This is a genomic window from Geodermatophilus sp. Leaf369 (genome assembly GCF_001424455.1).
Classification (GTDB): domain Bacteria; phylum Actinomycetota; class Actinomycetes; order Mycobacteriales; family Geodermatophilaceae; genus Klenkia.
Window position 1 is genome coordinate 1475375 of record NZ_LMQA01000001.1, and the last position, 115343, is coordinate 1590717.

At 74.0% G+C, this 115343-nt stretch carries 106 protein-coding genes and 1 tRNA gene; 45 read left to right on the top strand and 62 right to left on the bottom strand.

Annotated elements, in window-relative coordinates:
* Nucleotides 1-45: 45 nt before the first annotated feature.
* Nucleotides 46-507 carry an NUDIX domain-containing protein gene (locus tag ASG36_RS07320; protein WP_055761335.1) on the bottom strand — a complete coding sequence of 154 codons (462 nt, stop codon included), beginning with the start codon at nt 505-507 and terminating at the stop codon, nt 46-48.
* Between the two features lie 209 nt (nt 508-716).
* On the opposite strand from ASG36_RS07320, the gene ASG36_RS07325 reads away from it, so the two are divergent.
* Complete coding sequence (locus tag ASG36_RS07325) at nt 717-1817, top strand: type IV toxin-antitoxin system AbiEi family antitoxin domain-containing protein (protein ID WP_055761338.1); 1101 nt, start codon at nt 717-719, stop codon at nt 1815-1817.
* A 59-nt stretch (nt 1818-1876) separates the two neighbouring features.
* On the opposite strand, the gene ASG36_RS07330 is transcribed toward ASG36_RS07325, so the two are convergent.
* Entirely contained in the window at nt 1877-2350 is a 474-nt protein-coding gene (locus tag ASG36_RS07330; RefSeq protein WP_082522839.1) for a CoA-binding protein, read from the bottom strand.
* Nucleotides 2347-3636: an O-acetylhomoserine aminocarboxypropyltransferase/cysteine synthase family protein gene (locus tag ASG36_RS07335; RefSeq protein WP_055761345.1), complete on the bottom strand. Its 1290-nt coding sequence runs from the start codon at nt 3634-3636 to the stop codon at nt 2347-2349. The genes ASG36_RS07330 and ASG36_RS07335 overlap by 4 nt, the downstream gene beginning before the upstream one ends.
* 82 nt (nt 3637-3718) lie before the next feature.
* Here ASG36_RS07335 and ASG36_RS07340 point away from each other — a divergent pair, with 82 nt between their 5' ends.
* On the top strand, nt 3719-4069 hold the full coding sequence (locus tag ASG36_RS07340; RefSeq protein ID WP_055761347.1) for a VOC family protein: 351 nt from the start codon (nt 3719-3721) through the stop codon (nt 4067-4069).
* A 43-nt stretch (nt 4070-4112) separates the two neighbouring features.
* On the top strand, nt 4113-4412 hold the full coding sequence (locus ASG36_RS07345; protein WP_157498622.1) for a hypothetical protein: 300 nt from the start codon (nt 4113-4115) through the stop codon (nt 4410-4412).
* On the opposite strand, the gene ASG36_RS07350 is transcribed toward ASG36_RS07345, so the two are convergent.
* Entirely contained in the window at nt 4384-5547 is a 1164-nt protein-coding gene (locus ASG36_RS07350) for a hypothetical protein (RefSeq protein ID WP_157498624.1), read from the bottom strand. The genes ASG36_RS07345 and ASG36_RS07350 overlap by 29 nt on opposite strands.
* A gap of 196 nt (nt 5548-5743) precedes the next feature.
* Here ASG36_RS07350 and ASG36_RS07355 point away from each other — a divergent pair, with 196 nt between their 5' ends.
* Nucleotides 5744-7348, top strand: a complete 1605-nt coding sequence (locus ASG36_RS07355; RefSeq protein ID WP_235494675.1) for a GGDEF domain-containing protein — start codon at nt 5744-5746, stop codon at nt 7346-7348.
* Here ASG36_RS07355 and ASG36_RS07360 read toward each other — a convergent pair.
* From ASG36_RS07360 to ASG36_RS07375, 4 genes are read right to left on the bottom strand one after another with little or no spacing between them, the layout of a single operon-like run.
* Entirely contained in the window at nt 7326-8057 is a 732-nt protein-coding gene (locus ASG36_RS07360; protein ID WP_055761357.1) for an IclR family transcriptional regulator, read from the bottom strand. The two genes, ASG36_RS07355 and ASG36_RS07360, sit on opposite strands and share 23 nt — an antisense overlap.
* A 10-nt stretch (nt 8058-8067) precedes the next feature.
* A complete protein-coding gene (locus ASG36_RS07365) occupies nt 8068-8985 on the bottom strand; it encodes a PDR/VanB family oxidoreductase (RefSeq protein WP_055761359.1) in 918 nt (305 codons plus the stop codon).
* Nucleotides 8982-9251 carry a hypothetical protein gene (locus ASG36_RS07370; RefSeq protein WP_055761361.1) on the bottom strand — a complete coding sequence of 90 codons (270 nt, stop codon included), beginning with the start codon at nt 9249-9251 and terminating at the stop codon, nt 8982-8984. The genes ASG36_RS07365 and ASG36_RS07370 overlap by 4 nt, the downstream gene beginning before the upstream one ends.
* Nucleotides 9248-10381: an aromatic ring-hydroxylating dioxygenase subunit alpha gene (locus ASG36_RS07375; RefSeq protein WP_200944355.1), complete on the bottom strand. Its 1134-nt coding sequence runs from the start codon at nt 10379-10381 to the stop codon at nt 9248-9250. The genes ASG36_RS07370 and ASG36_RS07375 overlap by 4 nt, the downstream gene beginning before the upstream one ends.
* Nucleotides 10382-10477: 96 nt before the next feature.
* On the opposite strand from ASG36_RS07375, the gene ASG36_RS07380 reads away from it, so the two are divergent.
* Genes ASG36_RS07380 through ASG36_RS07395 form a run of 4 tightly spaced genes read left to right on the top strand, consistent with a single transcriptional unit; the run spans nt 10478 to nt 13973 of the window.
* Nucleotides 10478-11341, top strand: coding sequence for an amidohydrolase family protein (locus ASG36_RS07380; protein WP_055762677.1), 864 nt, complete (start codon nt 10478-10480; stop codon nt 11339-11341).
* Nucleotides 11338-12879, top strand: a complete 1542-nt coding sequence (locus ASG36_RS07385; protein ID WP_055761364.1) for a long-chain fatty acid--CoA ligase — start codon at nt 11338-11340, stop codon at nt 12877-12879. The genes ASG36_RS07380 and ASG36_RS07385 overlap by 4 nt, the downstream gene beginning before the upstream one ends.
* Complete coding sequence (locus ASG36_RS07390; RefSeq protein WP_055761367.1) at nt 12876-13340, top strand: MaoC family dehydratase; 465 nt, start codon at nt 12876-12878, stop codon at nt 13338-13340. Before ASG36_RS07385 ends, ASG36_RS07390 begins: the two co-directional genes overlap by 4 nt.
* A gap of 60 nt (nt 13341-13400) precedes the next feature.
* Nucleotides 13401-13973: a TIGR00730 family Rossman fold protein gene (locus ASG36_RS07395; protein WP_055761370.1), complete on the top strand. Its 573-nt coding sequence runs from the start codon at nt 13401-13403 to the stop codon at nt 13971-13973.
* Here ASG36_RS07395 and ASG36_RS07400 read toward each other — a convergent pair.
* Nucleotides 13964-14464 (bottom strand): DinB family protein, encoded by a 501-nt coding sequence (locus ASG36_RS07400; protein WP_055761373.1) that lies wholly within the window; start codon nt 14462-14464, stop codon nt 13964-13966. The two genes, ASG36_RS07395 and ASG36_RS07400, sit on opposite strands and share 10 nt — an antisense overlap.
* Before the next feature lie 53 nt (nt 14465-14517).
* Between ASG36_RS07400 and ASG36_RS07405 the strand changes: the two genes are divergently transcribed.
* Complete coding sequence (locus ASG36_RS07405; protein WP_055761375.1) at nt 14518-15621, top strand: NAD(P)/FAD-dependent oxidoreductase; 1104 nt, start codon at nt 14518-14520, stop codon at nt 15619-15621.
* On the opposite strand, the gene ASG36_RS07410 is transcribed toward ASG36_RS07405, so the two are convergent.
* Nucleotides 15614-16696 (bottom strand): GGDEF domain-containing protein, encoded by a 1083-nt coding sequence (locus tag ASG36_RS07410; protein WP_055761378.1) that lies wholly within the window; start codon nt 16694-16696, stop codon nt 15614-15616. The genes ASG36_RS07405 and ASG36_RS07410 overlap by 8 nt on opposite strands.
* Nucleotides 16697-16885: 189 nt before the next feature.
* Here ASG36_RS07410 and ASG36_RS07415 point away from each other — a divergent pair, with 189 nt between their 5' ends.
* Both ASG36_RS07415 and ASG36_RS07420 read left to right on the top strand, forming a co-directional pair.
* The gene (locus ASG36_RS07415) at nt 16886-18871 is read left to right on the top strand and encodes a helicase-related protein (RefSeq protein ID WP_235494679.1); all 1986 of its coding nucleotides are present in this window, start codon (nt 16886-16888) and stop codon (nt 18869-18871) included.
* Nucleotides 18872-18900: 29 nt separating this feature from the next.
* The gene (locus tag ASG36_RS07420; RefSeq protein WP_055761381.1) at nt 18901-19206 is read left to right on the top strand and encodes a putative quinol monooxygenase; all 306 of its coding nucleotides are present in this window, start codon (nt 18901-18903) and stop codon (nt 19204-19206) included.
* Nucleotides 19207-20256: 1050 nt separating this feature from the next.
* Here ASG36_RS07420 and ASG36_RS07425 read toward each other — a convergent pair.
* Nucleotides 20257-20958, bottom strand: a complete 702-nt coding sequence (locus tag ASG36_RS07425; protein WP_235494681.1) for an IclR family transcriptional regulator — start codon at nt 20956-20958, stop codon at nt 20257-20259.
* 71 nt (nt 20959-21029) lie between these two features.
* Between ASG36_RS07425 and ASG36_RS07430 the strand changes: the two genes are divergently transcribed.
* On the top strand, nt 21030-22877 hold the full coding sequence (locus tag ASG36_RS07430; RefSeq protein WP_055761387.1) for an FAD-dependent monooxygenase: 1848 nt from the start codon (nt 21030-21032) through the stop codon (nt 22875-22877).
* Nucleotides 22878-22880: 3 nt separating this feature from the next.
* Here the strand turns inward: ASG36_RS07430 and ASG36_RS07435 are convergent, their stop codons facing one another.
* From ASG36_RS07435 to ASG36_RS07510, 17 genes are all read right to left on the bottom strand, one after another.
* Nucleotides 22881-23762, bottom strand: a complete 882-nt coding sequence (locus ASG36_RS07435; RefSeq protein WP_055761390.1) for an EamA family transporter — start codon at nt 23760-23762, stop codon at nt 22881-22883.
* A gap of 3 nt (nt 23763-23765) precedes the next feature.
* On the bottom strand, nt 23766-24473 hold the full coding sequence (locus ASG36_RS07440; protein ID WP_055761393.1) for a class II aldolase/adducin family protein: 708 nt from the start codon (nt 24471-24473) through the stop codon (nt 23766-23768).
* 43 nt (nt 24474-24516) lie between these two features.
* The gene (locus tag ASG36_RS07445; protein WP_055761396.1) at nt 24517-25308 is read right to left on the bottom strand and encodes an IclR family transcriptional regulator; all 792 of its coding nucleotides are present in this window, start codon (nt 25306-25308) and stop codon (nt 24517-24519) included.
* A 24-nt stretch (nt 25309-25332) separates the two neighbouring features.
* Nucleotides 25333-26049 (bottom strand): class II aldolase/adducin family protein, encoded by a 717-nt coding sequence (locus tag ASG36_RS07450; protein ID WP_055761398.1) that lies wholly within the window; start codon nt 26047-26049, stop codon nt 25333-25335.
* Complete coding sequence (locus ASG36_RS07455) at nt 26046-27272, bottom strand: NAD(P)/FAD-dependent oxidoreductase (protein ID WP_055761401.1); 1227 nt, start codon at nt 27270-27272, stop codon at nt 26046-26048. The genes ASG36_RS07450 and ASG36_RS07455 overlap by 4 nt, the downstream gene beginning before the upstream one ends.
* A gap of 1 nt (nt 27273) precedes the next feature.
* Entirely contained in the window at nt 27274-27468 is a 195-nt protein-coding gene (locus tag ASG36_RS07460) for a ferredoxin (protein ID WP_055761404.1), read from the bottom strand.
* 23 nt (nt 27469-27491) lie between these two features.
* Complete coding sequence (hcaB, locus tag ASG36_RS07465; protein WP_055761406.1) at nt 27492-28301, bottom strand: 3-(cis-5,6-dihydroxycyclohexa-1,3-dien-1-yl)propanoate dehydrogenase; 810 nt, start codon at nt 28299-28301, stop codon at nt 27492-27494.
* On the bottom strand, nt 28298-28687 hold the full coding sequence (locus ASG36_RS07470; RefSeq protein WP_200944356.1) for a hypothetical protein: 390 nt from the start codon (nt 28685-28687) through the stop codon (nt 28298-28300). Before ASG36_RS07470 ends, hcaB begins: the two co-directional genes overlap by 4 nt.
* The gene (locus tag ASG36_RS07475; protein WP_091247057.1) at nt 28684-29355 is read right to left on the bottom strand and encodes a 3-phenylpropionate/cinnamic acid dioxygenase subunit beta; all 672 of its coding nucleotides are present in this window, start codon (nt 29353-29355) and stop codon (nt 28684-28686) included. The genes ASG36_RS07470 and ASG36_RS07475 overlap by 4 nt, the downstream gene beginning before the upstream one ends.
* Nucleotides 29352-30800, bottom strand: coding sequence for a Rieske 2Fe-2S domain-containing protein (locus ASG36_RS07480; protein WP_082522842.1), 1449 nt, complete (start codon nt 30798-30800; stop codon nt 29352-29354). The genes ASG36_RS07475 and ASG36_RS07480 overlap by 4 nt, the downstream gene beginning before the upstream one ends.
* An 80-nt stretch (nt 30801-30880) precedes the next feature.
* Entirely contained in the window at nt 30881-31174 is a 294-nt protein-coding gene (locus ASG36_RS22870) for an aldehyde dehydrogenase family protein (RefSeq protein ID WP_369794068.1), read from the bottom strand.
* The gene (locus ASG36_RS07485; protein WP_200944358.1) at nt 31090-32346 is read right to left on the bottom strand and encodes an aldehyde dehydrogenase family protein; all 1257 of its coding nucleotides are present in this window, start codon (nt 32344-32346) and stop codon (nt 31090-31092) included. Before ASG36_RS07485 ends, ASG36_RS22870 begins: the two co-directional genes overlap by 85 nt.
* A 36-nt stretch (nt 32347-32382) precedes the next feature.
* Nucleotides 32383-33156 (bottom strand): SDR family NAD(P)-dependent oxidoreductase, encoded by a 774-nt coding sequence (locus ASG36_RS07490; RefSeq protein ID WP_055761409.1) that lies wholly within the window; start codon nt 33154-33156, stop codon nt 32383-32385.
* On the bottom strand, nt 33153-33443 hold the full coding sequence (locus ASG36_RS22295) for a hypothetical protein (RefSeq protein ID WP_055761412.1): 291 nt from the start codon (nt 33441-33443) through the stop codon (nt 33153-33155). Before ASG36_RS22295 ends, ASG36_RS07490 begins: the two co-directional genes overlap by 4 nt.
* A complete protein-coding gene (locus ASG36_RS07500) occupies nt 33440-35428 on the bottom strand; it encodes a hydantoinase B/oxoprolinase family protein (RefSeq protein WP_055761413.1) in 1989 nt (662 codons plus the stop codon). The genes ASG36_RS22295 and ASG36_RS07500 overlap by 4 nt, the downstream gene beginning before the upstream one ends.
* A gap of 13 nt (nt 35429-35441) precedes the next feature.
* Entirely contained in the window at nt 35442-37541 is a 2100-nt protein-coding gene (locus tag ASG36_RS07505) for a hydantoinase/oxoprolinase family protein (protein WP_055761416.1), read from the bottom strand.
* Nucleotides 37542-37669: 128 nt separating this feature from the next.
* The gene (locus ASG36_RS07510; protein WP_055761419.1) at nt 37670-39043 is read right to left on the bottom strand and encodes an SLC13 family permease; all 1374 of its coding nucleotides are present in this window, start codon (nt 39041-39043) and stop codon (nt 37670-37672) included.
* A 147-nt stretch (nt 39044-39190) separates the two neighbouring features.
* Between ASG36_RS07510 and ASG36_RS07515 the strand changes: the two genes are divergently transcribed.
* From ASG36_RS07515 to ASG36_RS07525, 3 genes are all read left to right on the top strand, one after another.
* Nucleotides 39191-40864, top strand: a complete 1674-nt coding sequence (locus tag ASG36_RS07515) for a thiamine pyrophosphate-binding protein (protein WP_055761422.1) — start codon at nt 39191-39193, stop codon at nt 40862-40864.
* 131 nt (nt 40865-40995) lie between these two features.
* Entirely contained in the window at nt 40996-41352 is a 357-nt protein-coding gene (locus ASG36_RS07520; protein ID WP_157498626.1) for a hypothetical protein, read from the top strand.
* Nucleotides 41349-42329: a hypothetical protein gene (locus tag ASG36_RS07525; protein WP_055761429.1), complete on the top strand. Its 981-nt coding sequence runs from the start codon at nt 41349-41351 to the stop codon at nt 42327-42329. The genes ASG36_RS07520 and ASG36_RS07525 overlap by 4 nt, the downstream gene beginning before the upstream one ends.
* Before the next feature lie 472 nt (nt 42330-42801).
* Here ASG36_RS07525 and ASG36_RS07530 read toward each other — a convergent pair.
* Nucleotides 42802-42888: transfer RNA gene (locus ASG36_RS07530), tRNA-Ser, on the bottom strand.
* Between the two features lie 113 nt (nt 42889-43001).
* On the opposite strand from ASG36_RS07530, the gene ASG36_RS07535 reads away from it, so the two are divergent.
* Nucleotides 43002-44132 (top strand): glycosyltransferase family 1 protein, encoded by a 1131-nt coding sequence (locus tag ASG36_RS07535; RefSeq protein WP_055761432.1) that lies wholly within the window; start codon nt 43002-43004, stop codon nt 44130-44132.
* A gap of 76 nt (nt 44133-44208) precedes the next feature.
* Here ASG36_RS07535 and ASG36_RS21845 read toward each other — a convergent pair whose 3' ends face one another.
* The 5 genes from ASG36_RS21845 to ASG36_RS07555 form a co-directional block, all read right to left on the bottom strand.
* Nucleotides 44209-45369 carry a hypothetical protein gene (locus tag ASG36_RS21845; RefSeq protein ID WP_157498628.1) on the bottom strand — a complete coding sequence of 387 codons (1161 nt, stop codon included), beginning with the start codon at nt 45367-45369 and terminating at the stop codon, nt 44209-44211.
* Nucleotides 45370-45430: 61 nt separating this feature from the next.
* On the bottom strand, nt 45431-47593 hold the full coding sequence (locus tag ASG36_RS07540) for a fibronectin type III domain-containing protein (RefSeq protein WP_055761437.1): 2163 nt from the start codon (nt 47591-47593) through the stop codon (nt 45431-45433).
* 105 nt (nt 47594-47698) lie between these two features.
* Nucleotides 47699-48550: a MaoC/PaaZ C-terminal domain-containing protein gene (locus ASG36_RS07545; protein WP_055761440.1), complete on the bottom strand. Its 852-nt coding sequence runs from the start codon at nt 48548-48550 to the stop codon at nt 47699-47701.
* Complete coding sequence (locus ASG36_RS07550; RefSeq protein ID WP_055761442.1) at nt 48550-49890, bottom strand: 3-oxoacyl-ACP reductase; 1341 nt, start codon at nt 49888-49890, stop codon at nt 48550-48552. The genes ASG36_RS07545 and ASG36_RS07550 overlap by 1 nt, the downstream gene beginning before the upstream one ends.
* Nucleotides 49891-49906: 16 nt before the next feature.
* Nucleotides 49907-51193: an acetyl-CoA C-acetyltransferase gene (locus tag ASG36_RS07555; protein WP_055761445.1), complete on the bottom strand. Its 1287-nt coding sequence runs from the start codon at nt 51191-51193 to the stop codon at nt 49907-49909.
* A gap of 62 nt (nt 51194-51255) precedes the next feature.
* On the opposite strand from ASG36_RS07555, the gene ASG36_RS07560 reads away from it, so the two are divergent.
* The 5 genes from ASG36_RS07560 to ASG36_RS07580 all read left to right on the top strand — a co-directional run bounded on the left by ASG36_RS07560 (nt 51256) and on the right by ASG36_RS07580 (nt 58431).
* Nucleotides 51256-51966, top strand: coding sequence for a TetR family transcriptional regulator (locus ASG36_RS07560; protein ID WP_235494686.1), 711 nt, complete (start codon nt 51256-51258; stop codon nt 51964-51966).
* Nucleotides 51963-54017, top strand: a complete 2055-nt coding sequence (locus ASG36_RS07565; protein WP_055761448.1) for an acyl-CoA dehydrogenase — start codon at nt 51963-51965, stop codon at nt 54015-54017. The genes ASG36_RS07560 and ASG36_RS07565 overlap by 4 nt, the downstream gene beginning before the upstream one ends.
* Nucleotides 54018-54100: 83 nt before the next feature.
* Complete coding sequence (locus ASG36_RS07570) at nt 54101-54865, top strand: trimeric intracellular cation channel family protein (protein ID WP_055761451.1); 765 nt, start codon at nt 54101-54103, stop codon at nt 54863-54865.
* A 117-nt stretch (nt 54866-54982) separates the two neighbouring features.
* A complete protein-coding gene (locus ASG36_RS07575) occupies nt 54983-57304 on the top strand; it encodes a bifunctional diguanylate cyclase/phosphodiesterase (protein WP_157498630.1) in 2322 nt (773 codons plus the stop codon).
* A 59-nt stretch (nt 57305-57363) separates the two neighbouring features.
* The gene (locus ASG36_RS07580) at nt 57364-58431 is read left to right on the top strand and encodes an EAL domain-containing protein (protein ID WP_055761458.1); all 1068 of its coding nucleotides are present in this window, start codon (nt 57364-57366) and stop codon (nt 58429-58431) included.
* A gap of 3 nt (nt 58432-58434) precedes the next feature.
* On the opposite strand, the gene ASG36_RS07585 is transcribed toward ASG36_RS07580, so the two are convergent.
* Nucleotides 58435-59358: an aldo/keto reductase gene (locus ASG36_RS07585; protein WP_055761462.1), complete on the bottom strand. Its 924-nt coding sequence runs from the start codon at nt 59356-59358 to the stop codon at nt 58435-58437.
* Between the two features lie 308 nt (nt 59359-59666).
* On the opposite strand from ASG36_RS07585, the gene ASG36_RS07590 reads away from it, so the two are divergent.
* The 5 genes from ASG36_RS07590 (at nt 59667) to ASG36_RS07610 (ending at nt 64302) form a co-directional block, all read left to right on the top strand.
* Nucleotides 59667-59954 carry an HU family DNA-binding protein gene (locus ASG36_RS07590; protein WP_055762689.1) on the top strand — a complete coding sequence of 96 codons (288 nt, stop codon included), beginning with the start codon at nt 59667-59669 and terminating at the stop codon, nt 59952-59954.
* A gap of 76 nt (nt 59955-60030) precedes the next feature.
* Nucleotides 60031-61251 carry a serine hydrolase gene (locus tag ASG36_RS07595; RefSeq protein ID WP_055761464.1) on the top strand — a complete coding sequence of 407 codons (1221 nt, stop codon included), beginning with the start codon at nt 60031-60033 and terminating at the stop codon, nt 61249-61251.
* Nucleotides 61248-62171 carry an acetamidase/formamidase family protein gene (locus tag ASG36_RS07600; RefSeq protein WP_055761466.1) on the top strand — a complete coding sequence of 308 codons (924 nt, stop codon included), beginning with the start codon at nt 61248-61250 and terminating at the stop codon, nt 62169-62171. Before ASG36_RS07595 ends, ASG36_RS07600 begins: the two co-directional genes overlap by 4 nt.
* Nucleotides 62172-62181: 10 nt before the next feature.
* Nucleotides 62182-62607, top strand: coding sequence for a PaaI family thioesterase (locus ASG36_RS07605; RefSeq protein ID WP_055762694.1), 426 nt, complete (start codon nt 62182-62184; stop codon nt 62605-62607).
* Between the two features lie 90 nt (nt 62608-62697).
* Nucleotides 62698-64302 carry a 4-coumarate--CoA ligase family protein gene (locus ASG36_RS07610; RefSeq protein ID WP_055761468.1) on the top strand — a complete coding sequence of 535 codons (1605 nt, stop codon included), beginning with the start codon at nt 62698-62700 and terminating at the stop codon, nt 64300-64302.
* A 27-nt stretch (nt 64303-64329) separates the two neighbouring features.
* Here the strand turns inward: ASG36_RS07610 and ASG36_RS07615 are convergent, their stop codons facing one another.
* Entirely contained in the window at nt 64330-65553 is a 1224-nt protein-coding gene (locus tag ASG36_RS07615) for an FAD-binding domain-containing protein (RefSeq protein ID WP_055761471.1), read from the bottom strand.
* Between the two features lie 61 nt (nt 65554-65614).
* Between ASG36_RS07615 and ASG36_RS07620 the strand changes: the two genes are divergently transcribed.
* Nucleotides 65615-66586 carry an NAD(P)H-quinone oxidoreductase gene (locus ASG36_RS07620; protein WP_055761474.1) on the top strand — a complete coding sequence of 324 codons (972 nt, stop codon included), beginning with the start codon at nt 65615-65617 and terminating at the stop codon, nt 66584-66586.
* Here the strand turns inward: ASG36_RS07620 and ASG36_RS07625 are convergent, their stop codons facing one another.
* Nucleotides 66587-67804 carry a cysteine desulfurase-like protein gene (locus ASG36_RS07625; RefSeq protein ID WP_055761477.1) on the bottom strand — a complete coding sequence of 406 codons (1218 nt, stop codon included), beginning with the start codon at nt 67802-67804 and terminating at the stop codon, nt 66587-66589.
* Between the two features lie 85 nt (nt 67805-67889).
* On the opposite strand from ASG36_RS07625, the gene ASG36_RS07630 reads away from it, so the two are divergent.
* Nucleotides 67890-68414: a bacterial proteasome activator family protein gene (locus tag ASG36_RS07630; RefSeq protein ID WP_055761478.1), complete on the top strand. Its 525-nt coding sequence runs from the start codon at nt 67890-67892 to the stop codon at nt 68412-68414.
* Here the strand turns inward: ASG36_RS07630 and ASG36_RS07635 are convergent.
* From ASG36_RS07635 to ASG36_RS21850, 3 genes are all read right to left on the bottom strand, one after another.
* A complete protein-coding gene (locus ASG36_RS07635) occupies nt 68402-69388 on the bottom strand; it encodes a Brp/Blh family beta-carotene 15,15'-dioxygenase (RefSeq protein WP_055761481.1) in 987 nt (328 codons plus the stop codon). The two genes, ASG36_RS07630 and ASG36_RS07635, sit on opposite strands and share 13 nt — an antisense overlap.
* 3 nt (nt 69389-69391) lie before the next feature.
* Complete coding sequence (locus ASG36_RS07640; RefSeq protein ID WP_082522845.1) at nt 69392-70291, bottom strand: bacteriorhodopsin-like; 900 nt, start codon at nt 70289-70291, stop codon at nt 69392-69394.
* 122 nt (nt 70292-70413) lie between these two features.
* Nucleotides 70414-71364 carry a MerR family transcriptional regulator gene (locus tag ASG36_RS21850; protein ID WP_055761486.1) on the bottom strand — a complete coding sequence of 317 codons (951 nt, stop codon included), beginning with the start codon at nt 71362-71364 and terminating at the stop codon, nt 70414-70416.
* A 106-nt stretch (nt 71365-71470) separates the two neighbouring features.
* Between ASG36_RS21850 and ASG36_RS07650 the strand changes: the two genes are divergently transcribed.
* On the top strand, nt 71471-72319 hold the full coding sequence (locus ASG36_RS07650; RefSeq protein WP_055761489.1) for a sigma-70 family RNA polymerase sigma factor: 849 nt from the start codon (nt 71471-71473) through the stop codon (nt 72317-72319).
* Here the strand turns inward: ASG36_RS07650 and ASG36_RS07655 are convergent.
* From ASG36_RS07655 to ASG36_RS07695, 9 genes are all read right to left on the bottom strand, one after another.
* Nucleotides 72316-73122 (bottom strand): Cof-type HAD-IIB family hydrolase, encoded by an 807-nt coding sequence (locus tag ASG36_RS07655; protein WP_055761492.1) that lies wholly within the window; start codon nt 73120-73122, stop codon nt 72316-72318. The two genes, ASG36_RS07650 and ASG36_RS07655, sit on opposite strands and share 4 nt — an antisense overlap.
* Nucleotides 73119-74033 (bottom strand): HAD family hydrolase, encoded by a 915-nt coding sequence (locus ASG36_RS07660; RefSeq protein WP_235494688.1) that lies wholly within the window; start codon nt 74031-74033, stop codon nt 73119-73121. Before ASG36_RS07660 ends, ASG36_RS07655 begins: the two co-directional genes overlap by 4 nt.
* Nucleotides 74030-75316, bottom strand: coding sequence for a serine--tRNA ligase (serS, locus tag ASG36_RS07665; RefSeq protein WP_055761495.1), 1287 nt, complete (start codon nt 75314-75316; stop codon nt 74030-74032). The genes ASG36_RS07660 and serS overlap by 4 nt, the downstream gene beginning before the upstream one ends.
* A gap of 23 nt (nt 75317-75339) precedes the next feature.
* Entirely contained in the window at nt 75340-76347 is a 1008-nt protein-coding gene (locus ASG36_RS07670) for a D-alanine--D-alanine ligase (RefSeq protein ID WP_055761498.1), read from the bottom strand.
* A gap of 1 nt (nt 76348) precedes the next feature.
* Nucleotides 76349-77590 carry a hypothetical protein gene (locus ASG36_RS07675; RefSeq protein WP_235494690.1) on the bottom strand — a complete coding sequence of 414 codons (1242 nt, stop codon included), beginning with the start codon at nt 77588-77590 and terminating at the stop codon, nt 76349-76351.
* A 68-nt stretch (nt 77591-77658) separates the two neighbouring features.
* Complete coding sequence (locus ASG36_RS07680) at nt 77659-78447, bottom strand: TauD/TfdA family dioxygenase (protein WP_055761500.1); 789 nt, start codon at nt 78445-78447, stop codon at nt 77659-77661.
* An 8-nt stretch (nt 78448-78455) separates the two neighbouring features.
* Nucleotides 78456-79244 (bottom strand): O-methyltransferase, encoded by a 789-nt coding sequence (locus tag ASG36_RS07685; RefSeq protein WP_200944361.1) that lies wholly within the window; start codon nt 79242-79244, stop codon nt 78456-78458.
* On the bottom strand, nt 79241-80473 hold the full coding sequence (locus ASG36_RS07690; RefSeq protein ID WP_055761503.1) for a sedoheptulose 7-phosphate cyclase: 1233 nt from the start codon (nt 80471-80473) through the stop codon (nt 79241-79243). Before ASG36_RS07690 ends, ASG36_RS07685 begins: the two co-directional genes overlap by 4 nt.
* Nucleotides 80474-80489: 16 nt before the next feature.
* Nucleotides 80490-81152, bottom strand: a complete 663-nt coding sequence (locus ASG36_RS07695) for an HAD family phosphatase (RefSeq protein WP_055761506.1) — start codon at nt 81150-81152, stop codon at nt 80490-80492.
* Nucleotides 81153-81507: 355 nt separating this feature from the next.
* Between ASG36_RS07695 and ASG36_RS07700 the strand changes: the two genes are divergently transcribed.
* The 4 genes from ASG36_RS07700 (at nt 81508) to ASG36_RS07715 (ending at nt 84840) form a co-directional block, all read left to right on the top strand.
* Nucleotides 81508-82941, top strand: coding sequence for a GuaB1 family IMP dehydrogenase-related protein (locus ASG36_RS07700; RefSeq protein ID WP_055761509.1), 1434 nt, complete (start codon nt 81508-81510; stop codon nt 82939-82941).
* Nucleotides 82938-83285: a metallopeptidase family protein gene (locus tag ASG36_RS07705; RefSeq protein ID WP_055761512.1), complete on the top strand. Its 348-nt coding sequence runs from the start codon at nt 82938-82940 to the stop codon at nt 83283-83285. The genes ASG36_RS07700 and ASG36_RS07705 overlap by 4 nt, the downstream gene beginning before the upstream one ends.
* Before the next feature lie 81 nt (nt 83286-83366).
* The gene (locus ASG36_RS07710; RefSeq protein WP_235494691.1) at nt 83367-83699 is read left to right on the top strand and encodes a co-chaperone GroES; all 333 of its coding nucleotides are present in this window, start codon (nt 83367-83369) and stop codon (nt 83697-83699) included.
* Nucleotides 83700-83706: 7 nt separating this feature from the next.
* Nucleotides 83707-84840 carry a VanZ family protein gene (locus tag ASG36_RS07715; RefSeq protein WP_055761515.1) on the top strand — a complete coding sequence of 378 codons (1134 nt, stop codon included), beginning with the start codon at nt 83707-83709 and terminating at the stop codon, nt 84838-84840.
* Between the two features lie 101 nt (nt 84841-84941).
* Here ASG36_RS07715 and pheA read toward each other — a convergent pair whose 3' ends face one another.
* Nucleotides 84942-85874 (bottom strand): prephenate dehydratase, encoded by a 933-nt coding sequence (gene pheA / locus ASG36_RS07720; protein ID WP_055761518.1) that lies wholly within the window; start codon nt 85872-85874, stop codon nt 84942-84944.
* 128 nt (nt 85875-86002) lie between these two features.
* Between pheA and ASG36_RS07725 the strand changes: the two genes are divergently transcribed.
* The 6 genes from ASG36_RS07725 to ASG36_RS07750 all read left to right on the top strand — a co-directional run bounded on the left by ASG36_RS07725 (nt 86003) and on the right by ASG36_RS07750 (nt 95838).
* On the top strand, nt 86003-87817 hold the full coding sequence (locus tag ASG36_RS07725) for a GGDEF domain-containing protein (RefSeq protein WP_235494694.1): 1815 nt from the start codon (nt 86003-86005) through the stop codon (nt 87815-87817).
* Nucleotides 87818-87939: 122 nt separating this feature from the next.
* On the top strand, nt 87940-90819 hold the full coding sequence (locus ASG36_RS07730; protein ID WP_235494696.1) for a diguanylate cyclase domain-containing protein: 2880 nt from the start codon (nt 87940-87942) through the stop codon (nt 90817-90819).
* 33 nt (nt 90820-90852) lie between these two features.
* A complete protein-coding gene (gene larC, locus ASG36_RS07735; protein WP_055761524.1) occupies nt 90853-92034 on the top strand; it encodes a nickel pincer cofactor biosynthesis protein LarC in 1182 nt (393 codons plus the stop codon).
* Nucleotides 92035-92204: 170 nt separating this feature from the next.
* On the top strand, nt 92205-92801 hold the full coding sequence (locus ASG36_RS07740; protein ID WP_055761528.1) for a TMEM165/GDT1 family protein: 597 nt from the start codon (nt 92205-92207) through the stop codon (nt 92799-92801).
* Between the two features lie 113 nt (nt 92802-92914).
* Nucleotides 92915-94375, top strand: coding sequence for a sensor domain-containing diguanylate cyclase (locus tag ASG36_RS07745; RefSeq protein WP_157498637.1), 1461 nt, complete (start codon nt 92915-92917; stop codon nt 94373-94375).
* Between the two features lie 35 nt (nt 94376-94410).
* Entirely contained in the window at nt 94411-95838 is a 1428-nt protein-coding gene (locus ASG36_RS07750; protein WP_162245173.1) for a YcaO-like family protein, read from the top strand.
* Here the strand turns inward: ASG36_RS07750 and ASG36_RS07755 are convergent.
* The 9 genes from ASG36_RS07755 to ASG36_RS07795 all read right to left on the bottom strand — a co-directional run bounded on the left by ASG36_RS07755 (nt 95829) and on the right by ASG36_RS07795 (nt 107328).
* On the bottom strand, nt 95829-96275 hold the full coding sequence (locus tag ASG36_RS07755) for an SRPBCC domain-containing protein (RefSeq protein ID WP_055761538.1): 447 nt from the start codon (nt 96273-96275) through the stop codon (nt 95829-95831). The two genes, ASG36_RS07750 and ASG36_RS07755, sit on opposite strands and share 10 nt — an antisense overlap.
* Before the next feature lie 16 nt (nt 96276-96291).
* The gene (locus ASG36_RS07760; protein ID WP_157498639.1) at nt 96292-96813 is read right to left on the bottom strand and encodes a hypothetical protein; all 522 of its coding nucleotides are present in this window, start codon (nt 96811-96813) and stop codon (nt 96292-96294) included.
* The gene (locus ASG36_RS07765; RefSeq protein ID WP_055761541.1) at nt 96810-98831 is read right to left on the bottom strand and encodes an NAD(+) synthase; all 2022 of its coding nucleotides are present in this window, start codon (nt 98829-98831) and stop codon (nt 96810-96812) included. Before ASG36_RS07765 ends, ASG36_RS07760 begins: the two co-directional genes overlap by 4 nt.
* A 54-nt stretch (nt 98832-98885) precedes the next feature.
* Nucleotides 98886-99752 (bottom strand): carbohydrate ABC transporter permease, encoded by an 867-nt coding sequence (locus ASG36_RS07770; protein WP_200944362.1) that lies wholly within the window; start codon nt 99750-99752, stop codon nt 98886-98888.
* Nucleotides 99749-100699 carry a carbohydrate ABC transporter permease gene (locus ASG36_RS07775; RefSeq protein WP_055761543.1) on the bottom strand — a complete coding sequence of 317 codons (951 nt, stop codon included), beginning with the start codon at nt 100697-100699 and terminating at the stop codon, nt 99749-99751. Before ASG36_RS07775 ends, ASG36_RS07770 begins: the two co-directional genes overlap by 4 nt.
* Nucleotides 100696-102003, bottom strand: coding sequence for an extracellular solute-binding protein (locus tag ASG36_RS07780; protein WP_055761547.1), 1308 nt, complete (start codon nt 102001-102003; stop codon nt 100696-100698). Before ASG36_RS07780 ends, ASG36_RS07775 begins: the two co-directional genes overlap by 4 nt.
* A gap of 75 nt (nt 102004-102078) precedes the next feature.
* Nucleotides 102079-103071: a hypothetical protein gene (locus ASG36_RS07785; protein WP_055761551.1), complete on the bottom strand. Its 993-nt coding sequence runs from the start codon at nt 103069-103071 to the stop codon at nt 102079-102081.
* 105 nt (nt 103072-103176) lie between these two features.
* The gene (locus tag ASG36_RS07790; RefSeq protein ID WP_055761555.1) at nt 103177-105492 is read right to left on the bottom strand and encodes an AAA family ATPase; all 2316 of its coding nucleotides are present in this window, start codon (nt 105490-105492) and stop codon (nt 103177-103179) included.
* 75 nt (nt 105493-105567) lie between these two features.
* The gene (locus ASG36_RS07795) at nt 105568-107328 is read right to left on the bottom strand and encodes an FAD-dependent monooxygenase (RefSeq protein ID WP_157498641.1); all 1761 of its coding nucleotides are present in this window, start codon (nt 107326-107328) and stop codon (nt 105568-105570) included.
* A 101-nt stretch (nt 107329-107429) separates the two neighbouring features.
* On the opposite strand from ASG36_RS07795, the gene ASG36_RS07800 reads away from it, so the two are divergent.
* Nucleotides 107430-108305, top strand: coding sequence for a hypothetical protein (locus ASG36_RS07800; RefSeq protein WP_055761563.1), 876 nt, complete (start codon nt 107430-107432; stop codon nt 108303-108305).
* Between the two features lie 7 nt (nt 108306-108312).
* Here the strand turns inward: ASG36_RS07800 and ASG36_RS07805 are convergent, their stop codons facing one another.
* Both ASG36_RS07805 and ASG36_RS07810 read right to left on the bottom strand, forming a co-directional pair.
* Nucleotides 108313-109245, bottom strand: a complete 933-nt coding sequence (locus ASG36_RS07805) for a phosphotransferase (RefSeq protein WP_055761567.1) — start codon at nt 109243-109245, stop codon at nt 108313-108315.
* A gap of 43 nt (nt 109246-109288) precedes the next feature.
* Nucleotides 109289-110167 carry a haloalkane dehalogenase gene (locus tag ASG36_RS07810; protein ID WP_235494698.1) on the bottom strand — a complete coding sequence of 293 codons (879 nt, stop codon included), beginning with the start codon at nt 110165-110167 and terminating at the stop codon, nt 109289-109291.
* A 99-nt stretch (nt 110168-110266) separates the two neighbouring features.
* Between ASG36_RS07810 and ASG36_RS07815 the strand changes: the two genes are divergently transcribed.
* The 5 genes from ASG36_RS07815 to ASG36_RS07835 all read left to right on the top strand — a co-directional run bounded on the left by ASG36_RS07815 (nt 110267) and on the right by ASG36_RS07835 (nt 114526).
* Nucleotides 110267-111028, top strand: coding sequence for a MerR family transcriptional regulator (locus tag ASG36_RS07815; RefSeq protein ID WP_055761570.1), 762 nt, complete (start codon nt 110267-110269; stop codon nt 111026-111028).
* Between the two features lie 343 nt (nt 111029-111371).
* Nucleotides 111372-112487 (top strand): phosphate ABC transporter substrate-binding protein PstS, encoded by a 1116-nt coding sequence (pstS, locus tag ASG36_RS07820; RefSeq protein WP_200944363.1) that lies wholly within the window; start codon nt 111372-111374, stop codon nt 112485-112487.
* Between the two features lie 101 nt (nt 112488-112588).
* Nucleotides 112589-113047 carry a winged helix-turn-helix domain-containing protein gene (locus ASG36_RS07825; RefSeq protein WP_055761575.1) on the top strand — a complete coding sequence of 153 codons (459 nt, stop codon included), beginning with the start codon at nt 112589-112591 and terminating at the stop codon, nt 113045-113047.
* 32 nt (nt 113048-113079) lie between these two features.
* Nucleotides 113080-113397, top strand: coding sequence for a TfoX/Sxy family protein (locus tag ASG36_RS07830; RefSeq protein WP_055761579.1), 318 nt, complete (start codon nt 113080-113082; stop codon nt 113395-113397).
* 43 nt (nt 113398-113440) lie between these two features.
* Nucleotides 113441-114526 (top strand): aromatic acid exporter family protein, encoded by a 1086-nt coding sequence (locus tag ASG36_RS07835; protein ID WP_055761582.1) that lies wholly within the window; start codon nt 113441-113443, stop codon nt 114524-114526.
* A gap of 4 nt (nt 114527-114530) precedes the next feature.
* On the opposite strand, the gene ASG36_RS07840 is transcribed toward ASG36_RS07835, so the two are convergent.
* Entirely contained in the window at nt 114531-115328 is a 798-nt protein-coding gene (locus ASG36_RS07840; protein WP_055761584.1) for a methyltransferase domain-containing protein, read from the bottom strand.
* Between the last annotated feature and the right edge of the window lie 15 nt (nt 115329-115343).

Sequence of the window (115343 nt, forward strand, 5' to 3'; positions counted from 1 at the left end):
CCGTTCCGGCACAGGACGAGCCGCGCCGACGTCCACCCGGACGTGTCAGCCCAGGAGCGGCAGCAGCGTGGGGAGCGAGGCGGCCAGACCCGGGTGCAGCGGCACCCCGAGGTCGGTGGGCGACAGCCAGGCCACCCCGACGCTCTCGTCGTTGAGCCGCAGGTCCGCCGGCTCCAGGTCACCGACCGGGGTGGCCAGCACGGTGGTGTAGCTCCAACCGCCGTGGTCGTCGACGCTCTGCGCGCCCAGGACCAGCGCCGACGCCGTCAGCCCCAGCTCCTCGCCCGCCTCGCGCAGCGCACCGTCCACCGCGGACTCGTCCGGGTGCAGCGCCCCGCCGGGGGTGCCCCAGGTGCCGCCGTGGTGGCTCCACTCGACCCGGTGCTGCAGCAGCAGCTCCACGCCGTCGGCCCCCCGCCGGTGCACCAGCAGCCCGGCCGCCCCGGCCAGCCCCCAGTGCCGGTGGCCCAGCGAGCAGCGCGTCCAGCCGTCGGTGGGTGACCTCACCGCCCCATCCTCCCCTGCCGCACGGACAGCCGGCGGGTGGTTCCCCCCGCTGGCGGGCCATTGCACCGGTCCGCCACCGTGCAGAACGGCCCCCGACCCCGGGAGCAGACCCAGGCCCGACGCGCTCGCCGGCGTCCACACCCGCCGGCGGTGTCCACAGATCCGTTCCCGGGACCCCGGGTGGCCGCGGCGCGGGTCACGGTCGGGGCATGACCCTCGTGCTGCCGCTGACCACCCGGGAGACCGCCCGCCACCGGTTGGGCCTCGTCACCCGCCCTGCCCTCCTGGCCCGCGGGGTGACCGACCGGGAGATCGCGGCGGCTGTCCGCGCGGGAGAGCTTCGCCAGGTCCGGCGGGGCGCCTACGTCTCGGCCGCCGACCTGGCCGAGGTCGAGCGCACCCGTCGACTGCCGGGACTGCGGGCCCTGGCGGTGAGCGCGGCCGTCGGCGGCGGAGCGGCGCCGCTGGCCGCAGGCACGGCCGCCTGGGTCTGGGGCCTGCCCCGCTCGGCCCGTCGCCACGGCACCGTCGACCGGGTCCACCTCGTCGACCCGGCCGGGGCGGGTGGCCGGGGCCGCGACTGGGTGCTCCACCGGGCAGCCCTGCCACCGGACGAGGTGACCCGCCGGGGCGCCTACCTGCTCACCACCCCCGCCCGGACGGTGGTGGACGTGGCCCGGACCTGGCGGGAGGTCGATGCCGTGGCTGCCGCCGACGCCGCGCTCCTCCGGGGGCTGACCACACACGAGGAGCTGGTCGAGACGCTCGAGCGACACGCCACCGTTGCCGGCACACCCGCGGTGCGGCGGGTCCTGGAGCTCGCGGACGGCCGGGCGGAGAGCTGGCTCGAGACCTGCGGTCGACTGGCCTTCGCGGCCGGTGGACTGCCGCCCTTCGTCCCCCAGGTCGAGATCTGGCTCGACGGCGAGCTGCTCAAGGTGGTCGACGGGTGGTACCCCGAGGCGGCGCTGGCCGTGGAGTTCGACGGACGCTCGAAGTACCTGGGCCCAGCCGACCAGCGGACCGACGTGTGGGAGGAGAAGCGCATCGAGGACCTGCTGCGGTCGTTCGGCATCCGCTTCGTCCGGGTCACCTACCGGATGCTGGCCGAGGAGTGGTCACGACTGCGGGCCCGGGTGCTGCGGGAGCTGGCGCTGCCCGGCCCGCGGCACCGCGAGTTCAGCGAACGGGCCCGCCCGGTCGGGAAGGTGCGGACCGGGACGGCTGACGACGGCTGGCTGTGGCGGGCCCAGGACACCCTGGGTGGCCCCCTCGGCCCCGGTGGGACCGGGGGCGCGGGTCACTTCTGACGGTGGCGGGGCGTTGCACCGGCTCGCCACCGTGCAGAACGGCCCGCCACCCCCCTGGGTCAGCGGCGGGCCGGACGGCGGCGGGAGCTGATCACACCGGTGTCGAAGCCGGCCAGGTGCAGGCCGCCGTGGAAGCGGGCGTGCTCGATCTTCAGGCAGCGGTCCATGACCACCTCGAGGCCGGCGTCGGTGGCCTTCGCGGCCAGGGCGTCGTCGGAGAGCCCCAGCTGCAGCCAGAACGTGCGCGCGCCGACCGCGATCGTCTCCTCGAGCACCCCGGGCAGGTCGGCGGGCTTGCGGAAGACGTCGACCAGGTCCGGGACGCCGGGCAGCTCGGCCAGCGACGGGTACACCGGCCGGCCGAGGATCTCGCTCACCCGCGGGTTGACGAACCAGACCTCGTACGGCGTGGTCGACAGCAGGTAGGTGGCCACGAAGTAGGAGGCCCGCGACGGGTTGTCCGAGGCGCCCACGACGGCGACCGTGCGGGTGCGGTCGAGGATCGTCTGCCGTTCGCCGGCGGTCGGGTTCACGCCCGCACCGCCTGGGTCAGCGCCTGGTCCAGGTCCCACAGCACGTCCTCCACGTCCTCGAGCCCCACCGAGATGCGGATCAGGTCCGGGGACACCCCACCGGTCTCCAGCTGCTCCACCGAGAGCTGGCCGTGCGTGGTCGAGCCCGGGTGGATGACCAGGGTGCGGGCGTCGCCGATGTTGGCCAGGTGGCTGCACAGCTCCACCGACTCCACGAACCGCCGTCCGGCCTCGCGGCCCCCGACGACGCCGAAGCTGAACACCGCCCCCGGGCCCTCGGGCAGGTACTTCTCGGCCAGCGCGTGGTGCGGGTGGTCGGGCAGCCCGGAGTACCGCACCCAGGCGACCCGCTCGTCGGCGTCGAGCCACTCGGCGACGCGCTGGGCGTTGGCGACGTGCTCACGCATCCGCTGCGGCAGCGTCTCCACGCCCTGGATGAGCAGGAACGCGCTGTGCGGGCTGAGCGAGGCGCCGATGTCGCGCAGCTGCTCGCTGCGCAGCTTGGTGAGGAAGCCGTACTCGGCGAAGTTGCCCCACCAGGAGATGCCGCCGTAGGACTCCGTCGGCTCGGTCATCTGCGGGAAGTTGCCGTTGTCCCACGGGAAGGTCCCGGCGTCGACGACGACGCCGCCGATCGTGGTGCCGTGCCCGCCGATGAACTTGGTCGCGGAGTGGATCACGAGGTCGGCGCCGTGCTCGATCGGCCGGCAGAGGTACGGCGTCGCCGTGGTCGCGTCGACCACCAGCGGGATGCCCGCGGCGTGCGCGACCTCGGCCAGGCCCGCGATGTCGCTGACCTCGCTGCCCGGGTTGGCCACCACCTCGGCGAACAGCAGCTTGGTGCGCGGGGTGATCGCCGCGGCGTAGTCGGCCGGGTCGTTGCCCCGCACGAACGTGGTGGTCACCCCGAACCGGCGCAGCGTGACGTCGAGCTGGGTGATCGTGCCGCCGTAGAGCGAGGCCGCGGCGACGATCTCGTCCCCGGCGCCGGCGAGCGCGGCGAAGGTCAGGAACTCCGCGGACTGCCCGGACGACGTCGCCACCGCCCCGAGCCCGCCCTCCAGCGACGCCATCCGCTCCTCGAACGCGGCGACCGTCGGGTTGCCGATCCGGGTGTAGACGTTGCCGTACTTCTGCAGCGCGAACAGGTTCGCGGCGTCGTCGGCGCTCTCGAAGACGTAGCTGGTGGTCTGGTAGATCGGCACCGCCCGCGCCCCGGTCGTGGGGTCGGGCTGACCCCCGGCGTGCAGGGCCCGGGTGCGGAAACCCCAGTTGCGATCGGCCATGCCGCCAGTCTCCCCCGACGGTTGCGATCCCGGCCCGGCGGGCACGAGGCGTGGAGACATCCGACGAGCGAAGGAGAACGACATGGCCAGCGGAGTGGCGAGCGTGTGGGTGCCCGTGGACGACATGGAGCGGGCCCGGGCCTTCTACCGGGACGTCCTGGGCCTGCCCGAGGGCAAGGTCACCGAGGACTGGAGCGAGTTCGACGCCAACGGCCTGATGATCGGGCTGAACGGGCGTGAGGACACCGGTCACTCGCACGGCGGCGCGGTGATCACCTTCCAGCCCGACGGCGGCATCGAGTCCGAGGTCGAGCGGCTGACGGGCGCCGGGGTCGAGTTCACCGGCGGGATCAGCGAGCACCCGTGGGGCAAGATCGCGCCCTTCAAGGACACCGAGGGCAACGACCTGCAGTTCTACGCACCCCCGGCGTGAGGTGCGTGCCGGGGCCGCCCCGCGGCCCCGGCACACTGCGCGCATGACCACGACCGTGCAGTTGCGCCGCTACGCCGTCGAGCCGGGCCGGATGGCCGACTTCCTCGCCTGGTTCCCCTCGATCGTCCCTGTCCGCCGGCAGTACGGCTTCCGGGTGCTCGAGGCGTGGGTGGACGAGACCAACGACGCCTTCGTCTGGGCCGTCGAGCTCGACGGCGACGAGGACCACTTCCGCGAGGTGGAGGCCACCTACAACGCCTCGGCCGAGCGGGCCACCGCCTTCGAGACGTTCCCGAAGGTCATCACCAGCCAGGTCAACTCGTTCGTCCGGCCGGCTCTCTGACCTCGGCGGGCTCGTCGTCGTCGGAGCCGTCGGGCTGCTCCTGCAGCGCGTCACGGCGGAACCGCCAGACCAGGCCGAGGACGACGAGCTCGACGGTCGCCGCACCCGCGGCGACCCACTGCTCGGTGTAGAAGAGCAGCACGTTGACCAGGGTGAGGGCCAGCAGCAGGCCGCCCTGGCCGATCTCCACCCCGCGCCGGTCGCGGCCCCGGAGCAGCAGCACGGCCGCGACCAGCAGCAGCACCCCGACGACCAGGTCCAGGCCGACCCGCAGGAGCAGCAGCGTGACGCCCAGCCCGTCCTGGATGCCCACCCGGGCGTAGTCGTTGGCCGCGTCGGCCAGCGACGTCGTCGTCCCGTCGAGCAGGTCGACGCCGATGAAGGCGACCACCGCCAGGTCGCCGACGGCGACCACCCCCAGCGCGACCAGCGCGCCGACGGTGAGGCGGCGCAGCCGGGGGCCGGCGAGGTGCCGGTCGGCCCAGGCCCCGGCCCGGTCGGCCAGCCTGCGCAGCCGCCCCGGCTCCTCGATGCCGCCGTCCAGGGCGCCGCTGCGGGTCAGCTCGAGCAGCTCGCCCGCCAGCCGGGACAGCCGTTCGACGTCCGAACGGCCGGCGGACTCCAGCCGCCGCTCCAGCTCGCGCCGGTCGTCCCGGGAGAGGTCGCGGTCGACCACGTCGCCGAGCAGCTCGAGGGCGGCGTGCAGCTCGGCGCGCGGTGAGTCGTCGCGCTGTCCGCGCACCCGGAAGTACAGCCACAGCGCCAACACGAACACCGCGTAGGCCACCGGCGCGGCGGCGGCGAAGAAGTAGTCGTTGTCGACGGTGATGAACTTGCCGATCTCGTCGACGAACAACCCGGCGCCGATGCCGGTGAGCAGCCCCGCCCAGGGCAGCGCGGAGCGGTTGGCCAGCACCAGCGGCAGCACCCCGCCGACGAAGAGCAGCAGTCCACCCCAGACCGCGTGGGCGATGTGCAGGGTGTCCCCGCCCACGGTGGGGTAGTCGGTCAGCTCGAGGTACAGCCGGGTGACCACGATGGAGCCGCCGAAGCCCAGCAGCACGAGCTGCAGGTAGCGGTCGGCGTCCAGCCGTCGCACGAGGTGGTCGAGTCGTCGGCGGAGGGAGGCGGGCACGACACCGACTGCCCCGCCCCCGACACGACCAACCACCCCGTGACCTGGGTGTGACCGATGCGGCACGATCGGGTCCAGGAACACCCGGGAGGGTGGGAAGCGGCACTCCCGGGTTCATGAGGGGGGCCGGACTGACGATGGGGAGGACGTGGGCGACGCGATGGTGGTGACGGGCGGGCAGGTACCGGGTGCCGCCGTGCCTGCCGCCGTGCCCTCGACCGCGCCCACCGCCGCCCGTCTCGAGGCCACCCTCGACGATCTCGAGGCCCTCTCCCGCTTCGACCGGGACATGGACCTGGCCGCCCGCGGCGCCGAGGTGGCCGCGGCCGACGCCCGTGCTCTCGGGCTCACCGAGTTCGAGCTGCGGGCCGACCTGGTGGCCGCCGACGTCCGCCGTCGACGCGGGCACGTGGCCGAGGCCGGCCGCACCGCGCACGACGTGCACCGCTGGGCCACCGACCACGACGCCACCCACCTGCTCTCCCGCAGCCACTTCCTGCTGGCCTCGGTGTTCCAGGAGCTGGGCGACCTCGCGGTGGCCCTGGAGCACGCCGTGCACGCCGTCGAGCTGCTGGCCGACGACGCCCCGGCACAGCTGCAGATCGACCACCGCGTGCGACTGGCCGACTGCCTGGGCCTGCAGGCCGACGCCACCGCCCAGCACCGCTACTCCGAGGTGCTCGAGCGGGCCGAGGCCCTGGGCGACCTGGACCGGCTGCTCCTGATCCTCAACAACAGCGCCTACACCGCCTCCCTGGCCGGCGTGCACGACACCGCGCTGGAGCGCTCCACCCGGCTGCAGGCGCTGTCGGCCCAGCACGGCATCGGGCTGGACGTCGGCCGGCTGGACACCGTGGCCCGGGTGCTCGTCGGGCTCGGCCGCCTCGACGACGCCGAGGCGGCGCTGCGGCCGGGGCTGGCCCCGGAGGTGCTGGCCGGCTCCCCCGACGGGGACGACGGGGCCGACTTCCTGCTCACCCACGCCGAGGTGCAGCGCGCCCGGGGCCACCTCGTCGAGGCCCAGGCCAGCCTGGACGAGTGCGTCCGGCGGTGCGAGACCCACGGGCTGACCGCCATCCGGGTGCGTGCCCGCCGCGCCCAGGCCGAGCTGCACGCCGCGCAGGGCGACTTCGAGGCCGCCTACACCGAGCACGTGACCTACACCCGCGACGCGCTGGACCAGCTCGACGCCCAGCGGGACTCCCGGGCCCGCACGCTGCAGGCGATGTACGAGACCACCGAGGCCCGCCGGCAGAGCCGCCGGTACCGCGAGCTGTCGCTGCGCGACCCGCTGACCGGGCTCTACAACCGCCGCCACGTCGACGACCAGCTGCCCGCCCTGCTCGTGCAGGCCGCGGTGCAGGGCCAGGCCACCGAGGTCGCCCTGCTGGACCTGGACCACTTCAAGGCCGTGAACGACACCTGCTCCCACGAGGTGGGCGACGAGGTGCTCCGCCGGGTCGCCTCGCTGCTGGAGGGTGCCGTGACCCCCGAGCCGCCGGGTTCCTTCGCGGCCCGGATGGGCGGGGAGGAGTTCCTGCTGGTGCTGGTCGGGCTGGACGCCGGGACCGCCGCGCGACGCCTGGAGGAGGTCCGCCGGTCCATCGCCGAGCACCCGTGGGAGTCGCTCACCGGCGCCGTCCCGGTGACGGTCAGCATCGGTGCCACCAGCACGCGGTGGTCGGCCACGGCCGCCCCCTCGGAGCTGCTCAGCCGCGCCGACGGGCACCTCTACGAGGCCAAGCGCACCGGCCGCGACCGGGTGGTCGACGACCGGGTCACCCCGGCAGCGACCGGCTGATCCCGCGCGCGGCGGCCATCACGCCGGGCACGAAGGGCCGGACGACGGCGGCGGACTCGCCGCGCACCACGATCGACAGCGCCGCGACCACCTGCCCGCGCTCCCACACCGGCGCCGCGACCGACACCGCGTCGTCGGTGACCTGCCGGTCGCTGACCGCGTGCCCGGCGCGGCGCACCTCGGCCAGCACCCGGCGCAGCCGGGCCGGGTCGACCACGGTGTGCCGGGTGTGCCGCTGCAACGGGGCACCCAGCACCTCCTCCTGCACCTCGACCGGGGCGTGTGCCAGCAGCACCAGCCCCACCCCGGTGGGCGGCAGCGCGAACCGTCCGCCCACCCGGGTCAGCACGGTCACCGCGCCCCGGGCTGCGAACCGCTCGACGAAGACCACCTCGACCCCGTCCCGCACCGCGAGCTGCACGTTCTCGTGGGTGACCTCGTACAGGTCCTCCATGAACGGCAGCGCCACCTCGCGCAGCCCCAGTCCCCGCGGGGCGAGCGCCCCGAGCTCCCACAGCCGCAGGCCCACGCGGTAGCCGCCGTCCGCGTCGCGCTCCAGGCCGCCCCACGCGGTGAGCTCGGCGACCAGCCGGTGCGCGGTGGACAGCGGCACCCCCACCGCCCGGGCCAGCTCGGAGAGGGTGAGCACCGGACGGTCCCGGCCGAAGGCGTCCAGGACGGCGAGCAGCTTGCCGTTCGCCGTCCTCACCGCGGCAGTGTCACAGCTCCAGGACGAGCCGCGGCCCGGCAGCGCGCGAGACGCAGACGAACATCGTGTCGTTGGCGGCCTGCTCGTCCGGGGTGAGCAGGGAGTCCCGGTGGTCGACGTCGCCGGCCAGCACCGCGGTCTCGCAGGTGCCGCAGGTGCCCTCCTGGCAGGAGGAGAGGACGTCGACCCCCGCGGCCTCGAGCGCGGCCAGCACGGACTGCTCCGGGGTGACCGTGATCGTCGTCCCGGTGAGGCTCAACTCGACCTCGAACCCCTCGGCGCGGACGACGTCGCCGGCGTCCTTGGGGGCGAACCGTTCCACGTGCAACGTCCCGGCCGGCCAGCCGGCGCAGTGCTCCTCGACGGCGGCCAGCAGCGGCTCGGGGCCGCAGCAGTAGACCAGCGTGTCCGGCCGCGGGGTGCCGAGCAGGGCGTCGAGGTCGAGCAGGCCGACCTCGTCCTGCGGGTGCAGGGTGCCCTCGAGCTCGGCCAGGAACGCCATCGAACGCCGGCTGCGGCCGCCGTAGTGCAGCTCGTGGTCGGCGCCCGCTGCCCGCGCGGCGGCGGCCATCGGCAGGATCGGGGTGATCCCGATGCCGCCGGCGATGAAGAGGTACCGCGGGGAGGGCGCCAGCTCGAAGTGGTTGCGCGGGCCCTGCACGTCGACGTCGTCCCCCTCGCGGAGCCGGTCGTGCACGTACGCCGAGCCGCCCCGCCCGGCCGGTTCGCGCAGCACCCCGATCCGGTAGACCGACCGGTCGGCCGGGTCGCCGCACAGCGAGTACTGCCGGGTCAGCTCGTCGGTCAGCAGCAGGTCGACGTGCGCGCCGGGGGTCCAGGCGGGCAGGTCGGCGCCGGTGGGGTCGGCGAGCTGGAGGACGACGACGCCCTCCGCGCCCTCGGTCCGCCCCGCGACTCGCAGCCTCACGTGACCGCCCGCCGATCGCCTGCGGCCTGCCACGGGTGCAGCACCCGGTGCGGGGGCGGCACGTGCTCGACCGTCTCCTGGTCGGGCTCGACCACGGTGGCCGGGTGGTCGGGGTGGGCGAGCAGCCAGTCCTGCAGGTGGATCGGGTCGCCGGCCTCGGCGGACGCACCGCAGGAGCACTCCCCCACGAGCCGGTCGTTGCCGGGCAGCCAGGCCACCCGGGTGACCCGGTCGCCGTCCAGCATCCGGGTGGGCGTGGGGGTCACCGGCTGAGAGCCGCGGGGCTGTCGGGCACGCGCTCGGCGCCGGCCGCGGCCTGGGCGGCGATGATCCGGCGCGCGGCGAGCCCACCGGTGTCGATGTTGATCGACAGCTCCTGGTAGCCGTCGGGCTCCCCGGCCAGGACCCGCTCGAGCGCGTCGAGGGCGTGCACGTCCTGCAGCACGACGGTGCGGTTGCTCTCCGCGAGGTAGTCGCTGACCCCCTGGTCGTCGAGGGCGAAGTCGCGGGCGACGGCCCAGAAGTCGTGCGTGGAGTGCTCGGTCTCCGGGGTGATCGCGTAGACGACCTCGACGTGGAAGCCGCCCGGGTCGGTGCCGTCCTCGGCCGGCAGCACGCCGACCGGGGCGACCCTGCTGTGCAGCAGGTAGAGGCACGGCGGGTGGAACTCGATGTCCTGCCAGCGCACGATGCGGCCCTGGATGCCGGTGGAGTTGGCGTAGAAGGGCGGGCAGTCGGCGTCGTCCATGTGCCGGGAGACGTAGACGACCTGGGCGTCCTCGTCGACCTCGGTGGTGATCGGGGTGTTCGCCACCTCGGGCGTGCCGATGTAGCCGCCGTGCAGGTAGGTCTCGTGGGAGAGGTCCATGAGGTTGTCGACCAGCAGGCTGGCCCGCGCGGCGAGCGGCTCCATGCCGCTGACCGTGGTGTACCCCTCCTGGTCCAGCCAGGGCGCGCGAGGGACCGGCACGCTCCCGGCCTTCTCGTCCTCGCCGATGAAGACCCAGACGAAGCCGTCCTGCTCGACCACCGGGTACGTCTTGAGCCGGGCGGTGCGCGGCACCCGGGTCTGACCGGGGACGGCGACGCACTTCCCGTCGGCTCCGTAGGTGAAGCCGTGGTAGCCGCAGACGACGGTGTCCCCGACGAGGTGGCTGGGCTTCTCGCTGAGCGGGAACCGGCGGTGCACGCACCGGTCGCTCATGGCGGTGACCACACCGTCCTCCCGCCGCCAGAACAGGATCGACTCCCCGCAGATCGTCCGGCCGAAGACCTCCCGGTCCGGGCCGCTGCCGATCTCGCGCCCGTAGGCGGCGACGTACCACTGGTTGCGGACGATCGAGGTCATGCCGACGATCGTGATGGCGGTCACGACCGGGCGGAACAGGTCTTCCACGATGCGGAAAGGTGCCCGCAGGACGGCCGGTCGTCGTACGGCACTACGGTCTCCGCACCATCCGTGCCTCGACGAGGAGCATCCGTGGCCCTGCAGCTGGACCTCGACAACCTGGTCGCCATCGACGTGCACACCCACGTGCACGCCGACACCCACGGCCACCTCGCGCTGGACGACGAGCTGAACGCCGCTGCCGCGAGGTACTTCAAGGGCGACCCCTACGACCCGACCGTCCCGGACATCGCCGCGGACTACCGCAGCAGGAACATGGCCGCGGTCGTCTTCACCGTCGACATCGAGCACGCCACCGGGCACCCGGCGCTGTCCAACGAGGAGATCGCCGACCTCGCCGCTCAGCACCCCGACGTGCTCATCCCGTTCGGTTCCGTCGACCCCGCACGCGGGGCCAAGGGCATCGCGCTGGCCCGGAAGCTGGTCGAGCAGCACGGGGTCCGCGGGTTCAAGTTCCACCCGTCGATCCAGGCCTTCGAGCCCAACGACCGCGCGGTGTACCCGCTGTACGAGGAACTGCAGAGCCTCGGTGTACCGGCGCTGTTCCACACCGGCCAGACGGGCATCGGCGCGGGTCTGCCCGGCGGGCGCGGGATCAAGCTGCGGTACTCCGACCCGATGCTCCTCGACGACGTCGCCGCCGACTTCCCGGGCCTGACGATCATCATGGCGCACCCCTCGGTGCCCTGGCAGGACGCCGCGATCTCGATCGCCACGCACAAGGCGAACGTCTACATCGACCTGTCCGGCTGGTCGCCGAAGTACTTCCCGCCGCAGCTGGTGAAGGCGGCGAACGGGCTGCTCAAGCGCAAGGTGCTGTTCGGCTCGGACTACCCCCTGCTCAAGCCCGACCGCTGGATCGCCGACTTCGAGAAGCTGGACATGAAGCCCGAGGTCGTGCCGCTGATCATGAAGGAGAACGCCATCGTCGCCCTGGGGCTGCGGTGAGGAACTCCGGGCTCGGGTCCTGGCCCGAGCGCCGGCTGAGGATGTCGCCGCAGAAGCCGGCCATCTGGTTCGAGGGGACGACGACGACGCACGGCGAGTTCGCCCTCGCCGTCCGCCGGGCGGCTTCGGTCCTGCACGACCTGGGCGTCCGGCGTGGCGACCGCGTCGCCTGGCTGGGCGCCAACCACCCCGTCGGCCTCGAGCTGCTCTACGCCTGCGGCCAGCTCGGCGCGGTGTGGGTGCCGGTCAACGCCCGGCTCACCCCGCCCGAGGCGCAGTACGTGCTCGCCCACTCCGGGGCGTCGCTGGTGGTGCACGGCCGCGAGCACGGGACGACGGCCGACGTGCTGCGGAACCAGCTGCCCGCCGTCCGGACCTGGGTCGCCGCCGAACCGCCGATCGAGGGCGGCGCCGACAGCCTGGACTGGACGACGCTCACCGGGGCCGCCGAGCCGGTGCTCCGCGACGAGCCGGTGACCCACGACGACGTCTGCCTGGTCATGTACACCTCGGGCACCACCGGCCGGCCCAAGGGCGCGGTGCTCACCCACGGCAACATGACGTGGGCGTGCCTGGACCAGGTGCTCAGCCTGGAGGGCGGCCCCGACGAGCGGACGCTGGGCCTGGCCCCGCTGTTCCACGTCGGCGGGCTCAACGGCACGGTCAACCCGACCCTGCTGCGCGGAGGCTGCGTCGTCCTGGTGCGCGGGTTCGACCCGGCCGGGACGCTGCAGGTGATCAGCGAGCAGCGGGTGACGTCGTTCTTCGCCGTCCCCACGATGATGGACGCCCTCGCCCGGCAGCCCGGCTTCGCGACCCTCGACCTCTCCGCCCTGCGGACGGTCGCCGCGGCCGGGGCTCCCCTGCCGCTGCCGCTGCTGCACACCTGGCTCGACCGCGGGATCACCGTGCAGCAGGCCTACGGCATGACCGAGACCGCACCGGCCGGCACGATGCTGGACAGCGCGGACGCGGTGGCCAAGGTGGGGTCGGCCGGGAGGTCGCAGTTCTTCGTCGACGTCCGGGTGGTGCGGCCCGACGGCACCGAGTGCGCGCCCGGCGAGATCGGCGAGGTGGTCGTCTCCGGCCCCAACGTGATGCAGGGCTACTGGGACGCCCCCGAGGCGACCGCCGCTGTGCTCGTGGACGGCTGGTACCACTCCGGGGACGCCGGGTCGGTCGACGAGGACGGCTACCTGACCATCCGGGACCGCTACAAGGACATGATCATCTCCGGCGGGGAGAACGTGTACCCGGCCGAGGTGGAGTCCACGATGCTGGAGCTGCCGCAGGTGCAGGAGGTCGCCGTCATCGGCGTGCCCGACCCGCACTGGGGCGAGGTCGGCCTGGCCGTCGTCGTCCCCACGCCCGGCACCGTGCCCGACGCCGATGCCCTCCGCGCCACGCTGCGGGAACGGCTCGCCGGGTTCAAGGTGCCCAGGGAGGTCCGGTTCGTCGACGAGCTCCCCAAGACCGCGACCGGCAAGATCCGCAAGCCCGACCTACGCCAGACGTACTCATCGAGGAGTGACGCATGACCACCACCACGACGATCGCCGACCTGCCGGGCCTGAAGGGCACCGAGCTGGGCACCAGTGACTGGTACGAGATCACCCAGGAGGCGGTCAACACCTTCGCCGACGCCACCGGTGACCACCAGTGGATCCACATCGACGTCGAGCGCGCCAAAGCGGAGAGCCCGTTCGGCGGGCCGATCGCGCACGGGTTCCTCACCCTGTCGCTGCTGGTGCCGCTGGCCACCCAGACCTACACGATCACCGACGCCGTCATGGGCGTGAACTACGGGCTGAACAAGGTCCGCTTCCCCGCGCCGGTGCCGGTGGGCTCGCGGGTGCGGGCCACGGCCACCCTGGCGAACGTCGAGGAGGTGGCCGGCGGGGTGCAGAACACCCTCTCGGTCGTCATCGAGCGCGAGGGCGGGGACAAGCCGGTCTGCATCGCCGAGTGGGTCACCCGCGCCTACGGCCAGCCCGCCTGACCCTGATGGAGTGCCACGGCGCAGGAATCCTCGCCCGTGGCACTCCATAAGGTCGACGCCATGCGCATCGCCGTCTTCACCGGGTCCCAGGCCGGGCCGCCGTCCCACCAGCACGCGGCCACCGCGTTCGCCGAGTCCCTGGCCCGCGCCGGGGTCGGCATCGTCTACGGCGGCGGCAGGGTCGGGATGATGGGCACGGTCGCGGACGCCGCGCTGGCCGCCGGCGGCGAGGTGGTCGGGGTCATCCCGCAGCACCTGGTGGACGACGAACTGGCCCACCCCGGGCTCACCGACCTGCGGGTGGTGTCCTCGATGCACGAGCGCAAGGCGGCGATGGCCGACCTCGCCGACGCCTTCGTCGCGCTGCCCGGTGCGGCCGGCACGCTCGAGGAGCTCTTCGAGGCCTGGACCTGGGGGATGCTCGGCCTGCACGCCAAGCCGACCCTGCTGCTGGACGTCGACGACTTCTGGCAGCCGCTGCTCACCCAGCTGCACCGCATGGTCGACGACGGTTACCTCGACGGCCGCCGGCTCGACGCCCTCGGCGTGGTGCACACCGCCGACGGGCTGCTGGAGTTCGTCGAGCGGTACGAGCACCCGCAGCGGAAGTGGACCCGCCCGGCTCAGGACTGAGCGAGGTCGGCGGCGCCCTTCCCGTCGATCGACTCCCGGACGACGTCGGCGTGCCCGGCGTGCCGGGCCAGCTCCTCGACCAGGTGCAGCAGGACCCAGCGCACGGTGGGCTCGGCGGTCGGGTCGACGTACTGCCGGGTCTCCGCGCTGAGCGGCACCGGCCGGTCCAGGTCGGACTCGGCGCGCACGACCTGCTCGGTGCGGACGGCGGCGGCCTCCCAGCGGGCCAGCAGGGCGGGCACCGTGTCCTCGGCGGTGAGCTCGAACCCGGCCACCCACCCGGCCGGGCCCTCGTCGGGCACGACCCCGCCGACGCGCGCCCCGACCCAGGTGTCCTCGGCCCAGACCGCGTGCTTCACCAGCGCGGCCAGCGACAGGCCGCTGGCGCTGGGCACCGAGCGGGCCTGCTCCTCGGTCAGCCCCGAGACCGCACCCCGGAACGCGGCCCGCTGCTCGGCGATCGACCGCAGCCACAGCTCGTGCTCGCTCATGCGCCCAGCCTGCACCGGCGCGGCCCCGGGCGGAACCACCTACCGTCGGCACCGTGGAGACCTGGGACGTCGTCGTGGTCGGCGGCGGCCCGGCCGGAGCGGCCACCGCGCTGGCCGCCCGCCGGCACGGCGCCTCGGTGCTGGTGCTCGACCGGTCGGACTTCCCCCGCGACAAGGTCTGCGGTGACGGCATCGCCCCCGAGGCCCTCGACGTCCTGGCCGTCCTCGGGGTGGACGTCGACGCGCTCACCGACGGGTACCCCGCCGTCCCGCGGCTGCGGCTGACCTCCCCCTCGGGCCGGACCGTCGAGCGGACGATGCACCGGCCGGCCGTCGTCGTCCCCCGGGCGGTGCTCGACGGCCGCGTCCTGGACGCCGCCCTGGCCGCCGGCGCCGCGTTCCGCCGGCACACCGTGAAGCGGGTGACGCCGGGTCCGGACGGCGTGGACGTCGACGGGGTGCTGCGGGCCGGTGTGCTCGTCGGTGCCGACGGCGCGGAGTCCGTCGTCCGCCGGGCGCTGGGGATCGGCCCGAACCGGCCGGACCGGCTGGCCATCGCGATCCGCGGCTACGCCCCCGCCGGCGAGGAGGGCGTGCAGGTCATCACCACCACCGACCAGCGCTGGCCGGCCTACGCCTGGTCGTTCCCGATCGGCGACGGCCGGGCCAACGTCGGCTACGGCGAGCTGGTCAGCGGCGGCGCGACCCGCGCCGGCCTGCTGGAGGGCCTGCACCGGCTGCTCCCCGGCGTCGAACCGACCGGGCTGCGGGCACACCGGCTGCCGCTCTCCACCGGCCGCCCGCGACTGCCCGACGGCCGGGTGCTGCTGGCCGGGGACGCGCAGTCGCTGATCAACCCGATGACCGGGGAGGGCATCTTCTACGCGGTGCTCTCCGGGGCGCTGGCCGGTGCGGCCGCCGCGCAGGGCGCCGGTGCCGGACGGGCCTTCCGTTCCGCGCTGCGGGCCCGCCTGGGCGTCCACCTGGCGCACTCCTCGACGGCCTCCTGGGTGAGCCGCTGGCCACGGGTGATGGACGCGGCGTTCCGGGCGGCCGGGGACGACCAGCGGGTCTTCGACGACGTCGTCGCCCTCGGCCTGGCCGACGGCCGGCTGACCGCCCGCACGCTGGCCGCGGCGGCCCGCCGGCTCAGCTGAGGACGGCCACCTCGGCGACCTCGGAACGGTCCCGGCCGCCGCGCTTGGCCGCGTACAGCGCGCCGTCCGCGGCGGCGTAGAGCGCCCGGACGTCGGGGGCGTGGGTGGGTGCGTGCGCGACACCCACGCTGACGGTGATCGGCAGCGGCGAGCCGTCCGGCAGCAGCAGCGGAGCCGCGCGGACGGCGAGCACCAGGTCCTGCGCGCGGGCGCGGGCGCGGTCGGTGGCGCAGCCGGGGAGCAGCACCGCCAGCTCGTCCCCGCCCAACCGGCTGACCACGGCGTCGGTGCTGCGCACCGCGGCGGTGAGGACGGCGCCCACGTGCTGCAGCGCGGCGTCCCCGACCGGGTGGCCGTAGCGGTCGTTGACGGTCTTGAAGGAGTCGACGTCGACCAGCACGAGCGCGGTGCCGGTCTGCGCGCCGGCCGAGGTGAGCGCGGTGGCCAGGGCGTCGTCCAGCACCCGGCGGGTGACCAGCCCGGTCAGTCCGTCGACGGCGGCCAGCCGCTCGAGGCGGTCCAGCAGCCGACGGGTGTCCTCGACGTAGTGCAGGGTGGCGCCGCACAGCAGCGTCAGGCTGCCGCAGACCATCACCGCGTCGACGGTCCGGAACGCCGTCCACGGGGCGACCAGCGCGAGCACGGTGACCGCCGAGAGGCAGGTGAGCCCGGTGAGCGCGATCGCGAGCGGACGGCGGAGCTGGCTGGCGGCGAAGACCGCGGGCAGCCCCATCAGCGAGACCCCGGCGTCGAGCTCCCCGTAGAGCAGGCCCCACATCGACGCGCAGGCCACGATCGCGGTGAGCGCCCCGGCGGCGACCGACAGCCGGCTGGTCGCGCTCCCGCGGGGGGCGGTCGCGCAGACCAGGCCGTTGATCACCAGCAGCACGAGCACGACCCACCCGAACCCCGGCGCCGAGCCACCCAGGGCGGGGAGCAGGAGCAGGAGCACGAGGTCCAGGACCGCGCCGCAGCCCAGCAGGGAGGCGGCCACGAGCGGGCCCAGGCGCAGGTCGCGCGGGGCCAGCCAGGCCGGGCATCGGAGCGCCGGGCGACGGTGGTCGGGGAGGGACACGTCAGGGAGATCGGCAGGTCAGGGCCTCGGCTGCGCCCGGTGCCGGTCGTCCTCACCCCCCGGGGTGGGCCGGTGTGGGACCGTGGAGGCGGGCACAGAACCGCTGATGGCGCTGTTGCCCCCTGTGAGGTCCCGAGCGCAGCACTGCGCCGACCCCCTGAGCCGAAGGCTCCGCACACGAAGGACACCGTGACCCCTCCCTCCCCCGCCGCCCGTCGCCGGGTGCGCACCCCCGCCGGCCGCCCCGGCAAGGCCGCCCGCCGTGCCGCCGACGAGGCGACCGCCCGCACCGCCGACAAGGCCGCCGCCCGCGACGAGCGTCGCGCCCAGCAGACCTGGGTCGACGGCGCCGAGCCCGCGCTGCCGGTGCGCACCACCCGGCCCGAGCACGTGGTCTTCCACCTCGGCCCCACCAACTCCGGCAAGACCTACGAGTCGCTGCAGGCCCTCGCGGCCGCCGGCTCCGGCGTCTACGCCGCCCCGCTGCGCCAGCTCGCGCACGAGGCGTACGCCAAGCTCTCCGCCCAGCTGCCCGCCGGCACCGTCGGTCTGTCGACCGGCGAGGAGGAGATCGACCCGTACGCGCCGATCGTCTGCTGCACCGTGGAGAAGGCCCCGCCGCGCGGTGACCTCCTGGTGCTCGACGAGTCGCACTGGGTCGCCGACCCCGACCGCGGCCACCACTGGGCCCGGCTGCTGCTGACCGGTGAGTACCGCGAGATGCACCTCATCTCCGCCGCCGAGGCGCTGCTGCTGCTGCGCCCGCTGGTCGCCGACGCCCAGCAGGTCGTCGTGGTCAACCACAAGCGGCTGTCCCGGCTCGACGTGCTGGAGCGGCCGGTCCGCCCGGCCCACGTGCAGGCCCAGACGCTGGTCGTCGCGTTCTCCCGCAAGACCGTCTACGCCGTCGCCGCGCAGCTCGACCCGCACCGCCAGGGGAAGGTCGGCGTCCTCTACGGGGCGCTGCCGCCGGCCACCCGGCGCGACGTCATCGACCGCTTCACCCGCGGCGAGCTCGAGGTGCTGGTCACCACCGACGTGATCGGACACGGCATCAACGTGCCCGCGACGACGGTGCTGTTCGCCGAGACCACCAAGTACGACGGCACCGAGCTGCGCCCGCTGCGCACCTGGGAGGCCGCCCAGATCGCCGGTCGCGCCGGGCGGTACGGCCTCACCGGGCACGGCACCGTCGGCGTCCTCGGCGGCATCCCCGGCCTCAAGCCGGTGCCCTCCCTCGTCGTCGCCGGCGCCTCCGTCGCCCGCGGCGACGTGATGAGCGACCTGCCGCACCGCCGCCCGCGGCTGCGCCCGGAGCTCGAGGACCTCGGCGCGTTCGAGGCCGTCGACCTGCCCGAGGCGCTGACCCGCTGGGCCGCCTGGGCCCGCGCGGCCACCAAGGACTCCCAGGTCATGACGCCGGACGACGTCACCGGCCTGGTCATCCGGGTGCAGGCCCTGCTCCCGATGCTGCGCGGCCCGCTGGCCACCGACCTGTGGACGGTCTGGCGGTTGATCAACCTGGCCATCGACCACGACCCGCCGCGCAAGGTGCGCTGGCTCGCGCTGGCCCGCGCCGCCCTGCAGCACGAGGCCGGGCTGCACGTCAGCCGCGAGCTGGTGCTGCCCGACGTCCCCCGCACCGCCACGGTGCAGGACTTCGAGATGGCCGCCGCGCAGGCCCGCGAGGCCCAGACGCTGCTCCGCTCCTTCCCCGGGGTCGCCGGCCTGACCAGCGAGGACGCCGCTGCCAACGAGCAGAAGTGCGCGCAGCGGATCACCGAGCTGCTGCCCGACGCGATCGCCATGTCCACCGCCGCGAAGTGCGTCGAGTGCGGGACGCCGATCGCGCCGTGGTTCACCACCTGCCGGGACTGCGGCACCCGCCCGGCCGGTCGGCCGGCCGCCTCGGACCGTCGTCCGCCGCGCGAGGGTGCTCCAGCCCGCTCCGGTCGCCCGTCCCGCTCGGGCTCGTCCTCGGGCGCCAAGTCCGGAGGGACGACGGGCGGCCGCAAGCCGCGCAAGTCCGACATCGGTGCCGGCGGCCGACAGGACCCGAACGCGCACAACCGCGCCGACCGCGGCCGCGGCTCCGACGCCGGCCCGCCGCCCTCGGACCGCCCGAAGCACCGCCGCCGCGGGCGCTCGGGCGGAGGACCCACGGGCGCTCGCTGAGACGTGCTGGGTGGCGGCATGATGCGGCCATGACCGTGATCTCGTTGCTGGAGCTGACCCTGTCCCCCGCTGCCGCCGCCGACTCGGAGGGGACCGGGCGCCTCCTCACCACCACCCTCGAGGCCACCCGCGCCTTCGCCGGCTGTCTCGGGGTGGAGGTGGCGGTCGACGCCACCGACCCAGCCCACGTCGTGGTGGTGGAGCGCTGGGAGTCGCTGGAGCACGACGACGCCTACCGGGCCTGGCGCCAGACACCGGAGGGGGCCTCCCGGCTGGCGGAGGTGCTCGCGGCACCGCCGCAGCTCACCCGGACCACCGTGATGGCCGGGGTCTGAGCCGCCGGGTCGACCGGCGCGGAGCGGAGGGCGAGGGATTCGAACCCTCGAGGAGCTTTCACCCCTAGCGGTTTTCAAGGATGCTGACGGCCATTCTCTGACCTGCGCGAAACACCATAACCCCAGCTCGGGGCGCTACAGGCTTGACCGGTCATCACCCGGTGATGACCCCACTTTGCCATTCTTACGGGCACGTAGCGGGCACGACATACGCTCCGCAATCCGGCACCTGACCAGAACGCACACCTGTTTGTCACTGACTTCGACGGCCTCCCAAGAGGGCACGTTGGCCCCATCGAGTCGCGACGGTCGCGCACGGATCCCCGCGACCCGTACGGGCACGCCGCGGGCACGACGAGCATCTGAGCCCCTTCAGACTGATCCCAGACCTGGCATTGAGGCGTGAACGTGCTGCTCAGAGCGGAGTGCGCACAGACTCCGACCCTTGCAAAGCTTTCACCATCAACGGTTCCAGGGCCCTTACGCCCCCTTGATGCCCCGCATGGGACTGCAAGAACCAGCTCAGGGACGTTGCACCCTTGTCCGGTGATCACGCTGATGACCCTCCTTCTGCCCACCACGGGCACGTAGCGGGCACCAGATCCAGAGGGCGATCGACCCCTTGCTAGCAGCACCCATCCCGCTCCAGCCGTGATGACCTCGCCAGAACACGCCCGCTGGAGGCGTCACCGGTCGCGAACGAATCCCGAGCACACACCTGCGCTCGAGCGACCTCACCCCGACGGGGTGACACCACCTGCGGTGCAACCAGAAACGGCACGCATCGCCAGCGGGCACGCCCGGAAGCTGATCATGGCGCCCACCGTCCCGGTAGTTGCCTGTCAGTGGGAGGCTGCGGCAACGGCTCTTGGACAGCACGAGAGCTGCCGTCGGGGCCCCACGTGCTGCCCCCGTCGCGCACCCGTGCGTCTGCCCGGAGTGCCTGTTACCAACCTGCCCAGATTGCGGCCCACGGGCCACGTGGAGTCGCTGACGGGCGACCAGGGCGTAGAGATTCCGCGCCCTCAGGACACGGTGCGGCGGGAGACGTCATCGGTCCGCCCCGATCGCAGCCGCAGTCACGGTCAGCGCCGCGACCCATACGGGGAGCCGGTCCCGGTCGAAACGGACCCGGGGCATGGCCAGGGAGATCGCTGCCCTGCCGTCTCGGGCTCCGGGCACTTGCACGCCCACCGCCGTCAGCCCCCGTTCGGTCGCTTGGTCGTTCACGGCGAACCCACGACGACGTACTGCGCGCAGCTCGCGGTGCACGTGTGCGGCCTCGGCGGGAGCCAGCCGCGCCAGCATTCCCGCCAGCTCCTCCGGATCGAGCCCGGCCAGGAGTGCTTTGCCGGCGGCACTGCGGTGCGCCGCCAGGGTTCGCCCCGTGCGGTCCCCGACCCGCAGCACCGCCTCGCATTCGACGGTCGCCACAAACCGGACCTCAGCCCCGGCCAGGACCACCAGGTGCACGCTCTCGCCCTGCGCGGCGACCAGCGCGCGCAGGTGCGGCAGCGCGGCGTCACGCAGCGCTGATGACGGCGCCAGCGTCCCCGCCGATCCCAGCACAGGCCCGGCGGCGTAGCGCCGGTCTGGGAGCTGCACGGCGAAGTCCCGGTGCACAAGGGCGGCCAGTAGCCGGTGAGCGGTCGAGGGCGCGAGTCCGAATCGGGCCGCGGCGTCGGTCAGCCTCGTGGGACCCTCCTGCCGCAGCAAGGTCGCGAGCAGCAGCGCGGCGTCGACCGAGCTCACTGGGTACGAGGGCGAGTTCCGCATGACAGAAAAGACTCTCGCAGTCGGCAGCGTCCGCCGCATCGTGGGGCATGCAGTTCTACCTCGACGGTTACCGCCCCGGCGACCCCCTCGTGCAGCCCCCAGCACCCGGGGTCGCGGGCCGTCCCGCCGGCCTCCCGGAGCGCACCGATCTCGTCGTGGTCGGCACCGGACCAGCCGGGATGGTGCTTGCAGCTCAGCTGGCCCGGTTCCCCGACATCGAGACCCTCGTGGTCGACCGCCGGGACGCGGCACTGGAGGTCGGACAGGCCGACGGCGTCGCCTGCCGCACCGTCGAGGTCTTCGAGGCCCTCGGGTTGGCCGACCGGTTGCTGGCCGAGGCCTACTGGGTCAACGAGGTGGCGTTCTGGCGACCCGATCCCGACGACCCCACCCGGATCGTGCGCACCGGGCGGGTCCCCGACACCGAGGAGGGGCTCTCGGAGTTTCCGCACGTCATCGTCAACCAGGCCCGGATGCTGGCCTGGCTGCGGGAGGACCTGGCCCGCTCTCCGTCGCGCCTGCCGGTGCACCACGGCTGGTCGGTCACCGACGTCCGGGTGGACCCCGAGGACATCAGCGGGCACCCGGTCACGGTCCACCTGACCGGCACCGGGGGAACGGCAACCGTGCGGGCCCGGTACGTGGTCGGCTGCGATGGCGCCCGCAGCGCCGTCCGCACCGCGATCGGCCAGGAGCTGCGCGGGGACCGGACCGACCAACGGTGGGGCGTGATGGACGTGCTGCCGGTGACCGACTTCCCCGACATCCGCCTCAAGGCGACCGTGCACTCGCACGGCGAGGGCAACATCCTCATCATCCCGCGCGAGGGCGGTTACCTGGTCCGCTTCTACATCGAGCTCGACGGGGTGCGGGACGCCGGCGAGGTCGACCCGGCCCGCCTGACCGAGATCGCCAACCGGATCCTGCACCCGTACACGGTCGAGGTCCGCGACGTCGGCTGGTGGTCGGTCTACGAGATCGGCCAGCGGCTCTGCGACCGGTTCGACGACGCACCGGACGACGGCTCCCGTGGTCCGCGGGTCTTCATCGCCGGCGACGCATGCCACACCCACAGTGCCAAGGCCGGCCAGGGCATGAACGTCTCGATGCACGACGCCTGGAACCTGGGCTGGAAGCTCGCCGCGGTGCTGCGGGGCGTCGCCCGCCCGGAGCTGCTGGCGACCTACACCGCCGAGCGGCAGGTGATCGCCCAGGAGCTCATCGACTTCGACCGGCGCTTCGCCGCGCTCTTCAGCGCGCCCCCCGGAGAGACCGACCCCGAGGAGTTCGAGCGGTACTTCGTCCAACAGGGCCGGTTCACCGCCGGCACCGCGACCCACTATGCGCCGTCCATGACCACGGCCGCGACCGACCACCAGGAGCTGGCCACCGGCTACCCGGTCGGCATGCGGTTCCACTCGGCCCGGGTGGTGAGGCTGGCCGACGCCAAGCCGGTGCAACTGGGCCATGCGGCCCGGGCGGACGGCGCCTGGCGGCTCTACCTGTTCGCCGACCGGGACACCACCCGGCTGCGCGAGCTGTGCGAGCACCTGGTCTCGCCGGCCTCCCCGGTGGCCGCGCACACCCCCGACGGCTGGGACCCAGACTCGGTGCTGGACGTCCGGGCGGTGTTCCAGCAGGGGCACCGCGAGGTGACCGTGGAGTCCGTGCCGCCCGCGCTCCGGCCGCGCAAGGGACCGCTGGGGCTGGTCGACCAGGAGAAGGTCTACTGCCCCGACCCCCGGGCCGAGGACGTGTTCGACCTGCGCGGCGTCGACCGGGACGCCGGCTGCGTGGTCGTCGTCCGGCCAGACCAGCACGTCGCGCACGTCCTGCCGCTGGATGCCCACGGCGAGCTGTCCGCGTTCCTCGGCGGGGTGCTGCTGACCGGCTGAGCCCTACCCGAGGACCAGCGCGACGACACCGGCACCCACCAGCACGACCCCCGCGACGGCCACCGGGCGCAGCCGGGTCTCCCGGCCCAGCAGCAGGCCGAGCGGCAGGACGACGACCGGCACGGCCGCCGACACCACCACCGCGACGGCCACCGGCACCGTCTGCGTCGCGGCGACCAGGCAGGTCTGCGCCCCGATGGTGAGCACCCCGGACAGCACCCACAGCCGACGTCCGGCGGGGTCGGCCCGGCGCACCGCCGCGAGCAGCCCGCGGCGGTCTCCGGTGACCAGCAGGAACGCGAGCAACCCGGCCGCCGCGCCGACCAGGCTGCCGGCCACCGGTTCGGCCCAGATCCCGACCGCGGCCCCCCGGGCCACGTTGCCCAGCCCGTAGGCCGCCGCACCGAGCAGGGCCAGCCCGGTACCGGGCAGCAGCCAGGACGCCGGGCGGGTGCGGGCCGAGGGCACCCGGGTGACCAGGACCAGGCCGACCAGGACCAGCGCCCCCGCGAGCACCGCCCGCGGGGCGAGTGCCTGGCCGAGCAGGAGCCAGCCGCCGAGCGCGGCGAAGGCGGGGTTGGTCGTCTGCAGGGTGGCGGCGCGGGTGGGCCCGATGGTGGTGATGGAGCGGAAGAACGTCCGGCGGCCCAGGAACGAGGTCAGCAGGCCACCGAGGGTGAACAGCCCCAGCGCCGGCCAGTCCACCCGGCCCGGCGGGCCGGTCAGCACGGCCTGGCCGCCCAGCAGCGCCGCCGCGCCCAGGACGTTGGCGAGCAGGGCGAGGGCGAACCCGGGAGCCTGGTCCAGCCGCGCCGACGCCACCGGGACCAGCAGCACGTTGGCGCTGAACAGCAGGAGCGAGGCGACCGCCAGCGCCTCACCCACCGGTCATCCGCGGACCGGTGGGAGCCCACGCACCAGGAAGTCCCAGACCGCGCCCAGGGCCCGGTCGTTGTAGACGTGCTCGCGCTTGGCCAGCGACTCCTCCGGGGGCGACCAGGTGGGCCACCCGCCGGCCGTGTGGGTGAGGATCTGCTGCCGGCAAGCCTGTTCGAGCACGACCGCCGCGACGGTGGCCGCCCGGACGTCGGGTCCGACCGCCACGATGCCGTGGTTGACCAGGAACACCGCCCGCGCCTCCCCCAGAGCCAGCGCGACGGCCTGCCCCAGCTCCGTGGTCAGCACCAGGTCGGCGGTGTCGGTGAACCGGGGCACCCCGGGCGGCACGAACAGGTTGGCCGCGTGGCTAACGGGGCGCAGCTCCTGCCCGGTGGCCGCCAGGGCGACCGCGTGCGGCGGGTGGGTGTGCACGACGCCTCCCACGTCGGGTCGGGCGGCCATCACCTCGGTGTGGATCGGGTACTCGCTGTGCCGTGGGCCGTCGCCCTCGAGCACCTCGCCGGCCGAGGAGACCAGGTGCACCCGGTCGGCGGTGACCTCGCCCAGGCCCCACTCGGCGGACTTCAGCCACACCCCGCGGCCCTGCGGGTCACGGGCCGAGGAGTGGCCCCAGATCAGGTCGTCCTGCCCGGCCGCGGCCAGGACCCGGCAGGAGGTGGCGACGTCCTGGCGCAGCTGGTCGGTGGGGTCGCTCACGGGTTCTCCGTCCGTCGGGGTAGGACCCCGCGGGCGCGGGGCCTCAGAGCAGCAGCCGGTCGATCTCCTCGACGGCGGCGAACAGGTGGGTCAGGACGTCCTGGCGGACCTCCGGGGTCAGCCGGCTCAGCGGCACGGAGGCGTTGACCGCCAGCCGGGGTGCGTGCCGGGCGGGCAGGGCGACGGCGAGGGAGCACACGCCCTCCTCGCTCTCCTCGTCGCTGGTCGCGAAGCCCTGGGCGCGGACCTGCGCCAGCACCTCGAGCAGCAGGGTCCGGGTGCCGATCGAGTGCGAGGTCAGCTGGCGCAGCTGCTCGTCGGGGTAGAGCGCGCGCAGCTGGTCCTCCGGCAGACCGGCCAGCAGCACCTTGCCGTTGGAGGTGCAGTGCGCCGGGATGGACCGGCCCAGCCGGCCGCCCACCCGCAGGGCGCGACTGCTCTCGATGGAGTCGATGAAGTGCACGTCGGCACCTTCCAGCCGACCCAGGTGCACCGTCTCCTGCAGGTCGGCGTTGAGCTTCTCCAGCACCGGCCGCGCCCGCGCGCGCACGTCCAGCCGCCGCAGCACACCCATGGCCAGCCCGTCCAGCGTCGGACCGGGGACGTACCCGCGGGTCGCGGCGTCCTGCCGCACGTAACCCCGGAACTGCAGCATGGCCAGCAGCCGGTGCGCCGTCGAGGACGCCACCCCGAGGTACTGGCTGACGTCGGTCAACCGGAGCGAGGGCCGCTCGCCGAGCAGCAGCAGGACCTTGAGCGCGTTGTCCACCGACTCGATCGGGTACTGCGGCGAGGCGCCGTGCTCGGGCGCGGGCGGGTAGAGGGCGCCGTCCATGCCTGCAGCCTAGGTGCCCCCCGATCACGGGAGGTTCGCCAGTTCGTGCCGCCAGGCGGTCGCGTGGTTGAAGCCCGACCCCAGGTCGGGCAGCTCGGCGAGGTCCTCGGGCGGCAGGTCGACGAGGGTGCCCCCGGCGGAGACCACCGCCAGCTCCAGGCGGGCCAGCCGGTCCACGGACAGCGCGTGCAGCACCGCCTCCTCGACGCTGCGCCCGGCGCTCGTCAGACCGTGCCCACGCAGCAGCACCACCGGCCGGTCGCCCATCGCGGCCACCATCTCCCCGGCCAGGCGACGGTCCCGGACCAGGACGCCTCGCGGGTACACGGGCACGCCGGCGGCGGCCAGCTTCGTGCCGGGCATGTCGAAGGCACCGACGACCGGGCGGATGGCCAGCCCGGCGAGGTCGGCCGCGACCACGGCCGGCGGGTGGGCGTGCACGACCGCGGCCACGTCCGGCCGGGTCCGCAGCACCTCGGTGTGCAGCGGCAGCTCGTTGGGCACGGTCCACTCCCCCAGCTCGCCCTCGGCACCCGGCTCGCCGTCCAGGGTGACCAGGTGGACGTCCTCGGCGTTGGTCCAGCGCAGCCCGCGCTCCTGCGGGCCGCGGCAGCGCACCAGCAGCAGGTCGTCGTCGACCCGCAGGCTGACGTGCCCCAGGTAGCCGTCGGCCAGCCCGCGGGCGGCCAGCACCCGGCAGGCGTCGGCGACGAGCTGCCGCTGCGTGGCGAGGGTGCTCACGCCGCCGCCTTGGCCGGGGGCAGCGCCGTCACCTGGGCCACCGCGTCGGCGAACCCGGCGCCGGTCGAGACCAGGCGGCGGCAGGTGACCAGCGCCTTGGGCCAGTTCACGGTGACCGCGCCGCGCAGCCGGCCCTCGTCGTCGGTGTAGAGGACCGCGCCCCGCGCGGTGTCGCCGTCGAGGGTGCCCACCAGCTCGTGACGGGTCGCGCGGGCGGGTCGGCCGACGATCTGGATCCGCCAGTCGTACTGGTCGCTCCAGACGTACTCGACGGGGGCGTGGGCCCGGAGGTCGTCGGGGTGGGCGATGTTGTGCGCGGCCACCACCGCGGAGTCCACCGCGTTGGTCCAGTGCTCGACGCGCAGGTGCTCCTGGTGGCCGGGGTGGTACCAGCGGGCCAGGTCGCCCACGACGTAGACGTCCGCGGAGTCGACGGCGCGGCAGTGCTGGTCGCAGGTGACCCCGTTCTCCACCAGCAGGCCCGAGGTGGCCAGCCAGCCGTCGTTGGGGGTGGCCCCGATCCCGACGACGACAGTGGCCGCGGGCAGCGACGTCCCGTCGGTGAGGGTGACGGTGAGGTCCCCTGCCCCACCGGTGACCGACTCGACCCCGGTGCCGAAGCGGGTGCCGACCCCGTGCCGGGCGTGCAGGGCGGTGAAGTGCGCGCCGACCTCGTCGCCGACCACCCGGCCGATCGGGGTGGGCAGCGGGTCCACCACCGTGACGTCCCGTCCCAGCGCGTGCGCGGTGGCAGCGACCTCGGCCCCGATGAACCCGCCTCCGACCACCACGACCGGGCCCTCGTCGGCCAGGTCGGCACGCAGGGCCCCCGCATCGGCGAGGGTGCGGACGACGTGCACCCCCGACCCCACCGGCCAGGGCGAGGGACGGGCCGCTGCGCCCGTGGCCAGCACGACGACGTCCCAGTCCAGCACCGAGCCGTCGGCCAGGTGCAACTGCTTCCCGGCGACGTCCAGGCGGTCGGCAGCGGAGCCCAGCCGAAGTTCGACGTCGAGCTCGGCGGCCCGCTCGGCGGTCAGCAACCGGATCTTCGCGATGTCCCAGGCGCCGGCCAGGAACTGCTTGGACAGCGGCGGCTTGTCGTAGGGCAGCTCGGACTCCTCGCCCACCAGCACGACCCGGCCGGCGAAGCCGGCGCTGCGCAGCGCCTGGACGGTGCGCACCCCGGCGACCGAGGACCCTACGACGACGACGGTGGACACGTCAGTCCTCGACGGCCAGGGCGCTGACCGGGCAGCTGCGTGCGGCCTCGTCGACCCGTGCCCGGTCGGATTCGGGGATCTCGTCCTTCAGCAGCACCACGACGCCGTCGTCGTCGATGTCGTAGACGTCGGGGGCGCCGGTGATGCAGTTGCCGTATCCCTGGCAGGCCTCGTGGTCGGCGGTGAGCCGGGGCATGGTGCTCTCCTCTCGTCGGTGGATCAGGAACGCTTGCGCGGGGCGGCGCCGAGGCCGATCCCGCCGTCGGGGTGCAGCGAACCGCCGGTGATCCCGCGGGAGCGGTCCGACGCCAGGAACACGTAGCTCCAGGCGTGGTCGGCGGCGGTGAGCGCGACCTGCAGGGGCACCCGGGCGGCCAGCTCGGCCGCCCGCCCGGGGGTGTCGCCCAGACTGCGGTCGGCGGTGCCCAGGCTGGCCGGTCCGCGCAGGTCGGTGCCCAGCGTCCCGCCGGGGGCCACGGCGTTGACCCGGACCTCGGGGGCCAGGTCGTGGGCGAGGGCGGTGACCAGCCCGCGGACGGCGAACTTCGAGGCCAGGTACAGCACGCCACCCCGGCCGGGGTGGTAAGACGACGTCGACTCGGTCAGCAGGACCACCCCGTTGCCGGCGGCCTGCAGGTGCGGGAGCGCGGCCTGCACCGAGCGCAGGTGGGACAGCACGTTGGTGTGGAAGACCTCGTCGAAGGCGGACTCGAGCAGGCCGGGGTCCAGGTCGACCACCGACCGGTAGAAGTCGAAGATGCCGACGCAGTTGACCAGCAGGTCCAACCCGCCGAAGGCCTCCACCGCCGCGGCGACGGCGGCCTCGTTCGCCTCCTGGGAGGTTGCATCCCCGGCGGTGACCGGGACGTCGGGCTGGTCGTCCTGCAGCGCGCGGCACTTGTCCGGGTCGCGTTCCAGGACGGCGACCCGGGCGCCCTCGGCGAGGAAGGTGTCGACCACCGCGCGGCCGATTCCCGACCCGGCGCCCACGACCAGCGCGCGGCGTCCTTCGAGCCACCCGGCGGTCACTGGCTGCCGCCCTCGACGGTCTCGGGTCCCCCGCCCTCGCGGACCGAGCCGTCGGTCACGACGCCGGCGGTGGATTCGGGGATCAGCGGCCCGAAGGGATTGCCGATCATGGCCGAGAAGGTGGCGGTGTTCTGCCAGGTCAGCGCTTCCATCTGCATCGGGTCCAGGGCGACCCACTGACCCGACTTCGGTGACTCGATCAGCAGCCGGGAGCCGTTGCGGGTGTCCACCCGGTGCACCCTGACCTCGGCGAACTCGTTGGCGATGGTCAGCGGCTCGCCCCGGGCGCCGGCCAGCAGCGCGGCGTGCTCGGCCGCGGCCCGGCGGGCAGCAGCGGCGTCGACGTCCTCGCCCTCCCAGGAGAGCGGCTCGCGGGGTGCGGTCACAGGAAGATCGCCAGGTTCTGCATGCGCATCACGGAGTCATCGACCAGGATGACCCGCCGCGCCAGCTTCCAGTGCCCGTCGACCAGCCGCAGCAGGTCCTCGCGGCCGGCCGAGATGAACGAACCCTCGCGCACGTCGCCGCGGTTGCGGAACAGCAGGGTGGCCGACTCCACCACCAGGTGGTCGGCGTCGTCGGTGGCGAACGTGCGCACGTTGGACAGGTGGTGCCGCAGCCGGGACGGCGGGTCCTCGGTCCAGGCGTGCTCGGTGAGGAAGCGGGCCACCCGGCGGGACAGCGAGTACTTGTCCTCGTCGAAGTGCGCCATGCCGCGTGCGGTGTCGTAGCCCGCGCCCAGGGCCGTGGTGACCCGGACCGGCATCAGGTAGTGCACGTCCTCGGTGATCAGCTCCAGCCAGTCCTCGTAGGCCTGGGCGTCCAGCAGCCAGGCCTCGTCGACCAGCCAGTGGTGGGCCTGCAGGTGCCGGGGGTCGTCGAAGGGCAGGCTGGCGCCCACCCGCTGCACGCGGGAGGCGTGCCGGCCGAGGACGGACTGCTCGCTGAGGGTCTGCGCGTCGTCCCCGGTCGGGTTGCCGGCCGGCACCGGGTGCGGGTCGGTGATCGCGGTGACGGCCGCGCTTGGCGGGGCCTGCGGCAGGTCGGTGCTCACGCCTGCGCCACCGTCCCGCCTGGCAGCTCCGCGTCGTTCGCGCTGGGCGAGGTGCGACCAGCCGCGTCCTGGGCCCCGGCCCCGGGTCCGCCCACGGTGAGCGTCGCGGCCTGCACCGGTGGCTTCTCCAGGTCGTCGGCCCAGCGGTTGAGCAGGGCGCGCTGGTTGTGCTCGGAGTACCCGGTGCGGGCCTCGCCTGGGCCGTGGAAAGCGTCGGGCCCCAGCGGCGGGACCACCGGCTCGCCGTCCTCGAGGATGCCCATCCGGCTGTTGAGCAGCAGCCGTCGGGCCATCGAGCCGGCCGCGGTGTTGGTCAGGGAGACCCAGTTCTCCACGTCGTCCTGCTCGAACATGCCGGTCGAGCCGAAGCACATCAGGTAGGCCTTGTAGCTAAGCGCCTTGAACTCCTCCGGGGCCTCCGCGTCGACGGCGAACCAGGACAGCACCTCGGTCTCGTCCTCGCTGATCGGCTGCCACTGGCGGATGGAGATGAAGGGCAGCACGTCGTCGGACTCCCCCACCCGCGGCCAGTTGTGCACGAAGGAGAGGTTCGGGTAGATCGACGCGGCACTGATCATGAAGCCGTCGTCGCCGATCACCTTGAGCTGGTCGGCGGTGAACTGCTCCTTCATCCGGTCGACCATCTCCTGCGGGTAGCCGACGTAGCGCAGCCGCTCGTCCAGGTCGCCGTCGGGCAGCTTGTACGTCGTGCCACCGCCGGCCCCGGCCCAGTAGGTGGCGCCGTCCTTGCGCTTCTCCGCCTTGGGCTCGCGGAACAGCCCGATCTCCACGACCGACGTGTGGGTCTGGGGGGTGTGGTACATGTCGCCGGCGAAGTTCTCGGCGCCGATCTTCCAGTTCGCCTTGACCCGCCAGCGCTGCGGACCGCGCAGCTCGATGCCGCTGGCCGACTGCTTGGTGTAGTAGTCGAGGTAGAAGCGGAAGTCGCCGAGGAACTCCTCCAGCGGGGGCGCATCCGGGTCCATGGACAGGAAGATCATCCCGTTGTAGGTGGCCAGGCTCGGCGCCGGCAGCAGCCGCTGCCCCTTGCGCTGGAAGCCGGCCTCGCCGCCGTAGGCGTCCTTGTGGAACGGCAGGCCGACGATGCGGCCGTCGTTGCGGTAGGACCAGCCGTGGTACGGGCAGCGGAAGTGGCTGGCGTTGCCGACCTCGGCGCGGCACACCTGCATGCCGCGGTGCAGGCACATGTTGAAGTGCGCGCGGATCTCGCCCTGCTCGTCCCGGGTGAGGATGAAGGAGTCCTCGAGCACCCGGCGGACGACGTAGTCACCGGGCTGGGCGATCTCGGACTCGTGGCCGACGAAGACCCAGGCGCGGGAGAAGACGCGCTCCTTCTCCAGCTCGAAGATCTCCTGGTCGTTGTAGATGTGCGCCGGGATCATGCCGCGCCGCACGTCGGCCAGCACGGTGGTCTGGTCCGCCATTGTCGACTCCCCCTCATTCCTTCTGTCAAACAGAACTGTTCTCTTTCCAGTAGAGACCAGACCGCCCGGTCCGTCAACCGTCACTCCAGGACGACGGTGACCGCCTTGGTCTCGGTGTAGGAGAGGAGCTCGTCGACGGACTCCTCCCGCCCGACGCCGGAGGCCTTGACGCCGCCGAAGGGCAGCCCCCAGTAGTGCCGGGAGGAGCCGTTGATCCACACGTAGCCGGCCTGCAGCGCGGCGGCCATCCGGTGTGCCCGGGTGACGTCGGAGGTGAAGACGCCGGCGGTCAGGCCGTATTCGGTCCGGTTGGCGATCGCCACGGCCTCGTCCTCGTCGCGGAAAATGAGCACCGACAGCACGGGGCCGAACACCTCCTCGACCGCAGCGGGGTTGTCCGCGCCATCGGGCCCAGCACGGTCGGGGCGACGTACCAGCCCTCCGCACCCACGGTGTCCGGTCGGCCACCGCCGACCAGGACGGGTGCCCCGGCGGCGGTGGCCGCCGCGATGGCCCGCATCGACTTCTCGTACTGGCCAGCGTCGACCACGGGCCCCATCTGCGTGCCGGTCTCGAGCGGGTGGCCGACCCGGATGGCCCGGACCTGCTCGACCACCGAGGCGAGCACCTCGTCGGCGATCGACTCGTGCAGCAGTAGGCGACTGGTGGACCCGCAGGACTGCCCGGCGGTCGCGGTGAAGTTCATCCCGAACACCGCGGCGTCGGCTGCCTTCGCCAGGTCGGCATCGGGCATGACCACCAGGGCGTTCTTCCCGCCGAGCTCCAGCGTGACGTGCTTGACCCCGTGCTCGGCGGCCTGCCGCTGGATCAACCGCCCGGTCGGCTCCGCGCCGATGAACCCGATCCGGCGGATCAAGGGGTGGGCCACCAGCGCCGCACCGGTCGTCGCCCCCCGGCCGCTGACCACGCCGCACAGGTCCGGCCCGAACACGTCGGCGGCGAGCTCGGCCATCCGCAGGGCCGACAGCGGGGTCTGGTCCGGCGCCTTCAGGACGACGGCGTTGCCCGCCACCAGCGGGGCCGCCACCTTGCCGGCGGCGAAGAACAGCGGGTGGTTGAACGGAACGATCCGACCCACCACGCCGTAGGGCTCCTGCGCGGAGTAGTGCAGGTTGCCTGACAGCGGGTAGGTGGACCCGCCCAGGGACAGCGCGTGGTCGGCCATGATCTCCAGCAGCGTGGCCGCGGCACCCACGTCGGCCTGCATGACCGCCAGCGGGAACCCGGCGTCGAGCGCGTCGAGGGTGGCCAGCTCGTCGGTGTGCTCTCGGAGGAGCGCGGCGAACTCCCGCACCTTCCCGGCCCGGGCCCGGGCCGGCAGCCGCGCCCAGGCCCGCTGGGCCTCCCCGGCCGCACGGACGACGGTGTCGACCTCGGCGGCCGAGCAGTCGGGGGCGTCGGTCAGCGTGCGGCCCGTCGTCGGGTCCTCGACGTCGTACCGGGCGGACGTCGGCACCGCCCGGCCGCCCAGCTGGATGTCGAGTCGGCGGTCCAGGACGGTCCGGGCTGTCTGCAGGTCGGTCACGAGGTGTCTCCTCCGTCGTCGGGTACGGGTACGGGGTCAGCGGTGCAGGACGCCGCCGTTGACGCTCACCGTCTGGCCGGTGACCCAGCGGCTGTCGTCGGAGAGGAGGAAGGCGACCACGCCTACCATGTCCGCGGGTTCGGCATCCCGGTGCAGCGCCTGCGCCGCCTGCATCGCGGTCCGCTGCTCCGGGGAGACGGTGGTGCGCGGCACCTCCGTGTAGGTCGGGCCCGGCGACAGGGAGTTGACCCTGATCGAGTCGCCGCCCAGCTCGTGCGCCATGGCGTGGGTCATGCCCGCCACCCCGCCCTTGCTGGCGATGTAGTGCAGGTACCCCGGCCGGCCCAGCCAGACCGCGTCCGAGCCCACGTTGACGATGCTCGCGCCGTGGCCGGTCCGGGCACCCTCCCGCAGGACGGGCAGCAGCGCGCTGGTGACCAACCACGGACCGCGCAGGTTCACCGCCATGAGCCGGTCCCACTCCTCGGGCGGGATCTCCCAGAACGGCCGCATCGTGATCGTGGAGAAGATCGCTGCGTTGTTCACCAACCCGTGGACCGCGCCGAACTGCGACGCCACGGTCTTGGCGAAGGAGGTCACCGCCGTCGGGTCGCCGACGTCGAGCGGCACGAAGGTCGCCGCACCCCCGGCGCCCACCAGGTCGGCGACGACCGCAGCGCCCTTCTCCGCGTCGAGGTCGGCCACCACGACCGTCCCCCCGTCGGCGACGATGCGCTGGGCGTACGCCCGACCCAGGCCCTGCGCGCCACCGGTGACGACGACGACCCGGCCCAGCAGCGGGCCCGTCACCGGGACACCACCGAGCGGGTGCGGCCCGACGGCTCGTCGCCGGGCACGATCTCCGACTGCAGGAGCGTCAGGCACCCGGGGCAGAAGGTCTGCCGCAGGACGACGGGGCGATCGGCGAAGTGCCCGGAGTCGGCCCGGACGGACGGCCCGGCCGTCCGCGGGTCGGACTCGCGGACGCGGGCGTCGCGCAGCGGCTGCTGCGCCACCCCGAGCGCCGCGTCGCAGTGCCGGCAGCTCACCGCTCCGTCGTCGTCCTGGACCAGGTTCTCGTCGATGTGGACGGTCATGCCGGGACCTCCTCGGCCTCGAGCCCCGCCCGGCTGCGCCGCAGCGCCGCACGGCGGGTCGTGGTGGCGTCCTCGTCGACGGCGCCCCGGTCGTCGACGACGACCCCGTACACGTCGCCGGCACCGGCCGGGGACACCTTGTGGGCGGTCAGGTCCGCGGCCACCGCAGCCGGGTCGCGGCGCAGGGGGTCGCCGTAGCCACCCCCGCCCTGCCAGTGCGTGTAGTAGACGTCGGCGGCGCCGAGGTCGGTCTCGTGGTGGGTGGGCACCAGGTCGGTGGTCCCGGCGAGCTCGTCGAGGGATGCCGGGATGCGCCCGGCGGCGAACCGCGCGTGCACGTCGGTGTTGCGCACCAGGACGTCGTGCTGGGTCCCGGCCGGCAGCCCGCCGGAGAGCCCGCCGGCCAGCGGGAGGGCCTTGCCCGGGGCCGAGACCACCAGGTGCACCCCGCCGAGCGGGCTGTCGTACGGGATGAAGCAGCTGGAGGCACCGACCCCGCCGCGGAACCGGCCCGGTCCGCCCGAGTCGGGCTCCTCCCGGCGCCACAGGTAGAGCATCGGGAAGGCGAACTCGTTCATCTCGACGTCGGCGACCCGGCCCATGGGGATGCAGGCCAACCCGCCGGTGTCGACCCCGTCGGAGTCCGACCGTGCGCCCAGGCCGCCGGCCATGGAGTCGCAGAGCATGGTCACGAAGCCGCCGCCGCGCTGGTCGACCCCGGCGAGCAGCGCGAAGTCCCACGTGCCGCAGCAGACGCTCATCAGGCGCTTGCGGTGCTCGGGGTGGGTGTCGAGCATGCCCGCGAGGCACTCGGTCGCGACGTTCGTGGTGGCCCAGCCCGACGCGACCGACGCCTTGCCGATGCCGGCCGGGAAGGTGCAGTTGTTGATGGTGCCGGGCTCGCTGATGATCTCGATGCAGCGGTAGATGCCACCGCAGGCCCACGGGATGTCCCCGCACACCATGGTCAGCAGGACCGGCATGATGCCCCCGCGCAACCCGGCGAACGTGCAGTTGATCAGCCCGTCCACCTGCGGGTCGGTGCCGGTGAAGTCGAAGACGAGCCGGTCGTCGGTCTTGGTCAGCGTCAGCACGATCCGGTAGATGCCGCGGTCGCCGGAGCGTGCGGAGTCCTGGTGGGCGACGGAGCTCCACGAACCGTCCGGGATCTCCCGGAGCTTGGCCCGCAGCCGCTGCTCGGCGTCGTCCATGGTCCGGCGCATCACGGCCTTGACGACGTCCGCGCCGTACTTGTCGCACAGCGCCCGCAGCCGCTCGTGCGCGACGTTGTTGGCGCCGATCTTGGCCCGGAGGTCCAGGGCGACGAGCTTGGGCACCCGGGAGCGGCGCAGCCAGACGTCCTCGATGTCCTGGCGGATCTCCCCGCCCTCCACGATCTTGACCGGCGGCGTGGGGAGGGACTCCCAGAAGACGTCGGTCGCCCCCACCGACCAGCTTCCGGGCGAGACACCCCCGAGGTCGACCTGGTGGGCGACCGCGCCGGTCCAGCAGAACAGCTCGCCGTCGACGAACAGCGGCGCGAACAGGCTGGTGTCGTTCTGGTGCAGCCCGCCGCCGACCCAGGGGTCGTTGCACAGGAACATGTCACCGGGGGCGATGCCCGGCCGGGCGCACCGGTTGCGGAGGGTCCAGTTGGCGGCCATGTCCAGCGATGCGGCCAGCTCGGTGTTGTAGAGACCGACCTGGACGACGTCACCGACCTCGTCCATGATCGCGGCGTCGAAGTCGTTGCAGTCGGTCACGACGACCGACCCCGACATGCGCTTGAGGGCCTCCCCCATCTCCTCGGTGATCGAGGTGAGGCGGTGCCGGACGACTTCGTAGGTCAGCGGGTCGAGGGCGTCGACCACCGACCTGTCGACGTCGTGCAGCCGGACGGAGTCCCCGACGATGCGGCGGGTCTCCTCCGGGGTGGTGGGGAGGTTGGCGAACTTCTCGGAACCGGCGACGGGGATGACGGGCACGTCAGCTGTCCTCTCAGGCCTGGGTGTAGCGGATGACGAGGTTGCCGAGCCGGTCGACCCGGCCGACGCAGCCCTCGGGCAGGGCGACGGTGGTGGTGGGGGCCTCCACGACGGCGGGGCCCTTGATCTCGTGGCCCTCGGCGAGGTGCCGGTAGTCGTAGATGTCGGCGTCCTGCCAGCCGCGTCGGGCGTCGAGGAACACCCGGCGGCTGGTGACCGGACGGGCGTCGCCGTCCGCCGGGCCGACCGGGGTGAGCCGGGGACGGATCGGCAGCACGCCGACCGCCTGGGTCCGGTAGGTGATCAGCTGCAGGCCGGCCTCGGCGAAGCCGGAGCCCTTGCCGTAGAGCTGCTCGTACCGGTCGCCGAAGGCCGCGCCGACGCCGGCCAGGCCGGCCTCGTCGAGGTCGCCGACCGGTACCGGCGTCGCCACCTCGGCGAGCTGCATCGTGTAGCGCAGGTCGGCCTCGGACCGGTACTCCACGTCGGCGAACCGCAGCTGCTGGGCAGCGAGCCGGCCGTCCAGCTCCGAGCGCAGCTGCTGGAATGCACCGTTGAACTCGGCCGGATCGGGCGGGAAGTTCGTCGGGGACGAGAGCTCGGCGGTCAGCACGATGTCGGATGCGGCCAGGCCGTAGGCGGAGAACACCGCGGCGGTCGGCCCGAGCGGGACGACGACCTCGCTGATCTCCAGGTCGGCCGCGTAGCTGGCGCAGTGCATGGGTCCGGCCCCGCCGAAGGCGTAGAGCACGAAGTCGCGGGGATCCTGCCCCGACGTCACCACGACCTTGCGGACCAGGTCGGCGGTCTGGGCGTTCTGGATCGCGTAGATCGCCGCGCACGCCTCGTCCACCGTGAGGCCGAGCGGTTCGGCGATCTTCGCCCGGACGGCGTCCGCGGCCAGCTCGACCGAGAGCTGCTTGCGACCGCCGAGGAAGTTCTCCGGGTTGACGATCCCCAGCAGGAGGTCGACGTCGGTCACCGTCGGCTCCGTGCCGCCCTCGCCGTAGCAGGCCGGACCGGGGCGGGCCCCGGCACTGCGGGGTCCGACGTGCAGGTTGCCGCCTGCGTCGACCCAGGCGATCGCACCGCCGCCGGCACCGATGGTGTGCACGTCGACCATCGGCACATTCACCTGGTACTGGTTCAGCACCGTGCTCGTGGTGGAGACCGCCTCGCCGTCGACGACCAGGCCGGCCAGGAACGTCGTCCCGCCCATGTCGGTGGAGATCACGTTGCGGTGCCCGAGCTCGTCGGCGAGCCGGGTGCAGCCGACGACCCCACCGGTGAGCACCGAGCCGATGGTGGTGATGGCCCGGGACGGCGCGTCGGCGGAGTCGACGCATCCGCCCGAGCCCTGCATCACCAGCAGGGAGCCGCTGAACCCGTGCTCGCGGAGCTCGGTCTCCAGCGGGCGCAGGTAGTCCCGCAACCTCGGTCCGACCTGGGTGTTCATGATCGTGGTGGCGCTGCGGGCGTACTCCCGGATGCGCGGGCTGACGTCGCTGGACAGTGCGACGTACAGGCCCGGGGCCTCCTCGGCCACGATCTCCCCGATGCGCAGCTCGTGCGCCGGGTTGCGGAAGCTCCACAGCAGGCTCACCGCGATGGCCTCGGCGCCGGCCGCGACGAGCTCACGGATCGCGGTGCGGGTCCCCTCCTCGTCCAGCTCGACGACCACGAAACCCTTGTGGTCGATCCGTTCGTCGATCTCCCGGATCAGCTGCGGGGGCACGAGCGGGCGCGGCTTGTCGGTGCGGACCATGTCCTGCACCCGGTCCGAGCCCAGCCCCGCGTAGCGGCCCTCCAAATTCATGATTGCGATGGAGTCGCCATGGCCCCGGGTGGTGAGGAACCCGACCGTCGCAACATCCCCGGTGACCAGCGCGTTCAGGGTCGAGGTCGTGCCGTGGACGATGTAGTGGGTGTCGGCGAGCAGTGCGCCGGTCTCCACGCCGAGCTCGGCGGACAGCTCGTCGAGGACGGTCAAGAACCCGCGCGCGAAGTCGGGCGGCGTGGACGGCGTCTTGACGCCCGCCACCCGCCCTTCCCCGTCCGCAACGAAGGCATCCGTGAAGGTGCCGCCGATGTCGATGCCGATCACGTAGGCCATGTCGTCTCCTGGCGTCCGGGTGTTCCGCGTCGGCAGGTTCGCCGAGCGAGAGATGTGATTGGGACCACCGGAGCCAACACTCCTGATACCTCTGCTGTCCAGTAGTTGTTTCCTAAGAGCAGAGTAATTTAGGCGCTGGGCAAGATGAAGATGAGCCAGGTGAGCGCCGGAGCGGTGACGACCATGGCCAGGCCCCAGGCGAGCATCGTGCGGAACAACGGGCGCCGGTCGGCCTCGGGGGCGTTGGCCAGGGTGAGCGCCCCGACCGAGGAGAACGGCGTGGAGTCCACGACCGTCGCCGAGATCGCCAGGGCGATGACCATGGCGGTCACCCCGACCTCGCCTTGAACCAGGAAGGGCACGGCCAACGGGATGAGCACGCCGAGCAGCCCGGCCGAGGAAGCGAAGGCCGACGTCACCGCGCCCACCAGGCAGAGAAGGAAGGCGGTCAGGAGCGGGTTGCCCAGCCCGGCGATGCCGTTGCCAACCACGTCGATGGTCCCGTAACGCTGCAGCGCGCCCACGAAGGTGACGACGCCGCAGATCAGCAGCACCACCGACCAGACGATGCGCCGGTCGGCCTGCTCGAAGCGGGAGGGGAAGAGCAGGTGCAGCAGGGCTGCGGCGATGAGTGCGAGGAACCCGATCTCCAGGTCGAAGACCAACGCGCCGACGGCGACGCCCAGGATCACGACCAGCGTGGTGATCTGGTCCAGCCGGAGTCGGGTCTTGACCGGCGCCTCGTGACGGGTCTGGACGGCTGTTCGGGCGCTGGCACCGCCGGTCTCGCTCGCAGCCGTCTCGTCGGCCCCGACCCCCGCGACGACCGGGTCCTGGATGGGCAGGTCGGTCCGCGCCGTCAGCTCGCCGGCCGAGCCGAGCTCATCGGCGCGGCGGCGGAGCAGTGCCCGCCCGCCGAACAACAGGTAGATGACGACAGCGAGGCCGATGTTGTAGGCAGCGTTGGCGAAGAACAGCTCCGCTGCCGACACCTCGAGGCCGTTGGACTCGGCAACCTGACGGACGATGATCGCCAGCCCGTTGAGCGGGGAGAAGTTCCCCAGACACGACCCGTGCATGACCATGAGCGCGGCCATCCGGCGGTCCACGCCGTACCGCTGCCCGAGGCGCAGGCAGAGCGGGGCCAGCATTGCGACCCCCGCCGGACCCAGCGCGCCGGCCAGGGTGGGGATCGCGGAGAACACGAAGATCAACCACGGGACGAGCGCCGGCCGATCTCCGAGCAGGCCGATGGCACGGTCAACCAGCCACTCAAGCGTGCCGTTCACCGCGGCGAGGCCGAACAGGTAAGTCACCCCGACCAGCAGCACGAACAGGTCCGGGGGGAACCCGGCCAGCAGCTCGTCGACGGTCTCGTTGGCCACGAGAGTCCCGATGAAGAACGTCGCGATGAGCGCGAGTGCGCCGATGTTGACCGGGCGCAGCGTGCCGATGACGAACACGAGGACGAGCGCAACGACCCCGATGACGTGGATGGACAACGGTTCCCCCAGCGTGGGAGGGGACGTAGTGGAGACCGTCCCGAGCGAGTCAGACCAACGATGCAGATTTCTCTGCGGTGCAGAGCACCTTTCTGGCATAGTTCACCAGAGCGTGTCAACCGTCACACCGCACTCCCCGGAGGTCTCGTGAGCTCGCAGTCACCCCCACGCACCGGCAGTGACCTGGTCGTCGAGTGCCTCACCGCCGAGGGTGTGAACCTCGTCGCCGGCGTCCCGGGCACGACCGTCATGGACCTCATCGACGCCCTCGCCCGGCAATCCGCCGTTCGCTTCGTGCACACCCGGCACGAGCAGGTGGCCAGCTTCCTGGCCGACGGCGTCTCCCGGACTGGCGCCCTCGGAGTCGCCCTGGTCTCCCGCGGGCCAGGGGCGGCCAACGCAGCTATCGCGGTGCACAACGCCTACGACGAGTCCGTGCCGATGCTCCTGCTGGTGGGTCAGGTGCCCGGTTCGATCACCGAGCGGCGGTCCTTCGAGGAGATGGACGTCGTCGCCACCTTCACGCCGATGAGCAAGTGGGCCGTCGAGGTGCACCGGGCCGACCGGATCCCGGAGCTGCTCCAGCGTGCGGCGCGGACGGCTGTCACCGGACGGCCCGGCCCGGTCGTGGTGTCCCTCCCCCTCGACGTCCTCCAAGCCGAGATCTCGGCCGACCTGGTTGCGGCACCCCGGGTGCGCACCTTCCCCCCGGGACCGGCCACCGGTGCCGTCGACGCGGCCGTGCGGGTCCTCGCCGGGGCCGAGCGCCCGGTGGTCGTCGTCGGTGGTGGGGCGGCCGGGCGCCCGGCTGAGATGAGCCGCTTGGCTGGGCAGCTGGCGGCGCCGCTGGTGACGACGTGGCTGCGTCAGTCCACCGTGTCCCACGACGACCCGAGCTTCCTCGGAGCCCTCGGGTACGGGGCGCACGACGTCACCGAGGAGTCGGTCCGCGACGCCGATGTCCTGCTGGCGGTGGGCTGCCGGTTCTCGGAGTTCAGCACCAAGCGGTGGACCCTGATCTCCCCGTCCACCCGCGTCGTGCACGTCGACGTGGACCCGGTCGAACTCGGTCGCGTGTACCTGCCCGAGGTCGGGCTGGTCTCCGATGCGGGCCTGGCCGCCACCGCGATCACCGAGGCCCTACCGGACCCCTCGGAGGCCCGCCGGGCACGACTGACGGGGCTGCGGGCGCGCTACTTGTCTGAGACCTCGCTGGACTCCCCCGCACTCGCCGGTGACGATCCGGCCGGGAAGGTGGGCAGCGCGGCCGTCGTCCGAGCGCTGCAGACCGTGGCCGAGACCGAGGGCACGCTGCTGGTCCAAGACGCCCCCAGCTTCGGCCCGTGGAGCCACCGTTACCTGCGGCTGCCCCGCGACGGCAGCTTCGCCGGGTCCGCCGGGGGAGCGATGGCGTGGGGCTTCCCGGCAGGGTTGGGCATGGCGTTGGCCCGACCGGACCTCCGGGTGGTCACCGTCAGCGGGGACGGCAGCTTCTGGATGGTCGCCCAAGACCTGGAGACCGCCGTCCGCGAGCGGATCCCGACCGTCAACGTGGTGGTCAACAACGACGCCTACGGCAACACACGCGACAGGCAGCGCTCGGCCCACGGCGGCCGCTACCTCGGCGTGTTCTACGGGAATCCGGACTTCGCTGGATTCGCCCGCTCGCTGGGGGCTTTCGGCGCACGCGCCACCACCGACGACGAAGTTGCCCCGGCCCTCCAGGCAGCCCTCGACCAGGACCTGCCCGCCGTTGTGGAAGTGGTCCAGGACCGGATGTACGGGCTGCCCCCGGGACTGCTCCCCCCGGCGGCCCGGTGACCACCCCGCTCCTGCCGGTGCAGGTGCGGGCCACCAGGCGACCGGCGGCCGGGTGCACGGCGGAGTTGCACGCCTGGGCAGGTCGGCTGTGCGCCGCGGCATCCAGGCACCCCGGTGCGGCCGGTTCGCGGGTGGAGGTGGGACCCGCCGGGATCACCACCACCCTGGTCTTTTCCGACGGCGCCGCTGCGGCGGGGTGGGAGCAGTCCTCCCAGCGGGCGGCGTTGCTGGTCGAGGCTGTCCCGCTAACCGAGGGCGAACCCGTCCCGGCTCCACCCCCGCCGCCGGTCGCACCCCGCTGGCGCACCGCCCTCGTCGTCTGGGCAGGCCTGTTCCCGTTCTCCGTCGTCTACGGCTTGCTGGTCGGCCCGCACGTGTCCGCTCTGCCCATAGTCCTGCAGTCCCTGGCGAGCAGCGCCGTCCTCGTGCCGCTGGCGGTCTTCGTAGGCATCCCGACCGTGACCGTCGTCCTCCGGAGACTCTCGTGACCCGACCGCTGTTCACCCTCGCCGTGCAGGCCTACGACAGGTTCCAGCCGCTCTTCGACGGCCGCGTCCGGGTCGCCGGCGCGCAGCTGAACTGCCTGGACTTGCCCGTGGAGGAGACGTTCCACCGAATGGTGGCGCACCAGGAGTTCGAGGTCGCCGAGCTCTCGCTGTCCACCTACGTACTCACCCTGTCCCGGGGAGCCCCCTTCGTGGCAATCCCGGTATTCCCCTCCCGCGCGTTCCGGCACAGCGCCGTGTACGTCCCCGAAGGGTCGCCAGTGACCGAGCCGGCCGAGCTGGCCGGCGGGGTGGTCGGCGTCCCGGAGTACCAGATCACTGCTGCCGTCTGGGTGCGCGGCATCCTGGCCGAGCACCACGGCCTGCCGGTGTCCGCGGTCCACTGGAAGACCGGGGGGCTCGACGCACCGGGCCGGGTGGAGAAGATCGCCTTGGACCTGCCTGCCGACGTCGACGTATCCCCCATCGGCCCGGAACAGACCCTGTCCCGGATGCTCGCCGACGGGGAGTTGGACGCGGTGGTCAGCGCCCGCAACCCCAGCACGCTGGGCGCCGGGGTGCGGCGATTGTTCCCGGACTCCCCCGCGGTCGAGGCGGCGTACTTCGCGCGGACTGGGGTCTTCCCGGTCATGCACGTTCTGGCGATGCGCCGCGATGTGTACCAACAGCACCGGTGGCTCGCCCAGGAGCTGGTGAAGGCTTGCGAGGAGGCCAAGCGGGTGGGGCTGGCCGGCATCGCCGAGACCGCGGCACTCCCCTACGCCCTGCCTTGGCTGTGGGCCGAGGTCGAGCGCACCCGGACGGCGCTGGGCGAGGACTGGTGGCCCTACGGGCTCGAGCGCAACCGGACCACACTGGAGACCTTCCTTAGGTACTCCCATGAGCAGGGTCTGGCACCTCGGCGGTACGAACCTGAGGAGCTGTTTGCCCCGGAATCGTTGTCGGCCGTCGTAGTCTGAGGGTGCACGGGCTCGGGATCATCAGGCGGGCGGCGCCGGCCGGTAACAGGGGACGACGCTCCTCACCCCGCCGGTGACGTGCTCGGGAGGACGACAGCTCCAGCCAGGTGGACACCCCGGCCGCACCGTGTCCTGCAGCTCTCGGCCCTGACTCGGAGCGGACGATCTGGTGGAAGGGCGGTCACCCCAACTCAAGGTGGACCGGCAGAAGCCAACCGACGACTGGAGCCTCGGGTGGACCACTGCCCAGGACGCCGGAGCAGGGCCACCTGTTTAAGGTCATGCGCTGCGCCGGCCACTCGTCGACACGCGCTGCCGACCAGCCGACCAGTCGAGGTCGCGCACCGGCTCGGCCGACTCGCAGAGGGCATGCGCGCGACCCATACGGGCACGCAGCGGGCACGACGGGGCATTTGAGGCCCCTGCGCCAGGTCCCGAAGTCGGCACCCCAGCATGAAAGCACTGCTCAGAGCGGAGGGCGAGGGATTCGAACCCTCGAGGAGCTTTCACCCCTAGCGGTTTTCAAGACCGCCGCCATCGGCCACTAGGCGAGCCCTCCCGGCGCCGCCGACCCTATCCCGGGGCGCACCGGCGGGTGATCGTCGTCCGGACGCCGTCGACCCGTCGGGTGCCCGTCACCCGCAGGCGACCTGCGGCCGGTGTCCTGGGGGCATGCGGGTGGCCCTGGTGTCCGAGACCTTCAGCCCGGCGGTGAACGGCGTGGTCACGTCGGTGCTGCGCGCCGCCGACCACCTCGCCCTGCGTGGCCACGAACCGGTGGTGATCGCGCCGTCCGGGTCCTCCTACGAGTCGCGCTGCGGGGCGGGGGTGGAGGTGCACCCGGTGCGGGCGGTCCGTCTGCCCGGATACCGCGAGCTGCCGCTGGCCGCACCGACCGCCGAGGTCGGCGCGCTGCTGGACCGGCTGCGTCCGGACGTCGTCCACCTGGCCTCGCCTGCCGTGCTCGGCTCGGCCGCGGCCCGCGCTGCCCAGGCCAGGGGAATCCCGGCGGTCGCGGTGTTCCAGACCGACCTCGCGGCCTACGCCGGCCGGTACCGGCTCCCGGGCGGGGCGACGACGGCGTGGCGCTGGCTGCGTGCGGTGCACGACCGGGCGGCGCTGACGCTGGTGCCCTCGACCCCGACGATGGCGATGCTGCGCCGACACGGCATCGGTCCGCTCGCGCTGTGGGCTCGCGGGGTCGACCTCGAGCAGTTCGCCCCCGGCCGCCGGTCGGCTGCGCTGCGCGCGTCACTGGCCCCGGACGGCGAGCTGCTGGTGGGCACGGTCGCGCGGCTGGCGGTGGAGAAGCGGCTGCACCTGCTCGGCCCCCTGTCGGAGCTGCCCGGGGTGCGGCTGGTGGTGGTCGGCGACGGGCCGCAGCGCCGCGCCCTGCAACGGGCCCTGCCCCGGGCCGTCTTCGCCGGTCGTCTCGTGGGCGCCGAGCTCGGCGAACTGGTCTCCTCCCTCGACCTCCTCGTGCACCCGGGCGCGGACGAGACGTTCTGCCAGGCCGTGCAGGAGGCGCTGGCCGCCGGCGTCCCCGCGCTGGTCGCCGCCTCGGGCGGGCCGCTGGACCTGGTACGGCACGGGGAGAACGGCTGGCTCTGGCCCGGCGACGACCCGCACGTGCTGGCCGCTCAGGTCGCCGGCCTGCGCGACGACCGGCTCTCGCTGCGGGTGGCTGCCGCCCGGGCCCGCCCGTCGGTCGCGCACCGCACCTGGGGTCGGCTGGGCGACGAGCTGATCGGTCACTACGAGCGCGTGCTCGGCGTCCCCGCCGTCCGCTCGCTCAGTGCTTGAGACGTTTCCGCGGAAACACGCCGGCGGCCCCGCCTCCCGGGTGGGAGACGGGGCCGCCTGGTTCAGTGCGTGCGGGTCAGACGGTGCTGCGGCGACGGGCGCCGACCAGCAGCCCCATGCCGGGTCGTGCCGGCGTGGTCGGTCGTGCCGGCGTCACCACGGCGGTGCCACCGGAGACCGTCACCGCGGTGACGAGGTTGCGGGCGGTGCCGTCGGGGGCCGTCCCGGTCGCGACGATCGAGTACGCGCCGTCCACGAGGCTGGTCGGGACGGTGATGCTCCTGCTGAAGGCGCCGTTCCCGTCGGTGACGACGATGCCCAGGTCGACCGGGCCAGGGAGGAGGGACAGCTGCACGGTCGAGAAGGGCAGGAACCCCGTGCCGAGGACGGTCAGCGTCTGGCCGGCGACGACCGAGCTGATCGGACCGACGGGACCGACGACGTCACCGTCGTCCCGAGACGGCACTGCGGTCGGGATCGCTGGGCCGGGGACGACCGCGGTGTCCTCGGCGTAGACGGCCGCGCCGAACTCACCCTCCGCGTCGAGGGACCCGACCCCGGTTCGGTACGAGACACCAGCCGGGACGCCCAGCAGGCACGAGGTGACCCCGAGCGGGACGTCGCAGAGCACGACGTCGGCGGAGGACTGGGCACCCGCGGGGAGCGCGAACACCTGGTAGCCCGTGATGCCGGTGGTGTCGGTCGGCTCGACCCACGTGACCAGGATCGACGAGACCCCCACGGTCGCGGTGATGTCGGTGGCAGGGGCCAGCACCACGATGCTCACCTCGGCCGAGGCTGCCCCGTTGCCCGCCTCGTTGGTGCCGCGCACCACGATGTCGAAGCTGCCCGGCGCCGGGTCGCTGATGTCGGCACCGACCTCCCCACTGAGGTCACCGGGGTAGAAGACGTCGAGCGCTGCCCACGTCGTCCCGCCGTCGTAGGAGATCTCGTAGTCGTCCGCCCGGTCCGTCTGGTTGGTGAAGACCGGCTCGTCGAAGCGGATCTCCAGCACGCCGAACGACTGGTCGACGGTGAGGTTCGCAGGTGCAGCGGGGGTGGCACAGAGGACCCCGGTGCCGGAGATCGCACCGACGCCCGGTGCGCCGGTGCGGTCCGGGTCGACCGTTCCGGGGGCGAAGTTCGCACCCCCACCGGTCCCACCGCCGATGCCCGCCGAGGCGGCGCCGTCCCCGCCGAAGGCGCCGACGACCGGGACGGCGGACAGCTCCACCACGCTGGCCGCCCCGCCACCCCCGGAGGCCGTGCCGATCAGACCCCCGTTGGTCCCGTCGAAGTCACTGTCGGACGACCCGCTGGTCCCGCCGAGACCGGGTGCCTGTACGCCCGCGTCTCCACCAACGCCCCCCGGGTACAGGGAGAACTCGTCGTCCTCCTGGACGGTCGTGCGGGTGGTGACCAGCCCGCCGGGCTGGCCCGGGGTGCCCTCTTCCGAGGCACCGCCGCGCGCACCGAGGACCACCCAGTCGATGGCGCAGTAGCCCGCGGGAACGACAACCGTCGTCGCGCCACTGGCCGTGGAGAAGGTGAACGGGGGCGGGGTCGGGGCGGCCGACGCGACGCCGGTGACGCCGAGCACGGCCGTGGACATCCCGATCGTGGACGCGGCCAGCAGGCCGAGGGCACGGCGGGACGGTGACGTGAAGCGCACGGTGGGACTCCCCGAGGTGCCCGAGACGCCGGGCATCGTGGCGGGACCGTTCCCGCTGCCCCACACATCGGCAGCCTGGCAGGAACCTGTGACCGTCTCCCTCTCCGGAGGGGGGCGACCCCACGAACGCCGACGGCCCCGCCTCCCGGGTGGGAGACGGGGCCGCCTGGTTCAGTGCGTGCGGGTCAGACGGTGCTGCGGCGACGGGCGCCGACCAGCAGCCCCATGCCGTGTTGGCCAGCGTCGCGCTGGTGACGACCCCACCGGACACGGTCACCGTGATGACCAGGTTCCGGGTGGTGAAGTCGGGGTTGATCCCGGTGGCGACCAGGGTGTGGGTGCCGTTGGTCAGGTTCGCCGGCAGCGTGATCTGGGTGCGGAAGAACCCGGTGTCATCGGTGTCGACGGTGCCCAGGTCGATCGGGGTGGAGAAGAAGCTCAGCCGCACCGTGGAGTACAGCGCGAAGCCCTGGCCCTGGACGGTCAGCGTCTGGCCGGCGGTGACCGCGGTGATGGGGCCGGCCGGGCCGACGATGTCGCCGTCGTCCTTGGTCGGGACCGAGGACGGGACGGCCGGGGCGGGGACGGTGACGGCCTCCTGGACGGCGGAGAGGCCGCGGCGACCCTCGTCGTCGAGCGCGGTGACGCCGACGGTGTAGCCCGAGCTGGCGGGCAGCGCGAAGGTGCAGGTCAGCACGGTCGGCTGGTCGGTCGCACAGACGCCGCCGTTGCCGCTGCGGCCGGTGCCGTAGCCCACGTCGTAGCCGCTCACGTCGCCGGCGACGGCGGCCCAGGTCACGGTGACCTGCGAGGGGCCGGTGGTGAGCGAGGTGATCGCCGGGGCGGCGAGGGGCTCGTACGGGCTGGCCGTCTGGAAGGAGCTGGCGTCGCCCTTCACCGACCCGTCGGCACCGCTGACCGCACGGACGCCGACGTTGTACTCGGTCTCGTTGGTCAGGCCGGTGACGGTCCCGGAGAGGGTGCCCTCCTCGTCGGTCACGGCCAGGGGTGCCCAGGTGAGTCCGCCGTCGACGGTGACCTCGTAGCCGGTGACCTCGATGCCGTTGTCGTTCTGCGGAGCCACGAAGACGACGGTCACCGAGCCGTCGCCTGCGGTGACGTAGTTGAGGTACGGGGCGTAGGACACCTCGCACTCGTTCGCACTGGCGGTGATGTAGCCAGGACCGACGGAGGTCGACGCCGTGGCCGACTCGACGTCGAGCAGGAAGTTCGTCTCGTCGCCCTCGCCGCTGCCGCCGAGCTCACCGCCGCCGCCATCGCCACCGAAGGCGCCGATGACCGCGTCCTCGTCCGCACCCGTCATGAGGGTCACGACCGAGCCGGCTCCCCCGCCGCCACCCGCCTCGCTCCCGTCGACAGTCCCGCCCGCGCCACCGTCGGACCAGCCGCTGCCGCCTCCGGCACCGGCCGTCGCGGTGTCGCTGTCGACGTCGTAGCTGCCGTGGCCCCCGGACTCCCCGGGGTAGAGGGAGTAGACCTCTCCTGCCTCGGCATCCAGGTCGGCGGTCACCTCGCCGCCGTAGGCCCCCTTGACGTCCCCGGTGGCGTATCCGCCCATCGCACCGGTGACGGTCCAGGTGATGGAGCAGACCCCGGCCCCGACCTGGAAGGAGCTCACGTCGTCGGAGGAGAACTGGTCTCCGGCCTCGAGGGTGGGCAGGGGCTCAGCCGAGGCGACCCCGGAGACGCCGAGGACAGCAGTGGACATCCCGATCGTGGACACGGCCAGCAGGCCGAGCGCACGGCGGGACGGGGACGTGAAACGCATGGGCGGGCTCCCCCGGGGTGGCCCGGGACGCCGGGCACGCGGTGGGGTCGTTCCCACCGCCCACCCCATCGGCAGCCTGGCAAGAGCCTGTGACCGTCCGGCCGGCTACAGCGGGCGGACGAGCCCCAGCACGTGGTCGGCGCCGGACTTCTCGTTGCGCACCGTCAGGTCCCAGCCGCCGTCGACGGCACCGGTGGACAGCGTCACCGTCGAGGGCAGGAACAGCGGCTTCTTGAACGCCACGTCGACCGAGAACGACTCGGGGAGCCGGCCGGACAGCGCTGCCATGGCGCGGGCCTTGACCCACATGCCGTGTGCGATCGCCCGCTTGAACCCGAACGCCTTCGCGGTCAGGCCCGACAGGTGGATCGGGTTCACGTCGCCGGAGACCTTGGCGTAGCGCCGGCCGGCGTCGTCGGGCACCCGCCACTGCGCGGCCGGGGACACCTCACCGACGGTCAGGTCGAGGTCGGCGGGCTCACCGGAGGGCGCCGTGGCACCGCGGGACAGGTACGTCGAGCGACCGCGCCACACCTCGTCACCGCGGGAGCGCACCGAGGCGACCAGGTCGACCGTCGCGCCCGAGCGGTGCGGGCGGAAGTCGTCGGCCCAGACCTCGAGGTCGAGCTTCTCCGACGCCAGCACCGGCCGGACGACGTCGACCCGGTTGCGCACGTGCACCAGCCCGGGCAGCGCCAGCGGGAACGCCTTGTCGGCCATCAGCGCGACCTGCAGCGGGAAGGTCAGCACGTGCGGGAACGTCGGCGGCAGGACGTCGCCGAGCGGGAACCGGCAGACCTGCGCGTAGTCCGCGACCTGCACCGGGTCCACCTCGACGGCGACCCGGGCCAGGTGCGTGTCGGGCAGGTCGCCACCGCGCCCGCGGGCCGACCACGCGGCCTGGGCGAAGAGCTTCGCCATGGAGGGGGCCGAGGAGAGGACCACCGGGGCGCCCATCAGGCGCCCAACATCGACTGGCCGCAGACCCGCACGGTCTGGCCGTTGACCCCGCCGGACCCCGGCTGGGAGAGCCAGGCGATCGTCTCGGCGACGTCCACCGGCAGCCCACCCTGCTGCATCGAGTTGATCCGGGAGCCCACCTCGCGGGTCCCGAAGGGCATCTTCGCCGTCATCTCGGTGACGATGAACCCCGGCGCCACGGCGTTGATCGCCCCACCGCGCGAGGCGAACTCCGGGGCCCAGGCGCGCACCATGCCGATGATCCCGGCCTTGGACGCGGCGTAGTTGGTCTGCCCGCGGTTGCCGGCGATGCCGCTGGTCGAGCTGACGCACACGACCCGGAACCCGTCGCGCAGCACGCCGTCGGCGTCCAGCAGGGCCTGGGTGATGTCCAGCTGGGCCTGCAGGTTGACCGCCATCACCGAGTTCCAGCGGGCGGTGTCCATGTTGACCAGCAGCTTGTCCCGGGTGATGCCGGCGTTGTGCACGACGACGTCGACCCCGCCGTGCCGCTCCCGCAGGTGCTCGACCAGGCGCCGAGCCGCGTCGGGGGCGGTGATGTCGAGCTGCAGCGCCGTCCCGCCGACCTCGTTGGCGACGTCGGCGAGTGCCTGTCCGGCGGCCGGGACGTCGACGGCGACCACGTGGGCGCCGTCCCGGGCGATGGTGCGCGCGATGGCCGCACCGATGCCGCGCGCGGCCCCGGTGACGACGGCGACCTTGCCGGCCAGCGGGCGGGCGACGTCCTCGGCCGGGGGCAGCTGGGCCGCCGACACGGTGACGACCTGACCGTCGACGTAGGCCGACCGGCCGGAGAGGAAGAAGCGCACGGGGCTGGCGATGGAGGCCTCGGCGCCGAGGGGCACGTAGACCAGGTTCGCGGTCGCCCCGGCACGCAGCTCCTTGCCGATCGAGCGGACCAGGCCGTCGAGGGCCTGCCGGGCCGCGGACTGCGCCGGAGAGGCGGTCTCCGACGGCGGGTCACCCAGCACGAGCACCCGGCCGTTGGGCCGCAGCCGCTTCAGGGCCGGGGCCAGGAGGTCGTGCGCGCCGGCCAGGTCGGCCGGGCCGGTGACGCCGGTGGCGTCGAGCAGCACCGCCGAGAGCTTCTCGGTGTCCGCGGCCGGGGACAGCACGGTCACCCCGGCCTCGGTCAGCAGCGAGGTCAGCTCCCCGCGGAGCCGCCCCTCACCGGCCGAGCCGACGACGGCGGGACCGGGCAGCAGCGGGTCGCCGGGGATGTGCCGGCGCAGCACGGCCGGGCGGGGCAGGCCGAGCTGCTTGGTGACGGTCGTGCCGACACCGGAGTTCGCGAAGTCGCGGTACCAGTCGCTCATGGGGTGGGTCTCCTTCTCAGGACTCGAGGACGGCGACGACGCCCTGGCCGCCGGCGGCGCAGATCGAGATCAGCCCGCGCTTGCCCGGGCCCATCTCGTGCAGCGCCTTGGCCAGCGAGGCCACGATGCGACCGCCGGTGGCGGCGAACGGGTGGCCGGCGGCGAGCGAGGAGCCGTTGACGTTGAGCTTGCTGCGGTCGATGGAGCCCAGCGGGGCGTCCAGGCCCAGCTTGTCCCGGCAGAACGCCGGGTCCTCCCAGGCCGCCATGGTGGACAGCACGGTGGAGGCGAACGCCTCGTGGATCTCGTACAGGTCGAAGTCCTGCAGGGTCAGGCCGTTGCGGGCCAGCATCACCGGCATCGCGTAGGCCGGGGCCATCAGCAGGCCCTCGCCGCCGTGCACGTAGTCCACGGCCGCGGTCTGCGCGTCGACGAGGTGCGCGAGCACCGGCAGGCCCTTCGTCGCGGCCCACTCGTCGCTGGCCAGCAGCACCACCGAGGCCCCGTCGGTCAGCGGGGTGGAGTTGGCCGCCGTCATGGTGGCGCCCTCGCCCCTGCCGAACACCGGCTTGAGCGTCGCCAGCTTCTCCAGCGAGGACTCCGGCCGCAGGTTCTGGTCGCGGGTGAGGCCGAGGAACGGCGTCATCAGGTCGTCGAAGAAGCCGCGGTCGTAGGCGGCGGCCAGGTGCTGGTGGCTGGCGACGGTGAGCTCGTCCTGGGACTCCCTGGTGACGTCCCACTCCTTCGCCGTGATCGCGGCGTGCTCGCCCATCGACAGCCCGGTGCGCGGCTCGACGTTGCGCGGGACGTCCGGCGCGAGCTGGCCCGGCCGGATGCCCGAGATGGCCTTGAGCCGCTGCGGGAGGGTCTTCGCGTTGTTCAGCGCGATGAGCGCGTGCCGCAGGTCCTCGTTCACCGCGAGGGGAGCGTCGGAGGTGGTGTCCACCCCGCCGGCGATGCCGGACTCGATCTGCCCCAGGGCGATCTTGTTGGCCACCAGCACGGCGGCCTCCAGGCCGGTGCCGCAGGCCTGCTGCACGTCGTAGGCCGGGGTGCTGGCCGACAACCGGGAGCCGAGCACGGACTCGCGGGTCAGGTTGAAGTCGCGCGAGTGCTTGAGGACGGCGCCGGCCACGACCTCGCCGACCGTCTCGTCCTGCAGCCCGAAGCGGGCGACCAGTCCGTCGAGGGTCGCGGTGAGCATGTCCTGGTTGGACGCCCGGGCGTAGGCGGAGTTGGAGCGGGCGAAGGGGATGCGGTTCCCGCCGACGATCGCGGCCGTGCGGGTGTCAGGGCGGGTCACGGAGTGCCTCCGTCGAGTGGCGGGCGTTGTCGGTACCGACGGTATCAGGTACCGTCGGTCCCGTGAAAGCCGAGGCGGTGACCAAGCACGAGATCGGACCCCTGCCCCGCGACAAGCGGGACAGCCGGTGGGACGAGCACCGGCGGGCCCGTCGCGAGCAGCTCGTCCAGGCCACCGTGACCGCGGTCGGCGAGCACGGCCCCGGCGTGGGCATGGAGGAGATCGCCGCCGCGGCAGGGACGTCGAAGACCGTCGTCTACCGGCACTTCGCCGACCGCGGCGAGCTGCACCTGGCCGTCTGCGCCCAGGTCGCCGAGCAGCTGCTCGCGGCCCTGCGGGTGGCCATGGCCGACACCGACCGGCCCCGCCAGATGGTCGCCGCGGCCATCGACACCTACCTGGCCTTCATCGAGGCCGACCCCGAGCTCTACCGCTTCGTCGTGCACTCCCCCGCCGACCGCGACCCCGAGGCCGACCCGATCGCCGGGCTCAGCGAGCTCGTCGGCGACCAGGCCGCCGCCCTCGTGGAGCTCGCCCTGGCCCACGCCGGCCGGGACACCGCCGCCGCCGGCCCCTGGGGCCACGGGCTGGTGGGCCTGGTCCGCTCGGCCGGCGACCGCTGGCTCGGCTCGGCGGGCGACATGTCCCGCGGCGAGCTCACCGCACACCTCACCGACCTCGCCTGGACCGGACTGTCCGGCGTCGTGGTCGAGATCCCCGAGAAGACCGCCGCGCACCCCAGGACCCAGCACCACACGGAGGAGAACCGATGACCAGCACGCCGCTCCCCACCACGGTCGACCCGGCCCGCCTCACCGAGGTGCTCGACGGTCGCTGGGCGCAGGTCCGCCGCGACGCCCGCGAGCAGCTCGGGGAGGAGAAGTACGCCCCCGTCTACGGCGAGACCAACGCCGAGGCCCGCGAGCGCATCACCGGCCTCACCAAGGACCTCGCCGCCACCGGCCGCACCGCGCTGGGCTTCCCGCGCGCCTACGGCGGCCAGGAGGACGCCGGCGCCTCGGTCACCTCGATCGAGATGCTCGCGTTCGGCGACCTGTCGCTCATGGTCAAGGCCGGCGTGCAGTGGGGTCTGTTCGGCGGCGCCGTGCAGCTGCTGGGCACCGAGCGGCACCACGAGCGGTTCCTCGCCGACATCATCTCCGCCGACCTCATGGGCTGCTTCGCCATGACCGAGACCGGCCACGGGTCCGACGTCCAGCAGCTGCGGACGACGTGCACCTACGACCCGGCGACGGAGACCTTCGACCTGCACACCCCGCACGACTCCGCCCGCAAGGACTACATCGGCAACGCCGCGAAGGACGGCCGGATGGCCGTGGTCTTCGCCCAGCTGGTCAGCGGCGGCGAGCGGCACGGCGTGCACGCCTGGCTGGTGCCGATCCGCGACGAGGCCGGCAACGCCCTGCCCGGCGTCACGATCGGGGACGACGGCGCCAAGGCCGGGCTCAACGGCGTGGACAACGGCCGGCTCTCCTTCGACCACGTCACCGTCCCGCGGGACATGCTGCTGGACCGATACGGCCAGGTCGCCGCCGACGGCACCTACACGTCCTCCATCGAGAACGAGACCCGCCGCTTCTTCACCATGCTCGGCACCCTGGTGCGCGGGCGGGTCAGCGTCGGCGGGTCGGCGGGCTCGGCCACCAAGCTCGCGCTGGAGATCGCCGTCCGCTACGGCGACGTCCGCCGCCAGTTCGCCGCCCCGGGCGAGGACCGGGAGATCGTGGTCAACGACTATCTGGTGCACCAGCGCAAGCTGCTGCCCGCGCTGACGAAGACCTACGCCCTGCACTTCGCGCAGGAGGAGCTCGTCTCCACGATGCACGACGTGCAGGGCGCGGCGGACGTCGACGAGGCGGCCCAGCGCGAGCTCGAGTCGCGGGCGGCCGGGCTCAAGGCCGCCCAGACCTGGCACGCCACCGCCACCATCCAGATGGCCCGCGAGGCCTGCGGCGGCGCGGGCTACCTGGCGGAGAACCGGCTGCCGGCGCTCAAGGCCGACACCGACGTCTTCACCACCTTCGAGGGCGACAACACCGTCCTGCTGCAGCTGGTCGCCAAGGGCCTGCTGACCGGCTACCGGGACGCGTTCGGCTCCCTCGACGGCTGGGGCAAGGCCCAGTTCGTCGCCGACCAGGTGCGCGAGACGGTGCTCGAGCGCACGGCGGCCCGCTCGCTGATCGCCCGGCTCGTCGACGCCGTCCCCGGCCGGGACGAAGAGGTCTCGCTGCTGGACCGCGGCTGGCAGCTCAAGGCCTTCGAGGACCGCGAGAAGCACACCCTGGACGGCGCCATCAAGCGACTGCGCAAGGGGGCGGCCACCAAGGGCATCAAGCCCTTCGACATCTTCAACGACGTGCAGGACCACGTGCTGAAGACGGCGGTCACGCACATCGACCGGGTCGTGCTGGAGGCGTTCGTCGCCGGCATCGAGCGGGCGACGGACCCCGCGGCGAAGGCGCTGCTGGCCAAGGTGTGCGACCTCTACGCGCTGACCACCATCGAGGCCGACAAGGGCTGGTTCCTCGAGCACGGCCGGCTCACCCCGACCCGGGCCAAGGCGCTCACCGGCGCGGTCAACCAGCTGCTCAAGGAGCTGCGGCCGCACATGCGCACGCTGGTCGACGCGTTCGCCATCCCCGACGCGTGGGTGAAGTCCTCGATCGTGGACACCGAGGGCGCCCGGCAGGAGGCCATGGCCGCCGAGGACGCCCGCGTCCGCGCCGCGGCACCGGCCGGGGAGTCCGCGGTCGACACCCCCGACGACACCGCCGTCGACCTGGAGATGGCCCCCGCGCAGTAGAAGGACCGGGCTGCCCCCCACGACACGCTGCGCGCGCCGCGGGTCCCTGCAGCCCGGCCGTTCCAGGCCGTCACCATGGTGCGGTGAGCACCACCGGCGCACTCCTCCAGGTCACCGCGGACGTGGCGGCCGACGAGGCGCTGCGCGTCCCTGCGGCGGTCGACCTCGCCGCGATCGTGATCGGAGCCCTCACGGGCGGTCTGCTGGCCGCACGTGAGGGCTTCGCGGTGTCCGGGGTGCTGCTGCTGGCGGTGTCCGGTGGGCTGGGCGGCGGGTTGATCCGCGACGTGCTGCTGGGCGTGCCGGTGGTGGCGCTGACCAACCCGGCCTACCTGCCGACGGTGGCTATCACCGCGATGGTCACCTTCTTCTTCTCCGGCTGGCTGTCCCGGGCGACGGCGCTGCTGGTCGGTCTGGACGCCCTCACGCTGGGCTTCTTCACCCTGATCGGTGCCCAGAAGGCGCAGCTGGCCGGGCTGCCCAGCGCGAGCGTGGTGTTCATCGGGGTGGTGACGGCGGTCGGGGGCACGGTCATCCGCGACGTGCTGCTCGCCCAGCGCGCCGACATCGTGCAGCCCGGGCCCTACAACGCGGTGGCCGCGCTGATCGGGGCGTCGGCGTTGACGGTGCTCGCCGGTCCGCTGGACGTGCCACCCCTGCCCGTCGCCGTCCTGGTGATCGTGCTGGTCACCGGGCTGCGCATCCTGTCGGTCTGGCGTGGATGGGCCGCCCCGGTCGCGATCGACCTGCCGCTGCGGGCCCGGTCCCGGCTGGCCCGGGTGCGCCGACCCGCCACCCGGACGGCGGACGACGCGGCCCGGCGGCGGCGCCGCCTGGGCCGCCGCTGACAGCAATCGGTCACCGGTCGACTGCAGCAGGTCACCCCTGCGGGGGATGAGGACCACCCGGACGTTCACCGATGATCACCGTGTCGGGCCAGAGCGGCGCGACACGAAGGGATCCTCATGCAACGGGGGCGACGACCCTGGCCCGCTGCACCGCCCACCGGCGCGGTGCTGGCGGTCGTCGTCGTGCTCGCGGTCTGCCAGGTCCTCGCCGTCACGGCGAGCCCCGACGTCTTCGACCGCTTCGTCTCCAACCTCGCCCAGTTGCTGGCCGGGGCCGCCGCGACCGCGGCCGGGGCCTGGCGGGCTGCCGGCCTCGTCGGCCGCAACCGCTGGTCCTGGGGGCTGCTCACCGCCGGCACCGCGGCCTGGACGCTGGCCCAGGGCTGGTGGTGCTGGGTGGAGATCGTCCAGGACGGCGCCACCCCCTTCCCCTCGTTCGCCGACGTGGGCTTCATCGCCTTCCCCCTGCTGGCCGCCGGCGCACTGCTGCTGCACCCCGCCGGGGGCGGGCGCACGGGCCGGTGGCAGCGCCCCCTGGACGCGCTGATGACCTCGGCCGCGGTCGGCCTGGTGAGCTGGGAGACCACGTTGGGAGCGGTCGTCGCCGTCGACGTCACCGACGACCCGCTGACCTCCGCCCTGCTGGTCGCCTACCCCGTCCTCGACGTGCTGCTCGTCGTGCTGACCGTCCTCACCCTTGCCCGCAGCACGTACGGCCGGACACCGCTGGCCCTGGTCGGGGCCGGGCTGACCGCCTTCAGCGTGTCCGACAGCGCCTTCGCCTACGTGGCCGCGACCGGTGCCTACGTGGGCAGCTCGCTGGACCTGGGCTGGATCGCCGGCTTCCTGCTGATCGCCCTGGCGGCGCTGAGCCCCCGGGACGTCGACGGCGGCGAGGGGACGGCCGGTCAGGAGCGTCCGGTCCGACGGACCAGCGCCCGGGCGGCGTTCCTGCCCTACGTGCCGGTCGCCGTCGCCCTGGTCGTCACCGCCGCCCTCGCGCTGCGCGGCCGTCAGCTGGACGGCGGGGAGCTGCTCACCGCCGGACTGGTCGTCGCCCTGCTTCTCGCCCGGCAGTACCTGGCGCTGCGCGACAACGGCCGGCTGGCCGCCGAGCTCGCGGTGCGCGAGGCCGAGCTGCGCCACCAGGCCTTCCACGACGGCCTCACCGGGATCGCCAACCGGGCGCTGTTCCGCGACCGGCTCGAGCACGCCCTCCAGCTGCACGCCCGTGACCTGCGCCCGGTCTCCGTGGTGTTCCTCGACCTCGACGACTTCAAGGTCATCAACGACACCCTCGGGCACGCCGCCGGCGACGAGCTGCTGGTCCGGGTGGCCGAACGGCTCACCGGTTCGGTGCGCACCGGGGACACCGTGGCCCGACTCGGCGGGGACGAGTTCGCCGTCCTGCTCGAGGACGGCGGGGACCCCCTGCAGATCGGCGACAAGATCGCCGGCGGCCTGACCACCCCGTTCACGCTGCGCGGCACCAGCCTCCAGGTGCACGCCAGCATCGGCATCTGCGCGCTGTCGGCCGACGACCCGCCGATCGCCGCCGACGAGCTGCTGGCCCGCTCGGACACCGCGATGTACTCGGCCAAGCGCTCGGGCAAGGACCGGATCGTCACCTACAGCGTGGGCATGAGCCTGGCCGAGCTGCAGGACCAGGAGCTGCGGCAGGCGCTGCGCACCGCCATCGACGACCGCCGGGTGCGGCTGGCCTACCAGCCGATCGTGGAGCTGGAGACCGGCCGGGTGCTGGGCCTGGAGGCGTTGGCCCGCTGGCGCAACGGGGACGCCGACGTCCCGCCCGACGTCTTCATCCCGCTCGCCGAGCGCACCGGCCTGATGCCGGCGCTGACCGCCGACCTGCTCACCGAGGCCTGCGGCCAGCTCGCGGACTGGACCCGCGGCCGGCACGAACCGCTGACGGTGCACGTCAACATCGCCCCGAGCCAGCTGATCGCCCCCGGTTTCGTGCACACCGTCGGCGAGCTGGTGACCCGCTACCGGCTGCTGCCGGGTCGGCTGGTCCTGGAGATCACCGAGTCCGGCATCTTCGCCGACCTGGACGCCGCCCGGCGCACCGTCGTCCAGCTGCGCACCCTGGGCGTCGGGGTCTCCCTCGACGACTTCGGGGTCGGCTACTCCTCGCTGGCCCAGCTGAACTCGATGCCGCTGGACTCGGTGAAGATCGACCGGTCCTTCCTCACGACCATCGACACCGACGCCCGCCAGGCCACCTTCCTGCGCGCGGTGCTGCGGCTGGCCGACGACATCGGCCTGCAGGTGGTCGCCGAGGGCGTCGAGCGCCCATCGCAGGTGCGGGCGCTGCGCGAGCTGGGCTGCGAGTTCGCCCAGGGCTACCTGCTGGGCCGGCCGATGGACGGCGCCGACGTGCCCGCCCTGCTCGAGCGCCGCGCCCTCACCGTCGGCTGACCCCCTCGACGGGGTGGGACGGCGTCAAGCCCCCCGCGCCGGGCGTCGACGTACACGGTGTGACCGATCTGTTCGAGCCCACGCGCCGCGCCGACTGCCGCCCGCTGCTGGCCGACCCCGACGACCTCAGCCTCGCGCTGTCGCCGGTGATCGACCTGTCCGCCGCCTCCGTGGCCGGCTGGTCGGCCGCCGCCCGCTTCCCCGGCACCGCCACCCCCGACGTCTGGTTCGCCGCCGCGGCCGACGCGGGTCTCGCCGCCCCCCTGCAGGCCCTGCTGCTGCAGACCGCGCTGGCCCGGCGGCCCGCCGACGGCTGGCTGTCGGTCCCGGTCGACCCCTGGCTGCTCGGCGCGCCCGTGGTGCACGAGGCCCTGGACACCCCGCTGGCCGGGGTCCTCCTGGAGCTCGCCGACGCCCCCGTGGACGACGAGGGCACCCTGCTGCGGCGCTGCCACCTGCTCGCCGACCGGGGCGCCAGCCTCGCCGTCCCCACCACGCTGCTGCACCGGCTCCCCCAGCTGCCGGCCGACGTCGTCGTCCTGCCCCCGGCGCTGACCGCCGGGCTGGCCGGCGACCCGCGCCGCACCGCCGTCGCCGCCGGCGTGCTGGGCTACGCCGAGCGCACCGGCGCCCTCGTGCTGGCCGACGGCGTGGAGACCACCGCCGAGCTGTCGGGCCTCAGCGCCCTGGGGGTGCACCTGGCCCGCGGCTGGCTGCTCGGCCGCCCGGGCGAGACCCCCGGCCCGGCCGCCGCCGACGTCCTGCGGCTGCTGCGCGGACGCGCCGTGCAGGGACGACGGGACGCCAGCGTGGCCGGGCTGCTGCGCCCGGTGCGGTGCTGGCTGCCCGGCCGCGACGACCGCCAGCTCACCCCGCCCGTCGTCGTCCTCGACCCCGACGGCCACCCGGCGACGATGAGCCTGGTCGATGCCCGGACCGGTGTCTGGTTCGACGCCCCCGTCACGCTCACCCTGCCCGCCGACACCCCGGTCGCCGAGGCGCTGCACCGCGCACTGGCCCGGCGGCCGGCGCACCGGTTCGACCCGGTGCCGTGCACCGACGCCCTGGGCGCCGTCGTCGGCCTGCTGCGGGTCGAGGACCTGGCCGGGGCCGCGACCGCCGGCTGAGCGTCAGGCGCTGGCGTCGGTGAGGGCCTGCCGTTCGGCGTCGGTGAGCACCAGGTCGAGCATCGGCAGCAGGTCGGCGAGCTGCTCGACGCTGCGGCCGCTGGCGATCGGGGCGACGACGGTGGGCTGGTCGGCCAGCCAGCGCAGCGCGACGGCCGAGCCGGTGGTGCCGTGGGCCTCGGCGACCTCCGCCAGGGCGGCGAGCACCCGGTCGCCCTTGTCCCCCACGTAGGCCGAGGCGCCCTTGGCGCGCGGGCTGTCGATGGTCTGCCCGGTGGCGTACTTGCCGGTCAGGAAGCCCTTGGCCAGCGAGAAGTAGGGCAGCGTGCCCAGGCCGCGGGCGGCGACGACGTCGCGCAGCTCGTCCTCGTAGACCGGGCGCTCCATCAGGTTGTAATGCGGCTGCAGCGCCACGTAGGGGGCGAGGCCGTGGGCCTGCTGCAGGTCCAGTGCCTCGGTCAGCCGCGCGGCCGAGTAGTTCGAGGCCGCCACGTACCGCACCTTGCCGGCCTGCACGAGGGCGTCGAAGGCGGTCAGCGACTCCTCCAGCGGGGTCGTCTCGTCGTCGTAGTGGGCGTAGTAGAGGTCGATCGTGTCGACCTGCAGGTTGCGCAGCGAGCGCTCGCACGCCGCCTGGATCTCCGCGGCGGCCAGCGGGTGCTCCTTCTCGCCGGGGCTGGCCTTGGTGGCCACCACCACCCGGTCGCGGGCGCCGCGCTCGGCCATCCACCGGCCCAGGATCTGCTCGCTCAGGCCGTTGCCGTACATCTCCGCGGAGTCCACGAACGGCGACTGCGTCGAGGGCACGGCGTCGTGGAACCGGTCCAGCAGCGCGAAGGACGTCGCCTCGTCCGCGGTCCAGCCGAAGACGTTGCCGCCGAAGCAGAGATCGCTGACGGTGAGATCGGTCCCGGGGAGCTGAGGCATGCCCCGAACCTACGTCGGACCGGTCCCTCACGCTGCGTGGCCGGTGGGGTCGGGAGGGGCTCCGGAGGCCTCCTGGGGCACCGGATCCCCGGAAAACCAGGCCTGTCGCTGGCCAATCCGCAGGTCGGCATGGCACCGTGCCTGACGTCCCTGGTCGACGACGTGGTCGACCAGACCGCCCACGGGGCACCCGAGCGAGCCGGGACCGGCCCGCCAGGAACCCCGCGGAGGCCCCGGACGTCCACCCGGACGACCGGGGAGGCCCGCCCCACGTGGCAGGCCACCAGACCACCCGAGAGGAACCCACCGTGAACAAGGCCGAACTCGTCTCCGCCATCTCCAAGCGCGCCGACGTCCCCGCCACCACCGTCGACTCCGTCATCGCCGCCCTCGGCGAGGAGTTCGTCGAGGCCCTCACCCGTGGCGACAAGATCGCCCTGCCGGGTCTGCTGACCCTCGAGCGCGGCTCCCGCTCCGCCCGCACCGGCCGCAACCCGCAGACCGGTGAGTCCATCGAGATCGCCGCCTCGAACACCGCGAAGCTGACCGCCGGCTCGAACCTCAAGAAGGCCGCTGCCGCCGTCCCGGTCAAGTAGCACCCAGCCCCTCGTCGGCGCCCGTCCCGGAGCACCGGGGCGGGCGCCGTCGCACGTCCGGGGGCAGGATGCGGTCGTGCTCACCGTGGAGACAGACCCCGCAGCCGTCGGCCTCGACGCGACCCGCCTGGCGCGACTGGACGCCCGGCTGGCCCGCTGGGTCGACGAGGGGCAGCTGCCCGGCTTCCTGGTGACCGTCGCCCGGCACGGGGAGCTGGCGCACGTGGGCACCCACGGCATGCGGGACGTCGAGGCCGGCCTGCCGGTCACCCCCGACACGATCTGGCGCGTCTTCTCGATGACCAAGCCGATCACCTCGGTGGCGGCGATGAGCCTGTACGAGGAGGGCGCGTTCGAGCTGAACGACCCGATCAGCCGCTGGCTGCCGGAGTTCGCCGAGACCCGGGTCTACGTCGCGGGGTCGGACCAGAAGCCGGTCACCGTGCCGCAGGTCGAGCCCATCCGGGTCTGGCACCTGCTCACCCACACCTCGGGGCTCACCTACGGCTTCCACCGGGCCCACCCCGTCGACGGGATGTACCGGGCCGCCGGGCACGAGTGGGGCACGCCGCCGGGCGCGGACTCCGCCGAGGTCACCCGCCAGTGGGCGGCGATGCCACTGGTGTTCCAGCCCGGCAGTGAGTGGAACTACGGCGTGTCCACCGACGTGCTGGGTCGGCTGGTCGAGGTGATCGCCGGCAAGCCGCTGGACGAGGTGTTCGCCGAGCGGGTGTTCGGCCCGCTCGGGATGACCGAGACCTCCTTCGGCCTGCGCCCGGACGACGACCCGGGCATGCTCGCCCGGCTCTACGGTGCCGGCCTCGTCCCGCTCGCGGCCTTCGAGCCGGCCGCGAAGCAGAAGCCGGCGTTCCTGTCCGGCGGGGGCGGGCTGGTCTCCACGGCCGGGGACTACCTGCGCTTCGTGGAGATGCTCCGCGCCGGGGGCGTGGCGGCCGACGGCACGCGGGTGCTGGGCTCCCGCACGCTGGCGCACATGGTGCGCAACCACGTCCCGGGCAACGCCGACCTGGAGACCTACGGGCGCCCGCTGTTCGCCGAGACCCCGCTGCGGGGCGTCGGTTTCGGGCTGGGCTTCTCGATGGTGCTGGACCCGGCGCGCTACGGGACGGTGGCCTCGGTGGGCGACTACTCGTGGGGCGGCGCGGCGTCCACCGCGTTCTACGTCGACCCCGTCGAGGACCTGACCGTCACCTTCTACACGCAGCTGCTGCCCTCCAGCACGCTGCCGATCCGCTCGTACCTGCGCCAGCTGGTGAACCAGGCGATCGTCGGGTGATCGCACCCACCGCGGAGACGCTGCACGGCTGGTTCGACCGCGACCTGCCCCCCGTGGTGACGGTCGAGCCCGGCTCGACGGTGACGGTGGGCTGCCTGGACTCCGGCTGGTCCACCGGCCCCTTCGACGGCGGGGACCTGGCCGCGCGCCCACGGCACCCGGCGTGGGAGCCGGGCATCGGGCACGCCCTGACCGGGCCGATCGCGGTCCGGGGGGCGCAGCCGGGGCAGGTGCTCGCGATCGGGGTGGACGCCGTCGTCCCCGGCGCGTTCGGGACGACCTACTGCGGCCTGCGGGACACCCCGCTCAACCGGCGGCTCGGCGTGCTGGCCGACCCCGTGGTGCTGCGCTGGACGATCGAGGGCGACACCGCGGTCGACCAGCACGGTCACCGGGTGGCCACCCACCCCTTCCTGGGCGTGATGGGCCTGCCGCCGGCCGAGCCCGGCCGGCACTCCACGGTGCCGCCGCGCTGGCACGGCGGGAACCTGGACTGCCGGGAGCTGGTCGCCGGCAGCACGCTCTACCTGCCGGTCACCGTGCCCGACGCGCTGCTCAGCGTCGGCGACGGGCACGCCGCCCAGGGCGACGGCGAGGTCAGCGGGACCGCGATCGAGAGCCCGGTCGAGGCGACGCTGACCGTCGACGTGCTGGACGACCTGCACGGGCTCACGCTGCGCACCCCGGTCGCCGACACCCCGGCCGGCTGGGTGGCGATGGGCGTCGCCGACGACCTGGACACCGCCACCGGACACGCCCTGGACGCGGTGCTCGACCTGATGGGGGCGCTGCACGGGTTCGGCCGCTCGGAGGCACTGGCGTTGGCCTCGGTGCTGGTCGACCTGCGGGTCACCCAGGTGGTGAACCAGGCCGTGGGGGTGCACGCCCTGCTGCGCAGCGACCGGCTGGTCCAGAGCTAGGTTGCCGACCATGGCCGCCACCGGGTTCCACACCGCCGACGAGCTCAACGCCCTGCTGCCGGGCACGCTGCCCGGGCTGCTGGGCATCGTGATCGACAGCCACGAGCCGGGCCGGCTGACCAGCCACCTCGACGTCCGGCCCGAGCTGCTGGCGCCCAACGGCTACCTGCACGCCGCGACCGTCGTCGGGCTGGCCGACACCTCCTGTGGTCTCGCCACCCGGGCGTTGCTGGCCGAGGGCGCCACCGGGTTCACCACGATCGAGCTCAAGAGCAACCACCTGGGCACCGCCCGCGAGGGCCGGATCGACGCCGTCGCCACCAACGTGCACGCCGGCCGGACGACGCAGGTCTGGGACGCCGTGGTCACCGACGCGGGCTCGGGGAAGACGCTGGCGCTGTTCCGCTGCACCCAGTCGGTGCTGTGGCCGCGGTGACCGCTACTCGCCGGTAACCCGGACGGGTCGCGGCGCCCGGCGGATGTGAGACTGGGGTCACGTACGCCCGCTCCTGAGGAGGAACACCCCGTGGCCCTGGCCAGTCGCTTCCCCGACATCGAGATCCCCGACCTGCCGGTCCCGGCCTACGTGCTGGCCCGCTCGCCGGAGCTCGGTGACGCCCCGGCGCTGGTCGACGGGCTGTCCGGGGAGACGATCACGCACGGCCAGCTGGTCGCGTACGTGGAGCGCTTCGCCGCCGCGCTGCACGCCCGCGGGCTGGGCAAGGGCGACGTCGTCGCGGTGTTCTCCCCCAACACCATCTGGTTTCCGGTGGTCTTCCACGGCATCGCCGCGGCCGGCTGCGTGATGAGCCCGATCAACTCCCTGTACACCCCCGACGAGATCGCCTTCCAGCTCAAGGACGCCGGCGCGAAGCTGCTGGTCACCGTCTCGCCGTTCCTGGACCGGGCCCGCCCGGCGATGGCCGAGGCCGGGGTGACCGACCTGGTGGTGCTCGACGGCGCCGAGGGCGTGGACAGCCTGCGCGACCTGCTCACCGGCGGCGCTCCCACCGCACAGGTCGACATCGACCCGGCCAACGACCTGGTCACGCTGCCCTACTCCAGCGGCACCACCGGGCTGCCCAAGGGCGTGATGCTGACCCACCGCAACCTGGTGGCCAACGTCGCGCAGACCCGGCCGCTGATCGACCTGCACGACGGCGACGAGCGGATCATCGCCGTCCTGCCGTTCTTCCACATCTACGGCCTGACCGTGCTCATGAACCAGGGTCTGCAGTGGGGCGGCACCGTCGTCACCCTCCCCCGCTTCGACCTCGAGCAGTTCCTCCGCGCGATCCAGGACCACCGGGTCACCCGGGCGTTCGTGGCCCCGCCGATCCTGCTGGCGCTGGCCAAGCACCCGCTGGTCGAGCAGTTCGACCTGTCCTCGCTGCGCTCGGTCACCTCCGGCGCGGCCCCGCTGGACGAGTCGCTGGCCTTCGCCGCGCAGGACCGGCTCCGCACCCTGGCCGGCACCGGGGACGACGGGGTGACCGTCGCCCAGGGCTACGGGATGACCGAGCTGTCCCCGGTCAGCCACACCACGCCCGACCACGGCACCGAGCCCGCCGGCGCCTCCGACGTCCCCAAGGGCTCGGTCGGGTACGCGCTGCCCAACACCGAGTGCCGGCTGGTCGACCCGGCCACCGGTGAGGACGCCGCCGACGGCGAGCGCGGCGAGCTGTGGGTCCGCGGGCCGCAGGTGATGCTCGGGTACCTGAACAACCAGAAGGCGACCGACGAGACGCTGGACGCCGAGGGCTGGCTGCACACCGGCGACGTCGCGATGGTCGACGCCGAGGGCCGGTACTCGGTGGTCGACCGGGTCAAGGAGCTGATCAAGTACAAGGGCTACCAGGTGGCCCCGGCCGAGCTGGAGGCCGTGCTGATCGGGCACCCGCAGATCGCCGACGCCGCCGTCATCGGGGTGAAGGACGCCGAGTCCGGCGAGGAGCTGCCCAAGGCGTTCCTGGTCCGCGCCCCCGGCACCGAGATCACCGAGGACGAGGTCAAGGCCTACATGGCCGAGAAGGTGGCCCCGCACAAGAAGATCCGGCTGGTGGAGTTCATCGACGCGGTGCCGAAGTCCGCCGCCGGGAAGATCCTGCGCAAGGAGCTGCGCGCCCGCTGAGCCCTCCCCCGCACCCGCCGAGACGCCTCAGCGGGTGCGGGGCAGGCCCTTCCGCCAGGCGCTGAAGGAGCCGATGCCCCCGGCGTGCGGACGCCGCAGCCACGGCCACGGGTGCACCTCCGCCGGCCGCAGCCCGGCGGCGATCCGGGTGAACCCGGGGACCGGTGCGTGGGTGACCGCCAGGGACCGACCGGCCAGCTCCTGCGCCGGAGACCCCAGCCGCAGCTCCACCTCCCGGTCCTGGGCCAGCTCGGCGAGGGTCTCGGTGAGGAACACCAGCCGCTTGGACGCCAGCCGCAGCCGGGTGAGCAGCGGCTCGTCGAAGACGAACACCACCGGCAGGTCGGGGTTCGCCGAAAGTGCCGGGTCGGTCGTGCCCAGCGACTCCGCGGTCAGCCACACCGCCTCGGGCGGGGCGTCGGTGACCACGTCGTCCGGCCCGGCGGTGCGCCCGGGGTCGGGGTCGGTGGTCATCAGCGGGTCCTTCTCCAGCCAGCGCACCGGCTGGTCCTCCGGCCACTGCTCGATCGGGCAGTCGGCGGCCAGCGGGCACCGCTCGCACAGCCCCGGCGCACGCTTGCGCACCTGCCAGCGGGAGAACCCGTAGGGCTTGCCGTTGCCCGAGCCCACCGTCCACTGCCAGCCCACCCGGTTCGCCGCCCGGGACCCGTCGATGAGCCGGGCGAACAGCTCGTCCTCGCCCTCGGCCCAGTCGTGCCCGGCCCGCACCGTCCACTGCGAGGAGACCCACATGCGGGTCTGGTTGACCAGCCAGCCGTCGTCGTCCAGCTCGCCGAGCACGGTGTCCAGGCAGGCCATCTCCCGCGGCCAGGGCTCCTGCCAGCGGGCGTGGCCGCGGGCGGGCTCGGCCCGCAGCGCCGACCGGGTACGGGTGCCCAGCCGGGCGTAGAGGTGCCGGGAGTACTCCTGCCACAGCAGCTCGTCGCGGTACTTGGTGCGGTCGCGGGTGGGGGCGTCCTCGACGGCGTCCCACACCTCGGGCAGCTGCAGCAGGCCGTGCCGGATGTACGGGCTCATCGCCGAGGCCCCGCGGCGGGATTCCGGCAGCACCTCGTTGCGCCGTCCGGCGTACCCGGTGACGTCCAGGGTCGCGAGCGCCGTGTCGGCGGCGGTCTGACCGCCGCGGAAGCGACCCGAGGGGCGGACGGCGTCGTCGCGGTGGAGGTGACCCAGGTGCTCACCCACCCAGCGGGGGACGTCGTCGACGGCAGGGACGGGCAACTGGCTCACCGGTCCACCCTGCGGGTTGTGCACCGCGCGCGCCCGGCGGGTGCGGCCTACGGTCGAGCGCATGCGCGCGATCACGATCGACTCCCCCGGCGGCCCCGAGGTCCTGGTCTGGGGTGAGGCCCCCGACCCGGTCTGCGGCGCCGGCGAGGTGGTCATCGACGTCGTCGCCACCGCGGTCAACCGGGCCGACCTGCTGCAGCGGCAGGGCAACTACCCGGTGCCCCCGGGCGCCAGCGAGATCCTCGGGCTGGAGTGCAGCGGGATCGTCTCCGAGGTTGGCGAGGGCGTCACCGGCTGGACGGTCGGCGACGAGGTCTGTGCCCTGCTCTCCGGCGGTGGCTACGCCGAGCGGGTCGCCGTCCCGGCCGGTCAGGTGCTGCCCAGGCCCGCCGGGGTCGAGCTGGCCACCGCCGCGGCGCTGCCCGAGGTGGTCTGCACCGTCTGGTCCAACGTGTTCATGCTGGCCGGGCTGCAGCGCGGGGAGACGTTCCTGGTGCACGGCGGGTCCTCGGGCATCGGTACGATGGCGATCCAGCTCGCCGTCCGGGCCGGCGCCCGGGTGGCCACGACGGCCGGCAGCCAGGCCAAGCTGGACTTCTGCCGCGAACTGGGCGCCGAGGTGTTGGTGGACTACCGGTCCCAGGACTTCGTCGAGGCCGTCGGCCAGGCCGACGTGGTGCTGGACAACATGGGCGCTGCGTACCTCCCCCGCAACGTCGACGTGCTGGCCCCCGATGGCCGGATCGTCGTCATCGGCATGCAGGGCGGGGTGAAGGGCGAGCTGGACCTCGGGAAGCTGCTGCGCAAGCGCGGCACCGTGCACGCCACCGCCCTGCGCGGCCGCCCCGCGACCGGCCGGCACTCCAAGGCCGACATCGTTGCCGCGGTGCTGCACGACGTGTGGCCCGACGTCGAGCGCGGCGTCGTCCGCCCGATCGTCGACCGCCGCCTGCCGATGGCCCGCGCCGCCGAGGCCCACCAGGTGCTCGAGGAGAGCTCGCACATCGGCAAGGTGCTGCTCGTCAACGAGTGATCAGCGGAGGGCGGAGATGCTCTCGATCATGTGGTCGACCTCTTCGACGGTGTTGTAGTGCAGCAGCCCCAGCCGCACGGCGCCGCCGGTCTCGTTGACCCCCAGGGCGTCGAAGAGCTCGCGGGCGTAGTAGTCGCCGTCCCAGGCGCAGATCGTCTGCCTGGCGAGCTCGGTGGCCACCTGGCGGGGTCGCATCCGGGAGACGGTGAACGACAGGGTGGGCGTGCGGTAGAGCGGTGAGCCGAGCACCTGCACGTGGGCCATCGAGCGCAGCGAGCGGTCCAGCCGGTCGAACAGCTCGGCCTCGTACCGGCCGACCGCCGCCATCGAGGTGGCCAGCTTCTCGCGGCGGGTGCCGGTGGCGTCCGGGGACAGGGCGGCCAGGTGGTCGACCGCCGCGGACACCCCGGCGTAGAGCTCGAAGGCGGGGGTGCCGGTCTCGAACTTGTCCGGCACCCGGTCCGAGGAGGGCACCAGCTTGTCCGGGACGAGGGACTCCAGCAGCGCGGGGTCGGCGACCAGGGCGCCCACGTGCGGACCACACCACTTGTAGGCCGACAGCGCCAGGAAGTCCGCCCCGGTGGCGGCGAGGTCGATGAGCCCGTGCGGGGCGGCGTGCACGCCGTCGACGTAGACCAGCGCGCCGACCTGGTGGGCCCGGTCGGCGATCGACCGGACGTCGGGCCGGGTGCCGATGGCGTTGCTGGCCAGGGTGACGGCGACCAGCCTCGTGCGGTCGGTGAGCAGCTCGTCGTACTGCCAGTCCGGCAGCTCACCGGACTCGATGTCCACCTCGGCCCACTTGACCAGCAGCCCGGCCTCCTCGGCCAGCTGCACCCAGGGCCGCACGTTCGCGTCGTGGTCGAGCCGGCTGACCACGACCTCGTCGCCGGGCCGCCAGGTCTTGGCCAGCGTGCGGGCCATCGTGTAGGTCAGCGAGGTCATGTTCGGGCCGAGGACGACGCCCTGCGGGACCCCGCCCACCAGGTCCGCCACGGCCGACCGCGCACCGCTGACCAGCTGCTCGGCCCGGGCCGAGGAGGGGAACACCCCGCCGCGGTTGGCGATGGGCACCCGCATGGCCTGGGTGACCGCGCGCAGCACGCTCTCGGGCACCAGCGAGCCGGCCGGGCCGTCGGCGTGCACGAACCCGTCGGAGAGTCCGGGGAAGAGCCCGCGGACGCGCGCGACGTCCAGCCGTGCGGCCCCCGGTGACATGGTCCAGACCCTAACTCGGCGGGTCGCGCGGTGAGGGGTCGATCCGTCACGTTCAGCAACCACCCGCGGAGGGCAAGATGGGGGCATGACAGCAGCGGGGCCGGAGAGCCAGGACCAGCAGATCGTCGTCGTCGGTCCCGACGGCCAGCCCGTCGGCACCATGCCCATGCCGGCCGACGGCGAGGGCGGCATCGCCGACCTGGTCGAGCAGCCCGCCAAGGTGATGCGGATCGGCACGATGATCAAGCAGCTGCTCGAGGAGGTCCGCGCCGCACCTCTGGACGAGGCCAGCCGCAACCGGCTGCGCGACATCCACGCCTCGTCGATCCGCGAGCTGGAGAAGGGCCTGGCGCCCGAGCTGCGCGAGGAGCTGGGGCGGATCACGCTCCCCTTCACCGACGGCGTGACCCCGTCGGACGCCGAGCTGCGGATCGCCCAGGCCCAGCTCGTCGGCTGGCTGGAGGGCGTCTTCCACGGCATCCAGACCGCGCTGTTCGCCCAGCAGATGGCCGCCCGGGCACAGCTGGAGGAGATGCGCCGCAAGGCGCTTCCCGGCGGCGCCCCGCAGCCCGGCATGCCGCAGCAGCCCGGCGGCGGTCAGTACCTCTGACGGGCCGAGCGGTCCAGGGCGGCGACCGTCCGGACGTGTGGGAAGGTCAGCGCCAGCACCACGGCGAGCGCCGCACCCACCGCGGCGGGTGAGGCCGCGGGCCCGGCCAGCACGACGACGGCGCCCAGACTGACCACGGTCGGGACGGCGGCGTGCAGCGCGACCCGGCCGGCCGCGCGGGCGGGTCCCGGGGCGGAGGGGCCGCCGCGCACCAGAGCCACGAGCCGGGCGGTGTGCCGCAGCGCGTGCCAGCCGGCGAACCAGACCCCGAAGGCGGCCAGCGGGGGGACGACGGTGAACAGCGCCACCACCATCACCAGCTCGGCGGCCTCCACCGGCCGGCCGCGGCGCAGCGCGCCGGCGGCCGAGAGCAGCACGGCGCCGACCAGGACCAGACCCAGCAGGACGCGGGCCGAGGTGGGGAGCGGGACGCCCCAGGCCGGGGCGAGGTGGCCCAGCACCCGGGCGGACTCCTGGGGCCACAGCACGAGCGGCAGACCGACCACGGCTAGGCCGTGCGCGAGCGTCGTCGCGACGTCCTGGAGCGGGCCGGGGACAGGGCGGCCCGCGTCCTCGGCGCAGACGACGGCCTCGGCACGGCCGAAGTGCAGGACCGAGACGAGGAGGAACGCGGTGACGGTGACCGTGGGAGCGAGCAGCAGGGCGATCGCGGCGAGGGCGGCGACGGCCAGGTAACCGGCCAGCACCGAGGCGAGCGTGGCCGGCGTCGGCCGCCGCCCTCCGGTCCAGAACGGGACCATGTGGTCCACGGCGCCGTGCGGCACGCCCAGCACGATGCCGACCATCGCCAGCACCGGGGCGGCCCGGGCCACCAGGTCCGGGTCGAGCAGCTGGGCGGCCAGGACGAGCAGGACCAGGGCCCGGCCGAGGGCGACCGAGGGACGGGCCCGCCCGGCCCGCCCAGCAGGCCCGGACCCGCGCGGGGTCCGGGTCTGCCCGGTGGTCTGCAGCACGGGTCAGCTCGTCCGTGCGGTCCGGTTCGCCCGGCCGGCGCGCGAGGCGCCGACCGGCTCGTCGACGATCGCCTGGTGGCTGCCGTCGTGCACGGTGTCCGGGTGGTCGTCGTACTCCGGGTCCTCGATCCGGCTCTTCGTCCGGGCCACCTTGTAGATCGCCAGCCCGTAGGCGGCCTTGGCCAGGATGTCGGCGATGGAGTAGCCGGCCTGCTTGAGCACGAAGCCGCCCTCACCACCGAAGAAGTCCCCGCCGAGGATCGGGAAGAGGTAGGCGATCGGGTAGACGCCCCACAGCCCGACCAACGCGATCCGGAGCATCTTGATCGTGTGCTTGACCTCCTCGGGCTGCCGGTCCAGCGACTTGGACAGCTCGACGAAGAGCACGTACAGCAGGTAGAGGAACGGGATGGTGGACAACGTGCCCCACACCAGCCGCGGTACGACCTCGTTGGTGATCTCGCCGGGGTAGCCCAGCGCGATCATCAGCGCGGACGCCGGGATGAGCTTGAACAGCAGCTTCTTCGACGCCGCCCGGCCCAGGGCGAGCACCGCGACGGTCTCCAGGAGCAGCAGCGGGACGGTCAGGAACCAGTCGACGTAGCGGTAGCCCTCGTTGAACTCGATGTTCGAGAGCTGGTGCGCGGAGTCGATCGTCTCGCCGGCCGGGTAGCTGGCCTCGAAGTTGTTGAAGATCCGGAAGTAGTGGTACGCGGCGATCGCACAGACGGTCGCCGACACGATGACGGCGTTGCGGTACTGCTTCGCCACCTGCCGCTGGGACACCACGAGGTACAGCGCGGTGAAGAGCAGACAGGCGATCGCGAGGGAGAACAGGTTGTAGACCGTGGCGAAGTTGCCGGCGGAGAGGGACGGGATGTTGACGGCGGATGCCTGGACCATCGGGGGCCTCACGGGAGGGGGACCCGGTCCCGCCTCGTGACGGGACCGACCGTTTCCGGTAAGCGGGGTTTACGCCGATGCAGGCGACGCGTCCAGTTGCACAGGTTCGGGACGTCGGTCCCTCACCGGGGGGCGGCGGCCAGCACCCGCACGGCGTGGGCCAGGTCGGCCGAGAGCGTCACCCGCGGGTCCGGGGAGGCACCGGCCCAGCCCGGGCCACCGGCCACGAGCACCCGCCCGCTGCGGGTGCGTGGCAGCGCGTCGACCGGGAAGCGGGGCGCCACCTCGTCCCCGCCCCGGGGGCGCTGGCTCCAGACGAACACCCCGGAGACCCCGGTCCGCCGCACCGCGGACGCCAGGGCCGCCGCGGGCAGCTGGCCCATCACCTGGGTGGGCACCCGGCGTTCGGCCAGTGCAGCCGCCAGCACGTGCAGCGGGAGGACGTGCCAGTCCCCCGGCGGTGAGGTGAGCAGCACCCCGCGGCCGGGCTCGGGGCGGGGCTGGCAGGACCGGTGCGCCCGCAGCGACTCGGTCACGGCCTCGCTGAGCAGGTGCTCCACGTCGATGCCCGCGCCGGTCTGCTCCCAGCGCACCCCGGCGGCCACGAGCAGCGGCCGGAGGACGTCGTCCCAGGTCGCGACGGTGCCGCGGGACACCAGGAGGTCGCCGAGGATCTCGTGCACCCCGTCGGCGTCGAGCCGGGCAGCCGCCCGGGCCAGGCCGCGGGCCTCGGGGGGCGCGTCGGGCAGGGCGAGCACCGTGCCACCGGCACCCGAGCGTCGGCGGGGCCGCCCGGGGCGCCGGGTCGGCGGCTCGTCCTGCGACCCGGCCACCACCTGTCGGGCGGCCGCGGCCGGGCTGCAGCCCTCGGCGACGAGCCGTTGCATCCGGAGCAGCCGGTCCAGGTCGGCGTCGTCGTAGCGCCGGTGCCCGCCGGCCGTGTGCCCGCTGGGGGTCAGCCCGTAGCGCCGACCCCAGCTGCGCAGCGTCTCCGGGGCGACGCCCAGCCGGGCCGCCGCCGCACCGACCGACAGCACCGTGGGCGCCCGTCCGGACACCTCGGGCTCGGCCACGACGCCATCATGGGCACGCCGGCACCCCCGGCGCCGCCCCGGCGGTGTCACGATCGCACCGCGCGGCACGTCAGGGGGGTGACGGACACCGACGTGAGGACCTGACGTGGACGACCTGCCGGCCACCGCCTTCGAGGAGCACCGCCCGCACCTGCGGGCGGTCGCCACCCGGCTGCTGGGCTCCGCGCACGAGGCCGACGACGCGGTGCAGGAGACCTGGCTGCGGCTGGCCCGCGCCGACACCTCCGACGTGGTGAACCTGCGCGGCTGGCTGACCACCGTGGTCTCCCGGATCTGCCTGGACCAGCTGCGGGCCCGCAGCAGCCGCCGGGAGGACGCCGTCGCCGAGCACGTCGACCTGCCCGCGGCCGACGCGGGCCCCGAGGCCGAGGCGGAGCTGGCCGACCGGGTGGGCGCCGCGCTGCTGGTGGTGCTGGAGAGCCTGCGTCCGGCCGAACGGCTGGCGTTCGTGCTGCACGACCTGTTCGGGGTCCCCTTCGAGGAGATCGGCACGGTGGTCGGCCGGTCGCCGGCCGCGGTGCGTCAGCTGGCCAGCCGCGGCCGGCGCCGGGTGCAGCGGCCCGGCGAGGACACCGCCGCGGACCGGCAGGCCCATCGGCGGGTGGTCGAGGCGTTCCTCACCGCGGCCCGGGACGGCGACCTGCAGGGCCTGCTGGAGCTGCTCGACCCCGGCGCCGTCGTCCGCGCCGACGGGGCTGCGGCCGCGATGGGCTCCCCGGACCTGACCGGGCGGGAGACGGTGGCCGCGTTCTTCGACGGCGCGGCCCGGGCCGCCCGGGTGCTGGCGGTCGACGGCTGGGCCGGCGCGGCCTGGCAGCACCGCGGCGAGGTGAGGGTGGTCTTCGCCTTCACCGTGGAGGAGGGCCGGGTGACCGCGATCGACCTGCTGGCCGACCCCGCCACCCTGGCCGCGACGGAGCTGACCCGGCTCTAGCGGAGCGACGCGAGGAAGACGGCCACGCCGTCCTCGTCGTTGGTGTCGGTGACGTCGGTGGCCGCGGCGAGGACGTCGGGGTGTGCGTTGCCCATGGCGACCGCCCGGCCGCCGCCCTCGCGCACCCAGTGGAAGGCCTCGACGTCGTTGGGCATGTCCCCGAAGAAGACGACGTCCCCGGCGGTGATGCCCAGCTCGGCGCAGACGTCGGCCAGCCCGGTGGCCTTGCTGACCCCGAGCGCGGAGATCTCCACCAGGGCGTCGGAGGAGGAGTTGGTGACCGTGGCCAGGTCGCCGACCACCTCGTCGACCAGCGCGATGAACTCCTCGCGGGAGAGGTCCTCGTGCCGGGCGAGCAGCTTGGCGACCGGCGCGGACACCATCTCCTCCAGGGTGGCCTGGGCGACGCCGGGGGCGTTGACGTCCCACCGCGGCTGGTACACCGGCTCGTGCCGGAACTCCAGGCCGTACTCGACGGCGAACCAGGTGCCCGGCTGGGCCGCGCGCAGCCCGGCGGTGATCTGCTGCAGCACCTCGGGGGCCACGGTGCGCTCGTGGGTGACCTCGAAGGCGCCCAGGTCCAGCATCACCGCACCGTTGCAGCAGACCGCGGTGCCGGTGCCGATGACCTCGCGGATGCCGACCATCCAGCGGGGCGGCCGGCCGGTGGCCAGCACGAACGGCACGCCGTCGGCACCCCAGGCCTCGATCTGCTCGAGGGTGGCCGGCGCGACGGTCTCGTCGCTGCGCAGCAGCGTGCCGTCCATGTCGCTGGCGATGAGCTTGGGCTTCCAGTCGCTCACGCGAGCGCCTCCAGGTAGCGGGCGACGCCGTCGGCGTCGTGCCCGCTGGTGCGGTGGGTGGTGGCGGTCTTCACGGCCGGGTGCGCGTTGGCGACGGCGACCGACCGGCCACCGGCCTCGTTGACCGCCAGGATCATCGGCAGGTCGTTGGGCATGTCGCCGAACACGACCACGTCGGCCATCGGCACGCCGAAGCGCTCCAGCGCGACGGCCAGACCGGTCGCCTTGGTGATCCCCGGCGGCAGCACCTCGATGAAGCCCAGCCCGGCGTGGGTGACCTCGGCGGCCGAGGAGTCGGTGACCGAGAGCGCGAGGGAGAGCAGCTCGTCCTGGTCGAGGGTCTCCGAGCGCAGGAACACCTTGAGCACCGGCCCGTCGGGCAGCACGTGCTCGCGGGGCAGCAGGTCGGCGGGCTCGGGGTAGGGCCAGTCGAAGCCGTGCTGCACCCGCAGCGGGCTGAGCGCCTCGCTCTGGGTGGCGGCGTCCTCGACGGCGATGACCAACGGACCGGTGACCGCCTCGATCGCGGCGATGACGGCGTGCGCCTCGTCCCGGGGCAGCCCGACGGTGCGCAGCACCTCGTCGGAGTCCAGGTCGACGACGAAGCCGCCCTGCGCGAGCACGGCGACCCCGCGGCCACCGAGCGTCGTCCGGACGCTGTCGAGCAGCCGCGGGCCGCGGCCGGTGACCCCCACGACGGGCACGCCGGCCGCCCAGCTGGCGTCCATCGCGGCGCGGGTGCGGTCGCTGACCACGCCCTGGCTGGTGAGCAGGGTGCCGTCGAGGTCGGTGGCCACGAGCTTCGGCCGCCAGGGCCCGAGGTCGCCGAGCTCGACGACCAGGTCGCTGCCCTCGCCGCCGGAGTGCTTCGGGAGCGTGTTGGCGGCGCGGGCCGGGATGTGTGCGGTCACGCGGTGGGCACCAGCGACATGCCGGGGCTCAGGACGGCGTGGCCACCCAGCCACGGGCGCAGCGCGACCGGCACGTGCACCGAGCCGTCGGCCTGCTGGTGCACCTCGAGCAGGCAGGCGATGGTGCGGGCGATCGCGCACAGCGTGCCGTTCAGGGTGGCGACGGTCTGCGGCTTGCCGTCGGCGTCGCGGGAGCGGATCGAGAGCCGGCGGGCCTGGAAGGTGGTGCAGTCCGACGTCGACGTCAGCTCGCGGTAGGTGCCCTGGGTGGGGAACCACGCCTCGATGTCGAACTTGCGGGCCGCGCTCGTGCCGAGGTCGCCGGCGGCGATGTCGACCACCCGGTAGGGCAGCTCGAGGGCCTGGAGGAACTCCTCCTCCCACTGCAGCAGCCGCAGGTGCTCGGCCTCGGCGTCCTCCGGGGCGCAGAAGCTGAACATCTCGACCTTGTCGAACCAGTGCACCCGGATGATGCCCTTGGTGTCCTTGCCATAGGAGCCGGCCTCGCGGCGGAAGCAGGAGCTCCAGCCGGCGTACCGCTTCGGACCGGCGGACAGGTCGAGCACCTCGTCGGCGTGCATGCCGGCCAGGGCCACCTCGCTCGTGCCGACCAGGTACAGGTCGTCGCGCTCGATCCGGTAGACCTCCTCGTCGTGCTCGCCGAGGAAGCCGGTGCCCTCCATCGCCTTCGGCCCGACCAGCGCGGGGGCCACGACCGGGGTGAGGCCCGCGGCCACCGCGCGGGTGATGGCCAGCTGGGCGAGCGCGAACTCGAGCATCGCGCCGGGGCCGGTGAGGAAGTAGAACCGGGCGCCGGAGACCTTGGCGCCGCGCTCCATGTCGATCGCGCCCAGGGCGGTGCCGATGTCCAGGTGGTCGCGGACCTCGAAGTCGTAGGTGGGCACCTCACCGACGGTGCGGATCGTGACGGCGTCGTCCTCACCACCGGGCGGCACCTCGGGGGCCACGACGTTGGCGATCACCAGGTGCGCGGCGCGCAGCGCCTCGTCGGCGGCGCGGGTGGCCTCCTCGGCGGCCTTGACCTCCGCGGCCAGGGCCTTCGCACGCTCGAGGACGGCGGGCCGCTCCTCGGGGGTCGCCTTCTTCACCGCCTGGGACGCCGCCTTCTGCTCGGCGCGGAGCTGGTCGGCGTGGTGCACGGCGGCGCGGCGCTCGGCGTCGGCGGCCAGCAGGGCGTCGACCCGGGACTCGTCGGCACCCCGGGCCCGCTGGCTGGCGCGGACGAGGTCGGGGTTCTCGCGGACGAGTCGCAGGTCGATCACGGGTCTGATCGTAGGTGCCGGCCTCAGCGGGCCAGGGCGCCCGCGATGCCGGCGGCGAACAGCTCGGGCAGCTCGATGCCGGCGGCCCGGGCCATCGTCGGGATCACGCTCTGCCGGGCGAAGGAGTTGTAGAGCCCCGCCTCGAGGAACCACGGCACGCCGTCGGGGTCGATCCGGAAGTCGAACAGCGAGTAGTCCCGGCAGCCCAGGGCGACGTGGCAGGCCCGCGCGGCCTCCCAGACGGCGGCGTTGGCCGGGTCGTCGGCCGGGACGATCCACACCGTCGGGGTGTCCTTGGCCATCAGGCCCAGGGTGCCGTCGTCCGCGCGCCGGATCTTGTCCTCCGCGGTGCGCACCTGCCGTCCCTCGCCCAGGCCGTACTCCTCCAGCGGCAGCGGTACGAGCTCGCCGTCCCGGACGACGACGCCGCACCGCACCTCGCGGCCCAGCGGCACGAACTGCTCGACCAGGGCGCCGTCGGAGTGCTCCCAGGCGGCCGCCAGGGCGGCCGGGTAGTCGTCGGTGTCGTGCACGAGCGTCACGCCGTGGGAGTTGTCGGCGTCCACCGGCTTGACGACGACGGGCGGCGCGAGCGTGGGCTCCTGCCCGCGCGCCAGCACCTCGCCGTCCGGCACCCGGACGCCGGCAGCGGCCACCACGGCCTTGGCCCGGGCCTTGTGCGCACCCAGCGCCATCACGTCGGGGGCGTTGCCGACGTAGGCGATGCCCAGGGTGTCCAGCAGCGAGCGGTAGTGGGTCATGCCGGGGATGCAGAACATCTGCGGCAGCGCGACGTCGACGTCCAGTGCGGTGAGCCGGGCGATGCCCGCCCCGATGGGCATCGGCTCGGCATCGGCCAGGGCGTCGAGCGTCTCGGGGAAGCGCCACGAGCCGTCGGGCGAGACGTGGGCGACCACGTGCTCCCAGCCCGGGCCGACGTTCGCCAGGCAGTCGGCGGCGTAGAGCCGGGACAGGTCGTCCATGAAGGCGCTCGTGGGCGAGCCGACGAGGTGCAGCACGCGGGTGGTCATCTCAGTCCCCTGCCGGCATGACGAGCTTGCCGATGTTGAAGTCGATCCGGTTCCACGCGCCGCCGGTCAGCAGGTTCTTCCACAGCAGCAGCGGGATCTGCACGTGGTGCAGCACGAGGTGGGGCAGCGGGTCGGCCCGGTCGAACACGGCGTCCTTGCCCTCCCGGACCACCCGCCAGCGCTCGGCGGCGGTGCGCGGGGAGCTCAGCGCCCGCCACAGCTCGTGGTAGCTCCAGTAGGTCGGCCGGCTGGTGGGCAGCGGCTCCAGCGGGGTGTCCCGCGGCTCCAGGTACGCGTCCGCGAGCCCGGGGTGGTCGTAGAACATGGTGATGGCCGAGTGGGTGCGCGGGTTGCACTCGATGGCGAACGGGGTGCCGTCGGCCTCCTCCAGGAAGTCGAAGGACACCTGCCCGGACAACCCCAGTTCGCGGACGAAGGTGGTCACCCACTCCCGGATCCGGGGCCGGTCGACCTGCGCGTAGTTGACCTGGAACGCCGAGGACGGGCAGCAGCACCAGACGGTGACGACGCCGTCCCGGGCGGTGGAGTGCGTGCAGACCTCCGCGCCGGCGACGAACTCCTGCAGGATCCACGGGTTGTCCGCCGAGATGGGCTTGCCGGCGAGGAACGCACGCGTCGCCGCGCGGGTGGGCAGCGGCAGCTGGGTGAGGTCCAGGCGGTGCACCGGGTCGTAGGCGATCGACTTGAGCACGTAGGGCCTGGGCCGGCCGCTGAAGTCGAAGTCGAGGACCTGCTGCGGGTCGGTCACCAGGTGCGTGTCGGGCACGCTGAGCCCCAGCGAGGCGGCGAGCTCGGTGAACCGGTGCTTGTCGTCCAGCGTGCGGACCATCTCCGGCTCGAGGCTCAGCACCTCGCAGTGCCCGGCGAGCACCTCCGCCGACGCCGCGTCGAACTCCGAGGCGACCGGCGAGCAGACCGGCACGTACAGGTCCACGCCCTCGGCCTGCACGATGCGCAGCAGCGCGTCGGCGTAGCCGGGGTCCCGTGGGTCGGGGACGACGTGGAAGGCGTCGACGGCGCGGGAGAAGCGGTGCCCGGTGAACCGGTAGGTGTCCTTCTCCACCAGCACCACCCGGTGCCCCGCGGCGTGGAAGGACCGGGCCAGCTGCAGTGCCTTGGTCATCTTCCCGCCGCTGATCAGCACGGTCTTCCGGTCCGCCGCCGGTGCGGGGCGCGCGGCGCGGGTGCTGACCAGCGCCGCTGCGGTCACCGCGAGGTCCACCGGCAGCGTGAGGGTCAGCGCCGCCAGTGCCCCCAGCGACCGCAGCGGGGTGGGCCGGGGTCGGGTGGTCAGCGGTCCAGCCCGTAGTCGGCGACCATGCCGCGGTGCATCACCCGGTCGCCGACGACGACGGAGTGGTCGCCGCGGTGCAGCACGCAGCCGTTGTCCCACATGACGACGTCGCCCGGGGCCCAGCGGTGCGCGTGGCTGTTCTCCTCGGTGGTCGAGTGCGCGTACAGCTCCGCGACGACCTCGGCGGCCGCGGCGTCGTCCAGCCCGCTGACCGCGGCGCAGCGCTTGGGGGTGGACATGTAGAGCGCCGTCCGGCCCGAGAGCGGGTGCGGGCGGAAGACCGGGTGCTCGGCCTGCGTCTCGTCGTCCTCGGTCAGCAGGCTCGGGTCGATGCCGGTCACCACGTGGGTGATGGTCGCGCCCTCGAGCCGGGCCTTCACGTCGTCGCCGAGCGTCTCGTAGGCCCGGTACTGGTTGGTGAACACCGTCTCCCCGCCCTGGCTGGGGATCTCCACGGCGCGCAGCGCGGTGTAGGCCGGCGGGGTGGAGAGGTAGGAGCTGTCCACGTGGAAGGTGCTGCGCGGCGGCTCGGTGCGGCCCACGTTGCTGATCACGTTGAGGTCGGGGAACCCGTCGACCGGGGTCTCCCCGGCGGTGAAGGTCAGGGGCCCGAAGCGCTGCAGGAACGCCAGGAACGCGTCGTCGTCGACGTGCTGGTCGCGGAAGACGACGACGCCGTGCTCGGCGAGCAGGCTGCGCACCTCGCCGATCTGCTCGTCGGTCAGCGCGGCGATGTCGGTGTCGGTGAGCTCGGCGCCCAGCGGCTGGAGGGTGGTGGTGTGCACGGGGGTCCTCAGCTGTCGGTGCGGCGGATCAGGGTGATCCCGTCGCGGAGGGGGACGAGCACCTGCTCGACCCGGGGGTCGGCGGTGACGGCGTCGTTGAACGCGGCGATGGCCTCGCCGTTGGCGGTGCGGTCCCCGGCCCAGGGCTGGCCCTGCATGAGCGTGTTGTCCACGACCACGAGACCGCCGTCGGCCAGCAGGCCGCCGTGCAGCACGGTCTGCAGGTAGCCGGCGTACCCGGCCTTGTCGGCGTCGACGAAGACGACGTCGAACACCTGCCCCTCGGCGACCAGCGCGGCCAGCGTGTCCGCCGCCGGGCCGACCCGGACGTCGATCGTGCCGCCGTCCGGGGACTCGTCGAAGCACTCCCGGGCGAAGGCGGCGACGTCGGCGTCGAGCTCGCAGGCCACGACCTCACCGCCGGCGGGCAGCGCCTCGGCCATCGCCAGCGCCGAGTAGCCGGTGAACATGCCGACCTCCAGCACCCGACGGGCCCGCGCCGTGCGCAGCAGGAACGCCAGGAAGCGGCCCTCCACGTGCCCGGACAGCATCTCGGCCTCCAGCGAACCCGACCACGCCGCGGCCAGGGTGCGCTCGGCGAGCAGGGCGAGCGCCGGGGACTCCGGAGTCGTCTGTGCCTCGAGGTAGGGCTCGAAGCCCACCGCGAGGTCCCGGATGCCCTCGAGCTCGGCGCGGACCTCCTCGGGCACGCCGTCCAGGCGCCCGCAGACCGCGTCCAGCCGCGCCGCCAGGATGCCCAGCGGCGTGACCGGACGCAGCCCTGCCGACACCGTCACGGTGCGGCGACGACGGGGCTCGTGCGGGGGACCATGAACGCGTCGACACCGGCACCCTCGCGGGGCAGCGCGGACACGACCTCGCGGTGCAGGTCGAGGGTGCGGGCCAGCTCGGCGTCGTCCACGTCGTTCATGAACGTGCACTCCCCGATCGGCTTGGGGGCCGCGGCGCGCAGCAGGCCGTCGCGGGTCTGCAGGATGGACTTGGTGGACTCCTGCAGCAGGTCCGCGGTCAGGTACGGGGTGTCGATCGTGAGGCCCAGCCGGCTGAACAGCGCGAGCACCCGGTCGCGGTCGGCGACGGTGATGTACCCCCGCGCGGCGGCCAGGGTCGCCGAGTAGGCCATGTCGACGCTGATCGCGTGCCCGTGGAAGAACGGGATCTCCGGGGTGAGCTCCAGCGTGGGGCTCCAGGTGTGGCCGTAGGCGATCACCCGGTCCAGGTCGAGCTCGGCGAGGTTGGGCACCTCGAGCTGCAGCATGGTGTCGATCGCCTCGTCGGTGACCTGGTCGGCGATCTTGCGGATCTCCGGGGTGCCGTCGAGGTGGCCGAAACGGGTGCGCAGCAGGTCCTCGCCGTGCTCGTCGAGCAGGTCGAAGACGGTCCGGTTGGCGACGACGGCGATCTTGATCAGCTCGGCCATGCCGTTGCGCACCTGGTCCTCGGCGAGCGAGGCCAGGAAGGAGAAGTCCAGGAAGACCGTGGAGCTGGCGTGGTAGGCGCCCAGCCGGTTCTTGGCCTTGCCGTGGTTCACCGCGACCTTGATCGAGACGCTGGCGTCGATGAGGCCGATCAGCGTGGTGGGGATGCGGATGTAGGGCGTGGACCGCTTGTAGGAGGCGCAGGCGAAGCCGGCCACGTCGGTGACCAGGCCGCCGCCGACGACCAGCGGGGCCTCGGTGCGCAGCAGGCCCCAGGCGGAGAAGGCGTCGACGAGGCGCTCGAGGGTGGCCAGCGTCTTGTCGGTCTCGGCGATGGCCACCGGGATGACGGTCAGCGCGATGCCGTGGGCGTCGAAGTAGGCCTGCATCGTCTCGCGGTGCAGGGCCAGCACGTTCTCGTCGACGACGGCGAGGCAGCGGCCGGCGGCGCGGTAGCAGTCGGCGAGCTGCTCGTTCTCCGGCTTGAACACGCCGTCGACCGGGACGAGCCGGTACTCGGTCTTCTGCACGGCCTCGACGGTGAAGCCGCCGTCCTGGCGGGTCACGCTGGAGCTGAGGGTGGTCATCGGGGTCTCCTGGTGCTCAGGCCTGCAGCCCGGCGGGCAGCTCGGCGGGGTCCAGGTGGTCGACCACCCGGGAGGCGGCGCTGAAGTCGTGCGCGGCGGTGTTCTCGTTCGGGAAGGCCAGCACCGTGATCCCGGCGGCGTTCGCGGCCTGCACCCCGCCGGTGTTGTCCTCCACGGCGACGGCGTCGGCGGCGTCCACGCCCAGCGCGCTCAACGCGTGGGTGTAGGCGGCCGGGTCGGGCTTGGACTCGCTGACCACGGAGTTGTCGACAACGAGGTCGAAGTCGTCGAGCTGCAGGTCCTGGACGCCCTGGACCAGGCTGACGACGTTCTCCGGCGAGGTGGTGGTGACCAGCGCGACCTTGGCGCCGGCCTGCTTGGCACTGCGCAGGGACTCCAGCACGCCCGGGCGGGCGGTCAGGCCGCCGCGGCCCAGCTTCTGCTGGAACAGCTCGGACTTGGTGGCGTGCACGGCGGCGGCGTCGACGTCCTGGCCGCGGTCGGCTGCGTAGCCGGCGATGCGGTCGGCCCCGCCGTTGCCGCGGAGCATCTCGCGGTAGTCCTCGCGGTCCCAGCGCCAGTCCAGGTCGTGGGCGGCGAAGGCCTCGTTGAACGACTCGCGCTGGAGCTCGGAGGTGTCGGCCAGGGTGCTGATGGAACCGAAGAGCAGTGCGGACACGGGTGGGGACCTCGACTCGGTGGGGCCGCGCGCCCAGGAGAGGCGGTGCGACGTTCCGAGGGAGCCTACCCACGTAAGAGATCTTTACGCTGGCCGAGAGCCTGTGAAGTCACTGCCTGTTCACCACACGGCCCCGGCGCCTGCAATCCGATCACAGGACCGACGGGTCCGCGAGGCGGTCCCCTCCCCCTCCCCGCTCCCCCCTCTCCGCGGTGATCACGGGGTTCTCGCCGGACGACACGCTGGTGGTCGGCGCGTCCCTGGCGACAACCCCGTGATCACCGGGGAGGGGAGGAGGGAGGGAGGGAGAAGGGCGCTGCTGTGCGTGGGGGGCCCGGTGCGGGACGATGGGGTCATGCGGTTCCTGAACGACCAGCGCCCGGCCACGGACCTCACGTACGCCGACGTGTTCATGGTCCCCAACGACTCGACCATCGGTTCCCGGCTCGAGGTGGACCTGACCACGCCGGACCTGGTGGGCACCACGATCCCGGTGGTCGTGGCCAACATGACCGCGATCAGCGGCCGGCGGATGGCCGAGACCATCGCCCGGCGCGGTGGGCTCGCCGTCCTCCCGCAGGACATCCCGACCGACGTCGTCGGCGAGGTCGTCGGCTGGGTCAAGGACCGGCACCCGGTCTACGACACCCCGATCACCCTGGCGCCGACCGCCACGGTCGCCGAGGCGCTGCAGCTGCTCACCAAGCGCGCGCACGGCGTCGTCGTCGTGGTCGAGCACGGCCGCCCGATCGGCGTGGTCACCGACGGCGCCTGCCAGGGCGTCGACCGGTTCACCCAGCTGTCGGAGGTGATGGCCGCCGACCCGCTGACCATCCCCGCCGGCACCGACCTGCCCAAGGTCTTCGACGTGCTCTCCGAGGCCCGGGTGCACGCCGCCCCCGTCGTCGACGGCGACCGCCTCGTCGGCGTGATCACCCGCAAGGGCGCGCTGCGCAGCGCGCTCTACTCCCCCGCCCTCGATGCCGGAGGTCGCCTGCTGACCTCCGCCGCGGTCGGCATCAACGGCGACGTCGCCGGCAAGGCCGAGGCACTGCTCGCCCACGGCGTCGACGTGCTCGTCGTGGACACCGCGCACGGCCACCAGGCCAAGGCCGTCGAGGCCGTCCGCGCCGCCCGCTCGGTCGCCGGCTCCACGCCCGTCGTGGCCGGCAACGTGGTCACCGCGGCGGGCACCCGCGACCTGATCGAGGCCGGCGCCGACGTCGTCAAGGTCGGCGTGGGCCCCGGCGCCATGTGCACCACCCGGATGATGACCGGCGTCGGCCGCCCGCAGTTCTCCGCCGTCGAGGAGTGCGCCGCGGCCGCCCGCGAGGCCGGCAAGCACGTGTGGGCCGACGGCGGGGTCCGGCACCCCCGCGACATCGCCCTGGCCCTGGCCGCCGGCGCGGCCAGCGTCATGGTCGGCTCCTGGTTCGCCGGCACCTACGAGAGCGCCGGCGACGTCCACGAGGACGGCACCGGCCGGCTCTACAAGGAGAGCTTCGGGATGGCCTCGGCCCGCGCCGTCAAGGCCCGGACGTCGACCCAGTCCGGCTTCGACCGCGCCCGCGCCGGGCTGTTCGAGGAGGGCATCAGCTCCAGCCGCATGTACCTGGACCCCGCCCGCCCCGGCGTCGAGGACCTCGTCGACCAGATCGTGGCCGGTGTCCGGTCCAGCTGCACCTACGCCGGCGCCCGCACCGTCGACGAGCTGCACGAGCGTGCTGTGCTGGGGGTGCAGTCCGCGGCCGGCTACGAGGAGGGCCGCCCGCTGCCGACCAGCTGGTGAGGGCCCTCCCGCTCGAGGAGTTCGAGGACCTCGTCGCCGACGCCCTCGACCAGGTGCCGGCCGAGCTGATGGCCCTGGTGGACAACGTCGTGGTGCTCGTCGAGGACCGCAACGAGGACGAGCCCACGCTGCTGGGCCTCTACGAGGGCTACGCGCTGACCGAGCGCAGCTGGGACCTCTCCGGCCAGCTGCCGGACCGGATCATGGTCTACCGGGAGGCCATCTGCGACGTCTGCGAGACCGCCGAGCAGGTCGCCGACGAGGTCACGATCACCGTGGTGCACGAGATCGCGCACCACTTCGGCATCGACGAGGAGAAGCTGCACGAACTCGGCTGGGACTAAGGACCCCGTCGCCCCCCACACCTCGCTCCGCTCGCCGCGGGCCCCTGCGACGGGGCCGTTCCATCCGCTTACCGTGACGACGTGCCCGACGACGCCTCGCAGACCGGTCTGCCGATCAAGATGCTGCACGACCGGCTGCTGGTCTCCCTGCGCAAGGACGCCGGCGACCGGCGCAGCTCCGGCGGCATCCTCATCCCCGCCACCGCCCAGGTCGCCAAGCGGCTGATCTGGGGTGAGGCGCGCGGGGTCGGCGCGAACGTGCGACAGGTCAAGGTCGGCGACCAGGTGCTGTTCTCCCCCGAGGACCAGCACGAGGTCGAGGTGCACGGCGAGGACCTGGTGATCCTCCGCGAGCGCGACGTGCACGCCGTGGCGGCCGAGCGCATCGAGGAAGCCACCGGGCTCTACCTCTGACCCGCGCATGACCCTCTGGCTGGCCTCGGCGTTCGTCGCGGTCTTCCTGTTCGCCGGCCTGGTCGCCGTCACGTTCCTGCCGTGGCTGGCCGCCCAGTACCGCCGGTACGGCCGGCTGCGCGGCTGGCCGGCGGCCGTGTCGACCGCGGTGGGGCTCTACGCCTGCGGGCTGGTCGCGTTCACCCTGTTCCCGCTGCCCGACGAGCCACCCGGCGCCTGCTCGCGCAGCGCCACCTGGCAGCTGGTTCCCCTCGGCTCGGTCCAGGACGCCCTGGCCCGCGCCTCCGGCAGCGACCCGCTGGGCTTCCTGACCCACCCGGCCGTGCTCCAGGTGCTGCTCAACGTCGTGCTGTTCGTGCCGCTCGGCGTGCTGGCCCGCTGGCGCTTCGGCGTCGGGCTGCTCCCCGCGGTGCTGCTGGGCGCGGCCGTCTCGCTGGGCATCGAGACCACCCAGGGGACGGCGGTCCTCGGCGCCTACCCCTGCCCGTACCGGGTGGCCGACGTCGACGACCTGCTCACCAACACCCTCGGCGCCCTGATCGGCGGTCTGCTGGCCGCCCCGGCCCGCCGGCTGCTGCCCGACCCGGTGCCGGCCCCCGCCGCGGACCTGGAGCCCCCGACGCTGCCCCGCCGCGGGCTGGCCGTCGTCGTGGACCTGCTGGCCCTGGTGGCGGCCGCCGGGCTGGCCACGGTGACCCTGACCCTCGGGGTGGCCGCGGTGGCCGGTACCGCCGCCTTGGACACCACCACCTTCGACACCCTGCGCGCGGGCGCGGGCTACGCCGTCCCCGTCCTGCTGGTCGGCCTGCTCCCCCTGCTCGGCCGGCACCGCAGCACCCCGGGTCAGGCCGCCGTGGGGCTGACCGTCGCCGACCGGACCGGGACGACGGCGGCCCCGCGCGTCCGGGTGCTGCTGCGCTCGGTGCTGCACTGGGCCCCGCTCGCGGTGCTGGTGGACCTGGCCGACACCCCGCGGCAGACCGGCCTGGCGATCGCCGCGTGGCTGGCGGTGCTGCTCCTCGCCGTCCTCGTGCTGCCCGGACGACGCAGCCCGGGCGGGGTGCTCAGCGGCACCACCGTGGCCACCCGCGCCCGGGTGGACGCTGCCGAGACCCTCGTGGGTGACACAGCGCACGTGTGAAGGACCCGTCCGTCCATCGATCGAGGACGCAGGGGTTGCACCAGGCTCTGGGCGCAGCACACTGGGTGACCATGACCGGAGCCGGGGTGTGCGCAGCGGGGTCAGTGGCCCCGGCGCAGGTCGGCGAGCCAGTCGGCCGCGGCACCGAAGGCCGGGTCGCCGTCGGCGTCGAGCACGGGCTTGGGCGCCTGGCCGTCGTCGCGGGGGTAGGACCCGAGGAACCGGACCTCCTCGCACCGCCGGTGCAGCGCGGCCAGCGCGTCGCCCATCCGCGCGTCGGCGACGTGGCCCTCCACGTCGAGGGAGAAGGAGTAGACGCCCAGCCGCTCCCGGGTGGGCCGGGACTCCAGCCGGGTCAGGCTGATCCCGCGGACGGCGAACTCGGTGAGCAGGTCCAGCAGCGCCCCGGTCCGGTCGGTGACCACGCAGTGCACGGTCGTCTTGTCCGCACCCGTGGGCGCCGGCAGCCGGCCCGGCAGCTCCACCTGGACGAAGCGGGTGACCGCCCCGGGGTGGTCGGCCAGGCCGGTGGCGACGGCGTCCAGGCCGTAGCGCTCGGCGGCCAGCGCCGGGCAGACGGCGGCGTCGAAGGCGCCCTCGGCGACCAGCCGGGCCGCGTCGGCGGTGGAGGCCGCGGCGAGGACGTCGGCGGCGGGCAGGTGCTCGGCCACCCAGCCGCGGGTCTGGGCCAGCGCGTGCGGGTGGCTGGCCACCGAGCCCACCCCGTCCAGCCCGACACCGGGGCGAACGGCCAGCACGAAGTCGACGGCCAGGAACACCTCACCGGTGATGACCACGGGGTCCCCGGCGGCCAGTCCGTCCAGGGTCGGGGACACCGATCCCTCGACCGAGTTCTCCATCGGGACGAAGGCCGCGTCGACCTCACCGGCGCGCAGCGCGGCCAGTGCGGCGGGCACGCTGGCGGCCGGTCGCCGCTCCCCCTCGGAGGAGGCACCGAGACTGCGGAGGGCCGCCTCGGTGAAGGTACCCTCGGGCCCCAGATAGGCGAACCGCGTCGGGTGCTGCTGAGGCATCCGACGAGGGTAGTGCGGCCGGGTCGGGTCCAGTCCCCGACCCGGGGGGAGCTGCCTCGCCACCGGCCGGGAGCACGGACGCGGGGACCCCGCGCGTCCGGGCGACCCACAGGTGAGTGGAGGACGTGGTGAGCACCGGCATCCCGGCCCTCGTCGACGACGCCTTCCTCGCCCAGGCGCGCTGGACCCTGCTCGAGGCCAGCGACCGGGAGGACGCCCACGCGTTCCTGGACACCCTGGCCGCCGTCGAGGCCGACCTCACCGGAGCGGGCACCCCGCGCTGGGTGGCCTGGTCGCACGCCTTCGCCGCCCGCCGCCTGCTGGCCACCCACGACCTGGAGGCCGCAGCCGCCGAGGTCGCGGCCGCCCGCGCGGCGACCGAGTTGTGCCCGGCCGACGCCGAGCGGGCCCTGACGCTGGCCTACCTGGCGCACCTGGAGGTCAGCGGCGACCGCTCCGACGCCGCCATGCACCTGGCCGTCGACGCCAGCCTGCTCACCGACCAGGTGCCCGCCGACGACCCCAGCCGCGAGCTGCACCAGGCCCACCACTGGCTCTCCCTGGCCCTCACCCGGCTCGACCTGGAGGAGCTCGCGGTCGCCCAGGCGCTGCGCGGTCACCGGGTCGCCACCGCCCTGGGCGGGGTCGCCGACCGCTGGCGGCTGCTGCGGCTGTGCGCCCAGCAGCACGCCGAGCTGGCCCAGACCGTGCACCGCCGGGGGGACGAGGTCCGTGCTGCCCGGCTGGCCGCAGTCGCGCTGCGCTGCTCGCACGCCGCGACCGCGCTGGACTGGGAGCCCCCGGACGCCGAGAGCGACCTGCTGGCCGTCGTCCACGGCTGGGCCTTGACCCTGGCCGACGACCTGGACGACACCCTCCCGGCCCTGCGCCGGGTGCGCGGCCGGATCGAGGCCGAGGGCGGGCTGTGGCTGCTCGGGTACGCCGACCTGGCCCTGGCCCGGCTGCTCACCCGCACCGCCCAGCGCGAGGCCACCCGGGTCGGGAGCACCGAGGCGCCCGCGTCGGTCCGGCTGGCCGACGAGGCCACCGACCTGCTGGTCGCCGCGGCCGGCGCGTTCGCCGCCGTGGGCGACCGCCGCCGGCACCGGCAGTGCCTGCTCGAGCTCGGCCAGGCCACCGCCGCGCTGGGCCGGGCCGCCGAGGCCCTGCACTGGCTGGAGGCCTACCGGGCCGAGGCCTCCCAGGTGGCACTGCGCAGCCGCGAGCTGTGGGCGGAGATGTTCGTCCGCCGCAGCCGGCTGCGGGAGGCCGAGCGGCAGGCCGCGCTCATGCGCCGGCACGCCATGGAGGACCCGCTCACCGGGCTGGGCAACCGGCGCAGCGCCGAGCGCCGGCTCGCCGAGCTCGACCTGACCACCACCACCGCCTCGCTGGCCGTGGTCGACGTCGACCGGTTCAAGTCGGTCAACGACGACAACTCCCACCTGCACGGGGACGCCGTCCTGCGCCGGTTGGCCGACCTGCTCCGGCTGCACTGCCGCACCGGCGACGAGGTCTTCCGCTGGGCCGGCGACGAGTTCCTGGTGATCCTGCCCGGGGCGCACGAGGCGCAGGCCGTGGTCGCCATGGAGCGGCTGCGGGTGGCCGTCGTCGAGTGCCCGTGGGACGAGCTGGACCTCGCCGGACCGGTGACGGTGAGCATCGGCATCGCCACGACCCACCCGGACCAGACCGGACCGCAGAGCTGGCGGCAGCTGTTCGACAGCGCCGACCTGCACCTGTTCTCCGCCAAGCGCACCGGCCGCGACCGGGTCCGCACCGGCACCCCCGCCCCGGCCACCGGTCCGGGCGACACCGGCGCCGGGGGGCAGCCCTCGACCGCGCACGCCTCGGTCGACGAGCTGGTCGACGAGCTGCTGGGCGCCCGCACCCAGCGCCCGCCGGGCTGGGCGTTCGCACCCGACGACGAGCCGTCGTCGTGAGCGCTCCCCGACCCCGCCGGTCGGGTGCCGGGACGGGCGACCGACAGCACGGACGGGCGGACTCCCGGCGTGCCCCGGGCCCGGTGCGTGACAGCGGCACCGCCAACGTGCACTCTGCGCTCGTGCCACCCGGGGTCCTGCACGAGCAGGTGAGTTCCGCGCTGGCCAACTGGCAGCTGGACCTCGCCGAGACGCTCCTGGCCGACGTCGACGGCGACGCCGGTCTCTCCGTGCCGCCCACCGCCGGCGCCCCGCTGACCTCCCTGGCCCGCGCCTGGGCCGACACGCTGCGCGCCGAGCTGCTGGTCCGGCGGTTGCGGATGGCCGGTTTCACCCTGCTCGGTGACCCGATCGACGCCTCGGCCACCGAGGAGCCGCTGGACCTGCACGACGGGGTCGCCGAGCTGCTCGAGGCCGCCGAGACCCCCGACGACGCCCCGGTCGCGGCCGTCGAGCTGGGCACCCGCTCGGAGTCCGCCGCGCACGCCGCGCTGGCGATCGCGCTGGTCCGCTCCGCCCGGGCCGCCTTCGACGCCTCCGACGACGACCTGCAGCGCGCCGCCGGCCTGGCCCGGCACGCCCGGATCGAGCTGCTCTCCCGCCGCACCGACGCCGCGATGGACGAGGCGGTCGAGGCCGCCAGCCTGCTGGACCCGGCGCTGCCGGCCAGCCCGCTGCTGGTGCACACCCTGGGCGCCCTCTCCGGGGTGCTCGCCGACCTCGAGCTCATGCCGCTGGCCCTGGACTACCAGCGGCGCGCCCACGACACCGCCGTCCGGCTGGCCGACGACGTGCCCGGCGCCGGGTCCGCCGCGCTGGTGGGGGACACCGCCGCCCGTCTGGCGGCGCTGTGCGCCGAGGTCGGGGAGAACCTGCTCGACGACGCCCGCACCGACGACGCCCGGCCCTACTTCGCCGAGTCCCGGGCGCTGGCCGACCGGGCGCTCGCCGAGCTGCCGGTCGGTGACCCCCGCCGGGTCCAGGCCCAGGTCGTGCACGGGTGGGCGCTGGTCGGGCTGGGCGAGTGCCCGGCCGCCGTCGCCCCGCTGCGGCAGGCCGTCGCGCTGACCTCCGAGGACGACCGCGGGCTGCTCGCCTCCGCCGAGCTGGCGCTGGGGCGGGCACTGCGTCGGTCCGGCAGCCTGGTCGGGGACACCGCCCGGGTCCGCTCGGCCGACGACCACCTGGCGCACGCCCTGGCACTGGCCACCGAGCACGGCCTGCCCCGCCTGCGCCGGTCCGCGCTGCGCGAGCTGTGCACGCTGCACGCCGAGCTCGACGACGCCGCCCGTGCGCTGCCCTACCTCCAGGCCTACCTGGCCGACGAGCTGGACCGGGTCGACGAGCGGCGCACCCGCTGGGTCGAGCTGTTCGGCCGGCGCAAGAGCCTGCTGGAGACCGAGCGGGCCGCCGGCCAGCTGCGCCGCCAGGCCTACGAGGACCCGCTGACCCACCTGCCCAACCGGCGCTACGCCGAGGCCCGCCTCGACGGTCTGCTGGCCGCGGGCGCCGCGCCCGCGCTGGCCGTGGTGGACATCGACCACTTCAAGTCGATCAACGACGCCGCCGGGCACCCCGGCGGTGACGCCGTGCTCCGCGCCGTCGCCCAGCTGCTGGTCGACGGAGTGCGCGACAGCGACGAGGTGTGCCGCTGGGCCGGCGACGAGTTCGTCGTGCTGCTGCCCGACACCACCGCCGAGCAGGGCGAGCGGGCGATGGAGCGGATCCGCCGGTCGATCTCGGGCAACGACTGGTCCGCCCTCGGCATCGACGTGCCGGTCACGATCAGCGTGGGCATCGCCTCGGCGGCCCGCGGGGACGACCGGCGCACCCTGTTCGCCGCCGCCGACGGCGTGCTCTACGACGCCAAGCGCAGCGGCCGGGACCGCGTCGTCCGGCTCTCCGGGGTCACCCAGACCCGGGCCACCGAGGACCCGACCGCCGAGGTCGCGCCGGTCTACCGGCTGTCCCCCACCTTCCTGGAGGGCGAGCTGCTGCCCGCCGACACGGCCCCCGCGGATGACCCGGAGTCAGGGGACGGGCCGGTTAGTGTCACTGACGTGCAGCCGCAGACCCACGCCGAGGAGTCCGGCCCGAGCGACGCGACGCGGCGTCCCGGCCGGCCCACCGACGTGCTCTTCGGCGACGGGCCCGCTGCCGAGCCGACCCCGGCGGCCGACGAGCAGGACGACGCCCCCGACGAGGACGGCGCGGGCGGCTTCGCTCGGCTCCTCGTCGAGCCCGTCCCCGGTGCGGGCGGCCAGCGCGAGCAGCGCGGCCGCACGGTCCGGCCCGAGCCCGCCCCCCGCCGGCAGGAGACTCCTCAGGCCGAGGTGCGCCCGCCCAGCACCAGCCCGGTGGTCACCCGCCAGCCCCCCGCCACCGTCGGCCCCGACGTCATCTGGGGCACCGGGCGCAGCACCGAGCAGGTCCTGGCCCTGGTCCGCGACGCCCGCCGCGAGTTCCCCGACCGGGCCGCGGTCGTCGTCCGGGCCTCGGCGGAGACGCTGGTCGCCCTGGCCAGCGAGCACGACGCCTACACGACCATGGACGCCGCCGCGATGGCCGCCGCCGTCGGCCCACTGCCCGAGGTGCGGGGCCGGGTCGCCGTGCTGTGCGCCAGCTCCGGGGACACCCCGGTCGCCGCCGAGGCCGCGTTCGTGGCCAAGGTGACCGGCACCGAGGTCACCCGGGTCGACGACGTCGGGGGCAGCCGGATGCGCCCGCTGCTGGCCGACAGCTCGCTGCTCACCGATGTCGACTGCCTGGTGGTCGTCGCCGGCCTGGACGCCGCACTCGCCACCGTGGTCGCCGGGATGACCGAGGTGCCGATCGTCGCCGTCCCCACCTCCACCGGGCAGACCAGCTCGTTCGGCGGCTTCGGCGCGCTGCTCACCGTGCTCAACTCGGCGAGCCCGGGCGTGGTCGTCTCCAACATCGACAACGGCTACGCCGCCGGCGTGTTCGCCGCCCGGATCGCCCGGCGGTCCATCCCCCGCTGACCCGGGCCGCGCCGCGCGGGGCACCATGACCTCGTGATCGGCTGGCTGGACCTCGCGGCGGGTGCGAGCGGCGACATGCTGCTCGGCGCCCTGGTCGACGCCGGCGTGCCGCTGGCCGTGGTGCAGGGCGCCGTCGCCGGGCTGCCGGTCGAACCGGTGCTGCTGCGCACCGAGCAGGTCACCCGGCACGGGTTGGGTGCCACCCGGGTGCACGTCGACGCCCCGCCGAGCACCCACCACCGCACCTGGGCCGACGTCCGGGAGCTGCTGGGCGGCGCGACGCTGGACGACGCCGTCCGGGAGCGGGCGCTGGCCGTCTTCGCCCGGCTGGCCGCGGCTGAGGGCCGGGTGCACCGGGTGCCCGCCGACGAGGTGCACTTCCACGAGGTCGGCGCCCTGGACGCCCTGGCCGACGTGGTCGGGGTGGTCGCCGGGTTCGCCCACCTCGGGCTGGCCGAGCTGCACGCGACCTCGGTGGCGCTGGGCAGCGGCACCGCCCGCGGGGAGCACGGCGTCGTGCCGGTGCCCGGACCGGCGGTCCTGGAGCTGCTGACCGGTCTGCCGGTGCACGCCGGACCGGTGCCGCACGAGTGCTGCACCCCGACCGGGGCCGCGCTGGTCGCCGAGCTGGTGGACGTCTGGGGCCCGATGCCCGGGATGCGGCCGGCCCGGGTGGGGTCCGGTGCCGGCGGCCGCGACCCGGTCGAGCTGCCCAACACCGTCCGGCTGGTGCTCGGGGAGCCGGCGGCCACCCCCGGCGCGCCCGTGGTGCTCGAGGCCAACATCGACGACCTGGACCCCCGGCTGTGGCCCGGGGTGCTCGACGCGCTCTTCGCCGCCGGGGCCAGCGACGCCTGGCTGACCCCGATCCTGATGAAGAAGGGCCGCCCGGCACACACGCTGGCCGCGCTGTGCCGGCCCGAGACGGTGGCCGCCGTCCAGCGGGCGGTGTTCGCCCACACCCCCACGATCGGGCTGCGCGTCTCACCGGTGGGCAAGGTGGCCCTGGCCCGCAGCCAGGACCACGTCGACGTCCTGGGCGGCCGGGTGGGCACCAAGACCGCCCGGGACGACGCGGGCCGGGTGCTCAACGTCAGCGTCGAGTTCGAGGACGTCGCCGCCCTGGCCCGTGAGCGGGGTCTCCCGGTCAAGGAGGTGCTGCGTGCCGCCACCGCGGCGGCATGGGCTAGGGTCCCGGGCGGAGAAGGGGAGTAGCCCCCCGTCCGCTGGTCGACATGCTGGTGCCCCCCGGGGCACCCGGTCAGCGGGTCCGGTGCGAACCGGATGGGCGAGACCTTCGACTGTTGCAGTCCACCCACCCGTGGCGCTGCCGGTCGGAGGCGTGCGCCCCCTGCCCGGTCGCGCCGAGCAGAGAAGAGGCCCCCGTGGTCCTGTCCGTCGTCGCTGCGGCGTTCATCCTGATCCTCCCGGTCGAGCTGCCGGACAAGACGCTCTTCGCCACCCTGGTGCTGGCCACCCGGTTCGCCCCGTTGCCGGTCTTCGTCGGCGTCGGCACCGCGTTCGCCGTGCAGGTGGCCATCGCGGTCACCGCCGGCTCGCTGCTCTCGCTGCTGCCCGCGGCGCTGGTCAGCGGCATCGTCGCGCTGCTGTTCCTGGTCGGCGCCGTGCTGCTGTGGCGCAGCGCGAACAGCGGACCCGAGGACGGCGGTGAGGCCGAGCAGCGCGAGAAGACCCCGTTCCTGCGCGCGGCCGCGATCTCCTTCGGCGTGCTGTTCGCCGCCGAGTGGGGCGACCTGTCTCAGCTGGCCACCGCCGGCCTGGCCGCCCGCTACGACGAGCCGCTCTCGGTCTTCGTCGGCGCGTGGGCCGCGCTGCTGGTCGTCTCCGGGCTGGCCGTCTTCCTGGGCACCAAGCTCGCCGACAAGCTGCCCATCCCGCTGATCCGCCGGGTCGCCGCGGTGCTCTTCGCGGTCTTCGCCGTCGTCGCGGTGGTGGAGACGGTGCGTCAGCTGGTCGGGTGACCTCCTCCCCCGGCCGGGGGACCCTGTCCGGGACGTCTCAAGACCACTAGCGTCCGGGCCGTTGTCCTCCTGACGGACGACGGGTCCGCCGACAGGACGGGTGGGACGTGGGCATGCTCAGCGAGCGGTACGGGGACGGCGTCCTCGACCCGCCGGACGACGACGCCGCGCAGCGGGAGCGCCAGCACCGGGTGCTGGTCGACCTCGACCTGCTCGACGCGCCGTCCGACGCCGAGCTCGACGCCGTCACCCGGCTGGCCGCGACGGTCTGCGGCACCCGCTTCGCCGGGATCCACCTGCTGGACACCGACGTCATGACCCAGCCGGCCACCTTCGGGTTCACCGGCGGGGCGTCACCCCGCGACGAGTCGCCCTGCCACCGGGTGGCGCAGTTCGGCGGGGTCTTCGTCTCCCCCGACCTGGCCGCCGACCCCCGGTTCGTCGACAGCGCCTGGGTCGACGGACGCTGGGCCCGGGTGCGCCTGTACGCCGGTGCACCGCTGGTGGTCGACGGGGTCGTCATCGGCACGCTGTGCGTCAGCGACGAGGTGCCGGGGGTGCTCACGGAGGACCAGGTGGCCCGGCTGAACGACCTCGCCTGGGTGGTGGTGGCCCTGCTGGAGCGCCGCCGGGCCGCCCGGATCGGCGAGGCGGCCCGCGCCGAGCTGGTGCGGGCCAATGACGAGCTGGTGCGCACCCAGGCCTTCGACCGGGCGCTGCTGGAGGCGCTGCCGGTGGGCGTGGTGGCTGCCGACGCCGAGGGCCGGATCACGCTGTTCAACCAGGTCAGCCGCTTCTGGCACGGCCACGACACCGACAGCGGTCTCACCCCGGCGGAGCTGCCCACCGCCTACGACCTGTTCGAGGCCGACGGGCGGACCCCGCTGCCGGCCGACCAGGTGCCGCTGCTGCGGGCCTACACCGAGGGCCGGGTCACCGACGCCGAGATCGTCATCCACCCGCACGACCGGTGCCCGCGCACGGTGTCCTGCTCGGCGACCGAGGTGCGCGACGTCTCCGGCCGGTTCCTGGGTGCGGTGGTCGCGATGGCCGACGTCACCGCCCAGCGCGAGCTGGAGGAGCAGCTGCGCACCGCGGCGCTGCACGACCCGCTGACCGGGCTGCCCAACCGCAGCCTGCTGGTCGACCGGCTCGACCACGCCCTGGTCGCCGCCGCCCGCCGGGGTGACCAGGTGGCCCTGCTGTACTGCGACCTCGACGGGTTCAAGGCCGTCAACGACGCGCACGGGCACGCCGCCGGGGACGAGGTGCTGGCCCAGGCCGCGGTCCGGCTCGCCGCCGTCGTCCGGCCCGGCGACACCGCCGCCCGCATCGGGGGCGACGAGTTCGTGCTCATGTGCCCCGAGGTCGCCGACCCCGCCGTGGCGGCGGCGCTCGCCGAGCGGGTGACCGAGGCGATGGCCGACCCGCTGTGGTCCAGCGCCGGCCGGCACCAGGTCGGGGTCAGCGTGGGGGTCGCGCTCAGCGGGCCCGCGTCGACCCCGGAGACCATGCTGACCGCCGCCGACGAGGCGATGTACGTGGTCAAGCGCGGGCGCCCCGGCCGGGACTGAGTGTGCCGGGCCGGCCGGCCGGGCACCGTGGGTGCGTGACCGACCCCGCTGCCGCCTACCGCGCCGCCCTGCCCGAGGGCCGCACCACCGAGCTGGACCTGCGCGGCTACGACCGCACCGGCATCCCGGTCACCGCCACGGTGTGGCGGGCTGCCGACGGCACCCGGTCGGGGCACGGCGTGGGTTACGGGGCGACCGAGGAGGCCGCGGCGATCGGCGCGTGGGGCGAGCTGGCCGAGCAGGTGCTGCTCGACGACGCCCTGCTGGCCCGGGAGCCGCGCACCGCCTCCTTCCGCGAGCTGGTGGCCGAGCGCGGGGCCGACCGGGTGGCCGACCCGCGCACGCTGGTGCTCCCCGCCGGCGCGGACGACGACCCGGACCGCCCGCTGCGCTGGCTGCCCACCACCCGCTGGGCGACCGGGGAGGAGGCGCTGGTGCCGGCCGAGTTCGTCGCCCCGCACGCCGCCGGCATCGCCGCTCCTCCCCCGGCCGGGGGCTGGCTGGTCACCCCGATCACCAACGGCATGGGCGCCGGGGACACGATGGAGCGGGCCGTGGGCCACGGCATCGGGGAGCTGCTCCAGCGGGACGGCAACACCGTGGACTTCCGCGCCCTGGACACCGGCCGGGTGGTCACCGGCATCGACGACCCCCAGGCCCTCGCCGCGATCGCTGCGCTGGAGGGGGCCGGGCTGCAGGTGACGGTGAAGCTGGCCAGCACCGAGTTCGCCGTCGTGGTGCACGCGGTGGCCACCGACCCGGCGGCCGAGGTGCCGGTGGTGGTCAGCGCGATCGGGGAGGCCGCCGCCCCCGACCGGGCCGAGGCGGTGCGCAAGGCCGTGCTGGAGCTGGCCTCGTCCCGGGCCCGGCGGGCGTTCGCCTTCGGCCCGTTGGCCGGGGTGCGGGCCCGGCACCCGGACTACCTGGCCGACGAGCTGGCCGCCCCGCTCCCCGAGCAGGAGCCCCGGGCGCTGGCGGCGATGACCGCCTGGACCGGCCTGGGCACCCCCGAGCTGACGGACCTGCTCGCCCCGCTGTGGGCGCGCCGCACCGAGGTGCCCTTCGCCGGGCTGCCCACGTCGGCGGTGCACGGGCCGGCGGAGACGCTGGCGCTGTACCGGGAGCGACTGGCCGGGTTCGACCTGCTCGTCGCCGCGACCGAGGTGAGAGGGGTGCACGTGGCCAAGGTGCTGGTCCCGGGCCTGGAGGTGGAGACGCTGTCCTACGGCCGGATCGGCGAGCGGGTGCTGCAGCGGCTGCTGGCGAGGGGCAGCGACCTCGTGGGGCTGGGGGTCGCCGAGGGCCCGGACCGCCGGCCCGTGCGGCTCACCCCCGAGGCCACCGAGCGGGTCGGCGGGCCGGCCTGGCTGGACGTCGCCGCCGCGGCCCGCACGGTCGGCGAGCTGTACCCGCTGTACCGGGAGCCCACCCGGCACGCACCCCAGCGGCTCGCTCAGTCCTGAGGCGTGGTCCGGCGCTCGGCGATCGCGGCCAGCCGGGACAGCGCCTCGACGTTCCGCCTGACCAGCACCGCCTCGCTGACCGGGTTGTGCAGCCAGCTGCCCGGCCCGGACACCGGGGTCTCGGTGAAGACCACGCGGGTGCCGCCGTCGGCGGGGTGCAGGACGACCTCCACCCGGGCCGAGCCGAGCGGGCGGCCCTTGGCCAGCAGCACCAGCCGGTGCCCGGGCTCGCTCTGCTCGACGACCGCCTCGTCGTCCAGGGTCACCGGCCAGTTGCCCTGGGCGTGGTGGATGCGGGTGCCGACGGCAGGCCACGCCGCCTCGACGGCGCGCACGTGCGAGGCGCCCACCACCCAGTTGCTGTAGGCCCAGCCGTCGGCCAGCACGGCCCAGACGGCGGCGGGCTCGGCGGAGACGTGTCGTTCGACGGTGGCCATCGGACCATCCTGCTCCTCAGCGGAGGCGTTCCCGCAACCCGATGGCCAGACCCGCCACGGTCAGCCGGTCCGCGGCCCCGCCGACGACCCGGGCCAGCCGCTGCCGGCGCACCCCGGCCAGCCGCAACCGCAGCTGCACCCGGGTGCCCGGTCCCTCCGCGCGCAGCGCGATCGCCCAGGTCAGCCGGACGGCGCCGCGGGTGGAGCGGTGCACCAGGGTGTGCGGCGGCTCCAGGACGGCGGCGGTGAAGGTCGCGTGCCGGCCGCCCCAGTCGGGGATGGTGTCGCCGACGGCGAGGTCCAGCAGCCGGGGCTCCAGGTGCCGCAGGCCCCGCCGGGCGGGCGGGGTGAGCGCCTCGACCCACCGCGGCAGGTAGTACCCGCCGCGCCGCTTGCCCAGCTGCACGAACCACGGCCAGACCGCGGCCGGGGGCGCGGGCAGCGAGAACGCGGTGTCCATCACGACGGCGGCGTCGGGGACCAGGTCGTCCCCGGGCAGCGTCGCCGCCACCTCGGCGGCCGTCGGGCGGATGCTCACCCCGGGACGTTGTCCCGCAGCTCGGCCAGCCAGAGTGCGGCCGAGCCGTCCGAGGGGGCCCGCCAGTCCCCGCGCGGGGACAGCGAGCCGCCGGCCGACACCTTGGGCCCGTTGGGCATCGCCGAGCGCTTGAACTGGCTGAACCCGAAGAACCGCTGGCAGAAGACCTCCATCCAGCGGCGGATCTCGGCCAGGTCGTACGCCGTCCGCTTGGCCTCGGGGAAGCCGTGCGGCCAGTCGCCGGCCTCGGCGTCCCGCCAGGCGTGCCAGGCCAGGAACGCGATCTTGGAGGGCCGGAACCCGTAGCGCAGCACGTGGAACAGGGTGAAGTCCTGCAGCGCGTACGGCCCGATCGACGCCTCGGTGGACTGCGCGGTCTCCCCCGGCACCAGCTCGGGGCTGATCTCGGTGTCCACGATCGCCTGCAGGATGCCGCCGACCTCGGCGTCGAACTGGCCGGAGCCGATCACCCAGCGGATCAGGTGCTGGATGAGCGTCTTGGGCACCCCGCCGTTGACGTTGTAGTGGCTCATCTGGTCGCCCACGCCGTAGGTGGACCACCCCAGCGCCAGCTCGGACAGGTCGCCGGTGCCCAGCACGATCCCGCCGCGGTGGTTGGCGATCCGGAACAGGTAGTCCGTCCGCAGCCCGGCCTGCACGTTCTCGAACGTCACGTCGTAGACGTCCTGCCCGTCGGAGAACGGGTGGTCGATCTCCTCGAGCATCAGCCGGGCGGTGGGCGTGATGTCCAGCTCCGCGGCGGTGACGCCCAGGGCGCGCATCAGGGCCCAGGCGTTGCCCTTGGTGTGGTCGCTCGTGGCGAAGCCGGGCAACGTGTAGGCCAGGACGTCGCTGCGCGGGCGGCCGACCCGGTCCATCACCTGGGCGGCGACGATCAGCGCGTGGGTGGAGTCCAGCCCGCCGGAGACCCCGATGACCACCTTGGGGTCGCCGATCGCACCGAGCCGCTGGGCGAGGCCCGCGACCTGGATGTTGTAGGCCTCGTAGCAGTCCTGGGCCAGCCGGGCGTCGTCGCTGGGCACGAACGGGAACCGCTCCAGCTCCCGGCGCAGGCCGAGGTCCGCGTCCGGCGGGGCCAGCGTGAAGTCGACCGTCCGGGTGACGGGATCGTGGTGCCGCCGGTTGTCGTCGAAGGTGCCCATCCGGGCCCGCTCCTGGCGGAGCAGGTCCAGGTCGACGTCGGCCACCGCGCGCCGGTCGCCGTCGGGGAAGCGGTCGGTCTCGGCCAGCAGGACGCCGTTCTCGTAGACCAGGGTCTGCCCGTCCCAGGACAGGTCGGTGGTCGACTCGCCCTCCCCCGCCGCGGCGTAGACGTAGGCCGCCAGGCAGCGGGAGGACGCACTGCGCACCAGCAGCCGGCGGTCCTCGGCCCGGCCGACGGTGATCGGCGAGCCGGACAGGTTGACCAGCACGGTGGCCCCGGCCAGCGCGGCCTGCGCACTCGGCGGGATCGGCACCCAGACGTCCTCGCAGACCTCGGCGTGCAGCACCAGGCCCGGCACGTCGGTGGCGGCGAAGAGCAGGTCGGGGCCGAAGGGCACGTCCTCGCCCGCCACCCGGACCGTGCCGGTCTGGTCGTCGCCGGGGGCGAGCTGGCGGCGCTCGTAGAACTCCCGGTAGGTCGGCAGGTAGGACTTCGGCGCGACGCCGAGCACCCGGCCGCGGTGCACCACCACCGCGCAGTTGTAGACCCGGTTGCGGTGCCGCAGCGGGGCGCCGACGACGAGCACGGGCAGCAGGTCGCGGCTGCCCTCCACCACGGTCTGCAGCGCGGTCTCGACCGAGTCCAGCAGCGGGTCCTGCAGCAGCAGGTCCTCGATCGAGTACCCGGACAGGGTCAGCTCGGGGAACACCGCGACCGCGACACCGTCGTCGTGGCAGGCCCGCGCCTGGCGCAGCACGGCCGCGGCGTTGGCCGGCGGGTCGGCCAGCGCGGTGCGCTGGGTGCACGCGGCGACCCGGGCGAACCCGTGCGTGTACAGCGAGGTGAACCCCATGGGGTCAGTCTCCCGCGCCCCGCGGCCGGACGTCGTTCGGGCCACCCGGAGGGGTCAGCGCAGGCCGCTGCGGGCCACGCCCTCCACGAACTGCTTCTGGAACAGCGCGAACACCACGAGCACCGGCAGCGTCGACAGCAGCGCCATGCCCATCAGCGCCGGGTAGTCGGTGCCGTACTCGCCCTGCAGGAACGCCAGCCCGATCGGCACGGTGAACAGCTGCTGGTCGTTGAGCACGATCAGCGGCCAGGCGAACTCGTTCCAGCGGTACATGAACGTGAGGATCACCAGCACCGCGATCAGCGGCCGACACATCGGCAGCACCACCGACCAGAACACCCGCAGGTGCCCGGCGCCGTCCATCCGGGCGGCCTCGAGGATCTCGTCGGGGATGGCGAGCATGAACTGCCGGCACAGGAAGATGCCGAACGCCTCCGCCGCGCGCGGCACGATCACCGCCCAGTAGGAGTCGATCCAACCCAGCCCGGCGACCAGCTGGAACTGCGGCACCATCACGACCTGCACCGGGATCATCAGCGTCGAGACGATGACGACGAAGACCGCCTGCCGGCCACGGAACCGGTACTTGGCCAGCACGTAGCCGGCCATCAGGTTCAGTGTCACCGACAGCGCCATGGCCACCAGCGCGATGGCCAGGGAGTTGACGAAGAAGCTGCCGAAGGGCAGCAGCTCGAAGGCCCGGCGGAACCCGTCCAGGGTGGGGTTCTCCGGGAACCAGCGCAGCGGGCCGCTGGTGAGCGAGCCCTGCCCGCTGAAGGCGGTGACGACCATCCAGTACAGCGGGAAGAGCATCACCACCGCGCCCAGGACCAGTGCGACCTTGCGCCCGGAGATCCACCCGGCCCCACCGCGCTTCGGGGTCCGCCGCGGCGCCTCGGGCCTGTTCTGCAGGGTGGTCACTGGTCGGCCTCCGTCGCCTTCTGGCGGCGCCACCACAGCGCCGTCAGCACCGCGATCAGCAGGTAGGTGACCACGCCGATCGTCGCCGCGTAGCCCTGCCGGCGGGCGTCGAAGCCCTCGGCGTAGGCGTAGGTCACGAGCATCTCGGTGGCGTTGCCCGGGCCACCGCCGGTGAGCACGTAGACGATGTCGAACACCTGGAAGCTCTCGATCACGCCCAGGACGACGAGGAACACCGTCGTCGGCTTGAGCAGCGGCACGATGACGTGCCGCAGCCGGGTCCACCGCCCGGCGCCGTCCATCTGGGCGGCCTCCAGGTACTCGGTCGGGATCGACTGCAGCCCGGCCAGGTAGACGACCATGCAGAAGCCGATCTTGGTCCACACGCTGATCAGCACCAGCGAGGCCATCGCGCCGACGCCGTCGGACTGCCAGGGCACGCCGTCCAGACCCGCCCCGCGCAGCAGCCGGTTGACCACCCCGACGTTCTCGTTGAACACCCACCGGCCGGCGACGGCGATGACCACGCCGCTGATCACGTAGGGCACGTAGTAGATGCCGCGCAGCAGCCCGCGACCGCGCATCGGCCTGTTGATCGCCAGCGCCACCCCGAGGCCGAGCACCAGCGAGACGGGCACGGTGAGCAGCGCGTAGACCCCGGTGTTGAGCGTGGCCCGCCAGAACGTGTCGTCGCCGAACAGCTCGCTGTAGTTCTCGAACCCGATGAACTCCCGCGGCCCGAACCCCGAGGAGGAGTACAGCGAGAGCCAGAACGTGGCCAGCAGCGGGAGCAGCAGGAACAGCCCGAACACCAGCAGGTTCGGCGAGAGCATCGCCCAGGCGGCGGCGGAGTCCTTCCACGCGCCGCGCCGCTTCCTGGTGGGCCGCTCCTCCTCGTCGTCCTCGGGCAGGGGCGCGGTGACCGCCGCCGGGGCCGCCGTGGTCACGAGAGCCGGCCGGCGATGTCGTCGGAGAGGTCGGCGAGCACCCCGGCCGGGTCGTCCCCGGAGAGGAACGCCTGCTCCAGCCGGTCGACCATCGAGGCGTTGACCGCGTTGAACTGCGGCACGGTGACCTGGGCGGACAGCTCCGGGGTGATCGTGGTGGCCTGCTGCACGAAGAGCTCCATGAGGTCGGGGCGGACGGCGTAGTCCAGCTGCTGGTCCAGCAGCGCCGTCCGGGTGGGCAGCACGGTGGCCTGCGCGCAGAACAGCGCCTGGGCCTCGTCCCCGGACAGGTAGGCCAGGAAGTCCGCGGCGGCCTCGGGGTTCTTCGACTGCGAGGTGGCGACCACGGCGTTGCCGCCCAGGTCGGCCGAGGCCCGCTCGTCCCGGGGCAGGAACGTCGCGCCGTACTCGCGGCCGGCGCTGAGGAAGGCCGGGTCGATGGTGGGCAGCAGGAAGTCCCCGGCGAACACCATCGCGATGGTGCCGGCGGTGAACAGCTCGTCGACGTAGGCGCCCTTGGTCGACGTCGTCCGCGGCACCAGGCCGTCGGTGAAGAAGGACTGGGTGAACGCCAGGGCGTCCCGGCCCGCCCGGCTGTCGATCGCGGGCCCGGTGAGGTCCTCGGTGAGCAGCCGGCCGCCGAGCTGGTCGACCCAGTTGAGCCAGCGGTAGGCCCCGGCGAGCTGCCAGTTGACCCCGAAGGCGAACTGGGCCTCCCCGGTCGGCAGCGACCGGGCGATCGAGCCGAACTCCTCCCAGGTCCAGGCGTCGTCCAGGCTCTCGGGGATGCGGGCCCCCGCGAGTGCCTCGGTGTCGTAGAGGACCAGGGAGGTGTCGGTGTGGTGCGGCACGCCGTAGACCCGGCCCTCGGACTGCACCGCGGAGACGAACGCCGGGCCGAACCCGTCGACGAACCCGCTGGGCAGCAGGTCGGTGAGGTCGAGCAGGGCGTCGCCGGCGGCGTAGATGCCGATGTCCTGGTAGGTCACCCGGAACAGATCCGGCGCCCGACTGCTGGCCAGGCCCGCGTCGATGCCGGTCAACGCCTCGCCGAACGGGACGACGTTGAACACCACCGGGATGCCGCTGGTGCGTGACCACTCCTCGGCGACGGTGGTGAACGCGGTCAGCTCGGCGTCACCGGCCCACAGCGTGAAGCTGAGCCGGCCCTCGCGGCTGGCCGTGCCGTCCCCGCGCTGCAGCTCGAACCCGGTGCCGCACCCGGCGAGGGCCAGCGCACCGGCCCCCGAGGCGGCCAGGAAGGACCGTCGCGAGAACCCGCGACTCCGTCGTGAGTCGATCACCGCTGAACAGTCGGGGTTCCGCACGTCACACGCGAGTCGATCTTGGTCCCCCGCTGACGAGAAGCGCCCTTCTCGTCAGGGGTGGAGGCGCTCGACGGCGGCGTTGGAGGTCCAGAGCCGGACGTCGGACGCGGCGACGGCGGCATCGCCGGGGGCGGCCGGGTCGAAGGGGGTGCCGCCCAGCCAGGCCCAGGCGGCCGGACGGCGGCCGATCACCTCGGTGAGCCGGGCCAGCGGGCGGTGCACCTGCCGGTCGACGTCGGCCGGGGTGCGCACCGAGGCCGAGCTGGCGTGGGTGGCCGAGTGCCCGCAGACGACGTGCCGGGTGGCGAGGTCGGCCAGCGCGTCCCAGCTCATCGCCAGCGGTGCGTCGCCGGGCAGGTCCTCGTCGAGCACGCCGAGGTCGTGCTCGGCGGCGAAGGCGCGCTGCTCGGCGGCGGGGCAGTCCAGGAACTCCGTCGGCGGGTAGAACCAGCCGACCAGGCCCAGCTCCTCGCACAGCGGTGCGGCCACCTCGGCGGCGCTGGCGAAGCCGTCGAAGAACGCCGGGACGACGCCGGGCCGCGGGTCGGTCCAGCGGCCGGTGTCCAGCGCGGTGTGCAGCTCGGCCTCGGTGACCGGGGCGAACCGCGCGGCGTACCAGGTGAGCTCGCGCCGCAGCTCGGCCGCGTGCGAGGCGGGGGTGTTGTGCCAGTTCACGACCCGCAGGTGCCGGCCGGCGAGGACGGCGTCGTGCACCCGGGCGGCCTCGGCGTCCCGGTCGCCGCGGCCGGTGTCGGCCGGGCGCCAGGCGGCGAGCGGGGCATCGGAGGGCTCCTCCGCCGGACCGGGTGGCCGGAAGCGCAGGTGGGCCAACGCCGCGAGGGCGTCCTGGACGGTGGTGTCCGGGGCGGCGGCCCGGAGCACCCGCCAGGCCCGGTCGAGGTCGTCGGCGAGCGCCCGGTCGTCGCCGGTGCCCGTCCCCGGGGCCCCGCCGTGCAGCGCGACCAGCATCGCCACGCCGGCCCGGTCCTCGTCCTCGGCCGCCACCGCGCGGGCGGCGGCCAGCACCTCGTCGTCGCTCAGCACCCGGTCAGTGTCACCCCCGCCCCACCCCCGGGCAGGGGATGCCCCGCACCCACCTGCGGGGCTCGTCGACGGGTGCAGGGCTTCCCCTGCCTGGGGTGTGGGGCGTCAGTCGGTCAGGCGGTGCAGCGAGGCGGGGAGGTCGCCGGTGTGCAGCACGGCCAGCCGCTGGGTGGCCCGGGTGAGCGCCACGTAGAGGTCGCTGTCACCGCGGACGCCCTCGGTGAGCACCCGCTCGGGCTCGACGAGGACGACGGAGTCGAACTCCAGGCCCTTCGCCTCGGCCGGACGCAACACCACGGTGCCGGCCGAGGAATCAGCGCCGGCGCCGGCGGTGACGGAGGACAGCTCGGCCGAGACGGCAGCCAGCACCGCGTCGAAGCGGCTGACCGGGGTGATGACCGCCGTCGTCCCGCCCTTGCCGGACAGGTCCGAGGTCACCATGACCACCCGGTCGAGCAGCTCGCGCTCGTCCACCCGCTCGGCGCGCGGGTGCTCGCCGCTGCTGCGCACCGAACGGGGCGCCTCCAGCTCCGAGCCCGAGGCGGCCAGCACGTCGGCGGCGACGTCCATGATCTCGGTCGGCGTGCGGTAGTTGACGGTCAGCTGGGCCAGCCGCCACTGGGTGCGGGCGTGCGGGGTGAGCACCTCCGACCAGCTCGAGGCACCGGCCAGCGAGCCGGTCTGGGCCAGGTCGCCGACCACGGTCATCGACAGGGTCGGGCACTTGCGGGCCAGCACCCGCCACGCCATCGCCGACAGCTCCTGCGCCTCGTCGACCACCACGTGCCCGAAGGTCCAGGTGCGGTCGGCGGCGGCCCGCTCGGAGGTGGACCGGTAGTCGGCCTCCTCCTCGCGGTCGGCCAGCCCCTCGGCGTCGAGCAGGTCGGCGGCGGTGAGCTCCTCGGACTCCTCGTCGTCGTCGGCGTCGTGCGAGCGGGAGCCGTGCAGCAGGTCCAGGGTGCGCTGGGCGTCGTCGACCCCGGCCTGGCGGCGGCGGGCGGCCGCGGCGCGCTCGGCGCTGTCGTCCACCCCGAGCAGCTCGTCGGCCTCCTCCAGCAGCGGCACGTCGGCCACGGTCCACGGCGCGTCCGCGGGGCGCAGCAGCAGCGCCCGGTCGGCCTCGGAGAGGTCGCGGCCGGCCCGGGCGAGCCGGTCGGCCGAGGAGAACAGGTCGCGCAGCAGCTCCTCGGGGGTGAGCAGCGGCCACAGCTCCTCCACCAGGTCGGCCACCGCGGGTTCGCCGGCGATCTCCTGACGCAACGCGCGCCGGTCCTCGGCGTCCATCAGGTTCTCCCCGCCGCGGACGTCGGAGCCCAGCCGGTCGGCCACCCGCTGCGCGATGAGGTCGACCAGGCCGCGGTAGAACGCCGGACGGGCCAGGTTGTGCAGCCGGGACGCCCGCCGCGCCTGGGTGCGCACCCGGCTGATGTCGCCGGCACGCAGCCGGATCCGCTCCCGGTCGACGACGACCTCGCGGGTGCCGCGCAGCACGCCCTGCCGCTCCTTGACCGCCGCGGCGATCACGGCGGCCATGTCCAGGCGGCCCTTGACCTCGGCGGTCTCGGGGCCGTCCAGCGCGGTCGCGTCCAGGCCGGGGCGCAGCTGGCCCAGCCCGGCCATCACGACGCCGGTCTCGCCGAGCGCGGGCAGCACGTCGGCGATGTAGCGCAGGAAGGTCGGGGTGGGGCCGACGACGAGCAGGCCGCTGCGGGCCAGCCGGTCGCGGTGGGTGTAGAGCAGGTAGGCAGCACGGTGCAGGGCGACGGCGGTCTTGCCGGTGCCCGGCCCGCCCTGGACGACGAGGATCCCGCGCGAGTCCGAGCGGATGATCTGGTCCTGCTCGGCCTGGATGGTGCGCACGATGTCGGTCATCCGGCCGGTGCGGTCGGCGGTGAGCGCGCGCAGCAGCGCGGCCTCGCCGGTCAGCCCGTGCTCGTCGGCCTCCTCGCCCTCGGCGAGCACCAGCACCTCGTCGTCGACGTCGGTGACGACACGGCCCAGCGTGCGGATGTGCCGACGCCGCGTGACGCCCTCGGGCCGGAACGGGGTGGCGGTGTAGAACGGCCGGCTCGCCGGGGCCCGCCAGTCGACCAGCGCGGGGTCGCCGCCGGCGTCGTCGGCGGGCAGCCCGGTGCGGCCCACGTACAGCGGCTGCGGGGTGGACTCCCGGTCCAGGCGCCCGAGCACCAGGCCGGCCTCCGCGGCGTCCAGCTGGACGATCCGGGTGCCGTGGAAGCGGACCGCGGCCTCCTTCTCCCCCATCGCCTGGGCGTTGTCGACCAGCGGGGCCGAGATGGCCTGCTGCCGGCGGGTGACGGCGAGCTCGCGGGCAGCGTCGAGCCGGGCGTACAGCCCGGTGACGTGCTCCTGCTCGGCGGCGAGCACGGGATCGGTCGGGACCTCAGGGGTGGCACTCGGCACGGTTCGCAGACTCCCTGGGGGTGGCGCTGGACGAGAGGCAGCCACGGTAGTCGCGCTGCCACCCCCGGGGGTCACTCAGGCCGGACGACGCCCCAGGACGGCGTCCAGCGCGGTGGCCAGCCACTCCCGGGCCTGCTCCGCCGACGCCGGGGCCGCGAGCTGCCGGGCCGCGACGTACCCGTCGGGGCGGACCAGCAGCACCCCGCCGTCCGCGGTCTCGCGCAGCCCGGCCCAGGTGCCGTACGGGTCGTCGTAGGGCAGCCCGGGCCCGATCGGGACGGCGGTGAGCTGCAGCCCGCGCTCGGCACCGAGCTCGGCGGCGGCCTCCACCCAGGCCTCACCGCCGACGCCGGTGACGACGGCGAACCGGCCCTTCCCGACCAGGTCCAGGGTGGAGACCTCCCGGCCGTCGCGGGTGACCCAGGTGTGCGGCAGCTTGGCGCCGGGCCAGGTGGTGGGCCGGGCGTACAGCTCGGCGTCCCGCTCGTAGGCCGGCATCGGCGTCCCGTCGGGGACCACCGCGCCCGACGCGTAGCGCTGGTTGTGCTCCACGCCGTGCGCGTCGAACTCGTAGGCCTTGTGCGCGATCGCGTCCCGGACGGCGGCCCGGATGCGGTCGCCCTCGGGGCCCGGTGCCCGGCGCAGCGCGAGCTGGCGCTCGAGCACCTCGACGTCGGTGGTGTCGGTCAGCTCCAGCGCCGCCATGATCCGGCCGGTGTCGGCGATCGACTGGTTGGCCCGCTCGACGACCTGCCGGGCGATGGGGGCGCGCTCGGCGTCGTAGGAGTCCAGCAGCGCGGGGTCGGCGGTCCCGGCGACGACGTGGGCGAGCTTCCAGGCCAGGTTGTAGGCGTCCTGGATCGAGGTGTTGGAGCCCAGGCCGTTGGTCGGCGGGTGCCGGTGCACGGCGTCCCCGGCGCAGAAGACCCGGCCCTTCGCGATCGTCGTCGCGAAGTGGTGGTTGACCGTCCACGGCGACCCGGACAGCACCTCCATCTCGAAGTCGTCGGTGCCCACCAGGCCCACGGCGAGCTCGCGGACGAACGCGTCGGTCAGCTCCGGCGGGCCGTCGGCGACCGCGTAGCCCCACATCAGCATCCACTCGGTCCAGGGCTTGATCATCCGCAGCACGCCCAGCCCGACGCCCTCCTTCTCCGCGCCCGGCTGGAGCATCCAGTAGAGGACCGAGGGCCGGTGCGCGACCAGGTGCGTCAGGTCGGCGCGGAACACGATGCCCAGCGCACCGCCCACCGCGCCGGGGCCCTCGAAGGGCAGCTCGAGGTCGGCGGCGACGGCACTGCGGGCGCCGTCGGCACCCACCAGGTAGCGGGAGCGCACCTCGTACTCCACGCCGGTCATCCGGTCCCGCAGCGTGGTGGTGACGCCGTCGTCGTCCTGGACGTGGGAGACGTACTCGGTCTCGAACCGCACCCGGGCACCCCGGTCCTGGGCGGCCTTCACGATCACCGGCTCGGTGATCGTCTGCGGGGCGTCGAGCATCGTGCAGGGGCTGGCCAGCTCGTAGTCGGCGTGCCGCACGGTGTCGGTCCCCCACGAGGGGATCCGGCCGAGCTCCTCCCCCGCCAGGCTGGTGCAGAACGTGGTGGTGCCCATCAGCTCCCACGGGGTGGCCAGCGCGGTGAGCGTCTGCTCGACGCCCATGTCGCGCAGGGTCTCCATGGCCCGCTGGTTGGTGATGTGCGCGCGTGGCTCCTGGGACAGCCGGCCGTACTTGGTGACGACGAGGACGCGCGTGCCGTAGGTGGCCAGGAACAGCGCGGCGGACGCGCCGGCGGGGCCGGTGCCCACCACCAGGACGTCGGTCTCCACGGGCACGGGTGTCTCCTCAGCTGGGGTGGTGACCGCGGTCACGGCTGGGTCGGACGATCGTTGAACGCGCGACCACTGTCAAGGGAACCCGGCTCTACCCTCGAGCCGTGACCGTGCTGCCGCCCGACGTCGCGGCCGTCCGGGCCGCCGCGCACCGCGAGCGGCTGCTGCCCTGGGTGGGCCCGCACCAGGAACGCCGCAGCCGGCGCGAGACGCACCCGGTCTGGGACTTCCTCTTCACCTACTACTCCGAGTCGCCCGCCAAGCTGCTGCGCTGGCACCCCGGCGTGGGGACGGCGGTGACCGGCGAGCTCGCCGAGGAGCGGCTGGGCTGGCCGATGTACGCCCGGCTCGGGGACGGGTCGGTCGGCCTCGACGTCGCCGCGTTCCGGGCCAAGCGGGGGACGGCGGCCGGCTGGACGGCGTCCCTGCTCGAGCGGACGGCGTCCCGGGCCGGGCAGTTCGGCTGCTTCGGGCTGCACGAGTGGGCGATGGTCTACCGCTCCGGGGACGACGTCCGGCACGGCGCCGTGCCGCTGCGGCTGGGGTCGGCCGGCACCGACGCCGTCGTCGAGGGGCACCGGCTGCAGTGCACGCACATCGACGCGTTCCGCTTCTTCACCGAGCCGGCCGTGGGGCGCAACAGCCTCACGCCCACCCGGGAGACCCAGTCCGAGCTGGAGCAGCCGGGCTGCCTGCACGCCACCATGGACCTCTACAAGTGGGCCTACAAGCTCTCCCCCGCCGTGCCCGGCGAGCTGCTGGCCGACTGCTTCGTGCTCGCCGCCGACGTCCGCGAGCTCGACATGCGGGCCAGCCCGTACGACCTGGCCGACCGCGGCTGGTCCCCCGTGCGCATCGAGACCGCCGCCGGCAAGGCCGAGTACGCCGCCGCCCAGCGCGGCTTCGCCGCCCGCGGCGCGGCCCTCCGCGAGCGCCTGCTGGTCGTCTGCGACGCCGTCCTGGAGCCCGCGGGCGTCTGAGACGCCCTCAGGTCAGCGGCGTCCGCAGGTCGGTGAGCGGGGGCGAGTCCCGCCATCCTGCGACCAGCGGCTCCAGCGCGTCGACCATCCCCGGCACGGCGTCGGCCAGCGGGAAGACCGCGAGCAGCTGCAGCAGCCGGCCCCGCTCGCACAGCGCCAGCACCTGCAGGTCGAGCCCGGGCAGGCCCAGCTCGGCGGCGGCCCCGTCGTACCCGGCCCGCACGCCGGCGGGCACCCCGGCCACGTCCCACTCCCGCGGGCCCAGCCCGACGTGCTCGAAGTCCGAGCTGAGCACCCCGTCGGCGGTCACGATCACGTTGTAGAACGGGGCGTCGCCGTGCACCGGCTGCACCGGCACGTCGGGGAACACCGCGGCGTGCACGGTCGGGTCGGTGGCCCACGGCTCGAGCACCGCCCACTCGGCGAGGGCGCGCTCGACGTCGTCGGCGGTGACGTGGCCGGGCCTGGTGTCGGCGAGCTGGACGATCCCGTCGGGCACCGAGGGGTCCAGGGGCACCAGCCAGTCCAGGTCGACGGGGCACGTGGCCAGCGCTGCGTGCAGCCGGGCCACCACGGCACCGCTCTCGGCCTCGCCGACCGGGTCGGGCAGCTGGTCGACGAGCTCCCACAGGGTCGACGCGTGCCCGCCGGCCTGCAGCGGCTCGGGGTGCGCAGGGCGGACGCACGGGAACCCGGTGCCGGCCAGCCACGCCGTGGCCTGCAGCTCCAGCCGCATCTGGCGCAGCTGCGCGCTCCGGTCGGCCAGCACCGTGCGACCCAGCACCGTGGGCACCCGCGCGACCACCGGGGACGGTGCGAGGTGGACGACGACGGAGAACACGTCGTAGAGCACCCGGGGCTCCTCGACGGCCAGCCCCAGCGTGCGGGCGGCCGCCACGGCAGCGGCGACGGCGGACTCCTGGCGGGCCGGTGCGCTCACCGGCCCGACCCTGCCAGCCCCGCCCGCCGTCGGGCCACCGGTTTCAGGGCAGGCTGCGCAGCCAGTCCGCGATCGCCGTCCCCAGCTCGTGCGGGGAGTCCTCGGGCACGAAGTGCGAGCCCGGCACGGTGACCTCGGTCAGCGCCGGCCAGCGACGCACCAGGTGCCGCAGCCGCCCGGTCAGGATCGAGCCCGGGTCGGCGTCCAGGAAGAGCTTGGGCACCTCGGAGTGCGCCAGCCACTGCCCGTAGTGGTCGACGACGTCGTGCACGTCCGGCGGCACGTGCTCGATCGGGATCTGCCGCGGCCACTCCAGCGTGGGCCAGCGGTCCTCCCGCTCCAGGAACGGCTGCCGGTACCGGTCGTGGGCCTCCGGGGTCAGCCCGTGCAGGGTCGAGGCGGGGAGGATCCGCTCGACGAAGGTGTTGCGGTCCAGGACCAGGGACTCCCCGGCGTCCGAGCGCATGCCCTGGAAGACCCCCTTGGCCGCCCGCGGCCAGTCCGCCCACAGCAGCGGGGAGACGATCGCCTCGGTGAAGGCGATCGCCCGCACCCGCTCGGGGTGCCGGGAGGCCCAGTCGAACCCGAGCGCGGAGCCCCAGTCGTGCAGCACCAGGGTGATCCGATCGCCGAGCTGCAGGTCCTCGAGCAGGTCCTCCAGGTACGCCGCGTGCGTGGCGAAGGAGTAGGTGCCGCGGCCGGCGTCCAGCTTGTCCGACTCGCCCATGCCGATGAGGTCCGGCGCCACGCAGCGGCCCTGGTCGGTGAGGTGCGGGATGACGTTGCGCCACAGGTAGGACGACGTCGGGTTGCCGTGCAGGAACAGGATCGTCTCCCCGGACCCGGTGTCGACGTAGGCCATCTCCTTGCCGCGGATGCTGACGCGGGAACGGGGGAAGCGGTCGTCCGGGGAGGGCAGCACACCCCGATCCTGGCCCCGTCCCCCCGCCCACGCCTGACGAGGTTGACCCTGACGCGGCGTCAGGCGCTTCAGTCGAGATCGTCAGAGAGAGGAGGGGCCGTGAGCCACACGGTGGGAGAGCTCGCCCGGCTGGCCGGGGTCACGGTGCGCACGCTGCACCACTACGACCGGATCGGGCTGCTGACGCCGTCCGGCCGTACGTCGGCGGGGTACCGCGTCTACGACGTGCCCGACGTCGACCGGCTGCAGCGCGTGCTGCTCTACCGCGGGCTCGGCTTCGGCCTCGAGGAGATCGGCGCACTGCTGGACGACCCGGACGTCGACGCGGGGGAACACCTGCGTCGACAGCACCGGCTGCTCACCGAGCAGCTGGACCGGACGCACCAGATGGTCGCGGCCGTCGAGAAGGAGATGGAGGCACGGCAGATGGGGATCTCGTTGACCCCGGAGGAGCGGTTCGAGGTGTTCGGCGACTGGCTGCCCGAGCAGTACGCCGACGAGGCCCAGGAGCGCTGGGGCGACACCGACGCCTGGGCGCAGTCGCAGGGGCGCCAGCAGGCCATGAGCAAGCAGGACTGGCTCGACGTCAAGGCCGAGACCGCCGACCTGGAGGCCCGCTTCGCCGCCGCACTGGCCGAGGGCGCCCCCGCCGACGGGCAGCGGGCGAGGGACCTGGCCGAGGAGCACCGCCAGCAGATCACCACCCGCTGGTACGACTGCCCGCCGGAGCTGCACGCCTGCCTGGGCCGGATGTACGTGGAGGACGAGCGGTTCACCCGGTACTACGACGCGATCGCCCCCGGCCTCGCGCAGTACGTCAGCACCGCCGTCGTCGCCAACGCCGAGCACCCCGCGACCTGACCCTCGTCGGCGTCGATCAGCTGGGACGACCACCGTGCGTCCTCCTCCACCGACGCCGGTGGAGGAGGACGCACTCTCCTCGTCGGAGCTGATCGACGCCGGGTCCGGGCGGGCGCCCCGAGACCCTCGTCACGCCGCGGGTGAACGCCGGGTGGCCGGCGGGCGAGCAGCCGTCGTCGTCACAGGTCCGTGACCTCTTCTTGACCGTTCGTTCACCGGGGGTCCACCGAACGGCACCCGTCCGCTCACCGGCTGACCGGACCGTTCCACCCGACAGCGACCCGGGGGATCCCGGGCGGTCCCCGTCGGGCCTGCGAGCCCGGAACACAAGATGAGGTCACTCGTGAAGCTCAGCACCACCACGCGCACCTGGGCCCTCTCCGCGGCCCTGGTCAGCACCCTGGCCCTGTCCGCCTGTGGCGCCTCGAACGAGGGCGGCGGCTCCGACACCGCCGCCGGCGGCGACTCCGCCTCGGCCGACCTCTCCGGCGAGCTCGTCGGCGCCGGGGCCTCCAGCCAGCAGGCCGCCATGCAGGGCTGGGCCGCCGGCTTCACCTCCGTCGCCCCCGACGTGACGGTCAACTACGACCCGGTCGGCTCCGGCGGCGGTCGTGAGCAGTTCATCGACGGCGGCACCGCGTTCGCCGGCTCCGACGCCTACCTGGACGACGAGGAGCTGGCCGCGGCGCAGGAGCGGTGCGGCGGCGGCGACGTCTTCGAGCTGCCGAACTACATCTCGCCGATCGCCGTGGTCTACAACCTCGACGGCGTCGACGACCTGAACCTCTCCCCCACCGTGCTGGCCGGGATCTTCAACGGCTCCATCACCACCTGGGACGCCGCCGAGATCGCCGCGGACAACCCGGACGCCGACCTGCCCTCGACCGCCATCACCCCCGTGCACCGCGGTGACGACTCGGGCACCACCGAGAACTTCACCGACTACCTCGGCCAGACCGCTCCCGACGTCTGGACCGACGAGGCCGACGGCGAGTGGCCGCTGTCCGGTGGCGAGGCCGCCAACGGCACCTCGGGCGTCATCTCCGCCGTCGAGGCCGGTGCCGGCGCCATCGGCTACGCCGACGCCTCCCAGGCCGGCGACCTCGGCGTGGCCAACATCGGTGTCGGGGACGACTTCGTCGCCCCGTCCGCCGAGGCCGCCGCCGCCGTCGTCGAGAACTCCGAGAACGTCGAGGGCCGCGGCGAGTACGACTTCGCCATCGAGGTCAACCGGCAGACCGAGGAGTCCGGCGAGTACCCGATCGTGCTGGTCAGCTACCACATCGGCTGCATCGACTACGAGGACGCCGCCCAGGGCGAGCTCGTCAAGGCCTTCATGGGCTACGTGATCAGCGAGGACGGCCAGCAGGCCGCGGCCGACGCCGCCGGCTCCGCCCCGATCTCCGACACCCTCCGCGAAGAGGGCCAGACCGCCGTCGACGCGATCAACGCCGGCTGACCCACCGCACCGCAGAACGGCACGGCCCGGCGGCCGGGGCCCACGGCACCGTCGTGGACCCCGGCCGTCGGCGTACCCGCCCCGGTCACCTGGAGACGACGATGACCATCACCGTGATCACGGTGCACCAGCGGGACGACGAACCGGGTTCGCTGGCGGTGTCCGTGCACGCCGACGACGGCTCGGTGCACGAGGCCACCCCCGCGGAGGTGGCCGCCCTGGCCCGCACCCTGGACGCGCACGCCACCAGCCCCGCCCTGCCCGCCGACGACCTGGTCCGCGTCGGCCGGCTCACCATGGCCCCGGCGGGGTACCGGGCCTGGGTGGACGGCGAGGAGCTGCAGCTCACCGCTCGGGAGTTCGAGGTGCTCGAGGTGCTGGCCCGGCAGCCCGGCGAGGTGCTCACCCGCGCCGACCTGCTGCGCCGGGTGTGGGGCGCGGGCCCCGAGCCCGGACGGCGGACCGTCGACGTGTTCCTCATGCGGGTGCGGGCCAAGCTCGGGCCAGCGGCCGGCCAGCTCGTCACCGTCAACCGGGTGGGGTACCGGCTCGACGCCTGACCACCGGCCCCCGCCGGCCGGTACGGTGCCGCATGGCCCACGACCAGGACCTCGCCGACCGTCTGCGCGCGGCGCTGCCCGGGGCGACGGAGCGGGCGATGTTCGGCGGGCTGGCCTTCCTGGAGGGGGGCCGCATGGTGCTGGCCGCCAACCGCGCCGGCGTGCTCATGGTCCGCTGCGACCCCGCCCGGGCCGAGGACCTGCTCGCCCGACCCGGGGTGACCCGGATGGTCATGAGGAGCCGCGAGATGGCCGGCTGGCTGGTGGTGCAGGCCGACCAGCTGGAGGACGAGGCCGCGCTGCGCAGCTGGGTCGAGACCGGACTGGCCGGCGCCGCCGCCGCCCGCTGAACCCGGCGGCGGGCCACGACGGGGGCTGTCCCATCATGACCCGGTGAGGCAGGCGGTCGACCTGCTGCGCCGGCCGTGGGTGCAGCGTGGGATCAGGGCAGCGGTGGCGGCGGGACTGGCCTGGCAGATCGCGCTCCTGCTGCCGCCGACGCTGAGCGACTACGCCTACTACGCCCCGCTGGGCGCGGTGATCGCCGTGCACCCGACGGTGGCCGACTCGGTCTCGGCGGCCTGGCGGACCGTGGCCGCGATGTTCCTGGGCTTCGGCCTGGCCGTCGGGGTCTACGAGCTGACCCGCGGGGTGCCGAACGCACTGACCATCGCGCTGATCGTCGGGATCGCCGTGGTGGTCGAGCAGTGGCGCCTGCTGCGCGAGCAGGCCAGCTGGGTGAGCTTCGCGGCGGTCCTGATGATCACCGTCGGCACCGACGACCCGGCGTCCTACGTGCTCCGCTACGGCGGGCTGACCCTGCTCGGGGCCGCGGTCGGGGTCGCGGTGACCACGCTCCTCTTCCCACCGATGCTGCTCACCCGGGCCGTCGAGCAGCTCGCCGTCACCCGCTCGCTGCTGGCCGCCCACCTCGAGGACGTCGCCGTCGCCCTCCGGGTCGGGCGGGTGCCCAGCCCGGCCGACTGGGACCAGCGCGGTGAGGTGCTCGACGCCGCGCTGGACCGGCTGCGCCGGGACGAGCAGCAGGTGGAGCGGGCCCGGCGGGCCAACCCGCGGGCGCACCGCTGGCAGGGCCGGGCCGGCAGCATCCGCGAGCAGTCCCGCGCGCTGGACCGGGTCGCGGTCCTGATCGACGACCTGACCACGCTCGTGGTGGAGTTCCAGCCGCACCGTCGCGGCCTGGACCGGGTGGACGACGGCACGGGCTGGGTCCTGGCCGACGCCCTCGAGGGGCTGGCCGGGGTCGTGCGCACCCCTTACCACGACGGGGACGACCCCGACGGGCGCGATGCGGCCATCGTCGCCGCCGTCGGGGCGCTGGACCGGCTGACCCACCTGCTGCGCGCCTCGGAGATCCCCGACGACGAGGGGTTCTTCGCCCTGGGTGCGGTGACCGTGGGGGTCCGCCGCTCGCTGCAGGCCCTCGAGGCGCAGGTCCGGCACCCGCAGGAGGCGTGAGCGCTCAGACCCGGATCAGCAGCTCGCCGTGCAGCAGGGCGAGCCAGCCGTCCTCGGCCGCGGCCCAGCGCATCCAGGCCGCGGCGACGTCGTCCAGGTCGGCCGGGGTGGCCAGCCCGTAGGCCACAGCCTGCTCGGCGAAGGCGGACGCCGTCGCCCGACCGGCCCACGAGGTGCCCCACCACTCGCGCTCGGCGTCGCCGGCGTAGCACCAGGCCGAGGTGGTCGCGGTGTGGTCGCGCAGCCCGGCGGCGTGCGCCCAGGAGCGCAGCCGCCGTCCGGCGTCGGGTTCGGCGTCGTTGGCCCGGGCGACCCGGGAGTAGAGCGCCAGCCAGCGGTCCAGCCCGTCGTCGGCCGGGAACCAGGTGGTGGCGGCGTAGTCGACGTCCCGGACGGCGACCACGCCCCCGGGCCGGCAGACCCGCACCATCTCGCGCAGCGCGGCGACCGGGTCGGTGAGGTGCTGCAGCACCTGGTGGGCGTGCACCACGTCGACGCTGTCGTCGGGGAGGTCCAGGGCGTAGACGTCGCCGACGGCGAAGCCCACGTCGACCCCACGCTCGGCCGCCAGCGCCCGGGCCTCGTCCAGCGGGGCCGGGGAGAGGTCCAGACCGGTCACCCGGCCGCCGGGTGCCACCAGCCGGGCCAGGTCGACGGTGATGGTGCCGGGCCCGCAGCCGACGTCGAGGACGTCCAGGCCGGGGCGCAGGTGCGGCAGCAGGTACCCGGCGGAGTTCTCCGCGGTGCGCCAGCGGTGGGACTGCAGGACTGCGTCGGCGTGGCCGTGGGTGTAGGTGTCCACACCGGCAGCATGCAC

Coding starts and splice junctions, on each gene's coding strand:
- ASG36_RS07325 (WP_055761338.1), top strand. CDS start 717: ATGACCCTCGTGCTGCCGCTGACCACCCGGGAGACCGCCCGCCACCGG.
- ASG36_RS07335 (WP_055761345.1), bottom strand. CDS start 3,636: ATGGCCGATCGCAACTGGGGTTTCCGCACCCGGGCCCTGCACGCCGGG.
- ASG36_RS07340 (WP_055761347.1), top strand. CDS start 3,719: ATGGCCAGCGGAGTGGCGAGCGTGTGGGTGCCCGTGGACGACATGGAG.
- ASG36_RS07345 (WP_157498622.1), top strand. CDS start 4,113: ATGACCACGACCGTGCAGTTGCGCCGCTACGCCGTCGAGCCGGGCCGG.
- ASG36_RS07390 (WP_055761367.1), top strand. CDS start 12,876: ATGACCACCACCACGACGATCGCCGACCTGCCGGGCCTGAAGGGCACC.
- ASG36_RS07395 (WP_055761370.1), top strand. CDS start 13,401: ATGCGCATCGCCGTCTTCACCGGGTCCCAGGCCGGGCCGCCGTCCCAC.
- ASG36_RS07400 (WP_055761373.1), bottom strand. CDS start 14,464: ATGAGCGAGCACGAGCTGTGGCTGCGGTCGATCGCCGAGCAGCGGGCC.
- ASG36_RS07420 (WP_055761381.1), top strand. CDS start 18,901: ATGACCGTGATCTCGTTGCTGGAGCTGACCCTGTCCCCCGCTGCCGCC.
- ASG36_RS07430 (WP_055761387.1), top strand. CDS start 21,030: ATGCAGTTCTACCTCGACGGTTACCGCCCCGGCGACCCCCTCGTGCAG.
- ASG36_RS07445 (WP_055761396.1), bottom strand. CDS start 25,308: ATGGACGGCGCCCTCTACCCGCCCGCGCCCGAGCACGGCGCCTCGCCG.
- ASG36_RS07460 (WP_055761404.1), bottom strand. CDS start 27,468: ATGCCCCGGCTCACCGCCGACCACGAGGCCTGCCAGGGATACGGCAAC.
- ASG36_RS07480 (WP_082522842.1), bottom strand. CDS start 30,800: ATGGCGGACCAGACCACCGTGCTGGCCGACGTGCGGCGCGGCATGATC.
- ASG36_RS22295 (WP_055761412.1), bottom strand. CDS start 33,443: ATGACCGTCCACATCGACGAGAACCTGGTCCAGGACGACGACGGAGCG.
- ASG36_RS07505 (WP_055761416.1), bottom strand. CDS start 37,541: ATGGCCTACGTGATCGGCATCGACATCGGCGGCACCTTCACGGATGCC.
- ASG36_RS07535 (WP_055761432.1), top strand. CDS start 43,002: ATGCGGGTGGCCCTGGTGTCCGAGACCTTCAGCCCGGCGGTGAACGGC.
- ASG36_RS07540 (WP_055761437.1), bottom strand. CDS start 47,593: ATGCGTTTCACGTCCCCGTCCCGCCGTGCGCTCGGCCTGCTGGCCGTG.
- ASG36_RS07545 (WP_055761440.1), bottom strand. CDS start 48,550: ATGGGCGCCCCGGTGGTCCTCTCCTCGGCCCCCTCCATGGCGAAGCTC.
- ASG36_RS07550 (WP_055761442.1), bottom strand. CDS start 49,890: ATGAGCGACTGGTACCGCGACTTCGCGAACTCCGGTGTCGGCACGACC.
- ASG36_RS07565 (WP_055761448.1), top strand. CDS start 51,963: ATGACCAGCACGCCGCTCCCCACCACGGTCGACCCGGCCCGCCTCACC.
- ASG36_RS07575 (WP_157498630.1), top strand. CDS start 54,983: ATGCAACGGGGGCGACGACCCTGGCCCGCTGCACCGCCCACCGGCGCG.
- ASG36_RS07585 (WP_055761462.1), bottom strand. CDS start 59,358: ATGCCTCAGCTCCCCGGGACCGATCTCACCGTCAGCGATCTCTGCTTC.
- ASG36_RS07605 (WP_055762694.1), top strand. CDS start 62,182: ATGGCCGCCACCGGGTTCCACACCGCCGACGAGCTCAACGCCCTGCTG.
- ASG36_RS07620 (WP_055761474.1), top strand. CDS start 65,615: ATGCGCGCGATCACGATCGACTCCCCCGGCGGCCCCGAGGTCCTGGTC.
- ASG36_RS07625 (WP_055761477.1), bottom strand. CDS start 67,804: ATGTCACCGGGGGCCGCACGGCTGGACGTCGCGCGCGTCCGCGGGCTC.
- ASG36_RS07630 (WP_055761478.1), top strand. CDS start 67,890: ATGACAGCAGCGGGGCCGGAGAGCCAGGACCAGCAGATCGTCGTCGTC.
- ASG36_RS07640 (WP_082522845.1), bottom strand. CDS start 70,291: ATGGTCCAGGCATCCGCCGTCAACATCCCGTCCCTCTCCGCCGGCAAC.
- ASG36_RS07670 (WP_055761498.1), bottom strand. CDS start 76,347: ATGACCACCCGCGTGCTGCACCTCGTCGGCTCGCCCACGAGCGCCTTC.
- ASG36_RS07690 (WP_055761503.1), bottom strand. CDS start 80,473: ATGACCACCCTCAGCTCCAGCGTGACCCGCCAGGACGGCGGCTTCACC.
- ASG36_RS07700 (WP_055761509.1), top strand. CDS start 81,508: ATGCGGTTCCTGAACGACCAGCGCCCGGCCACGGACCTCACGTACGCC.
- ASG36_RS07715 (WP_055761515.1), top strand. CDS start 83,707: ATGACCCTCTGGCTGGCCTCGGCGTTCGTCGCGGTCTTCCTGTTCGCC.
- pheA (WP_055761518.1), bottom strand. CDS start 85,874: ATGCCTCAGCAGCACCCGACGCGGTTCGCCTATCTGGGGCCCGAGGGT.
- ASG36_RS07745 (WP_157498637.1), top strand. CDS start 92,915: ATGCTCAGCGAGCGGTACGGGGACGGCGTCCTCGACCCGCCGGACGAC.
- ASG36_RS07755 (WP_055761538.1), bottom strand. CDS start 96,275: ATGGCCACCGTCGAACGACACGTCTCCGCCGAGCCCGCCGCCGTCTGG.
- ASG36_RS07765 (WP_055761541.1), bottom strand. CDS start 98,831: ATGGGGTTCACCTCGCTGTACACGCACGGGTTCGCCCGGGTCGCCGCG.
- ASG36_RS07825 (WP_055761575.1), top strand. CDS start 112,589: ATGACCATCACCGTGATCACGGTGCACCAGCGGGACGACGAACCGGGT.
- ASG36_RS07830 (WP_055761579.1), top strand. CDS start 113,080: ATGGCCCACGACCAGGACCTCGCCGACCGTCTGCGCGCGGCGCTGCCC.